A 115,343-nucleotide genomic window follows, 5' to 3' on the forward strand; every position below is an offset into this window, starting at 1 on the left:
AATTTCAACTGGTGCAACTTCAAGGTATCTCCAGCTCTCAGCCCTTGAGAGGAAGCTATAACCCTAATCAACTCCTCCCCTTTTCTGATCTTGGTTCTGACACCATTTGGGTAGAGCCTAAACTGGTTTCACTTATGAAACTCACAGCAGACAGTCAACTCACATTAGGCAATAAGAAATTCAAATTAGCGGGCAGCATTGAAAGCCCGCAACTGATCAATCCGATGGCTAATTTTGCGCCCAAAATATGGATTGATATACACCAGCTCAAATCCCTAAAGCTAATTGGACCTGGCAGCCGAGTCAGTTACCAACTCAGCGTTGCAGGTAAAAGCCAGCTAATCAAAGCGTTTTCTCAGCTAGTGGAAAAAAACAAACTGGGCCATTGGCAATTCATTTCAGCACAAGCCCCTTCTGAGGATTTAGGGAACTCCTTAGACACCGCTTGGTTATTTTTAGACCTATCGGCTTTATCTGCGGTATTGGTGGCAGGCATGTCTATTTTGATTGCCAGCCGATTCTACTTAACACGCTGGCAGAACAGTATGGCATTGATGAGAGCGTTTGGTGCCGGAAACGCCAAAATGACCCGTTTATTCGCTTTACAGCTTACTTGGATTGCCCTCTTCAGTAGTTTAATCGGAGTGGCTCTAGGCTATTTAATCACCTTATTCATCACCCCCTATCTGAGCGATTACTTTACACCTTTAATCATTGCCAGCCCATTCTCTGCAATGCTAATCGGATTTTTCAGCGGTCTATTGGTACTATGGACATTCGCCTGGCAAGCATTTCAAACAGCACTTAAAACCTCGCCCCTCCAGATACTCAAATCGGTTCCTAGGCAGACTAGTTACCTCCACTGGTTTGTCAGTTTCAGCCTCTTACTCGTGTTGATCAGCTTAATGCTCGAGATTGATTCACTTCTATGGATTTTGCTCGGAATTGTCATCATTAGCTTAACGCTGTTTCTGGCATCGGTTTTATTACTCAAGATGCTGTTTTTATTGCAAAACCATAGCCGAGGTTGGTTCAAAATCGCTTTATCCAATCTCACAAAAGAGCCAGGCCTGGTAAAAATACAAATGGTTTCGGTGGGCATGGTGTTGTTTGTATTGATTTTAATGACCTTTGTCCGCCAGGATTTACTACAAAATTGGCAGGCCACTTTGCCTGGAAACACGCCAAATACCTTTGTCATGAATATCCAGCCCGACCAGAAACCTGCTGTTGATAAGATACTCGGCAACATCGACAACATAACCAATGTTCCTGTCGTTAGAGGTCGTTTAATCAAAATCAATAATCAAGCGATTACCATAGAACAACAAACCGAAGAAAAAGCACGTCGCCTATTGCAGCGGGAAGCCAATATTGCCGTAATCTCAGAAATTCCGCAACACAACCAAATAACAGAAGCGTCGTCAGCACCTTTACGTTTTCCCAAAGTCTCAGTTGAACAAGGCATAGCAGAACTGTTCAATATCAAGTTGGGGGATATCTTGGATTTCAATATCGCCGGACAGGCCTTACGTTATCAGGTCAGCAGTATACGCAAAGTGAGCTGGCAAAGTTTTCAACTGAATTTCTTTTTCATCATTGAACCTGTTACATCAATAAATCTACCGATTTCCTATTTAAGCAACTTTTATCTTAAAGAGGCACAATCCAATGCAGATTCAAACAGTGCCGCGAACCTGAGTAGACAACTCAGCTTGCAGACACCTGGGGTATTACTGATAGATGTCAAAAAGATATTGCTGCAGATTCAAGAGATCATGGCCCAAGCCAGCTGGGCCGTTTCGGCTCTTTATCTGTTCACCTTATTAGCGAGTATAGGAGTATTGTTTACCGCCACCTTAGCAAGTCAACAGTCTAGGATTCAAAGCTGGCTGTTACTCAGGACCTTGGGTGCCCAAAATAAAGAAATCATCAAAATCGGCCTAACCGAATTTCTTTTTTTAGGTGGCTTAGCGGGCATACTGGCGGCAAGCTTTGCACAAATCGCCAGCTTATTGATAAGCCATTACCTACTAAAAACCGATCCGAGCCTCACCCCCTCCTTATGGTTGATGAGCATATTGATCGGTAGCAGTTTGTTCTTACTGATTGGTTTGATAACGCAATGGTCTTACCTGCAAAAAAGCCCGCAGCAACTTAAGCTCTACTTAAATTCTATTTAAGTAATAGCTACTGGTTATACCTGTCAGTTTTTTGAATTTAGTAGCAAAACCCAATCATCGTATGAACCAATCATGCTTTAAACCACCTATAGACTTATCGCTATCCTTATGTTTAATCATAAGAAAACTTGATAAACACACCGAATAGTAATAATATATAACCAACTTCAACAATAAATGGAGTTTAGTTATGGAAAACACTAAATTAGAAAAACGTCTACATAAGACATGGAAACAGTTACTTCAGGCCAACATTCAACATAATGAGGCGCTGGCTTCATCGTTAATGAAAGAGATGATTGCGCTTGAGATCGAGCAGAAAAAACGTCGTCATTAGCCGTCATCGCTATGCAGAAATCGCGAATTTGATTTTTAATGATGGTATGACTGAAAAGTAAAGAGTGGTCGGAATGACAGGATTTGAACCTGCGACCACTTGTCCCCCAGACAAGTGCGCTACCAAGCTGCGCTACATTCCGATATATAGTTTTACATTTGAAAAACCACAACACTATCAGGCAAGCATTCTAACGAATATGCCTAGATAAAATTCTGGTTTGTTATTTGAAACTCACCAGGCCTGGTGAGTTTTAAACTTGAACTCAATTTGAGGCCGAAATTATACATCAAACTTCAACGTTATTTTAATAACGCTTGTTAATATAATTCCTAAACTCAATGAGTTCATTTTTCATCTGCTGGAGTTCTTCAACAGCGGATTTTTGCTCGACATTCAGAGCCACATCAGATAGATCCACTTCTCGTTTAGAGAGTCGAGCTTTTGCACCAGGAATGGTAAACCCCTGATCATGCAATAGGCTCTTAATCTCCAATACCAAAACCACATCATTCTTCTGATAATAGCGACGTCCACGACGTTTGCTAGGCTCAAGTTGCGGGAATACTTGCTCCCAATAACGTAGAACGTGGGATTTTAGCTGACAAATATCAGCCACCTCACCGATGGTGAAGTATTTTTTATCGGGCAACTCTATTTCAAGTTGCTCGGCAAATTGACTCTGATTCTTAGGCTTGGCCATGGTTGTCTATTTGAGCACGCAATTTTTGTCCAGGCTTAAATGTTACCACTCTTCTCGCAGAAATGGGAACATCTTCACCGGTTCTTGGGTTACGTCCAGGACGAGGGGCTTTATCACGCAGTTCGAAGTTACCAAAACCAGATAACTTGATTTGCTCACCAGAGACCAATACATCACTGATTTCATCGTAGAACTGTTCAACCAACTCTTTAGATTCTCGTTTGTTAAAACCAAAAGTATCGGCTAGGTCTTGTGCAATGTCTGCTTTAGTCAACGTCATATGATTTTCCTATTACGTTTAGCTTGTTTTAATTATTATTGTTGTTGAGGTTCGATTAACGTAGTACTGCATTAACGGCTTTAGCAGCTGTTAAAATTTCAGCGACTAGGTTTTCAACCTCTTCATCTTGTAAAGTTCGGTCTTGATGCTGAATTCGCAAAGTAATCGCTATACTCTTTTGCGTTTCATCAATACCTTGACCACGATAGATATCAAAAATATCTACCGACTGTAAAATGTCCGATTCAACTGAAGTCACTGCATCGATTAACTCTTGAACACGCTGGTTCGCGTCCATAACAAAAGCCAAATCACGCTGAACTTCAGGGAACTTGGAGATAGCCGATGCCTTTGGCACATCCATGGTCAACAGAGCATCTTGGCGGATCTGGAACATAAAGACCGTACCACTGACACCCATGGTTTTCACCAACTGCGGATGCAGTTGTCCCATGACACCAATCTCAGTACCATCTAAGGTAATCGAGGCTGATTGCCCAGGGTGTAGTGCCGGATTGCTGCATGTTTCAAAACGTACTTTATCCAATTTATGACTCATACTTAGCAATGTTTCAACATCGCCTTTTAAATCATAAAAGTCTGCGTTGCGTGAATCCATATCCCAACCAGCAACTTTGGCAGGCCCAACAATCGCACCACCAAACATCGGAACTTGGGTTGCGCCGGTTGGTTCCGATTCATTCTTATAGAACACCAAGCCTGTTTCAAATAATCGTACACGGGCTTGCTGGCGGTTCTGATTGTAAGCCATACTCTGTAACAGCCCTGTAAACAGAGTGGTACGCATCGCTTTCATATCATCCGAGATTGGGTTTTTCAACAGGATATAAGGCAAATCAGGAGCAATCGCCTTTTGCTTGTCTTCAGCCACAAAGCTATAAGTGACCACTTCGTTATAACCACGCTGCACCAAACCGGTTTTTAAAGCTTTCAATGACTGCTCTGACTCTGGGAGTTCATTCAATGTCATTGGCGCCATTACAGGAGTTTCTGGTAAGTTGTTATAACCGTAAACCCGCCCTATCTCTTCAATCAGGTCCATTTCAATCGCCATATCAAAACGGAAACTTGGTGCGGTTACCGTCCAACCAGCATCACTATCTTGAATCGCAAAGCCTAGGTCGGTAAAAATCTGCTGAACTTGTTCGTCAGCAACCGCTACCCCCAAACGATTGGCAATGGTTTCACGGCGTAATTCAATCACCGCTGGTTTAGGTAAATATATTTCTGAAACAATCGATTCAAACGAACTAACTTCACCACCGGCAATTTCAGTAAACAGTTGTAATGCACGGTTTAACGCACGCTCTGGCAACATTGGATCAACACCACGCTCAAAGCGCATTGATGAATCGGTATGTAAACCATATTGACGCGCCTTACCGGTAATCGCCAAACGTGAAAAATGCGCACATTCAAAGAAGATTTTAGTCGTGCTGTCAGTCACAGAAGTAGACAAACCACCCATAATACCGGCCAGCGCAATTGCCCCGCTATCATCAGCGATAACAAGCGTATCATCTGCAAGGGTGATTTCCTTTTCATCCAAGGTAACTAGCTTTTCCCCTGCTTTGGCCATTCGAACTTGAATATCGCCTTGTAAAGCATCCAAGTCAAAAGCGTGCATTGGCTGGCCTAACTCCATCAATACATAGTTGGTGATATCCACGACTAGGCTTAATGAACGCAGACCAGAACGCTGTAACTTTTGCACCATCCACGCAGGCGTTTTGGCATTGGCATCAAAACCGGTTACTACACAACCTACATATTTAGGACATGCCTGCGATTCTGTCACCACCACATTTTGTGTACATGCCGTTGAGCCAGCCATATCCTGATCGACAAAAGGCTGAGTAAACGGTGCGCCACTGATTGCGTGAACATCACGTGCTAGACCCAACACACTGAAACAATCGGCACGGTTAGGTGTTAAATCCACATCAATACTCGAATCGTTCAAATCCAGGTATTCACGAATATCCATACCTATCGGCGCATCACTAGGTAAAACATGCAACCCATCAACACCATCATCAGGCAAACCGATTTCCGTTGCACCACACAGCATTCCATTGGATGGTACACCGCGTAGTTTCGCGGCTTTGATTTTGAAATCCCCTGGTAAAACTGCGCCCACTTTCGCGCAACAGGCTTTCATACCGGCAACCACATTCTTGGCACCACAGACAATCTGTACAGGTTCCGCTTCACCGACATCCACTTGGGTGACATTCAATTTGTCTGCATCGGGATGCTTTTCAACTGAAAGCACATGCCCCACTACAACATTGGTAAAGGCTCCTGCAACCGGTTCAGCGCCATCCACTTCCAGGCCGGCTAAACTTAATGCTTCAGATAATTCATTGGTGTCCCATTGTGGATTTGTCCACTCTCTTAGCCAATTTTCACTAAATTTCATATTTCTATTCTCACCAGGCCTGGTTATTTAAACTGTTGAAGAAAACGTAGGTCGTTTTCAAAGAATTGACGTAAGTCTTTGACGTTGTAACGCAACATCGCAAGACGCTCCACACCCAACCCGAAAGCCAGGCCGGTGTATTCATCTGGATTGATACCGACGTTTTTTAGTACATTAGGGTGCACCATTCCGCAACCTAACACCTCAATCCAACGACCATCACCGAATAAATTGGTGGCAATATCGACTTCGGCAGAAGGTTCGGTAAATGGGAAGTAAGATGGTCTAAAACGAACCTTAAGCTCATCGTCTTCAAAAAACTTACGTAAAAATTCAATAATCAATGTACGCAACTGTGCAAAACTGGCATTTTTTTCGATAATCAAACCTTCAACCTGATGGAACATAGGTGTATGGGTTTGGTCAGAGTCACAACGATATACACGGCCAGGAGCGATGATTCTCAAAGGAGGCTGTTTGTTCTCCATGGTACGAATCTGCACACCTGAAGTATGAGTTCTTAACACGGTGTTTTCGCTAATATAGAAAGTATCGTGCATCGCACGAGCTGGGTGCGTTTCGGGGATATTCAATGCTTCGAAGTTATGCCAGTCATCCTCAATCTCAGGGCCAGTTTCCACATCAAACCCCGCATTGGCAAACAAGGTTTCAATACGAGTCAAGGTACGAGTAACAGGATGCAAGCTACCTACATCGGCATCGCGCCCAGGAAGCGTGATATCGACAGTTTCTTCAGCCAACTTTTGAGCGAGCTTAGCATCATCCAACTCTTTCTTTTTGGCGTTTAATAAACTTTGCACAGCTTGCTTGGCTTCATTGATGACCTGACCAGCCTTAGGGCGCTCCTCTGCAGAGAGTTTCCCTAAGGTCTTCATCATTTCAGTCAACTCCCCTTTCTTACCAAGAAAGTGAACTCGAAGCTCGTCTAATTTACTTAATTCTGTTACCTCAGCAACCGCGTCTTGCGCTTGTGAAAGTATATTTTGAAGGCGTTCTTGCATTTAATAAATGTCCCAAAACGGTTTAATAGATAGGAAACATTTCACTGAGATATTGGCAAGCCAATATACAAATTGAATTCATGAATCAATTCAATCAATAAAATCTTTCATAGCTATTATGTGAATAAATAAGGTATTGCGTATGGCTTAATTGAATGAAAAAAATAGGGGACCAAAGTCCCCTATTTAACTACTGGCCTAAACCAGTACGCAAATTAAGCTAATGCTGCTTTTGCTTTTTCAGCGATAGCAGTAAATGCTGCCGCATCATGAACTGCGATATCAGCCAATACTTTACGGTCAACTGCAATACCTGCAACATTTAGACCGTTAATGAAACGGCTATATGTCATGTTGTTCATACGAGCTGCTGCGTTGATACGAGCAATCCATAAACGACGGAACTGACGCTTTTTAGTGCGACGGTCGCGGTATGCATACTGACCAGCTTTGATTACTGCTTGCTTAGCAACGCGAAATACTTTGCTACGCGCTCCGTAATAACCTTTAGCTGCTTTTAATACTTTGTTGTGTCTACGGCGTGCGATGACACCTCTTTTAACTCTTGCCATTTCTCAAATCTCCAATTAAGCGAACGGTAGCATGCGGCGAACCATCGCTACATCGTGATCGTGAATCATACTTCCAGAACGAAGTTGACGCTTACGCTTAGTCGACTTCTTAGTCAGAATATGACGAAGGTGAGATTGTTTACATTTGAAACGACCTGAGCCAGTTTTTGAGAAGCGCTTTTTAGCACTACTGTTTGTTTTCATCTTTGGCATTGAATGAAACTCCGCATTTAAGTGATACTCAATAAATTGAGCCACTTCAGTTTTATATTAAACCTAATCAAATTAACAATTAGATTCATTCTTGGAACAACGAACAGCACTGAGGAAGCTGCACCAGAAATCTGTTTATATAAAACAAACAGACCCCAGCTGTTGTATAGCAATTCAAAATGGTTAACTAATTAACCCTTTAAGATTGCTTTTTCTTAGTTGGAGCAACCATCATTTGCATCTGACGGCCTTCCATCTTAGGCATCTGTTCAACGGTCGCAACCTCTTGAATATCATCCCTAACACGTTCCAACATTTTAAGTCCCAGTTCCTTATGAGTGATTTCGCGACCACGGAACCAAATGGTTACCTTGACACGATCTCCCTTTTCTAGGAATTTCAGCAGGTTGCGTAGTTTGACCTGATAATCTCCCTCCTCAGTTCCTGGGCGAAACTTAACTTCTTTAACCTGGACTTGCTTCTGCTTTTTCTTAGCTTCATGCTGCTTTTTCTGCTGCTGGTAAAGATATTTACCATAGTCCATGATCTTACAAACTGGTGGATTAGCTTTCGCAGTAATTTCAACCAGATCTAACCCCGCTTCTGCTGCCTGAGCTAAAGCATCTTGGATGGATACAACACCGGCCTGTTCGCCTTGTGCATCAATCAGTCGTACCTCAGGTGTAGCTGAAATGGCTTTGTTAATTCTGTCTTTTGGTGCTTCTGGTTGTTGTGGTCGACCACGACCACCTCTTCTAATTGCTATAGCAACATCCTCCAATTAATTAATCTTTTCAATGCATCTGTATTACGTGTAAAACTATTGTTGAGTTTCTACTACACGTCCTAGCTGAGCAATGTCTGTTGTTAGCATGCTAACAAGTGTTTCAAAATCGTAAGAACCTAGGTTTTCACCATTTCTTGCACGAACATTGACCGTTCCGTTTTCCATTTCTTGATCACCTACAACCAAAATATATGGAACACGTTGCATTGTGTGTTCGCGAATTTTAAACCCAACCTTCTCATTTCTCAAGTCCGATTCGACTCTAAACCCATGTTTTTTCAATTTTTTAGTCATTTTAACCACATATTCGCTGTGGACATCGGCAATTGGAGCGATAACACATTGAACCGGAGCCAACCAAGTTGGGAAGCGTCCTTCATAATGTTCGATCAAAATACCGACAAAACGCTCAAGCGAACCAAGAATGGCACGATGAATCATTACTGGGTGATGTTTCTCATTGTCTTGACCAATATAGACCGCATTCAATCGCTCTGCTTGAGTCATTGAGAAATCCAACTGAATGGTTCCACACTGCCAAACACGACCGATACAATCTTTTAACTGGAATTCAATCTTAGGACCGTAGAAAGCACCTTCACCAGGCTGTAATTTATAATCTAAACCTGCATCTTGCAACGTTGCTTCCAGTGCTTGCTCGGCTAAATCCCATACTTCATCCGAACCCACTCGTTGCTCTGGGCGAGTTGAGAACTTAACTGCAATATTATCGAAACCGAAATCCGCATAGGTTTCAAACACCAAATTGATACACGCCTGCACTTCGTCTTTAATCTGCTCTTCAGTACAGAAAATATGCGCATCATCTTGAGTGAACGAACGTACACGCATCAAACCATGCAACGTCCCGGAAGGTTCATTACGGTGAACAGTACCAAATTCAGCGATGCGAATCGGTAAATCACGGTAACTGTTCAAGTGACGGTTATACACCTGGATATGTCCAGGACAGTTCATTGGTTTAACCGCATAGTCACGGTTATCCGTCTCGGTAGTAAACATATTGTCTTTGAATTTGTCCCAATGCCCTGACTTTTCCCAAAGCGAGCGATCAAGAATCAATGGGGTACGAATCTCTTGGTAATCGTTCTCAACTAATTGACCACGCATATACTCTTCAACGATACGGTATAAAGTCATGCCTTTCGGATGCCAAAAAGCCATTCCTGGAGCCAAGTCTTCGACATGGAATAAATCTAAGGTTTTACCAAGTTTACGATGGTCACGCTTCTCCGCTTCTTCCATCATATGTAGGTAATCTTTCAAAGACTGCTTATCTTCAAAAGCCACACCGTAGATACGCTGCAACATTTTATTTTCTGAGTTGCCGCGCCAATAAGCACCTGCTACATGTGTCAATTTAAGCGCTTTGATGAACCCCATATTCGGCACATGCGGCCCTACACACATATCGACATATTCTTCATGGAAATAGAAACCGAATTCAGTCTCATTTGGTAAGTCACGAATCAATTCTAATTTGTAGTCTTCACCGCGCGCTTCAAAAGTAGCAATCGCCTCTTCACGTGAAAGCATCTTCTTCACGACAGGGTATTTTGTTTTAGCCAGCTCCTGCATACGCTTCTCGATTTTTTTCAAATCGTCTGGCGTGACCTTATATTCCATATCGATGTCATAATAGAAGCCGTTTTCAACAACTGGACCTATCGCCATCTTCACATCAGGATATAACTGCTTTAACGCATGACCCAACAAATGGGCACATGAGTGGCGCATGATGTGAACACCGTCTTCATCTTTCATGGTGATGATTTCTAACGATGCATCTTCCGTGATTAAATCGCATGCATCCTTTAACTGTCCGTTAACACGTCCAGCTACCGTTGCTTTTGCAAGCCCTGTCCCAATGCTTTCCGCCACTTGCATGACTGAAACAGCTTCATCAAATTGTTTTGTAGAACCATCTGGTAACGTAATGATTGGCATCGATTTATTCTCTTCATAGATCGTTTAAAAAATTAGCCAGTTATTTTAGCATTTTCTAATACAAGATATTTAGCTTTTAATTGGATTTTATTACTGAAATAAGCACTTAACGCCATCAGACAAGATGATTGGAAATTTGAATCGCGAAACTCACCAGGCCTGGTGAGCTTGCAGTAGAAAAACATTGAACAAAGCTAAACGGTTAGCCCCTCGCCAATCGCTGCGCTGAGACTGACTAAAAATTCATGGCTTCAGCATCATTAAGCGCCACTTGCAACAACTCGTCATACTTTTCCAAGGGTAATTTGAAATAGTCCAATGACTTCAAGAGCAAGGCTGAAGGCTCTTCTCGATCTTCATCATTGATATCGGCAATCCCATTATCGAATCCTAATCTAAATACCCCTTGCTCGGACAAGAAAGTCAGATGCGCTATAGGCTTAAATGCATCATCCGCCTTGCCTGGATTATGGTGAAATGCCACCCCCATAACTACCTCTACGGGAAACCCCCACTGCTGCAGCAACCTCGCACTCATCAATGGATGATAAGTGTTGAAGATTTTATTTTCCGCCATCGGCAACTTAGAGATGTCATAATCGGTAAGTTTGATCACCTCCAGGTACTTATCCCTATCCTCGGTTGCGAGAAGATAAATACCGATATCACGCAATAAGCTCGCTAAAAACGCCTCTCCAGAATCCAGTTTTAAAAATTTCGCTAAATTTTGCGCCACCAACCCAGATAAAAATGCGTGCTTTAAAAAATGCTTGTCACTAAAAGGCGGTTTTCTCTTGACCGTACTCTGATAATTGATAGCATGAGCCATTAAACGGACTTCTTGATAACCAATCAAAACAATAGCATCAGACAGAGCTGTCACTTTGTTTCCCATCGAATATCTTGCGCTATTGGCCAACTCGATCAACCTGGTGACCATTCGCGGGTCTTGCGCCACTAGAGAGACAATATCATCCACACTGATATTGCTATCACTGGCAATTGCTCGCTCTAACTTCATCAAGGCCTCAGGAAAGTGAGGCAAAGCATCTAAAGACTTTAAACGCTCCAAAATCTCTTTACTTGGATTAGGGGTTGCAACATTACTCATTTATATACCTTTACTCTTTTTAGTTTCACAGCAAACTTAGCCCACCTCTTGAATAAGCCTACGCCATTTACAGCATTTCATTTTAAACAATATTCAGGTACAATCCGCACATTTTTTAAAACCATAAAAATCAATCAGATAGCTTTATTGAGCTGTAGTCATATTAAACCATAACTAGAGTTAAAAACTAATAGAGCTATTGTTCGCCAGGGGCGGCTATTTTATCTAGCCTGAGATTTCGATACTGAAAGACCCTTTGAACCTGATCCAGTTAATACTGGCGTAGGAACGGCAAACATACCACAAGAATCAGCATTCAGCCTCACCTCGTAAGGTCTTGTTTCTTTTTTTGAGTTTCAAAACTCAAGCTTGTGTATTGCCTTCCTCGCTAAAAAGGACAACACACATGAATATCAAATTAAAACCGATAACGCTTGCCATTAGCACTCTACTGTTAAGCACGCCGATTATGGCAGAAGAGCTTGCGCCAATCATAGTCAATGCAGATTTACGCCAATCAACAGAACAAGACCTTCCTGCAAGTGTGGATGTGAAAACGCAAGCCGATTTACAAGATCAAGGTGCAACCCATTTTGACGATGTCCTTTTAAAAACCCCTAACGTCAACTACTCAGGACAAAGCTCGCGTGCCCGCCACATTCAAATTCGCGGCATCGGTGAGCGTGACGAATATACTGGCGCACCCAACTCAAGCGTTGGTTTTGCCATTGACGATATCGATTTCAGCGGCATTGGCATGGTCGGCAATCTATTTGATGTCAAGCAGGTTGAAGTATTACGCGGCCCACAAAATACACGTTATGGCCAAAGCGCCATTGGTGGTTTAATCAATATCCAAACCAATGACTCTACCGCTGAAGAAGAAGGCATGGCTGAACTGACCATTGGTCAAGACAACTTGAAAGAATTCGGTATCGTGACAAGCGGCCCTATCAACACCAAAGAAAATGCACCACAATATCGTTTATCTATCTTCAAACACGGCAGTGATGGTTTCCGTACCAATGAAACATTGGATAGAACCGATACCAATGGTCGTGATGAACTCACTTTACGCGGGAAGATGCGTTTCTTCCCAGATTCAGACACAACCGTTGATGTATCTGTGATTCATGCTGATTTGAATAATGGTTATGATGCCTGGTCTGCCGATAATACCTTTACAACCTTGTCAAACGATCCAGGTAAAGACACTCAATTATCTAATGCTGCATCATTGAAGGTTAATTGGAAAGGCAATGCCAATTACGTCCTAGAAAGCAAAACAAGTCTCGCAAACTCAGACATGAAATATGGTTATGATTATGACTGGGGACCAACTACTGCTTGGGGCGCCAATTATGAAAACCAAAAAGAGCGCAAGACCTATAGTCAAGAACTACGTTGGTTATCAACTCCAAAATCTAGATTATTTAACAATACAGATTGGTTAGTCGGGCTATACGCATCCCACCTAGATGAAACTAATCATGAAAACGATGCGGGCTGGCTATCTTCCAGTGATTATACAATCAACAAATTCGCTGGCTTCGGTCAATTAGATATTCACACAAACAACAAGACGACCATCACGGCAAGCCTAAGAGCTGAACGTAATGATAGTACATATAAAGATGACTACAACCGTTTTGACCCAGATGAAATGCTATGGGGAGCAAGCTTAAGCTATAGTTATAAATACAACGATAAACATGCGGCCTATGCAGGTATCACGCGTGGTTACAAAACTGGAGGCTTCAACTCTGACTTAGCCGGAACGGCTAATGAGAGTTTTGATTCTGAAACCCTTTATAATTATGAAATCGGTTTAAAATCAAACTATAAAGAATATGGTTTAAAGACAAGCACTACTTTCTTCTATATGGATAGACACAATCCTCAATTTGACGGTTATACCGCACCGGCAGTTACAGGAATTGATCCTTGGCTTTTCTATACTGAAAACTTTGATTCCGCACAAAACTACGGTTTAGAAGGAAGCTTTAACTGGGCAAGCAATAAACACTGGAACCTATATGGTTCTGTAGGTTTAATCCAAACCAATGTTGAAGGAAATCCAGCTTCTAATTATTATGTAATCGTTGATCGTGAGCAAGCCCATGCCCCAAACTACCAAATGAATTTAGGTACAAAATACAGTGGTTCAAACGGGTTTTATGCTCAAGCCGATATAACCGCTGTTGATAAGTTCTATTTTGATAATGTACATAATTTTGAATCCAAGGCATATGTAGTTGCTAACGCTCGAATTGGTTATGAAACACCAGATTATGAAGTATACCTTTGGAGCAAAAACTTAACTGATGAACGTTATGCAACAAGAGGTTTTTACTTTGACCTAGATGGTTCTGGTGACCGAGGCTTTATCAGATTAGGCGACCCACGTCAGCTAGGTGTTACTGCTAGAGTTTACTTTTAATTCTTAGTGGATTAGCAATACAATTAAGGGCTCGTCTGAGCCCTTATTGCTTTCTGACACACTGACAGGAACTCGTCATGAAAATATCCGTTGAAATAAGTATGTACCCCTTACTTGAACAGTACCGTCCGCCTATTATTGATTTTATTGATAGACTCTCTCAAAATCCGGGGATTGAAATTGAATACGGCAGAATGAGTACCTTTATTTTTGGTGAATACCAGCAAATCATGCCTATGCTCCAAACCGAAATACACACCACCTTAAAAGAGATTCCAGAAAGTGTTTTTATTATCAAACTTTCTGGTGGTTGCCACTAGAACATCAATTAAGAGAATATTGCCATGCCTAAAACCCAAGGATATGAATCCCACGCGACCACTTATGATGAGTGGTTTGATGAAAATCCAGACATCTACCAAGCTGAGATAGAAGCCATCAAAAAACTGCTTCCTGAAGGGAAAGGTATCGAAATCGGTGCCGGCAGTGGTCGCTTTACCGCACCACTTAACATCGACACGGGCATTGAACCTGCTTTAGCCATGCGTGAACAAGCAAAATTTAGAGGACTGTCGTTAATCGAAGGGGTTGCTGAACAACTACCTGTGGAAGATAACCAATTCGATTATGCTATTTTCATCACCTCTACTTGCTTTTTGGACAACCCTCTCAAAGCTTATCAAGAGGCCGCCCGTGTCACTAATGATAACGGGAAAATCATTATCGCATTTTTAGAGAAAAATTCTGAGCTAGGTAAAACTTATGAAAAACATAAACATGAAAACCCTTTTTATTGCGATGCCACGTTTTACAGTTACAATGAAATTAAAGGGTTTTTAGAACAAGCTGGATTTAGCGATTTCCAAACGGTTCAAACGGTTCTTCCAGAAAACCAAACCAAGCAGAAGAGTCATGACATCCTGCCTGGACATGACCAAGGGGCGTTCATCGTATTACGTGCCGTAAAAACCTCTTAACCACCCCTCCATAACTTAGGAAAAATTATGAAAGCTTCTGTTGAAATCAGCATGTACCCATTAAGAGAACAGTACTGCCAACCTATTATCGACTTTATCGATGAACTGGAAAGCCACCCGGAGGTTTCCATTCAACGTAACAGTATGTCTACCCACATCTATGGTGATTATCAAGCCGTCATGGACACTTTAAACACCGAGATGCTTAAAGTATTGGAGCAGATACCGGAAACCGTATTTGTGATTAAACTGATTGGTACAGACCGTGAAAAAGCGGTGATTGATACCTGTGGATAACTCGTTGATAACTGAAATCATCCATCAGTTTTCAGTTCAATCCTCTTGGGAATTACTTGCTGCAAGCTTAGGTATTCTATACGTTGTTTTAGCGGCCAAAGAGTCCGCATGGTGTTGGCCAGCAGCCTTTGCAAGCACGGTAATCTATACCGTGCTTTTTTGGGAGGGGCAGCTTCCCATGCAGGCTTTATTGAACTTTTACTATATGGGGATGGCTGTTTATGGTTTTATCCTATGGCGAGGAGTTAACAATACGGAAAACATCATTGCAATCACTAGCCGCCCGCTTAAGTTCCATATTATGTATATTACAGCAGGCCTGGTGATTTCCTTTTTAATAGGCTACTACCTTGACTCTTTTCCGGAAACCCAACTACCCTATTTGGATGCGTTCGTCATGGTTTTTTCAGTGATGACAACCGTACTGATGGCGCGTAAAGTCATAGAGAACTGGTTGTACTGGATTGTAATCGATAGCTTTGCCATTGCTCTGTATTGGCAAACAGGGTTTTACGCCACCATTGTCATGTTTACTGTTTACCTGGTTTTAGCCGCCTATGGTTATCTTAACTGGAAAAAACTACATGCTGTTTAACACCTATATTAACAGCAATCTTTACCGTTAAAATAACTCGGCTGAGCCATCCATTTTTCCATATCAGACTCACCCAATACATTCATCAAAAACAGCAAAACTCGATAGACATGCCTAACACCTTGCAGACAAGGCAGTTGCCCAGCTATTCTGAGCTGATACTCCTTTTCAAACAGCTGTAGCTGGCTAGGCGTGAGTAAGTACTCCAAAATCACAAAATCCAACTCGACCGGAGCAAACACAAAGGCATCCAAATCATAAATCCCCATCAAAACTCCATCTTGCTGGGCGAACTGGTCCCACCTTAAGTCCAACATCAACGGCACCAGCTTAGTAATGGATACCTTTTCGACATCAGTCAAAGCCTTGGCTAACAGAGGTTCTGAAACCTCTATATCTTTGGATAAAGAGAGAATCGTTTTTGTTAGATTCGTTTGCCATTCCTTCAACAAACGCTGGTCGGTCGGATTCGCATGCGCTGCCGGCTCATTTAAATTTTCTTCTGTAATGAAACCGATTTTTTCAACTGGATGAGAGTGCATTTCGGCTAAAAACCCAGCCAATTGCCGAACGGTCATAGCGCAACTATCTCTGGCCGAATATGTTTGCCCTTTGATGTTTTCCAATACTAGCGCACACACATCCTCAGCGACCAAACAGTCATATACTTCAGGTATTTTTAGGCTGGTTATTTGAGAAAGCAACGGATAGCTAAATTTTGCCAGCTGATAAGAATCACATAAATCCAAACCGAACAAAATTTGCATGGCTTTCCAAAACGGGGTGATGTCATCTGTTCTGTTATAAGCCTTAACAACCGCCTCTATTGAATGCCCATCAATGTCAAGATGTTCAATGAGCCAAACTTCGCTACTACTGTCTTCATACAGGCCTGGTAGCTTTTCTGAATAGGATATTTTTTGGTATTTCTGCAACTCCACACGTTTGAATCGAACAAACGGCGATTGTGCTTGTAAAATCTTATCGTGTTGCATGCGGATGTGAATAAAACCTGTGATTTGTTAACCTGGCCATAATACCTGTAAAAACAAGCAATTTCTAAACAATCAAGCCAAACAAACAAAACTCTATCAATAAGTTTACCAACAAAGCATTTATAAAGAGTGCGTTATTAGATATAATCGTTCGGTTTTAATTTTGTGGTTTGTCCGTTTAGGGGTTATTAACAACCACACAATGTATAAAGAATAATAAAGGAAAACACAATGAATCTAGATCAAGCGCGCTTTTTCATGGTAGAACAGCAAATTCGCCCTTGGGATGTTTTGGACCCCAAAATTCTTGATTTATTAATGGATATTCCTCGTCATTTATTTGTGGAAGCTGGCAATGAAGCATTGGCATACTCGGATATCGAGTTACCGATTGGCCATAACCAAACCATGATGGCTCCAAAAATTGAAGGCCGTCTTCTGCAAGCTCTAGATATTGATGAAAATGACACTGTACTGGAAATTGGTACAGGTTCAGGCTACATGACGGCGTTGATGGCAAACTTAGGCAAATCGGTTACCACCGTTGAACTCCATCAAGATATTTTGGATATCGCTAAGGCTCGTTTGGAGGATTACACAAACATTGAATTTGCTTGTGGTGATGCGTCTCAAGGTTGGAATGATGGCAAACAATACGATGCGATTGTATTGACCGGTTCGACTCAAACCGTACCACAAAGCTATAAAGAACAACTAACACTGGGTGGCAGACTAGCGGTTATCACAGGTGAATCACCAGCCATGAGTGCTCAAGTCATTACTCGCATCAGCGATCAAGAATGGGAAACGGAAACGTTATTTGAAACAGACTTGGCGCCGTTAACCAATGCTAACCCTGAAAGCACTTTTGCGTTCTAAAATCTCCCCCCAGTAAAAATCCCTCTCTACTCATTGGCTAATCGACCCCTGATTAGCCTCTAGAGTCACAACCTAACTAGTAACTTAACGTACCATTTAATTATTTTTTCACCACATCCAATTAAATTTGATTTAGAATCAAATACGTACAACCAAACTTAATCATAAGTTTTTTTATACCCTTATCAATAAATTCTTTTGAATTCAAAAAGAAAGTTTAGCCTTTTACAATACAACCCAAGCATAAGTTTAACTTATGCAGCATAAACCACATTAATAGTAAGGAATTTCATATGGATTTGATTAGCCTCTATCCTACTTGGTACGAACCGATGCTTGGTTCTGGCTGGGTGGTTGCATTAATCGCTACATTCCACGTACTCGCTTCTCACACCTCCGTGGGTGCGGCTATGTTGTTTGCCTATCTTTCACATAAAGCTTATCGCGAAGATCGTGATGACCTGCTTGATTTCATTAAAAAGTATGGTCTTTTTTTAATGGTATTCACCTATGTTGCCGGCTCGATTACCGGACCTGGGATTTGGTACTCCACTACCGTTGCTAGCCCGAACGGGATTGGCGCTTTAATCCACTCATTTGTTTGGAAATGGGCTACTGAATGGGTCTTCTTCGTTATTGAAGTAGTGGGCGTTTACATGATTGTTTACCTTGTAGGTAAAGTGGATAAACGTACCCATATGAAAATCTCCATCATTTTTGGTGTCGCTTCTTTTGCTACATTGCTGATTATCGTTGGTATCTTGTCGTTCATGATGTTACCTGGTAAAGAAGTATGGTTTGAAGAGGGAGGCTATCTAAATGGTTTCTACGGTACCAACACCTTTATTCAAACAGGCATGCGTATCGCCTTCATGTTCACCATGACTGCGGTAGTCGGTGGAATTGTCGTTGCCGGCATTAAAGACCCCGCATTCAAAAAAGAGATGGCGCGTAAATTGGGTTGGTTAGGGATTATCTCAACCTTAGTAGGTGCCGCTCTATTCCAACTATATTTGACCGCAGTACCAGAGCAAGCATTATTGGTGATGGAAAACCGTCTACCAGATTATTTTGGCCCAAGTATTATGATTGTATTAGCGGGAACTTTAGGCTACTTCATCGTAACCATGCTACAGCCAAAGATTATTGTTGAAAGCTTTGCCGGAGCGATGGCGGTCATCATCCTAGTGGCCGGTTTATGGCCAGAAGAGACCGCTCGTGAATCCATGCGTAAACCTTATGTTGCGGGTCAATATGTCTATTCAAACCAAGTGATTGGTCGTGATGTCCCAGGGATGGATATTAAATCCCAGCTACCGACTATCGAAAAAGTCGGTATCTTAAAAGCACACCCGTTCACCCCAGAACATCTACAAACGGTTAATGCCGGCAACAAAATCCAGGCAGGTGAATATATCGCCATGGTTTATTGCTCAAACTGTCACTCTCCAAGTGAAACCGGGATTCGCCCTCTGCACCGTTATTTCCCAGACGGCGTAACCGAAGAACGTATGCAGAAGTACGTCAAAGGGGTTCTAACAACAGGAAATATCGCTTATATGCCGAAAATGCCAATGTTAGATTCTGAAGTTGAAGCTTTATCGGCTTACCTTGTTATGAATAACAATGGGGGTCAGAAAGCAATCACCGCGGCAATTAAACAAGAAGTTGAAAACCGTGACCGTGCTTTAGTTGAGAAGAATGCAATGGACAAAGTTGCAGTACTTGAACTCTCACAGGAGGTGAAATAATGGACGCTTCACAAGTTACTCAAGTAACCGAGATGATGTATGCACTGCGTAATCCTGCTGGCATACCAACCTACCCTATTATCTTTATCGGCTTAGGGGTATTGACCTTTGCCTTGCACATTCTGTTTGTACAGTTGATGCTGGGTACATCAGTCATCACCATTTTTGGTGCTTTTAAAAACGATGCTAAATGGCGTCGTCTAGCGGCAGCGATGCTTGAAATTGCAAAAGTTTCAGTATCGGTCGCCATTGTAATCGGTGTTGCTCCCCTGCTGTTCGTGCAGGTGGTTTATGACCCACACTGGTATACCTCGAACGTACTATCTGCCGTATGGGTAATTGCGTTTATCGTAATTCTCATCTTTGCTTATTGGGCTATGTATGCCTACTACTTCATGAACAGTAAAGAGAAAGATAAAACCAAAGAACCAAAAGGCAAAGTTTGGATGCTAACCAGCTTGGCTTTGATGTTAGTGGTCGGTTTTATCATGCACAGCCTAACTTCTCAGATACTACATCCAGAATTATGGAAAGAGTGGTATGTGCAAAACGGTGTGATTGATTACTCAGGTACTCAGTTGCATGCATACAACCTATGGCGTTTCGCGTTCTTTATCAGCATGGCAATCCCTGTAACAGGCGGCATGTTAGTGACTTACCGTCGCTTTAAAATGGTTCGTGAAGACGCTGACCATGAATACCTGAACTGGGCAGCCAAGATTGGTAAAAAATGGATAAAACTTGGCTCTGTAATCTCTGCGCTTTTATATGTTGCTTGGATGATGACCATTCCAGAAACTGCAGGTGATTTTGCAACCTCTTTCTGGGGCATTATCGGTGGCGTTATGGTTCTGTTCTATGCAATTTGGGCTCAGGTTCGTTTACGTGGTGATGCCATGTTCTGTAGCTATATGGCTCTGCCGATGGCTTTAGTGATTGGTCTAGTGGTCGCCATTTCGCGTGAAATGCTTCGTTATGGCATCTTAGATGGTTTCTTCGGTTACGATTTCATGGACTATAAGGTCGTTATGGACTGGTACTCAACAGGCCTGTTCTTCTTAACCTTTGCGATTGTAGGTGGTACGGTTTTAGCCTACTTCCTGACGATTGCTTGGCAGGCTGGCCAAACCGTGGGGGTTTACACACCAAGCCCAATGGTTAACCGTATGGGAACTATCGCTATCTGGGTGGTGGCTATTTGGACACTGCAATTCTTTGTGGTCGGTTTTTACGTGTGGGCGCAATAGGAGAATAATATGAAAACGAAATTATTAATCAGTGCCTTCGCTCTTACGCTTGCTCAACCGGTCTTGGCGGAAGGACAAAATCCTATCGCAACGGGCTCGGCCATGGCTTGGCAATGTGCTCCTTGTCACGGCACCAACGGACAAGAGTTTTTAGAAGCCATGCCACCTTTAGCGGGGATGCCTGTGGAACAGTTCACCAAAGCAATGATTGCTTACCGTGAAGGTACTCGTCCTGCAATCATTATGGATCGTGTGGCACGTGGGTTTACCGATGCAGAAATCGAAGCGATGGCTGTTTGGTTTGAAAAGCAGCCTCTTAAGCAGTGGGAAAACACAAGCTTAAATGAAGCACAAAAAGCAAATTCGACAGGAGGTCAAAAATGAGCCAGTTAGAAAATAAGACTTTTGATCAAAAAATCACCCGTCGTGACTTAATCAAACTGTTTGGTGCCACTGCTGTTGCAGGTACGGGGATTTTTGGGGCAAGCAAACAAGCGTTTGCAAAATCGGCCGCCCACGTAGTGGTTTTAGGTGGTGGTGTTGGTGGTTCAACTTTTGCAAAATACCTACGTTTCGCAGACCCTGACGTAAAAATCACCATTATTGAACAAGAGCCGGAATACATTACTTGTTTAAGAAGTAATGACGTCATTGTAGGGATGCACACTTTAGATGAACTGACATTCAACCTAAATACCGTCAGTTCGAAATACCATATCAATGTCATCATCGATAAGGTGGTTGGAGCAGATTTTGACAAGAAAACAGTCCGCACTCAAAAGGGCCAAACCGTTTCTTATGACAAGTTAGTGGTTTCCCCTGGTATCGACTTTAAGTTTGAAGACTATGAAGGTTATGACGCGGAATTAGCCGCTGGCGATTTTCCACATGCCTATAAGGCTGGCCCTCAAACTCTTAAGTTAAGAGAGCAATTACTTGCTATGCCGCAAGGTGGTACCGCGATTATCGCTCCACCACAAAACCCTTTCCGTTGTCCTCCAGGACCATACGAAAGAGCTTCATTCTTTGCCGAGCATTTTAAAAAGCACAATCCTACGGCCAAGTTGATTGTACTTGACCCTAAAGACCGTTTTACTAAGGATGTACCCTTTAAGAAGGCCTGGGAACGTTTATACGGCTACAAGTCAGATAACTCTTTAATTGAATGGGTATCTGGTTCTGAAGGCGGTCGAGTAGTACGTTTAGATGCCGCAACCAAAACGGTTGAGACGGATGGTGGCGATTTTAAAGCTGATGTAATCAATATCATCCCTAATCAGCGTGCGGGTGTCTTGGCACAGAAGCTAGGGTTAACCAACTCTTCTGGCTGGTGTCCTATTGAACGAAACACCATGGAATCGTCCATTCAAAAAGAAGTCTATGTATTAGGTGACAGCTCAATTGCCGATGCGATGCCTAAATCAGGTTATTCTGCCAATTCACAAGCGAAGGTTTGTGCGCAAGCGGTTGCTGACACCCTTAAAGGGCAAACTCCTGGTACGGCAATCTACTCGAATGTTTGCTACAGTCTAGCGGGTGAAAACTACGGTGTATCCATCGCGGCGATTTACGAAGTACGTGACGGACTGATTCAACCAAAAGGCAAATCAGCAGGTGTTTCACCTATTACGGAAAAAACAGCGCAACCAATTCTAGAAGCGGTTTACCAAAAGAACTGGCAACGTGAATTTGTTAAAGATGTGTTCTCTTAATGAAAAGTAGTGAGGAAAAAGATATGTTAAAACAGACTTTATTAGTCACTGCTTTAGTTTCAGCAACTCTTGCGAGCAGTGCGGCATTCTCGGGTCATGATGAAAAACCTCATGCATCTTCTTGGTCTAACTTCGCCTTAGAAAACCAGATCAAGGCGATGCCTCGAGGTGAGGCTACAAACGGCCAAAAGATTCATGAACAGATGATGTGTAATGCATGCCATGGTGAAAAGGGAGAATCCCCTTCCCGTAACTATGCATCGTTAAATGGTCAAACGGCTGAATACACCACTAAGATGATGTTAGATTATCGAGATGGTCGTCGCTGGGAAAACTATAAACAAGCCAATATTATGGTTAAGCTTGCCAAAGCAATGGATGACCAACAGATTGCCGATGTAGCGGCTTTTTATGCCAGCAATCCAGCAACGACCTGGGATATCGAAACCAAGCCGGTTGCAGCCGATATCGACCGACTGGTACGTAAAGGTGATGTAAGCCGCATGATAGTACCTTGCGCATCTTGTCATGGTGCTCATGGCGAAGGTAAAGGCATTACCCCAGCCATTGCCGGCCAAGTTCCAGAATACTTTGTACGCACCATGAAAGCTTATCAAGGAAAACATCGTCATAACGATGTCAACGAAGGCATGGCACAATTCACCCACGACTTAACGGATGATGAAATCCAAGCGTTAGCGTATTACTACGCGACGTTGAATAAACAAGGAGACAATCATGACAGGAATTAAAGCCATTATTTGGGGGTTAATTTTAACGTTTGGCTCCATTGCGTTAATGTGGTGGTTAAGCACGTTGACCGTGGTTGCAGTATAAAAACAGCAACCGACTCTCCTAAAAAACGCCTCTCGAAAGATTTTGAGAGGCATCCTTTTACCTCTGTAAGAATCATTGGTTTTGTAAACTGATCTATTCATCCGATATGAGTTTACAAAACCAAGTATTTTTAAAAACGATTATTCCCTGAAACAAAAGACCCAACATGATGAAAACGTTACAAACACTCTCAATTTTAGAAGGAAGTTCTCTGCTGCTTTTACTGTTTGTCGCAGTGCCCATGAAACGTTTGGCTGGGGTTCCTGAAGCGGTCACGATTATAGGGCCGATTCACGGCGCTTTATTTATCCTCTTTAACCTGTTTATTTTCTATGCAATCTCAAAACTCAAGTTAAAAAAGAAATATGCCGCCGTAGGATTCATTGCCTCTCTCATTCCTTTTGGTAGTTTTGTATACAAAGCAAAAGTGCTTAGCCGTAGAAGTGCTTTTCGCTAACCGATTGTCTTTTCTTCACATATAACAGGAAAACAACATGTTACAAAGATTACAAAATATCGCTTATTTTCCGGCCAGCTTCTTTGGCATGATTATGGGGTTAAGCGGACTGAGCATCGCCTTTATCGAACTGGCAAAAATCTACAATAGTAGCGCATCATTCGTTGACCTATCACTTGGTTTGACCGTGTTACTATTTGCGATTTTACTGACCATGTACGGTTATAAAATTCTCAAGTTTCCAAAAGAGGTCATTGCGGAACTTAAACACCCCATCAAAATGAACTTTGTACCCACAATCAGCATTAGTCTATTGTTACTAAGCATCGCTTTCTATAATCTAGGATACGCGGAGTTATCCAAATACCTATGGATCTCAGGTGCCATCTTACAAATTAGTCTGACCTATTGGGTATTGTACAACTGGATTCACCATGACTTCTTTACTCCAGAACACTCCAACCCCGCTTGGTTTATTCCGATTGTCGGTAATATTGTGGTACCTATCGTCGGCATTCACCACGCGCCAATCGAAGTCAGCTGGTTCTTTTTCTCCGTTGGCATCATTTTTTGGATTATTGTTAAAGCGATTTTGGTCAACCGGATTATCTTTCACACGCCATTACAGCAAAAACTCATCCCAACTTTATTCATCTTTATCGCCCCTCCTGCGGTGGGCTTTATCTCTTACCTGGCGTTAAACAACCAAGAACTTAACCAGTTTGCCATGGTGTTGTATTTCTTCGGTTTAGCCATGACGCTGTTAATGTTGGTATCGGCAGGCAAGTTTATGAAACTGAGTTTTGCCTTATCTTGGTGGGCCTTTACCTTCCCATTAGCCGCTATGGCAATTGCCAGTTATAAGATGGCGCACATCACCCAGCATGAGGTTTATCTCTATATCGGCATAGCCATCCACCTGTTTTTACTATTCATCGTTTTGCTGTTCTTGGCCAAAACCAGTAAAGCCGTATATCTACAGCAAATCTGTAATGACCAACACTAATAAAACCTTATGAACCAGAACGAACTAACAGAAGTGTTCAGTGTAAATATGGAGGCGCGTGACCATGAGTGTGATATACAGGGCGTGGTTAATAATGCCCACTATCAACACTATTTTGAACACGCTCGGCATCGGTTTTTGCTTGATCACCAGATAGATTTCGCCCAACTTGCCAAACAAGGCATAAACCTGATGGTCGCTAAAATCGAGATTGAATATAAGTCGTCCATTCGAGCGCATGATCAATTCAGGGTCAGCTTGACACCACACCGAGAGTCACGCTTGAAAGTCTGTTTTGAACAGCACATATACAGCAATGAAACTGATGCACTTTTAGCCAGTGCCAAAACCACGGTGGTGACCGTTGATAATCAGAACAAACCGATGCGTAACAGCCCGCTGGATTCCTTGTTTTAATCTGAGCAGTGTTTTTACTCAAGCGCCTTTACTTAAGCGCTCTATATCTTAAGGACAATCATGAAAATCGCCATTACCAGCCCAAACGCTAAAACCATTTCCGGCCACGCGGGCAAATGCCCAGGGTACTTAATCTATGAGATTGACCAAGATAAAAATATCAAGAAATCTCATATTAAATTATCCAAAGAGCAGGTTTTCAAAAACTTCTCGGGAGCTCTATCTCAAAACCCCGAACATCCTCTTTATGGTATCAGTGTTTTTATTACCCAAGGTCTGGGAGAAAGATTAAGTAATCGTTTAAGCCAAGATAACATCCGGATTTACACCACCACGGAAGAGGACCCTGAAGTTATCATTCAATCCATCGTCAATGCCTAGACAAAGCGGTTACCAATCGACCAGGCCTGGTTAAAACCAGAATAGAGTCCAGTTTGTTAAACAATCTTTGCTCTAAACAGAAACTAAGCCGTCATGAAGTGACGAAATGCTTTGAAAATCGCCGTTATTGAAAAACCCTACATTAGCCAAGCCAACATAGGGTTTTGATTTTTCAGCGTTTACATTTAAAGATTTTTGTTTTCTGTTAGCAAATGCTGGAAATGGCAATTCCATCGAATTCACCACAGAGACTAAATGAGCTTTAAGCTAGATCGAAACGATCGGCGTTCATCACCTTTGTCCACGCCGCAATAAAGTCATTTACGAACTTCACTTGATTATCATCCTGTGCATAAACTTCGGCATAGGAGCGCAAAACCGAGTTCGAGCCAAAGACTAAATCGACCCGTGTGGCCGTCCACTTAACCGCACCCGATTTACGATCACGAAGTTCGTAGCTATTCTCTCCGGTTGGATGCCAGCTATTCGCCATATCCGTTAAATTCACGAAGAAATCGTTGCTCAATACACCTTCACGATGAGTAAATACGCCGTGTTTACTACCACTATGATTGGTATCCAAAACTCGCATCCCACCTACTAACACCGTCATCTCCGGAGCGGTTAAACCTAACAGTTGCGCACGATCCAACATCATCTCTTCAGGCGAAACCACATAATCCGCTTTCAACCAGTTGCGGAAACCATCGTGTACTGGCTCAAGATATTCAAACGACTCTACATCCGTCATATCTGCCGTTGCGTCACCACGACCAGGAGCAAATGGCACCGTCACCGCCACACCCGCATGATTCGCCGCAGATTCAACCGCTGCCGTACCACCCAGTACGATTAAATCGGCCATACTCACGGGTTTATCAAGCCCGGATTGAATGCCTTCAAGTACACCCAACACTTTGCGTAAACGTTCAGGTTCATTACCTGCCCAATCTTTTTGGGGCGCTAGGCGGATGCGGGCACCATTCGCACCACCACGCATATCGGAACCACGATAAGTACGAGCGCTATCCCATGCAGTGGCAACCAAATCGGAAACACTCAATCCTGAGGCTAAGATTTTTGCTTTGAGTTCCGCGATTTCTGCAGCATCTAACGTATAGTCAACCGCAGGGATCGGATCTTGCCAAATCAAGTCTTCATCAGGTACATCCGCTCCTAAATAACGCGCTTTTGGACCTAAATCACGGTGGGTCAGCTTAAACCACGCGCGAGCGAAAACTTCTGAGAAATAGTCTGGATTCTCATAGAACTTCTTAGAGATTTCTCGATAAATCGGATCTTTGATCATCGCCATATCCGCATCGGTCATAATCGGGTTATAACGCTTGCTAGGGTCTTCAACATCAACAGGCTTGTCTTCCTCCTTGATGTTAATTGGCTCCCACTGATGCGCTCCTGCAGGTGATTTTTTCAATTCCCAATCATAGTTGAACAACAGGTAGAAGTAGCCGTTATCCCATTGCGTTGGATGAGTTGTCCAAGCCCCTTCAATCCCGCTAGAAACCGTGTTACGCCCAATACCGCGCGAGGTATGGTTGTTCCAACCCAGTCCCTGCTCTTCAATAGCGGCCGCTTCCGGGTCGGCACCTAATTCAGCCGGGTCACCATTACCATGGCACTTACCAACTGTATGACCACCGGCTGTCAAAGCGACGGTTTCTTCATCATTCATCGCCATGCGTTTAAAGGTGGTTCGTACATCTTCCGCCGTTTTCAACGGATCGGGATGACCATCCACCCCTTCAGGGTTGACATAAATCAACCCCATCATGACCGCGGCCAATGGATTTTCTAAATCGCGTTCACCAGAATAACGACTCCCTTCACTGCCACTAGGCGCTAGCCACTCTTTCTCAGAACCCCAGTAGATATCTTTTTCTGGATGCCAAATATCTTCACGCCCCCCTGCAAAACCGAATGTTTTAAGCCCCATGGATTCATACGCCATATTTCCAGCCAAAATCATTAAATCCGCCCAGGAGATTTTGTTGCCGTATTTCTTTTTAATCGGCCACAAAATACGTCGAGCCTTATCTAAGTTAACGTTGTCTGGCCAACTGTTCAGTGGAGCAAAACGTTGGTTGCCGGTACCCGCACCACCGCGTCCATCAGCAACCCGATACGAACCCGCCGAGTGCCAAGCCATTCGAATCATCAAACCACCGTAGTGTCCCCAGTCAGCCGGCCACCACTCTTGGCTATCGGTCATCAATGCTTTCAAGTCATTTTTAAGGGCTTCTAAATCCAATGTTTTAAAGGCGGCGGCGTAATTGAAATCGTCAGACATCGGGTTGGTTTTCTTATCGTGCTGATGAAGAATGTCTAAATTCAACGCATTAGGCCACCAATCCATTACCGAAGACTGTGTTTCAGTATTCGCACCGTGCATTACAGGACATTTTCCGTGAGACATAACTAACTCCTTTGTTTTGTTGAGGTCTTGGATGATATTTATCTTTGAACATCCTGCAATAATCTGTCTAATCAATTAAACCTAACTAATTGATAGTTTTATTCTATATAAGTATTCGCTTTAATAGTTTTTCCCCTTTTATAGGCCTTTAAACGCTAAACCAGATTATTTCAGACAGTACAATCTTCAGTAATTAGACTTATGGATTTTATTAATGCCAACATAACCTTTTTAAATTTCACTAAATCCAGCTACACCTAAAACGAAAAAAGCCAGCAAAAAAGCTGGCTTTTCAGAACCCATCTCAAAAAAATGATGAGTTTAATCTATGCACTCCAAAGCATCATAATAAAAAATATGTTTAATGCGCAATGTCCTGCTTTTTCTGAATCGATTTGATATTGATCAGCATGGCAATCGAGATGATTAAAGCCACACCAAAGAAACCTGAGAATACATATAAAGTTTCTGAATAAGAACCGGTAGCATCCTTAACCATTGAAATAATCAATGGCCCCACCAATCCTGCGGCCGCCCATGCTGTTAGGATATAACCATGGATTGCACCCAACTCTTTGGTTCCAAAAATATCACCGATATACGCTGGAATGGATGCAAATCCACCACCATAACAAGACATAATGAAATACAAGATTACCTGGAAAATGATAATTTCAGCAATCGAGGGCAAAGTGTAAAACGCCACAGCCTGGGTAGCAAAGAAAATAATATAGACAATCGGACGGGTTAAATAATCCGATAACGATGCCCAGAAAATACGGCCCGCACCATTGAAAATTCCCATTAAACCAACCGCTGCGGCGGCAACCAACGCAGAGACACCCAGAACCTCTTGCAGTAATGGGGAGGCCACACCAATAATCGCGATACCGCAGGTCACGTTAATGAACAGCATTAACCATAGGCCATAGAATCTTGGAGTCTTAACCGCTTCATGCAGTCCTAGCATGGCAAGGTCTTGTTTGATTGTTTTATGGCCAGCTTCCACTTTCTTCTTGAAGCCTTCAGGCAAATAACCCTCTTCCGGTTTTTCTAAATACAGTGCCGATGCAAACATAATCACAAAGTAGGTTGTACCCAAAACAATAAATGTTGTGGATAAACCAATCGATGAAATCAACACTTTAATGGTTGGCCCCCAGATTGCCGATGCGAATCCAAAGCCCATAATGGCCAAACCGGTGGCCAAACCACGTTTATCTGGAAACCACTTCACCAGTGTGGAAACCGGTGCGATATAACCAATACCTAATCCACAACCGCCAACGACCCCGTAAAAGAAGTATAAAAGCATTTTGGATTCCATCAAAATGGCAAGACCAGAACCTACCGTTCCCAAACCAAATAACACCGCAGCGATAATAGCCGAAACTTTTGGGCCATTTCTCTCAACAAACTTACCCATTAAAGCGGCGGATAAACCTAAGAAGAAAATCGCGATACTAAACGCAATCGTAACGTCGGTTAACGTCCAATTCATCTCTTCTTTAATCGGGTTAACGTATACACTCCAAGCGTATACCGAGCCGATACAAATATGAACCCCTACTGCGGCTAAGGCCATCAGCCATCTATTTTTTCCCATCTGATATTATCTCCAAAAATTTTATGCAAATTATATTGAAATCTAGCTGTGTTAATATCGTAGAAAACCCCTGATATGTCCATATCTTAAGGTGATTATCAGAACCAAAGATTCTTACACCCATATAAAAATTTACAATTTTCAAAAGCTGGATTTAGCAACAATATCTAAAACAGCTCAACCTACCAGGCCTGGTCACATTTCAAACCAAAAATTTCAGGCAATAAAAAACCCCATAAATCGTTGAGATTTACAGGGTTTTAAGAAAACCTTTTTAGCGAGCGTTTTTGTCAAGGTCAAGGCGGATTCAAGTGAAGTTTACGTAGTTAACCAACTTGGGTAAACGAGTTTGAATCCAACACAGATAGTGGCAAAGCCAGCCAACCTACCAGGCCTGGTCACATTTCAAACGAAAAATTTCAGGCAATAAAAAACCCCATAAATCGTTAAGATTTACAGGGTTTTAAGAAAACCTTTTTAGCGAGCGTTTTTGTCAAGGTCAAGGCGGATTCAAGTGAAGTTTACGTAGTTAACCAACTTGGGTAAACGAGTTTGAATCCAACACAGAGATTGGCAAAACAAGCCAACCTACCAGGCCTGGTCACATTTCAAACCAAAAATTCCAGGCAATAAAAAACCCCATAAATCAAACGATTTACGGGGTTTAAACAAAACCTTTTTAGCGAGCGTTTTTGCCAAGGTCAAGGCGGTTAATGTCGAAGCTTAGTAAACTAAGCGAGTCATTAACCAACGCAGAGATTGGCAAAACAAGCCGCTAAAAAATTAGTTTTTCTCTTGGTCTACGATTTTATTGCTCGCAATCCAAGGCATCATAGCACGAAGCTTTTTACCAACTACTTCAATTCCGTGCTCAGCGTTGTTACGACGAGCCGCAGTCATTGATGGGTAACCCGCTTGACCTTCTAGGATGAACTGCTTAGCGTATTCACCTGTTTGGATGTTTTTAAGTGCTTGACGCATCGCTTCACGAGATTCTGCGTTGATAACTTGTGGACCAGTCACATACTCACCGTACTCAGCGTTGTTTGAGATTGAGTAGTTCATGTCTGCGATACCACCTTCGAACATTAGGTCAACGATAAGCTTAAGCTCATGTAAACATTCGAAGTAAGCCATCTCTGGCTCATAACCCGCTTCAACAAGGGTATCGAAACCAGCTTTAACAAGCTCAACCGCACCACCACAAAGAACCGCTTGCTCACCGAACAGGTCAGTTTCACACTCGTCACGGAAAGTAGTTTCGATGATACCTGTACGACCACCACCTACACCAGAAGCGTAAGATAGAGCGATTGCTTTTGCATTACCAGAAGCATCTTGTTCAACAGCGATCAAGTCAGGAATACCACCACCACGAACGAATTCAGAACGTACAGTGTGACCAGGTGCTTTTGGAGCGATCATGATTACGTCTAAATCTTTACGAGGAACGATTTGGTTATAGATGATTGCAAAACCGTGTGCGAATGCTAAAACCGCACCTTGCTTGATGTTTGGCTCAATCTCTTCTTTATAAAGAACTGATTGGAACTCATCTGGAGTAAGAAGCATAACAACGTCCGCACCTGCAACCGCAGTTGCAACGTCAGCCGTTTTTAGGCCGTAACCTTCTGCTTTAGCGATTGATGAAGAACCAGCACGAAGACCGACAGTAACATCAACACCAGAATCTTGTAGGTTAGCCGCGTGAGCGTGACCTTGAGAACCAAAACCAATGATAGCTACTTTTTTACCTTGGATGATTGATAGATCGCAGTCTTTATCGTAATAAACTTGCATTGTTATATCCTTACTTTAATTGAATACCTTAAACCGGTATTCGTTGTTACTAATTAAATAATATTTGAATAATATTGATTAAATCAAAATTGGGGTTTTGAAATACCCGCTTAAGTTATGCGGGCATTATCAACGACTTAGTTATACGTGTAAACACTTTTCTCCACGCATCACTCCCACTGTTCCAGAACGTACTGTTTCTAAAATCAGTACTGGATCAATGGCATCGATAAAGGCGTCTAGCTTTTTAGACTCACCCACCATCTGCACGGTGTAAGTGGTGGCGGTGACATCAATGATATCGCCTCTGAAAATATCCGCTAAACGCTTATATTCTTCACGCATATCGCCCGTTGCCGAAAGCTTGATCAACATCAGTTCACGTTCAATATGTGAACCTTCCGTCAAATCCAACACCTTCACCACATCAATTAAACGATTCAAGTGTTTAACCACCTGCTCTATTTGTGCAGAAGTACCACTGGTAACCAAAGTTAAACGTGAAAGAGAGTCGTCTTCAGTCGGTGCCACCGTTAATGCATGAATGTTATAGCCACGTGCTGAAAACAAGCCTGCAACGCGTGAAAGGGCACCCGATTCATTTTCCATTAACATCGAAATAATATGTTTCATCGTTTGCACCTATACCAAAATCATTTCATTAAGACCTGCACCGGCAGGAATCATTGGGTAAACGTTTTCTTGTTGATCCGTGATGATGTCAACAAATACCAAACGGTCTTTGTTTTTATCAGAGAACACTTCTTCAAGCTGTTCTTTCATGGTTTTAGGATCATCAATACGAACACCTACATGGCCATAAGACTCAGCCAACTTAACAAAGTCAGGCAAAGATTCCATGTATGACATTGAGTAACGGCGCTCATAGAAGAACTCCTGCCACTGACGCACCATACCTAAGAAACCGTTATTCAAGCAGATGATTTTTACCGGCAGACCATACTGCATACAAGTTGAAAGTTCTTGAATATTCATTTGAATCGAACCTTCACCCGTTACACAAATAACCGTTGCATCCGGGAACGCCATTTGCGCCCCCATCGCCGCAGGTAGACCGAAGCCCATCGTGCCCAAACCACCTGAATTCAACCAACGGCGTGGCTTATCAAATGGATAGTACTGCGCAGCGTACATTTGGTGTTGTCCAACATCTGATGCCACGTAAGCATCACCGTTAGTCACTTCCCATACAGCTTGAACCGCAGCCTGAGGTTTGATTTTAGAGCCCATGGTATCGTAGCGCAGACAATCGGTCGCACGCCATTTCTCAATCTGCTCCCACCACTCGGCTAAAGCGGCTTCATCAGATTTAAGCTCGGTATTATCTAAAATCGCGTTCATTTCCGTCAAAACCTGTTTTACAGGGCCAACGATTGGAATATCAACGATGACGTTCTTTGAGATTGACGCAGGGTCAATATCCACATGAATGATCTTAGCGTCAGGACAAAACTTCTCTAAATTACCGGTTACACGGTCGTCAAAACGCGCACCAATCGCAATAATCACATCACTGTGATGCATGGAAAGGTTCGCTTCGTAAGTTCCGTGCATACCCAACATACCTACAGATTGTTTATCCGAAGCAGGGAAAGCCCCCAACCCCATCAAAGTCTGCGTAATCGGGAAGCCTAATTTACGTGTCATTTCGGTCAGTTCAGCAGAAGCTTCACCTAAAACAACACCACCACCGGTATATAAAATAGGACGTTTGGCTGAAAGCATCATTTCTACAGCTTTCTTAATTTGTCCGCTATGGCCTTTTGTCACAGGCAAATAGGAGCGCATATCAACTTCTTGTGGATATACATAAGAGCTTTTGGCGGTTTGGATATCTTTCGGAATATCAACTACAACAGGGCCTGGTCGGCCCGTTGTTGCTAAATAAAACGCTTTTTTGAGCGTATCAGCAAGTTCGTTAACATCCTTAACTAAGAAGTTGTGTTTTACGATTGGTCTTGTAATCCCAACGGTATCAATTTCTTGGAATGCATCTAAACCAATCATTGCCGTAGGCACCTGACCGGTAATACAAACCATTGGAATCGAATCCATATAGGCGGTTGCAATACCTGTTACGGCATTGGTCGCACCAGGACCCGAAGTTACAAGGACCACTCCTGGTTTACCTGTAGAGCGCGCATAACCATCTGCAGCATGTACCGCTGCTTGTTCGTGACGCACTAAAATATGATTTAATTTATCAGCGTCCGTATCAAGGGCATCGTAAATTGGCAGAACAGCGCCACCAGGATAACCCCATATATGCTCTACTCCCTCGTCCTGAAGATAATGTACCAGGATTTGGGCACCAGTCATTTCCACAACTTAGTTCCTCTTAGTAAAAAGCCATTTTTATAAATATCAACACTTAAAAAAAACGGTTAAAAACGATACTCAAAAAAATAGCAAAAATTAGATAAAAACAGTCACTGTCTTTTTTAAGTGACAAGCGAAGAATTATATAAGATTTTGTTACTATTTAGAACCATAAAGACGGACTTTTAAGCCCTTTTTGTCATAAAAGAGCCTTAAAAATTAAGGATTTAATATCCCTTAGCAATAAATGCATAATATTTTGGGTTTATATTGGATCTTTGACCCTAACATTTAAAAGGGTTTATGCATTTTGAAATTCTGCTAAAAGCAGGTGTTTACGATAGTGGTTTAATTCATCAATCGATTCCATAATATCCGCCAAAGCCAAATGGGCACCACTTTTCTTATGCGTTTGGTAGACTTTTGGCGCCCAACGACGTGCAAGTTCTTTTAAGGTGCTGACATCTAAATTTCGATAGTGAAAAAAGCCTTCTAAAAGGGGCATTTGCTCCACCATAAAACGTCTATCCTGGCAGATGCTATTGCCACACATCGGTGATTTTCCAGACGGGACATATTGTTGTAAAAATTCAATGGTCAAACGCTCCGCCTCTTGCATGGAAACCTGACTGTCCTGCACCCGTTGAGTCAACCCGGAATTACCATGATGGGTAACACACCAGTTATCCATCAAATCCAGGTCTGCTTGATTGGTTTGAATCGCAATCACCGGGCCTTCCGCCAAAACATTCAGTTCACTATCGGTCACCACCGTCGCAATCTCAATGATCTTATGGGTTTTAGGCTCAAGCCCTGTCATCTCCAAATCAATCCAAATTAAGTTATTCTCTGACTTCATATTCATTCTCACATTCAGCAAATTGGCTTGTCACATTAAGCTGCTTATGCCATCAAACCCGCTGAAAAGCAAAGCGTTGCGCTGAACAATAACCTGACAACACCCCGCTTTATCAGAAAGGTTAACAAGCTTTTTAATGGATTTTCTACCTTGATGACAGCTCTTAACATACAATATGCGCTTATCTTAACGTAGAATTTATACAGAAAACATAGTCATCCCTAAAATACAAATAACATAGGCATATTATGAATTGGATTACCCCGCTGTTCTTAGGCGCTCTCTTTATCAACCTGTTAATTGAAGTTTGGTTGAACATCAAAAACCAGTTCCATATCGGTAAGAACCGCAATCAAGTTCCAGAAGATTTCAGTGAAACCGTCAGCTTGGAAGCTCATCAGAAAGCCGCTGACTATAGTCGTGCCAAATTACAACTTGGACGCTTAGGGCTGTTTTATGACGCGGCAATCTTATGGTTAATGACACTTGGAGGCGGGTTTCAATACATCTATTCCGCATGGTTAGGAAGCGGGCTTGAAACGCAGTGGATAGAAGTTGGCTTTTTACTTTCCACCTTATGGGTATTATCGATTCTTCACCTGCCATTCAGCCTATTGAGCACGTTTAAAATTGAAGCTGAATACGGTTTTAACAAGACCACTCCAATGAAATTCGTAAGCGATTTAATCAAACAGTGGTTGCTGATCCTTGCGTTAGGATTACCTTTGATTTGGGTTATCTTGAGCATCATGACTCAATTTATTGACCAGGCCTGGTGGTTTTATACCTGGGTGGTTTGGATGAGTTTTCAATTGATCATCATGTGGGCGTACCCGAAATGGATTGCGCCGATTTTCAACAAATTCACTCCGCTGGAAGATGAAGCGATGAAAACCCGCATTACCAATTTACTGGAACGCACCGGTTTTAAATCCAATGGGATTTTTGTGATGGACGGCTCGTCACGCTCGGGGCATGGTAACGCCTACTTCACCGGTATGGGAAAAAATAAACGTATTGTTTTCTTTGATACTTTACTAGAGAGCCTGACCCCGGAAGAAGTCGAGGCGGTTTTAGCCCATGAACTGGGGCACTTTAAACATGGACATATTCGCAAACGCCTTATAGAAGGCACTGTTTACAGCCTGATTGGTTTAGCCTTATTAGGCTGGTTGATTCAACTGCCCGAGTTTTATACAGGCCTGGGCATGATTGACCAATCACCGGCGATTGCGTTACTGCTGTTTATGACGGCCGTGCCGGTCATGTTCTTTTTTATGGGGCCTATCGGTGCCTTTAAAAGCCGCAAACATGAATTTGAGGCGGATGCCTTTGCCGCGCAACATGTCGGTGCCGAACATCTGATTTCAGCACTACTGAAAATGTATCGTGACAATGCGAGTACCTTAACGCCAGACCCAATGTATTCGGCCTATCACGATAGTCATCCACCGGCTAAAATTCGTATTGATCACTTGAAATCTTTAGCTCAAGACACTACTGAGAACACGTGAGATAAACACGGCTCCAGTTGTTTTAAAAATCATGATTTATCGCTGTATTGAGCGGTAAATCATTTTCAAAGTCAAAAACTCAATGTCAAAAATTTAGGAATATTAAATGAGTCATCCATCGCCTTTAGTTCAAGAATTGTTAAACCAACGTTGTGAAGATATGCCAAAAGGCTCTAAGCCGATTATCATTCCTACCATTGAAAGCAACTTGAGTGTTTTAGACGGTTGGGAAGCGCCGTTGAACTACGCCAATATCGCCAAAACATTCAACTTCAAAAACTACCACCAAACCATCGCGTTTGTAAATGCGGTAACCTGGCTGGCCAATAAAGAAGACCACCACCCTAAAATTTGTTTTGATTACAATAGCTGCGAAATCACCTTGACCACTCATTCCGCTAAGGGCTTAACCATGAACGACATGATTATGGCCGCTAAAATCAACGCTCTTTTAGACTAATCGAAGTGATATAACCCCTTATGGCTAAACGCAAGTTAACACATCAGCAAAAACGCCGAGTTGCGGACAAAAACCGTCCAAAACTCGCTGAGAAAAGCGTTGCAAACAGCTCTTCACATCTTGGTGAAGAGCAACCAGGCCTGGTCATAACCAGTTTTGGTAAACGTGTACTTGTTGAAGATGCTAAAGGCCGGACATTCAGTTGCGCCATTCGCCAACATCTAGGCAAATTGGTGGCAGGTGATAAGGTAATTTGGCAAACCGATTTAGAAGCCAATACCGGTGTGGTTGTGAGAGTTGAGCCTAGAACACACGAACTCAGCCGCCCTGGTTTCAGAGGGCAAACACGCATGATTGCCGCGAATATCGACTTTATCGGCATTGTCATGCCGGTTGTCCCCGGCATCCATCCGGACATGATCGACCGCTATTTAGTGGCGGCCAAACAGCTCGATATTCCGGTGATTATCATCATCAATAAAGTCGATTTACTGGAAACAGACGAAGACTGGGAAGCCATAGCCGCGCTATTGGAACCCTACGATGCCATGGGAATCGAGTTGATTCCTGCCTCGACCATATCAAGTGAAGGTTTACAAACCTTGCAAGACTTTATGGCCGATAAAAACAGTGTATTTGTCGGACCTTCCGGCGCAGGAAAATCGTCTCTTATCAATGCGTTGATTCCTGATTTGGACATTCGTGTAGGGCAACTATCCGAAGCGACCGGTTTGGGAAAACATACAACCACCAATAGCATCCTATATCACTTAAGCAAACAGAATGAGCAAAGTGATGAACTTATCGCCACCGGAAACCTAATTGATTCTCCAGGCGTCAGACAATTCAGTCCCTCCCCCTGCTCGCTTTCGGAACTAGAGAGTTATTATCCGGATTTCGCGCCCTTTCTGGGCCAATGCAAATACAATAACTGCACCCATTCGATTGAACCGAACTGTGCGATTCGAGACGCCGTCGAACAAGATGAAATCGCGTTAAGCCGCTATCAGAGTTTCCAACGTTTACTGGAAGAGTTTAAAGCGAATGCGGCCGAACAAAATCCTTAAGCTTAATCTTCACCAAGCTTTTCCTATTGAATCCTAGAGCCACACGCCCATAAAGAGAGAAATCATCTAGTTCGACACAAACCAAACGGATATTAAATACAACAAGCCCATGCTGCCAAAGATGGTTGCAATCCAAAAAAGAAAAAGCAAGCCGATATTGACCGGTTTACGAATGGCTTTAAGCACGAGCCAAGTTAACACCGATAACGCCAACGCCACCAAGAGCAAACGAATATACATCATAATAAAACCCAACTATTTATTTAAATGATAATAAGTCTATCATTCAAATCGAATAACGTCTTTTTTTAGTCGCCGTTATGCAAAACCCAAACTCACTAAATGCAATATCTTGAGTAAATTCCCCCCATATTGACAACACCAACAGCAACGCCATCTAAGGTAAAAGGGAGTTTTTTAAAGACTCTAAGCAACTTCTTACGAATTAATACATAATTTCCGGTAATATTAAGGGTTGCTCAAGTCTTCTTTCTTGACTCTAAGCCCCATTTCGTTTGTAATTGCACCCAGGGATAAAACCCGAAACTTTTTACACAGTGCTTTAGGAGAGTACAAATGAAAAATACATTAATTGCACTAGCTGCGGCTGGTTTAGTTTCTTTCGGTGCAGCTGCTCAAGCTGGTGATGCAACTGCTGGTCAAGCGGCTTTCGCTACTTGCGTTGGTTGTCACGGTGCCGCTGCTGAAGGTGGTGTTGGTCCTAAGTTAGCTGGTCAAGCTCCTGCTGACATCGTAGCTAAGCTTCACGCTTACAAAGCGGGTGAGCAAGTAGGTCCTATGACTTCTATGATGGCTCCAATGGCTGCTGGTCTTTCTGACGCAGACATGGAAAACATCGCTGCATACGTTGCTTCTCTATAATTTATAGAGTTTAACGTACTGAGAACCGCCTCGGGTTTATCCTTAGGCGGTTTTTTTATACCTGGAGTTTATGCTTTAGGCTTGATTTAATCGAGCTATCGCTATAAATTAACCCACTGTACATAAAACTTAATTCAAGAGAGAACCAATATGAAAAAACTACTGATTGCGACACTTTCAACAGGCCTACTTCTGTCAGCTAACGCACAAGCTGAAGCACCTGCAGCACCTGCTAAAGCAGCAATGTGTGTTGGTTGTCATGCTGCAGATGGTAACAGCGTTGTACCTAACTTTCCTAAACTTGCTGGCCAGCATGCGAACTATTTAGAAAAGCAATTAAAAGACTTCCGTGATGGTTTCCGTAAAGATGCGACAATGGCTACCTTTGCAAAAGGCTTAACAGACGCTGAAATCAAAGAATTAGCGGCATTTTACGCGGCACAAACAGCAAAATAAATCGCTTATGAAGATAAGTCACCAGGCCTGGTGACTTTCTAATCCGCAATAAAAAAGGCGCATACAGATGCGCCTTTTTTGTATCTTAAGAAAAACCAACTCTATAGCAAGACCTTCTCAACCCCTTCTTTTTCAAGACGTTGAATAAACTCGTCCTTCCAGCTTTCCCCAAAGACGTTTTTAGCCAACTCAACCACAATATAGTCGGTTTTCAAGCCAGTCTCGTCTTCATAACGGTTCAAGCCTTGCTGACAAGCAGGACAAGAGGTCAACAACTTGACTTCACCGTCAATAGAGCGGTCATGCCCGGTTAACTCGTTGATACCGTTGGTTAATTCAATGGTTTTTCTGAAACGTAATTGTTCAGAAATATCCGGTCTAGCGGTGGCTAAAGTCCCCGCCTCACTACAGCAACGATCAGACAATAGAACCTCATCGGTTTTAAGCAAGTCTTTAGCGACCTGAGTCCCATCCATCTTCTTCATAGGATCATGACATGGTGCATGATAAAGGTACTTCACACCATTAGAGGACTCTACCGACATCCCCTTCTCAGTCAGATATTCGTGTATATCCAATAGTCTACAACCAGGGAAAATCAACTCAAACTCGTACTTCAAGAGCTGATCCATACAAGTACCGCAAGAAACGATCACAGTTTTGATGTCTAAATAGTTCAAGGTGTTGGCCACACGGTGGAACAGAGCACGGTTTTCTGCCGTAATTTGTGCACCTTTATCGGCTTGTCCTGCCGCCGTTTGCGGATAACCACAACATAGATAACCTGGCGGCAATACCGTTTGAGCGCCAGACTCTGAAAGCATCGCAATGGTCGCCAACCCAATATCGCTGAACAGACGTTCTGAACCACAACCTGGGAAATAGAACACCGCATCCGAATCATCATTGACTTTGCTTGGGTCACTGACAATCGGAACCATATTAGCGTCTTCCAGCCCTAATAAACCACGCATGGTAGACTGGTTAGGCCCGGTATTCAAAGGCTTACGTACAAAATTAATGACTTGCTGCTGTACAGGAGCAATCTTTGTCGATTGTGATGGAATATCACGCGCCTTACCTAGCAGACCCAGTGATTTTGCCACCTTGTGACCCAAGGTGATGAAATTCGCACTCCAACCAATCATGACCTTACGCATGACTTTGATGGTCATCGGATTTTTGGTGTTCAGGAACCATAAAGCCGCTTTAACCGTGATAGAAGAACGTTTTTGCCCCATCTTAGTCAAGATATTACGCATACGGATCGACACATCACCAAAGTCGATATTCACAGGACAAGGTGTTTCACATTTATGGCAAGTCGTACAGTGGTCTGCGACATCGTTCATGGCATCAAAGTGTTGTAGAGAGATACCGCGACGGGTCTGCTCTTCATACATAAAGGCTTCAATCACCTGACCGGTTGCCAGAATCTTATTACGCGGCGAATACAGTAAGTTCGCGCGCGGAATATGGGTTTGACAGACAGGCTTACATTTACCGCAACGAAGACAGTCTTTGATGTCATTATTCAAAGCATCAAGTTCATTGGCTTCTAAGATGATAGCCTCTTGATTCACTAAACTTAATGATGGCGTGTAGGCATTATCTAAACCAGAACCTGGCATCAACTTGCCTTTATTGAAGTGTCCGTTAGGATCGACTTGATTTTTGTATTTAACAAACGCTTCAATCTTAGACGCTTCCAAATACTGGAATTTAGTTAATCCAATACCATGTTCACCTGAAATGACACCACCCAGACGATGCGCCACTTCCATGATGCGGTCAACCAATGACTCCGCAAGGTGCACCATCTCATAGTTTCCAGAATGCACAGGAATATTGGTGTGGATATTGCCATCACCAGCATGCATGTGTAACGCGACAAACAGTCTGGCAGTACGGATCTCCGAATGTATTTTATCTAATCGCTTGTGCAGAGCCTCAAAATCGTGCCCTAAGAATGTCTGAGTCAGGAACTCCTTCACCTCTTTTCTATAGGAGAGCACGGTTTCACGACGCAAAAATAGACTGGCTAACGTATCGCCTTCTCGCACATTGCCATGAAACTCTTCAGGCAACAGATCCAAACATTCGTTAACAGGTGCATTCAGGCGCTCAAGTTTGCCTAACCAACGGGTTTTGACTGTTTTAAAATGTTGCAAGGTTTCTTCAACCTTGCCTCTAAAGTAGTTGGATGGTCCAGAAATATCTTCAAAATCATCCGCTTGACTAAACTCTGGGATATCGCCTTCAAAATAATCAATATAAGCATTTAGGATATCGACTTTGTTCTTGATCGACATTTCAATATTGATTTTTTCGATTTCGATATTGTATTCATTCAAACGATCAAGCGGGATAACCACGTCTTCATTGATTTTAAACGCGTTGGTGTGTGATGAAATCGCCGCCGTGCGTGAACGGTCTAACCAGAAACGCTTACGCGCTTCATCACTAACCGCAATGAAACCTTCGGCATTACGTTTATTGGCAAGTGCGACGATTTCGGTACAAGTGTTGGCCACTTCAAAACCGTTTTCACCGCAAATATCGGCCAGCAACAGCATCTTGGGCAATTCTTTACGGCTCGCCTTGGTGTTGTATTTGACCGCTTTGATATAACGATCATCCAGATGCTCAAGACCGGCAATTAAAATGCCTTCTTTCTTCTTTGACTCAACGTAATCTAAAATCTCGACAATGGCCGGAACCGCCAAACTCAAATCGGTACCAAAGAACTCCAAACAAACTGTACGGGTGTGACTTGGCATACGATGCACGATAAAGCGGCTTGAAGTGATCAAGCCATCACATCCTTCTTTTTGAATCCCTGGAAGACCACTTAAAAACTTGTCGGTAACATCTTTACCCAGGCCTGCCTGTCTAAAACCAGAACCTGGAATCTCCAAGCGCTCAGTTTCACCAATCTGGGTCTGTCCATCTTTCTCATAACGACGGATATCGAAAATAACGGTTTGCTGATCCTGCAACTTGCCTAAATTGTGGTTTACACGCTCGACTTCCAGCCACTTGGCATCCGGAGTAACCATTCTCCAAGACGCTAGATTATCCAGGGTTGTACCCCATAAAACCGCTTTTTTACCCCCCGCGTTCATAGAGATATTTCCACCTATGGTGGAAGCGTCTTGAGAGGTAGGGTCAACCGCAAACACATAACCGAAACGTTCGGCTTGCTCAGATACTCTACGCGTGACCACACCAGCACCAGTACGAATGGTCGGTACCTTACCGATCATAGGAAGTTCAGCTTGTTCAACCAAACTCATGAATTCGAGTTTTTCAGTGTTAATTACCGCGGTGTTTTGATGTAATGGTATGGCTCCACCGGTATACCCCGTCCCACCTCCACGAGGGATGATGGTTAATTCCAATTCGATACAAGCTTCTACCATCTCGATGGTTTCTTGCTCGGTATCCGGAGTTAACACCACAAGGGGCAATTCCACACGCCAGTCGGTCGCATCAGTGGCATGAGACACTCGTGCTAAACCACCAAAATCGATATTGTCTTCACGTGTACATTTTTTAAGACGTTTTAAGACCTTATGACGTAATACGACCTGTTTAGGAAACCATTCAGAAAACTCTTGAACGGCCTTACGAGTAGCTTCTAAAAGTTCTTCAGCAGTTTCATTACCATTTAGACGTTTTTCAACTTCTTTAAGACGATGCTGTAAAGCCCCGATTAACGCTTCACGGCGTTTAGGGTTTTCAATCAAATCACCTTGAATATAAGGGTTACGGCTTACCACCCACATGTCGCCCAAAACTTCAAACAACATACGTGCAGAACGTCCAGTATTACGAGTTTGGCGTAACGATTCAATCGTTGTCCAGCACTGCTCACCTAAAAACCTTAAGACGATCTCTTTATCAGAGAACGAAGTATAGTTATAAGGGATTTCGCGAATACGTTTGGTCAAATTTGGACTCATGGTATGGATTAAACTCTTTGGTTAGATGATTTGATTCTAAGCTTTGATTAAAAATCTATATTTAAACTCAAGTTAAGGATTCACATCCTTAACTTAATATTGAAATTGCCAACAACACAGTTAACTGCGGCGTTTAGTCGGTTTTTTCTTTTTCTTAAGCTTCGCTTTCATTTCAGACTTTTCTTGTCGTCCTGATAAACGGGAAGGCGGTTTGCTTTTACGGCCTTCAAATGGATTGGCCGCCACTTTATATTCGACTGTGACAGGTGTCCCCACCCATTTGAAAGCTTTACGGAAAACATTGACCAGATACTTAGTATAAGCCGCCGGTAACTTATCGACTTGCGTACCATGCACAATGACTCTTGGTGGATTTAAACCACCCAAGTGTGCATAACGTAATTTGACGCGACGCCCGCCAATAAGTGGCGGTTGGTGGTCAAGCACCGCTTGCTCTAAAACACGGTTTAAATCAGAAGTCGAAACTCGCTTAAATGCAGCTAGATGTACCGCATCAATCGTTTTAAACAAGTCACCCACACCGGTTCCATGCAAAGCCGAAATCAAGTGTTGCTTGGCATAATCGGCAAACTGCAGACGGAAACTAAGCTCGTTTTTAACCCACTCTTTTTGGTCAGAACTCAAGTTATCCCATTTATTGACCGCAATCACCAAACCTCTACCAGATTCAATGGCAAGTCCGAGTAAAGTCAAATCCTGATCCGTTAACCCTTCGGAACCGTCAATTAGCAAAATCACCACATGAGAGTCCGCCATCGCTTCCATGGCTTTGATAATACTGAACTTCTCTATTTTTTCTTTGATGTTTTTTCGACGACGTACACCTGCCGTATCAATCAATGTATAAGGTTTACCGTTACGTTCAAACGGAACAAAGATACTGTCTCGTGTCGTGCCCGGCATATCAAAGGCAACCACCCTTTCTTCACCTATCATACGGTTAATCAAAGTGGATTTACCCACATTTGGACGCCCAATGACCGCAACCCTTACTCCAGGATGTTCATCCAGTTCAAACTCTTCCTCATCTTGCTTTGCAGGCAAGGCCGAAAGCACATGCTCGATGGCAACCGCAACATTGTCACCATGTGCCGAAGAAATTGCTAAAGGTTCACCCAATCCTAATTGGAAGAAGTCGGAGGCAACCATTGAATGGTCGCAACCCTCTGCTTTATTCACCAGGACATAAACGGGTTTATCAAACTGACGGATATAGTTAGCGATGACCTCGTCAGCTGGCACAATCCCTTGACGGCCATCCACCAAGAACAGCACCGCATCCGCCTCTTCCAGAGCGGCACGAACCTGATCGGCCATTAAAGGATCAACACCTTCAATCTCGCCACTTAGTCCTCCCGTATCCACCACAATATAGGGTGAATTACCAAGACGACCCGTTCCATATTGTCTATCACGAGTTAACCCCGGATAATCCGCGACAATGGCATCTCTTGAACGGGTCAAGCGGTTAAAAAGTGTAGACTTACCAACATTTGGACGGCCAACTAAAGCGATTACAGGTTTACTCATTTTTTTATTTACCTAAAACGGCCAGATATCTGACAGTTTAAAATTCCACCATGACTCATCTTTTTTAGAGCTTTCATCATTTCCTGGGTTTTTGTCTACAAGTTTTTCATCAGCTTGAGGCTCGATTACTTGCGTTTCATTGTGTTCAATCTTAAAAAGCTTTAAATTTGAAGGGGTAACATCATAACTGGTGATAACCCCCTCATCATCCAATAGATAGCTTCTATTCGATTCCGAATAGACTCTTAAAATACGATTGCCGTCACCATATTCATTACTGTGTTTAGCTCTTGCAATCTCAACACCTTGGGTTTTATTCAACCAATGTAAATATCCCCAACCGTCAACCGCTAAAACATCATCGCTCGATAAACTTAAATCACCGACCAATCGGCCTTTAAAGGCATTTTGTTTCCATAAGTTCGCACCGCTCACCATATCAAAGGCGTACATGACATCATCTTCATCAACTACATAAACAGCTGCGTCATCCGTGACAAAATCTCGATAACCGGAAATTTCCTTAACGAAATAGAAATTGCCGTTTTCAGGGTTAATGGAGGCAAACTTTCCATGGAAACCTAGGGCGAATAAACGGTCGTCTTTCACAATCAAATTGGCTTGAATATCGACCATGCGTTCTAAATCAGTGCGCCCTTTTGGAACTGCGATTCGAGTCTCCCACAAAAGCGCACCGGATTTAGCCGATAAAGCTTGAATAGAGCCGGATTCCCAACCAATAAAAAGCTTTCCGTCCGCGTATACCGGAGCAGGTGAACCTCTCAAAGACAGGTTGGGCATTTGATGTTCGGCCACCCAAATAACTTTACCTGTTTTGGCGTTTAAGGCATAAAGCTTACCGTCGACCGTTCTGGTAAATATTTTACGGTCTGCGACCAATGCACGGCTCACTACTTCACTGGAAAGCTGGCTCTGCCATAAATATTCTCCAGTTTGTGCGGACACGGCAATCAACTGGCCCTTTGAAGTTCCAATCAGCAGACGGTCCTCATCTAGCGTCGGACCGGAAACGATAGGTGAATCAAACTTTGCCTGCCATTGAACCTGATCAGACCAGCGTGAAGTGTTACTCTTTAGTAGCGAAACCAAATGCCCTGTTTCAGAAGCGACATAAATGCTTTTGTCGTCTTCGGCAAAAAACAACCCTTCAGAATCTCTATTTGGCATTGACTCTAATTTAACTTGCCAGTTTTTATGTAGGGAATAGTCAGACTCCATTGGAGCCATATAAGGTTCAACCAACGGTTTTGATGTTGAACATCCCGCTAACAGAGCAAACCCTGAAGCTAATGCAAACATTAGAGTAAAACGTTTTTTCATTCTAGATTCCAAATCGGTTTTAATAAGATTATTTTGCTAAATCATCTAACTGAATTTGAGCAAGACCTAAAAGGTTTTTTTCAGTCTGCGGGTTATTAACAACAGCTGAGAAGGCAACAAACGCTTTTTCGGAATCTTGTTTCTGTAAAGCCAAAAGCCCTTCAACATAACTTAACTCACCTTGAGTAGCGCCATTCAAATCCATTGTCTTTAACTGCGAAATCTGGGCTTCTGCTTCAGCTGTTTTATTGGCATCATTATAAATACGCGCCAAACGCATATGCGCGACGACTTTCAGAGCAGCATCCACACTATTGTTGGCCACCCAGTTCAATTGCTCAACAGCTTCATCAACTTCACCTTTTTCAAAGCTATAGGTAGCATGTAGCAGTGCCGCTCCAGCTGCATAAGGGCTTTTTGGCTGTTCTTGCATCAATTTCAACGCCTCACGCGAAACTTCGCCAAAGGTACCTTGCTGTGAATTTGCCTGAAGCAGTTCGTACATGGAAGAGGCATTTGCACTTTCTACATACTGAGTATTGGTCCAATAACGCCATCCAGAAAAAGCCAGTACAACAACTAGTACTGCAGAAAGCAGCTGCGTGCCGTTTTTATTCCACCAATTTTTAAAAGCTTCAATTTGTTCTTCTTCCGTTTCGTAACGACTCATTTTGTTATAAACCCTTTTTAGTTTGTTTATATGAAAAATTAATTCTGTGTGAATAATTATGCGTTAAATATCGTGTTTAAGTGGTTAATTAAATCATCCCACTTAAGTGTTTTCTGCTCTGCTTCGACTCGTAACGATTTGAGAGCGACTTCTTTATTCTCGACCTCTTGCTCACCCATGACGATGGCAAAACTGGCGCCCGACTTATCCGCCTTTTTAAACTGGCTCTTAAAGCTCCCGCCGCCACAGTTCATTTGAACGTTGATCTTTGGAAAAGCATCACGAATCATCTCAGAAATCACCAGGCCTGGTCGAGAGGTATTCTCACCCGCTGTCACAATATATAAATCGGCCTGAGCCATTGCCGGTACAAACTGCTTATCCATTAGCAATGCGACCAGGCGCTCAATCCCCATGGCAAAACCTACTGCAGGAGTGCTTTTACCGCCAATCTGTTCAACCAAACCATCATAACGTCCACCAGCACACACGGTACCTTGTGCACCGAGTTCCGTCGTGACCCATTCAAAAACAGTACGATTATAATAATCCAATCCGCGTACTAGATTTGGATTCACCACGAATGGAATACCAATATCTTCTAGATGCGACTTAACCGTTTCAAAATGGGCTTTTGACTCTTCGTCGAGGTGGTCTATAAGTTTAGGCGCACCCTCAACGATGGTTTTCATATCGGGATTTTTAGTATCTAAAATACGTAATGGATTACTATCTAACCTTCTTAAACTATCTTCATCCAATGACGCTTTATGCTCAGATAAATAAGCCACCAATTTTTCACGGTAGGCAACACGCGCTTCCTGGCTACCTAATGAGTTAATTTGTAACTCAAGGTTTTCCAAACCTAACTGCTCCCATAAACGAGCAGTCAGCACAATTAATTCCGCATCGATATCGGGTGTGGCTAAACCGAACACCTCGACACCAAACTGGTGAAATTGGCGGTAGCGACCTTTTTGTGGGCGCTCATAACGGAACATTGACCCGGTGTAATAAAGTTTTTGAATTTGGTTGTGCGATAGCCCATTTTGAACAATGGCTCTTACACAACCCGCAGTACCTTCTGGACGCAATGTCAGACTTTCACCATTTCTATCCGCGAAAGTGTACATCTCTTTTTCAACGATATCGGTGACTTCACCAATCGAGCGTGCAAAAAGTTCGGTTTTTTCGACAATTGGCAAACGGATAGAGTTGAAGCCATACTGTTTCAAAGTTTTTTCAGCAGTTCCGATTAGGTAATCAAAGGCGACTGCCTCATCACCATAAATATCATTCATTCCCCTGATTGCTGAAATTTGGTTTGCCATTGTGTTTATTTCTCTTACTCTAGTTAATTTTTTATTGTTATTATCAAGAGCGAGACCTCATACGGGTCGCGCCCATTTTTACCATTTAATCTAATCTTCAAGAACCAGGGGTAGGCAAACTCATCTCTGTCGCCTGCTCTATCATCTTGCCGGAATCAGGTTGTGTGAAATCGATTCCAATTGTCGAAACCAACCAGACAATAATTGCGAATATCACGATTAAAAACATCCACTTGACCCAACCTCTACTCATTATGGGTTTGGTGCTTTTATAACTAAACCGCTGTATCGGCTGCAAATTGGTTGCAACATGCTTTCCGTCTGGAAACTCCCCATGATAACCATCAAGATCAACGTTTAGCAAACTGGCGTAGTTACGAAGGTAACCTCTTTCAAATGTCGTTAATTCACTCAAAACCAACGATTGAGATTCAAACTTGGTTAATTGTTCCACCGGTAAATTTAATTTTTCCGCTGCGGCTTCTAGAGACAATCCCTCTGCTTGACGAGATTCATACAATAACTCCGCAAGCATTGGTTTTATATTTTCAACTGTCTCTGTCATTTTCAGTTCCTATTTGGCATTAACGCTATTTAGTTTAACGATTTTCCAGAAAATTCGACTCGATGCAAAGTACGTTTGGTTCTATCTGAAACCTTGCCTGCAAGCTGACCACAGGCCGCATCGATGTCCTCACCACGCGTTTTTCTTACCGTGACATTCAAACCACCCTCTTCCAGAATCGCCCTAAAACGATGAATCGCATTATTGGAAGAGCGCTTGTAATCCGTGTTTGGAAAAGGATTGAAGGGGATCAAGTTAACCTTACAAGGCAAATCACCCAGAAGTGCGACGAGCTGTTCAGCATGTTCGGTTCTATCGTTAACCTTATCCAACATCACGTACTCGACCGTAACATGCTTTTTACTGTGGCCACCCTCAACATAACGATGCAAACTCGGCATCAGAACTTCCAACGGATACTTTTGGTTAATCGGCACCAGAATATCCCGCAACGGATTGTTTGGCGCATGTAAAGAAATGGCTAGACTAACATCCACCTCTTCTTTGATTTTATCAATGGCGGGTACAACACCGGCCGTACTGATGGTTACTCGTCTTTTAGACAATCCATAAGCGAAATCATCCATTAAAATCCTTGCCGCCGGAAAAGTATGGGTAACATTCAATAACGGCTCTCCCATCCCCATAAAGACCACATTGGAAATTCGACGTTCTTCTTTCGGTTTGCAGCCCAGAGCTTTGTTCGCCACCCACATTTGAGCAATGATTTCCCAGTTTTCCAGATTGCGATTAAAGCCTTGCTGTCCGGTTGAGCAAAAACTGCACTCCAAAGCACAACCAACCTGCGAGGAGATGCAAAGGGTGCCACGGTTTTTTTCGGGAATGAAAACCGCCTCAACCGAATTATGGTTATCAACTTCAAGAAGCCACTTGATCGTGCCGTCTTCCGACAACTGTTCGGCAACAATTTTCGGGGTACGCACTTGAGCGAGCTTCAAGAGTTTTTCTCTTAAAGCTTTACTTAAGTTGGTCATCTCTTCAAAATCACTCACCCCAAACTGATGAATCCACTTCATCACCTGGCCTGCTCTAAAAGGTTTTTCACCAATCGAAGCAAAGAATGCTTCCATTGCTTGGCGATCCATGCCTAATAAGTCGATTTTTTGTGAAGGGTCTTGCTGCGAATTTACAGCTACATCTTTGGTCACGTTTGTTTCTGCCATTAATTTCTTGGACACAATTCTTTTTCATCAAAGAAAAAGGCTATTTCTCTTGCCGCACTTTCTGGTGAATCCGAACCATGCACCGAGTTTTCACGAACGGATAATGCAAAATCCGCACGAATCGTGCCCGCTTCAGCCTTGGCCGGATCGGTAACCCCCATAATCTGACGGTTTTTAGCAATCGCATCTTCACCTTCAAGCACTTGAACGACAATCGGTGCAGATGTCATGTAACCGACTAACGGTTCATAGAAATCACGCCCTTTGTGTTCTGCGTAAAACTTTTCAGCCTGTTCGGTTGATAAACGTATCATTTTAGAGGCGATAACACTTAAGCCATTCTCTTCGAAACGCTGGGTAATTTGACCAATAAGATTTCTAGAAACCGCATCTGGCTTAATAATTGAAAAAGTTCTTTGCATGACACAAGTCCTTAAATTTTTAATCGGCATATTTTAACAACAAATAGACAAAACTGCAGAAAAACAAAACCCCGGACAGATGCCGGGGCTTATTTGAGTCAGGCTAATTTATAAAAACGCTAAACAGTGAATGATTCTCCACATCCACAACTATCTTTTACCTTTGGATTTTTGAAATCAAAACCTTCATTCAACAAGCTTTCTTGTACGTAGTCGATTTCCATTCCATCAATGTTTTCAAGACTTTTAGAATCGACCACAACCTTTGTACCAAAACTCTCAAAAACCTGATCTCCGTCTTTTATATCATCCGCATAATCAACCACATAGGAAAAACCTGCGCAACCACTCACCTTTGTAGCAACACGCAAACCCACCCCATGCCCACGCTTCGCAATCATGTTTTTAACACGGTTTGACGCTGATTCAGTCAATGTTACTGCCATTTTATTTTCCTATTCAATAGACTAATTTATACACCATACAAACTTAAATCCAAAATCATCCGAAAGAGATTTCTTTTAAGCCTGTCTGTCTTTTATCTACCACACCTTGAAGTGTAATACTTTTCAAAAAGGTGTCAATGGTATCACTTAACTCACTCCAAAGTGCATGTGATAAACATTCATCACCACCCTGGCAATTTGATTTACCGCCACACTTACGAGCATCCACCGACTCATCGACCGCTCGAATAATTTCACTAATGGAAATCTCCGACGCAATTCGACTCAAACGGTAACCACCACCAGGCCCACGAGCACTTGAAACTAAATCCGCTTTTTTCAATTTAGCAAACAGCTGTTCTAAATACGATAATGAAATACCTTGTCGCTCAGAAATCAATGACAGGGTAATTGCCCCTTTATCCTGATTTAATGCGATATCAATCATTGCCGTAACAGCATACCTGCCTTTAGATGTTAATTTCATATTACCCAGATCCTAAAAATTAATATTAGGATTCTATAATAACCAAGTAATTAACTCAACTATTATTCACTTAACTATGCGACTTTCCTAATCGGACTTCTGGCTGCCTTTTTTCTTTTTCAAGTGCGCCGCCTGCTCAGGGTCACTTGGCTCAAGCACCACGTCATCAAGACCTGGCAAACTCATATCAATCGCATCACCCCCAATTTCCGAAAGTGATTTAGCAAGCCTCTCGAGCTTTTCATCCTGAACCTGGATATGATCAAGTAAACTGTAAATGGCTTTTTCGATCGGATCAGGAGTCTCCTGGCCGACACCGTATGCATCAAAGCCGATTTTTTCAGCCATTTTAGCTCGGCGAATATGCGCCTCATCCTTTTGCTGTTTGACAATGCGACCAGGAATCCCTACAACGGTTTCCCCCTCTCCCACTGACTTAAGCACAACCGCATTTGAGCCGACACGTGCATCATTGGCAATCTCAATAGGCCCAAGCACCTTAGCACCTGCACCGACAACCACACCATTACCCAAAGTGGGATGGCGTTTACCTTTTTTCCAAGATGTCCCGCCCAATGTCACCCCATGATATAGCGTGCAATCATCGCCAATTTCGGCCGTTTCACCAATAACCACCCCCATACCATGGTCAATAAAAAAACGTTCGCCAATTTTTGCCGCCGGATGGATCTCAATTCCGGTTAACCATCTCGCCAATCCTGAAATAAACCGTGCCAGCCACTTCAAGCCCAAGTTCCAAAGCCAGTGTGCAAGCCGGTACCACAACAACGCATGTAAACCGGGATAAGTTGTCAGCACTTCGAAGGTATTTCTTGCAGCTGGATCTCGATCAAAAACACAACGAATATCAGACTTTAACCTTTTAAACACTCTTCTTCTCCAAAACAGTATTTTCTGAGCCTTTATCGCCTTCCATACCATTGGCTTGGTTATTGAAAGCTTGTCTTTGAGCTGCCGTTAAAATTCCTCTCAAGATATCGATTTCCTTAACATCCAATTGAGAGCGATTAAACAAACGACGCATACGACGCATAAAACGGGCATTCTTAGCGGGATCTAAAAACTCGATATCTTGTAACGCTTGGTACAAGTGATCATAAAACCCTTCCAACTGTTCGGTTGAGGCCAGTTTATGACGATAACCTTTTCGATGTACCGATTCGATTTCAGTTGCCATTAAACACTCATAGGCGAACACCTGAACAGCCGCCCCAATATTTAACGAGCTGTAAACAGGATTGGTGGGAATATGCGCTAAATAATGACATTTATCCATTTCTGCATTACTTAAACCGGAGTCTTCACGCCCGAAAACCAAAGCAACCTCCCCCTCTTCCACCGTCTCCAACGCCAACTTTGCCGTTTCTCTGACATCCAATTGCGGCCATGAAACCTTTCTAAGGCGAGCACTCGCACCGACAACCAATTTAGTTCCAGCTAAAGCCTCGTCTAAACTACCCACAACTCTGGCATCATTCAACACATCTGTTGCACTTGACGCTCTAGCGGATGCAACCTGGCTTGGGAATTCTTTAGGATTCACTAAAACCAACTGACTGAGCCCCATGTTTTTCATAGCACGGGCTATTCCGCCAATATTCCCAGGATGCGAAGTTTCAATCAATACAATTCTAATTTTTGATAAGCCTGGGTTAAGACGGTAATCTTCAATCATTTATCTGTTTTCCGTTATAATCTATTTATTAATTTCTGCGATAGGTTTTCCCTAAGCAGACATTCTACCTGTTCGTTAACAATTTAGACATCATCATAGTCAAAAAGCATAAGGCAAACACAGATGCATCCACTACTAAACATTGCAACGCAAGCCGCAAGAGCCGCTGGCGGAAACATTCTTCACCACTTAGACCGTATTGATCAACTTAATGTTGAACACAAAGGTAAAAACGATTACGTCAGCGAAGTGGATAAAGAAGCTGAAAACACAATTATTCAAACCATCAAGAAATACTACCCTGACCACGATATTTTTGCCGAAGAGAGCGGTGCATCTAAAAAACAAGGTAAACCATCAGAAGTCAGATGGATTATTGACCCGCTTGATGGAACAACCAACTTTTTGCACCAGTTCCCACAATTCAGCGTTTCAATTGCTGTCGAAGTGAAGGGCAAGGTTCAGCATGGTGTCATTTTCGACCCGGTTCGCGATGAAATGTTTACCGCAAGCCGTGGAAGCGGTGCATACCTCAACAATCGTCGCCTGCGTGTCAGCCAACAAAAGACTTTGGATAACGCTTTATTGGCAACAGGTTTCCCTTATCACGATTTCAGCTATATCGATGCGTACATGGCAAGCTTGAAGTCCTTCATGACATCAACCGCAGGTATTCGTCGAGCAGGCTCTGCCGCCCTAGACTTAGCCTATGTCGCATGTGGTCGTGTTGATGGCTTCTGGGAATTCAACCTTAAGCCTTGGGATATAGCAGCAGGGGCTTTAATCATTCAAGAAGCAGGTGGCTTATCAACCGACTTTAATGGTGGTGACAACTATTTAACCAGCGGTAACATCCTTGCGGCCAACCCAAAACTTTATAAAGAAATGGCTCAAACCATTGGTAAAACCGTACCGAATGAGCTGAGAAAATAAACTCATTTAATCTAAAGAACTCGCCGCAAACTGCAGCGGTGAGTTCTTTTAAAAGACCTACCCCCCCCCCAATTGTCTAACAACTATCCCGCAAAAGAATACGACATCAAAATCGCATCCTCTTTTTCATCCACCAACTCTTGCAAATCCTCATCCCAAGCTTGGGAGCGATAATAACCCTTACGGATACCATCCTGGGTAAACCCTAAAGATTGATACAATTTTTGTGCAGCTGAATTGGACTCTCTGACCTCAAGAAAAACAATCTGGTAATTACTCGCCTGCAAGGTATCCAATATTTTTGAAAACGCCTGCTTGGCAACCCCGCGCCGCTGATATTTAGGGGAGACACAAATATTCAAAATATTCGCCTCATCCAAGACCGGCAGAATACAGCAATAACCAAGAATGTTGTCCGCAACATCACAAAAAACATAATTCAAACCCTGATCAAGACTTTTCTCAAAGCCACTCAAACTCCAGGGATAATCATAGGATTTTAATTCAATATCATAAACCTGAGACAGGTCAGACTCGTCCATCAGACGTAGATAACTCATAATTGAAGATTCAGGCATAGCTCAACATTAATCTAACGAAAATCAATTTAACGCAATGACCGAATGGTAAAAACTCTGTTTTGAATAGGGATCGGCTAACATTGACTCAAAATCGGGAACAGAGACGGTATGAACCCCCTCCGCTAATTGTTCGACAATTTCATGTTCATCATCCATTGTCAAAATCCACTCGACCCCTAAATCGATCACCTCTTCGATGGTCGAAAAAACCATCTCTTCGGAAACCAGTAGCTCGGTATCAAAAAATACAACTTGTGACTCATCCCAATCAAAGGCGGTCATTATATTTTGCCAAAGCTGCCAAGCGATATCATCTTCGTTTTGCCAAACAGTTTCCAATCCTCGACCAATCACCACTACAGCATTTACCACATCGGCACTCACAGCAACCTCTGTCTCAACTGTGTCATTTATCAAATACGGCTCAGTCAAACCTGGCGTTTGTTGAATAACCGCATCTGCAGATAGCGAATCTTCACGCTGTAAAAACTCATTCGAGTTATCAACAGCATTAATAACATGCTCTTCAACTACCACATTGTTTTCACCATCACCAACATCTGTGTTCGAGTTAAGTTCAGCAGCATTCTCAAAATAACCAGGCCTGGTAACCCAACCAGTACCACCTAACTGCTCAAACAAATCTGCCGAGAATTTCATATCGTTCATTATAGAAACTTAAACCTATCAAACCGGTGCTTGTGGATGCGCTTTATCTAAATCAGATTCCAGCTTATTCAAGGCATTAATGTAAGCTTTAGCCGATGCTGTGACGATATCGGTATCTGAGCCTTGACCATTAACAATACGCCCACCCTTTTCAAGACGAACCGAGGTTTCCCCCAAAGAATCAGTACCATTGGTCACATTGCTCACCGAGTAAAGAAGTAGGGATGACCCCGAATTGACCAAGGATTCGATTGCCTTAAAGGTTGCATCAACCACCCCGCTTCCGGTGGATAACGCACTGGCTTCATCGCCATTCATCCACAATGTCACTTCGGCTTGCGGACTTTCACCCGTTTCGGTCGACACTTTCAAAGACACCAGGCGGAAGGACTCATTCTCAACACGCTGAGTATTATTATCGGTTACCAGAGACTGCAAGTCCTCGTCATAAATCTCATGCTTACGGTCAGCCAACTCCTTGAATCTAACAAACGCTTCATTCAGCTCTTGTTCGGTTTCAAATTCAACACCCAGTTCTTCCAAACGTGTTTTGAATGCATTACGCCCAGAGTGTTTACCCATAACCATTTTATTGGTACTCCAGCCCACATCTTCAGCACGCATGATTTCATAGGTTTCTCGATGTTTAAGCACTCCATCCTGGTGAATACCTGATTCATGTGCAAAAGCATTCGCACCGACAATCGCCTTGTTTGGTTGAACCGGGAAACCGGTGATATTTGAAACCAAACGTGAGGCCGCTAAAATCTCTCTAGTGTTAATTCGAGTATCGACCGTAAAAATATCTTGGCGAGTTTTTACCGCCATCACCACTTCTTCCAAAGCGGTATTTCCTGCTCGCTCACCCAAACCATTAATAGTACATTCTATTTGACGCGCGCCATTTCTAACGGCGGCCAGAGAGTTTGCTGCAGCCAATCCTAAATCGTTATGACAGTGCGCTGAAAAAATCGCTTTGTCGGAATTTGGAATACGCTCAATCAGTTGTTTAAATAGATTGCCGAATTGATGCGGTACGTTATAACCCACGGTATCCGGAATATTGATTGTAGTTGCACCGGCATCGATAACCGCTTCAATAACACGGCATAAGAAATCGACGTCTGAACGCCCCGCGTCTTCTGGCGAGAATTCGACATCATCAGTAAAGTCGCGCGCTCGTTTCACCGCCCAAACCGCTCTTTCAACCACCTCATCCGGAGACATTCTTAGCTTTTTCTCCATATGAATTGGAGAGGTCGCAATAAAAGTATGAATTCGACCAGAGTTTGCCGGCTTAATCGCCTCACCCGCTCTAGCAATATCATTTTCGACCGCACGAGCCAAACCGCAAATCGTACTGTCCTTGACCACGGAAGCCACCGCCTGAACGGACTCAAAATCACCTTGAGATGCAGCGGGAAAACCAGCCTCTATCACATCCACCTGGAGCTTTTCCAATTGCTTAGCAATTCGGATTTTCTCTTCCTTAGTCATAGAAGCACCAGGGCTTTGCTCCCCATCACGAAGAGTGGTATCAAAAATTACTAAATGGTCTTTCATATCTTTTCTCAATCAATTTTCACTAATATTAATTTCTGGCTTAAATCCATACTTAATTAAGGCTTATCTAACTCATTGGCTGATTTCGATTCCTCAACCGCATTCTCTTCAACGACAACATCCTGTTTTGCAGCCGTTTCAGGCTGTTCAACCTCTTCTTTCTGAGCTTTTCTTTGCGCACGCGTTTTTTTCAAGGTCAACAAAGTAATCACCGGACCAGAAACCGCATAACTTAAAAAGATTAAAAACAGGATCATCGCCGGTTTAATCGTAATAACGACAAAAATCAAAACCACAACCAGCAATGTCATAAAAGGAACTTTATCTTTTAAATTGAATTCCTTGAAAGAGCTGAAACGGGTATTACTGACCATCATCAACCCGGCAAATACCGTTAAAACCAAAGCGGCAATGGGAGTAATTGCCAATTCAATTTGATTGCTTTCCACCACCCAGATAAGCCCTGCCAACAACGCAGCCGCCGCCGGGCTTGGCAAGCCTTGAAAATATCGCTTGTCCGCAATCCCTACCTGGGTATTGAATCGGGCTAAACGCAATGCCGCTGCTACAGTATAAATAAAGGCAACCAACCACCCCAACTTGCCAAAATCCATTAAGGCCCATTGAAAGATTAATATTGCAGGCGCCAAGCCAAAAGAGATCATATCTGAAAGGCTGTCATATTCGGCACCAAATGCACTGCATGAATTGGTCATTCGAGCGATACGCCCGTCAAGCCCATCAAACACCATCGCAATCAATATTGCGATCGCGCCTTGTTCAAAGTTACCCTGAATACCCGCGATAACGGCATAAAAACCGGCAAACAATGCTGCGGTAGTCATTAGATTTGGTAGCAGGTAAATACCTCTATTGAACGATTTCATATTTGCTTCTCAATTATGGTTTTATTTTTTATTTCATTTTTTGATACTTAAAAAATCAGTTTTACTGCGCCTATCAAAACGCATCCAACGGATATAGTTGCCATATTCTATCAATATATACAAACTCTAAATAAATGTTTTATCGTTAACTTGGCCAACGCAAACCGAGCTGCTTTTAGTAACGCTATATATAAAGAGTTTGAACTTGCGGTGTATTTGCAAAATATGTGGCAGCGCCTGCGAACTCTACACCGTCAATAAAGTCTTCTTCTCGATATCCCATCATCTCCATAGTCATCTGACAGACAGTCATTTTCACACCTAATTCCAAACACAGCGCCCTTAACTCTTTTATCGAAACCTGCCCTTGAAGTTCAAGGGTTTTCTTAAACCCCCACGTTGCCAGCATACTCATACCAGGTAGCGTCCATACCAGGCCTGGTAAAACTGAATTTAAATCCACTTTTTTAAACCACTCAGGACCTATCGGACTATGAATAACCATCCCCGGATTACCTAATGGCGAAACTTTCAGACCATCGGTGGATTTCAACACCGCTTTTAAACCGTAAAAGGTAAAAAACAACTCAACCTTTTTATCCATCGCCGCAGCGGTACTAGCCAAGATAAAAGTTGGATAAGCCCAATCCAAAGTACCTTTACTATGAATAACACTCAGTGACCCAAACGACTCTTCCGTTATCATTTTTTCTCCATTAGCATTATTTTCACAATATCCAGCAAGACCAAAACCATAAAACATCAAACCTCATCACCGGTGATTCTGAAGCGAATCTCGGCATCAGTACTCAGCAATTCACACTGCAACCCGGCTTGATGACAAAAAGCGGGAATATCCTTAATACCGCTTTTATCAGAAATCAATAATTCACAATCAATTGGCTTACCTTTATTTTCAGCTAAATACTTCTTCAGCTTTAAAATCGGCATAGGACAAACCAAACCAATAAAATTTAATTGCATTCTCTCAACCTTATATCCATTTTTAATCCAAGATAAATTCATATAATAACCAAAACCAAAATGGATAATTAAAAAGATGACTTCTTGTCGCAGTTATAAAAGCAAATTCCGTAATCGCCTATTTATCGATTGTGCTCTTATATTTTCTGCAATGCTTTACTTTTCTAACAGCCAGGCAAACAACCTGCCGGATTTAGGCTCCCCAGATTTGGTTGAATACGACAAACAGACCGAACAGCAGCTAGGACGTGCATTCAACACCGCATTACACACCCAGTATCAACTCTTCAATGACTTAGAAACCAATGCATATATAAGGGAACTCGGGCACAAATTAGCCAGTTTCACCGGCGACAACCGCAATTACCGCTTTTACATCATTAACGACTCGAGCATAAACGCCTTTGCAGGACCAGATGGCATAATAGGCATCCACACCGGCCTGATTGAAGCAACTGAAACCGAAGACGAACTTGCCGCAGTGATTGCCCATGAAATATCGCACGTCACACAAAACCATCTCTCCAGAAGATATGAGTACTCTGCAACCAATGGAAACATAAACAGCATTGCATCGGTTATCGCCGCCATATTGATTGGCATGTATGACCCCAGTGCAGGCATGGCAACACTGATGGGTGGAATGGGATATAACCTACAGCAACAACTAAAAAACTCAAGAATGCATGAATCCGAAGCAGATTCGATTGGTATAGAACTCCTCTACAAAGCTGGATACAATCCACATGCAATGGGCGACTTCTTTGGACGGCTCTCAAAAGCCAGTCAGTTAGACACCTTTAAAGCTCCAGAAATACTGCGTACACACCCTGTATCAGAGCACCGCCTTGCAGAAGCGGAAAATCGTGCACAAAACCTAGGAAAACAAAACCACTTAAAACCGGAAAGCTATCTAAACTTTATAAAAATGCGTTTAAGGGCTTTAGAATCGACACAAGCACCTTTCGACTCTAAAACAACCTCTTCCGCAGATAAAGAAGCTTGTTACAATCAAGCTTTAAAACTCATTGAATCCGGAAAAACTGTAGCTAAATGCCTAGCAGAATATGCAAATAAAACCGAAAACCTGCCAGTTTTCACAACCGCGCTAGTCGAATCTTATACAAAAAACGATACCGACCTTAGCGCAGAAAAACTTGAAAAATTGAACAAACTCATTGAATTCAAATTGGAACTGCATCCGAACAACCCGTCCATCCCACTAAGATACAGTAGATTATTGGCAAAACTAGGAAAAACACAACAAGGCATAGACTTACTCGAAAAAGCAGAAAAAAACCTGAAATATCGATATGAACTCTATAATGAGTTGGCTGAGCTTTACTCCAAAAAACAAAAAGAGAGTTACGTTTACATCTATCTTGCAAAAGCGAATTTTGAAATCGGAAACATCGATAGAAGTGAATATTTCCTTAAACGCTCAAAAGAGACTCTTAATAAAAATAGCAACAAACTTAAACAAGAAATTTTTATATTTGAAGATAAAATTAGCAAATTATTGAAAAATAACGATAAAAAAGAAAATAACTGAGTTGTCATAAAAAATAATTTAACATTGATTAAATATTACTATCACAAACCAACCGTAAAACCCTTGCGTTTATTAAGTAACTGAGTAAGCTAACACCACAAAGAGCAATCTCTTTTGTTCATATAAAAAAAATCCCAACATATAATGGGAACGTCGAAAGACACTTTTGGAGGAGAAGAATGATGAATTCTAAAATGAAGCAACTGTTGACTGCTTTAGCAATTTCAACTGCGGTAGTTTCTGCATCAGTATCAACGGTACAAGCTGCAGAAAAAGGAGCATCATCTGTTGAAGAAGGCAAAAAGCTAGCATACAGCCGATCAAAAGGTAACTGCTTAGCATGTCACATGGCTGGCGAAGGTGCTATGCCAGGTAACATTGGTCCTGCTTTAATTGCGATGAAACTTCGTTACCCTGATAAGCAAAAGCTTGTTGACAAAGTATGGGGTAAACCTGAAACACAGACTGTACCTAACAGCATGATGCCAGCTTTCGGGCAAAACGGCATCTTATCAGACAGTGAAATCAACAAAATCGTTGATTACATTTATACTCTATAAATTTTTATTAAACCTTAACCGGGAGTTTAAAACCTTATGAAACGTAGATCTTTCCTTAAAGGTACCCTAGCAACTGGCGCAGCAGCTGTAGCTGTTAATGCTGGTCTTCTAACACCTAGCTCAGTATTAGCGGCAGATTGGAATGCTAAAGCATTCAACGCTAAGACTACTGACGATGCACTAACTGGCGTGTTTGGTTCTGCAAACGCAGCTGATTCTGGTGACATCAAACTTAAAGCACCTGCAATCGCAGAAAACGGTGCTGTAACGCCTGTTACTGTTGACGCTTCAGGTATCGATGGTGTTGAGTCTATCGCTATCATGGCTAGCAAAAACCCAATGCCTTTAGTATGTGAATATACTTTCGGTGCTGGTGCAGTAGGTTACGTTTCTACACGTATCAAAATGGGTCAAACAATGAATGTTATTGCTGTTGTTAAAGCTGGTGGAAAACTACTTAAGACACAACAAGAAGTTAAAGTAACAATCGGTGGTTGTGGTGGTTAATCCCCACTGAAATTACTTAATTTCTATACAGAATAATATTATTAAAAGGAAATAACATGTCTATCAAAATCAGAATGCGTGGTAAGTCTGTAAATGGCGTTGCTGAAGTTAAAGCTCTAATCAAGCACCCAATGGAATCTGGTGTTCGCATGAACAAAAAAACTGGTAAGCCATATCCAGCTAAATACATTGATATGGTTCAAGTTTCTGTAAACGGTACTCCTGCAGTTGATGCTCAGTGGTCTGGTGCAGTTTCTGCTAACCCATACATGGCTGTTCAAGTTAAAGCTAACGCTGGTGATGAAGTGACTGTAAGTCTTTCTGACAACACTGGTGAAAAAGGTACTGATTCAATCAAACTAAAATAATAGTTTAGACTGAATTTCTATCTTGGTATCAGCCTAAACGCTGATACCAACCCTCTATTAAAAATATAATAATTAGAAGTACACAGAGCTCTCGGACGGAGGATTGGAATGAAAAAAACACTACTAATCGCCTTATCATTAGGTGTGACAGTAGGTGCCGCTTCAACATCGGCATTAGCTGTTGATCCAGAAACGGATCGCCAACAAATCGTTGACTTCTTCAAAGCAAAAAGTCCAAATATTGCACCTGAAGAATACATTAACGGCGCATACATTTATGATGCGGACAAAAAGGCTCAATGGGAAGCCGCAGAAGAATTCCCTCCTTATTTAGATGCCATTGATGCTGGTGAAGCAGCGTGGAATAAAGACAAAGCAGTATTTGAAAAATGCTTTGGTTCAGACGTCTCTAAAGTACGTGTTAAATACCCATACTTTGATGATACTGCAAACAAAGTCGTTACCTTAGAAGGTGCGATCAACAAATGTCGTACTGATGCTGGTCTAAAACCATATAAGCTTAAGAAAGGAACTCTAGCGCAAGTTAGTGCTTATCTTGCTTATAACGCTCGCGGTCAAAAGATCAATGTTAAGATTGAAAGTGAAGGTGCTCGTAAAGCATACGAGGCAGGTCGTTCAATTTATATTGAACCTCGTGGTCAGCTAGGATTATCATGTGCAAAATGTCACACTTATAATGCTGGTCGTAAAGCTCGTTCAAACATCCTTTCACCAAACCTAGGTCATACAACTCACTTCCCGGTTTTCCGTGCTAAGTGGCAGGCTTTAGGTACTTTACACCGTCGTTATGAAGGTTGTAATAAAAACATGCGTGCTAACCCGTTCAAAGCTCAAGGTACTGAATATAGCAACCTAGAGTTCTTCCAAGCTTATGTTTCAAATGGCTTAGAAATCAATGGTCCAGGTTACCGCGAATAATTAAGTTTATTCAAATCTAAAACCCAGCTTCGCTGGGTTTTTTTATGCCTGAAGATATTGCACAGCAGAGCAATTTATACCCCTAAAGCCTAAAACCACATAAAGCGATACAGACACAACCGATGCAATATCAAATCTGGGCATCGATTGCCTTTATATCTATACACATCCATTCAATCTTGGACATAAAAAAACCGACTTTTGAAGTGACCCCAAAAAGTTGGACATTTTAGTTAAGCGGCACTTAAGGCCTGATTTCGATATTCTATCGGAGTCAGGCCTTTTAGTTTCACCTTGATTCGTTTTGTATTGTAATACTCAATATAATCTTTAATCTCTTCCATCAGATGCTCAGCACTATTGAATTTCTTGCGATGGTACATCTCTGTTTTTAAAATCCCAAAAAAGTTCTCAGCAACTGCATTATCTAAGCAGTTCCCTTTTCTTGACATACTCTGAGTTAATCCATTTTCTTTCAGTAGCTTCTGTACATCACTATGCTGATACTGCCAGCCTTGATCACTGTGGAATATGGGTTTGACTTTGCCTGTTAACTTATTGATTGCTTCTTTAAGCATGTCGGTCACCAGTGGTAGCCGTGCACTCTTAGCCACTCGATAACTAATCACTTCTTGGTTAAACAGGTCAATCACCGGGGATAAGTAAACTCGCTGTTCTCCGACTTTAAACTCCGTGACATCGGTGACCCATTTTTTATCCGGTGCATCAACATGGAAGTTTCTTTGAAGCACATTCTCGGCAATTCGGCCTACTTGACCTCTATAGGATCGGTAACGCTTTGGCCTGACGAATGACTTCAAGTTCAGTTCTTGCATTAAACGTTGAACGGCCTTCTTGTTTAAAAAGTGACCTAAGCGTCTTAACGCATAGGTCATGCGTCGATACCCATAACGACCTTTATGTTCATTAAAGAGTTGTTGAATCGCTCTTTTAACGTCCGCATAACGATCAGGCAGCGCACTGCGCGCCTGATGGTAATAAAACACACTTCGTGCAAGCCCTGCGGCCTTGAGAAGATGTTTAAGTGGATAGAACTTTCTAAGCTTATCTATGAGCCCTGCTTTTTCTTGCTTTGGCGTTCTTTTTCCTGAAGCAGGGCATCGAGCTTTTTTAAATAGGCATTCTCCGCTCGACGGTATTCGAGTTCTTCTCGTAACTCTTCTAGGCTCATTTGTTCGGTTGGTTTAATGGTTTCTTGCTTTTGGTTTTTTTTCATTTTTCTACCCTGCTTTTTAGGTTGTAAGCCTGAAAGGCCGAACCGTTCGAATTGAGTGAGCCAAGTAGAAATCGTACCTGGAGAACTCATGTTATGGACAATACTGGTATAACTAATAGACCAGTGATTTTCACGCATGTGTTTTAGGATACGATATTTGTCTTCAAAAGAGTATGGTGTGTTACGTTTGATAAACGCATTTTGACCATGGAAACGATAGACTTGTATCCAGTAACGGATATAGCGATCTGGAATACCGAGTCGCTTGGAAATGGACAGACTGGATTCATGAGAAAGGCATTGCTTAGCAATCGCCAGTTTAAATTCTCGATTGTATTTGGACATGAAAAACCCCCAAAGTTGGTGTCCAACATTTGGGGGTCACTTCATTTCGCCGGCTTTTCTAATCTAATCAGTTCTTAATCAAAACAAACCAATTCATCGTCAAGCAACTCAGTTATCGCCCAACATTTGTTCACCTTCATAAACCCAATCAAAACCTTCACGCACCCATTTTTCAATGCGCATAATAAGCTCAGGATCATTCAAACCTATTTTCTGTGCGATTAGGAACACCTTGTCTTGCTCTTCTTTTCCAAAGTGACCATCTTTATAAGAAAGCTTAATCAACTCTTGTAAAGTGATGATTCTTGATGCCTTGGAATCCAATACAGTAATGGCGTCATCGATATTGATATCGCCTTTATCTAGGTCATACTCAATACCGTAGGCACTGCTGAATGATTTTAAATACTGAACCTCTTCTTCAGAGACATCATTATCAGCTGCAGCCAAATTAGCCGCCAAATCAAACACAACTTGACGCTGTGCCTGAGTAAGTTTATTTGCAAACATATCTTTAAATCTCCAAAAAATTATTTACGTTCAATTTGTTCGACATTACGCACCGCACCAAAAGCGGCACTGGTAGTCATTGCGCCATAAGCCCTTAGAGCGGCCGAAACTTTACGCTGACGAGGCTTTTCTGGCTTCCAAGCATGCGAAGCACCTTTAGCTTCCATCTCTTCACGACGCTTTTCAAATTCTTCATCAGAAACTAATGCATTGATTGTACGGTTAGGAATATCGATTTCGATAATATCCCCTTCTTTCACCAAACCGATATTTCCACCTTCCGCAGCTTCTGGAGAACAGTGACCTATCGACAAGCCCGAAGTTCCACCAGAGAAGCGACCATCGGTTAATAACGCACACTCTTTACCAAGCCCTTTAGACTTTAGATAGCTGGTAGGATAAAGCATTTCCTGCATACCTGGGCCACCTTTAGGGCCTTCATAACGGATTAGCACAACATCACCAGCAACCACTTCATTACCTAAGATTCCCGCTACTGCATCATCCTGACTTTCATAGATTTTGGCTTTACCAGAAAACTTAAAGATCGATTCATCAACACCTGCTGTTTTGACAATACAACCATCCAAAGCAATGTTCCCTCTCAATACAGCTAAACCGCCATCCTGGGTATAAGCATGCTCAACGGAACGGATGCAACCATTCTCATTATCAATATCGACCGTTTTCCAACGTTTGGACTGACTAAATGCTTCAGTAGTTCTTACATTACCTGGTGCGGCTCTAAAGAAAGTTTCAATTGCCTCATCTTCATTTCGGCTAATATCCCATAAATCGATTGCGGCCCCCATGGATGAAGCATGGACAGTATGAACATCCTTATTAATCAAACCTGCTCGCTCAAGCTCACCTAAAATACGCATAATGCCGCCGGCACGGTGAACATCTTCCATATGATAGGTTTTAGAGTTGGGAGCCACCTTCACCAGGCAAGGAACTTTACGTGAAATTTCATCCATGTCTTGCATGGTAAACTCTACTTTCGCCTCATGCGCAATGGCCAATAAATGCAACACGGTGTTGGTAGAACCACCCATCGCCACATCCAAAGCCATCGCGTTCTGAAATGCTTCATAAGTTGCGATTGAGCGAGGTAATACACGATCATCGTCTTGCTCATAATACTGCTTGGTAATTTCAACAATACGACGACCCGCTTCAATGAATAAATTCTTACGATCAGCATGCGTCGCCAGAGTAGTTCCATTACCAGGCAAGGCAATACCTAAAGCTTCAGCCAAACAGTTCATCGAGTTTGCCGTGAACATCCCTGAACAGGAACCACAAGTTGGGCAAGCTGAAATCTCAACTTCATTCACATCACTATCTGAACATGAATCATCTGCGGCCATGACCATCGCATCCACCAAGTCCAGCTTAATTCCTTCACCACCCAATACGGTCTTACCTGACTCCATCGGCCCACCCGTAACAAAAATGGTAGGGATATTTAGACGCATTGCGGCCATCATCATACCAGGAGTGATTTTGTCGCAGTTAGAGATACAAACCAAGGCATCCGCGCAGTGGGCATTACACATATACTCAACCGAATCGGCAATCAAATCACGCGAAGGCAATGAATAAAGCATTCCATCATGCCCCATCGCAATTCCATCATCGACAGCAATGGTGTTAAATTCCTTTGCAACACCACCCGCTTCTTCGATAACTCTTGCGACAAGCTGCCCCATGTCTTTAAGATGCACATGACCTGGTACAAACTGAGTAAAAGAGTTCGCTACCGCAATAATCGGTTTACCAAAATCTTCTGTGCCCATTCCTGTTGCACGCCATAAGGCTCTGGCTCCGGCCATATTACGACCATGAGTACTGGTTTTTGAACGATATTCTGGCATGAAAAACTCCTTTTAAAGGGTAGAAGTGAATTTCAACTTTCGACTTTACCCTTGAGACTGTTATACTTAGTAAATTATTACACTTATTTTCGCACATTCATGCAGCAATCTGAATTAGATTTTATTAATACATTAAGACAATCGTCCCGTTACATTGAACAACATCGTGGAAAAACCTGTGTTGTCTATCTGCCGGGAGAGTTCATTGCATGTAAAGAATCTGTTTCCCAGTTATCTCAAGACATTGGCTTGCTGTATAATTTAGGCCTAAAAATCGTATTGGTGATGGGGGCTTCAACCCAACTTGATGACGCCTTTACCAATGCGGGAATCGATTGGCAACTACATCATCAATTTAGAATCACGCCGACCGAACTCATCCCTGTTTTTCAACAAACCATTGGATTGTTACGTAGTCAATTGGAAGCAAATTTTAGCCAAGCCAATTGCCAACAGCCTAATCCTCCCACCTTAGTTTCCGGCAACTGGGTCATTGCCCAGCCAAAAGGTGTGATCAATGGCATTGACTTTCAACATACCGGTAAATTAAGGAAAATCAGACATCAAGCGATTTCCGACTGTTTGGACTCTGGTCAGGTGGCATTACTCACTCCGATAGCCTACTCCTTAACCGGTGAAGTTTTCAACCTAAATACCTTGGAACAAGCTTGCCATATGGCAAGTGCGATTAAAGCCGATAAATTGATGATTTACGGCTCTGAAGCACAACTTGTTAATCTACCCAAGCAGCTTAGCATTCCACAAATGAACATGATTATGGAAAATGCGGCGAATGATGAACAATCCAGACTTTTGGCTCAAGTTGCGCAAACCAACTTCAAAGTAAAACGTGTGCATCTGATGGACCAAAATAATCCAAGCGCCCTTTTACTTGAGCTATTTTCACGAGATGGTTCAGGAACACTGATTTTTAGTGACCGCTATCACCAATTACGTCCTGCAAACATTGAAGATGTAGGAGGAATTCTTGCACTAATAGAACCGCTTGAACAGGAAGGTATCTTGGTCAAACGCTCGCGGGAAAGATTAGAGCTAGAAATTGATAATTTCGTGGTGATAGAAAGAGATCAGCTCATCGTGGGTTGCGCGGCGCTGTATCCTAACGATGAACAAATGTCTGAACTAGCCTGTTTAGCCGTTCATTCAGACTACCAAGGTCAAGAACTCGGTGAAGAATTATTGAAAGCCATTGAAATAAAGGCTCAGAAGCAAGCGGCTAATAAACTGTTCCTTCTTACCACTCACACTCACCACTGGTTTATTGAACATGGCTTTCATCTTGCCGACATTTCAGTATTGCCACAAAAGAAACAATCCTTATATAACTTTCAACGACAATCCAAAGTGCTTGTCAAAACGCTGTAAATTTCAGCTAAAGTGAAATCATGAGTAAAGTAACTCAAATCAAAGACCGTTTTCGCGGTTTTTTACCTGTAGTAGTCGATGTCGAAACGGCCGGATTCAACCATCTTACCGACGCCCTTTTAGAGATGGCGGTGGTAACCTTAAAAATGGATGAACATGGCATTCTTTCCAGAGACCAGACCTATGATAAAAACATCTTGCCATTTGAAGGCGCTAATTTAGAAGAGAGTGCTTTAAAGTTTATCGGCATGGAAGACCCCTACCACCCCTTTAGGAACGCCATCAATGAAAAACGTGCCTTAACGGAACTATTCGCTCCTATTCAGCAACAAATCAAAGCAACGGGATGCACAAGAGCCATTTTGGTTGGCCATAATGCCTACTTCGATTTGAATTTTGTCCAAAAAGCCGCTGAACGGTGCAAGATAAAATCACCCTTCCATGAGTTTAGTACCTTTGATACCGTATCTTTATCGGGCCTAGCTTATGGACAAACCGTCTTAGCCAAAGCAGCGGTTTGCGCAGGAATGGATTGGGACAATCAGCAAGCCCATTCGGCCGTCTACGATACCGAGAAAACCGCCGATTTATTTTGTAAAATCGTAAATCAATGGCCTATTGAAGCAAATCTTATAGACAATTCAGATCCGAATTAACGCCTTTCAAAAAGCGACCAGGCCTGGTCGCTTTTTAAAATAAAGGTTTTAAGGTTAATAAGCTAATAATCTATCAACAATAAAAAAGGCACTAAATAGTGCCTTTTTTACTGCTTACCAATCAAACGGCTTTACATTTTAAGCGTTTTGCTTCGCTTCATGTTTGGCGTTCGCTTCAGCCATCATTTTTTTCAGTTCACCAGATTCGGCCAACTCAAGGGTAATATCACAACCACCTTGAAGTTCACCATCAATATAAAGCTGCGGGAACGTCGGCCAATCTTGGTATTTTGGAAGGTGCTCAAAAATAGTTGCATCCGCTAAAATATTCACAAAAGCGAACTTCTCTTCTGTTTCCGCTAAAGCTTGCGCTGCGCGACTAGAAAAACCACAAGATGGCATTTGTGGAGTTCCTTTCATGTAAAGCACTACAGGATTGTTAGTAACTTGACTATGAATACGCTCTAATGTTTCTTTCACAATTGGATCTTGGTTTTCCATTCTTATATTCCTTGCTGGTTTTAAATCTTGAATTCTTGACTATTTTACTAGGTTATAATCAAAAAATATAGATAAAATTAGTGCTTTATTAAATCGTTTTATCCACATGTTTTTGTAACCAAAACTCCAATAAAGCTGCGTGCCACAATTTACTGCCCTGTATCGCCGTGAAAGCTTGTGGAGCTTCCGGGTTTGCCAATAATTCAGCCAACTTTTTCTGATTGAAGATACCGCGCTTTTGAGCCTGCGGTGAGGTCAGCAGAGTTTTCATATACTCAAAAAACTCACCACGAACATATTTTAAAGCCGGCATGGGAAACGCGACTTTTGGACGATCGATAATTTCATCCGGCACAATGCCTCGACCAATCTCTTTTAAAATATGCTTACCATCATTGAGTAGCTTAAGGTTATCCGGAGCGGCCATCGCCACTTCCACCAATTTATGGTCCAAAAAGGGAACTCGCGCCTCGAGCCCCCAAGCCATGGTCATATTATCGACTCGTTTAACCGGGTCATCCACAATCAAAGTGGTCACATCAAAACGTAACACCTGATCTAAAAAGGTCTCCGCACCCTCTTCAGTTAAACAATCCCCCACATAATCTGAAGTCACATCATGTAAATGATATTCCGGATTGACGACTTCAAGCCACTCTTGATGAGAACGGTCAAAATAAAAAGGGGCAAAAGCCGAAACCGCCTGTTGAGGACTTTTCAAATCGATGTTTTTTCCAGCTTCAGCCATTTTTGCATACCAAAAATAACCGCCGAAGACTTCATCCGCCCCCTGGCCAGACATAACAACCTTAACATCTTGCGAAACCTGCTCAGAAAGCAGGTAAAAAGCCACGGCATCTTGCCCAACCATCGGTTCGGACATCGCCTCAACCGCTTCATGCAATCGCGGTAAAACCTCATCATTGGATATCAGATATTTTTTATGGTCGGTTTGGTAACGTTCAACCACCAAATCTGAAAACTCAAACTCATTACCCTTCTCTTCAGGAGCGTCTTCAAAGCCGATAGAGAAGGTTTTAATATTTTTCACGCCCGCTTCGGCGAGCATCGCCACCACCAAGCTTGAATCCAAACCGCCCGAAAGCAAAACCCCAACAGGCACATCAGAGGCGGTTAAACGTTTGTGTACCGCTTCTTTAAGAGAGGCATGCACTGCATCAATCCACTCTTTATCCGTTTTCGGTGCTGGCAAATCATTTAAGCGTTCTGGGCGCTTCGCCTCTAAATGCCAATAACGTTTTTTGTACATTTGCCCATCTGGATTTACGATCAACCAATGCCCGGGTTCAAGTTTTTTAATCCCTTTCAAGATGGTATTAGGAGCGGGAATCACCGCATGTAAGGTCAACTGGTGATGCAAACCGACTGGATCGATACTGGTATCAATCCCATCCGTTGCCAATAGAGCTTGTGTGTTTGAGGCGAAACGAACACCGCCTTCAATAGGAGCATAATAGAGTGGTTTAATCCCTATTCGGTCACGTGCCATTAAAAGCTGATGTTGCTCATCATCCCAAATAGCGAAGGCAAACATACCTTCAAACCGCGTCACACAATCCATACCCCATTGACGATACGCTTTTAAGATAACTTCGGTATCTGAATGGGTGTTAAAGACCTGCCCCAACTCTTCAAGTTCTCTCTTTAACGCCTCATAATTATAGATGCAGCCGTTAAATACCAGTGTCAAGGCCTCATCGACCATCGGCTGATGCCCTGCTGATGTTAAATCAATGATGGCTAAACGGCGGTGTCCTAAACCGACATGCTCACTTAACCATACACCTTCATCATCAGGCCCTCTTCGTTGCATAGCCTCAAGCATTGGAGAGATATTTTGTTTAGAAGCTTGTTGTCCGTTCCAATAGATTTCACCGCAAATACCACACATAACTTTTCTCAAATTCGTCATCAATTAATATTCGATTATTTTAACGAATTTACCGATATATAATTTTGTTTTGTGCAAAATCGCCTAAAGTCACAAATATGCCATAAACTCAAACAGAACAAAGCGATTGGTTTAGACTCAAGCAACCGTGATTTGATAACGACTCTTTGCCATTTTGTTTTATGACCAAGCTTGCAAAACGATTTAAAATATACAATCGAAGAACCATAATTTCAGCTAATTGAAATCAGCATTATCTTATATCACTACAAAGTAAGAAAAAAAGCTTATAATTTACAAAAAAGATTTATACAAATCCATTGAGATATCATTTCAATCGATTGGATTTAGATTTAAGGAACCACAACCAAAATTTTGGACTAAGTAACCATGACAAGCATAAACACATTAAAAAATCTGTTTACATCAATCTGCCTAGTAGCTTTTTTAGTTGGTTATGCAAGCCTATCTCGCGCTGAAACAATCACTCACTTAATAAAACCTTTGAATATCGAAGCCGAAGCAAACTATGAAAAAGGGGATGAGAACAAGCCCGTAGTACTGATTATTCATGGCTTTCTGACAACCAACAATTTCCATACCGTTACCGCGATGACGAAGGGTATCCGCGATGAAGGTTATTCAATTTTAGCACCGACATTGACCCTCGATATCAGCAAAAGAAAAGGGTCGTTGAAATGCAATTCAATCCATACCCACACCCTAGAAAAAGATATTATCGAAATAAAAAGCTGGATTGACTGGTTAAAAGCCCAAGGCCATAAAAACATCGTTATCGTAGGCCACTCCAGCGGCAGCCAAGAAATATTAGAGTATCTAAACCAATACCAAGACCCGGCCGTTACCGCCGCCGTCTTTACCAGCCTTTTCTACTTAAAAGGTAAGGAGTTAGGTACATTAGATAATGAAATTGTGTTTGCCAACGACTTAATCGCTAAAAAAGAAGACCGTCCCCATAAGTACAGCTTTCTGTTCTGCAAAAACAATTACTTGGCAACACCGAACAGCTTCATCTCTTACATGAAGCTTGATCGACAGTATGTACTTAATAGTTTGAAAAACCTAAAAATACCAAACTTCACCATCATGGGGAGTGCAGATAAACGTTATTTAACAGTCGGTGAAAACTGGCTTACCGAGCTTGAGGAAACCGGTACAGATTTATTTATCGTAAAGGGTGCAAACCACTTTTTTTCGAGCGAGCATGAGTTTGATCTTCAGGATCATATCATCGATATTCTAAAACAATTATCTGCTGGACAGGATTAAGAGATTGAAAGCCCCACAATTCTTTGTCAAATCGATTCGATTCTATTTCGGTTTTTTCCTGATTTTAGGTACTTCTCTGCTTCTTCTTGTAGACTTGACACTCTACAACCAAGGACAAAACATCAGGGAAACCGTTCAAAAACAATCATTCATTCAAGCCGAGAATGAAATTTCCAAATCTTTTTCAGCAACGTTGAACAATCTACAAAAACAAGCCAAAAATATCGCTGATTGGGATGAGGTTCACCAACAATTCCATGATCCGAGTTACTATTTTTTTTGGCATGATGAACGTTTGAAAGAGAGTGGGTTTTTTAAACCTTACTATGACAATTTGGAGCTTTATAAAGCCGATAAAACTTTATTAACCCCCGCCTCTCCTGGTGAGAAACGGCACTTTTTCCTTCCTGATGCCATTGTGGATACCCGCCCTACTTTGGTTTTTCACGATAATCTTGAGATGCATTTGAATGTCTATCAAGAAATCAAAAAACGAGGCTCCAACACCATCTTGGGTTATGTTGGTATTTCTGTCGACTTTTTACCCTTGCTGTTAAGCAATAACACTTTCTATTATGTCAATAAATCTAGCATCAATTTTCATGGTAGCGATTCGATCCCCTACTCTGAAATCATGCAACATGTTAACTTTCAACCCGTATCAAACCCGGTAAGTGATTACCTTTGGCAACTGATTCAAGACTTTATCGTTGAATTGATTGTCTTAATGATTATTGTCAGCCTGTTCATATACCTGATTTTCAATATCACAATCTATAAACCGCTACATATCATTTCCAACTATTTAATCCGCTTGAAAAATGCGCCAAAGAAAATACATCCGCTACCTGAAGAAAGCTTCTTTCTTTCCGAATTCGAAGAATTAAAGAACACAATTCACGATTATCATCGGGATTTACTGCAAACCCAAAATGAACTGGATCAACGAAACCATGCGGTTTGGGAACAAGCTCGCCGAGATGTTTTAACCAATATTTATAACCGCCGGGCGTTTGATGAAGCATGGAATGAAACCGTTAATAATCACAGAAATTTTCCTACTCCAACCGCTTTTATGCTGTTTGATTGCGACTACTTTAAAGCGCTCAATGATACCTACGGCCATGAAGTCGGTGACGATGTAATCAAACTTTCTGCAGTCACTATTCAACAAAGTTTACCCATTGATTGCCCCGCATATCGTATCGGAGGGGATGAATTCGCCATAATCCTAAAGGGTAGAACGCCTGAAGAGACCGTTAAGATTGCCCATCACTGCCTAAATGCCTTACAAGAAGCTCCTTTTAACAGCATTGGAGTCAAAGAAAAACTCTCCTTTAGCGTTGGAGTGAGTAGCACTTTAGATGATTTAACCAACGAAATCACCAACCTGCCTCGTCAAGCTGATATGGCTATGTATAAAGCCAAACAATCGCTTAAAGAGAAAGTTCAATGTTACCATCGAAGCCTCGATAATGAATCTCTATCTTTGGTATCAAGCAATATTGTTAACACTGTTGTAGAAGCGATTCACTCTGGTCAGTACATACAAATGCACTATCAACCAATCCAGTCACTTACCGACAATCAAATCTATTATGAATCACTGATCCGTATCAAAAAAAATGGCGACATAATTTATCCTAATGATATCTTTTCCGTCGTAGACCGCCGTAGACTTGAAATAGAACTTGACGAACAGGTAATCAAGCACATTCATCTTGCCTTGCAAAATAATCAAATACCTAAAGCGACAGGCTTATCAATCAACATTTCCGGAAAAACCTTACTGCAACCGAAATTCACCGAACTATTTGAACCGATAATCCCTTTTTTAAAGGATTATAAGATTGTGATTGAAGTCACAGAAAACAGCTTGATTGACCATATGGATTATGCCAAAAAGGTATTGAACTCCTTGCGCAAAAAAGGCTTTTTAATTGCTCTAGACGACTTTGGTAGTGGGTATTCTTCGATACGTTACCTGGCACACATGCCTGTCGATATTATCAAATTCGATATGAGCATGACCGATGCTCTTATGGAAAACGATACCAAGACACAGAACATCATTAAAAAGACGGCTGAAATGATACTTAACGCGGGATATGACTTAGTCATGGAAGGAATTGAGACTGAAGAGATGCTCGAGATTGTTAAACAAGCTGGTGCAACACATATTCAGGGGTATTTAATAGGCAAACCTTCAGCAACCCCTAAGCACCACTAAGATTTATTTGTCTTATATTTTTTAATGAAAAGTAATCATACATGACAAAAGTAATAGCCCTTACTGGTGGCATTGGTTCAGGCAAAACCACCGTTTCGGATTTTTTGAAAAAGCAGCATATCCCAGTGATTGATACGGACATCATCGCCCGCCAAGTGGTCGAGCCAAACTCTGTTGGCCTCAAAAAGATTGTTGACTGCTTTGGAGCTGGCATACTAAATAACGATGGCAGTTTGAATCGAAGCTTATTACGCGATAAAGTCTTCAATGACCCTCAAGCCAAAACGGCCTTAGAATCGATATTACACCCATTGATTCAATTTGAAACACGTCAACAGATCCAACGTTATAAAAAGCAGCTACAACCTCTGATTATTGTCGCCATTCCGTTGTTAATCGAAATCATCCAAAAAACTTCTACCAGGCCTGGTTACATCGATGAAATTTGGGTAGTCGATTGTCCAACCGAGACTCAGATAGAACGTGCAACACAGCGTGACAACAGTAATCGAACTTTAATCAAAAAAATCATCAGCCAACAAGCTAGCCGACAGCAACGGTTAGCGTATGCCGATAGAGTGATTGAAAATAACGGAACAGTAGAGCAACTTTTAGTACAAACCCAAAAGCTAATAAACCAACAAACGAATAAATCAGTCTAGGCTTATCACATCAAACACCGATTACGACTTTATCGACAGTGTTAACCTGGCCAAAACCCACTGATTGCCGCTACACCTTGCCCACCCTTTTGCTTAGCAATTTGGACGTCTTCAGGCTGCATGCCGCCCAGGGCATAAACGGGCAAGGATATCGATTTGACCTTTTCCGAAAAAACATCCCACCCGATTCCTGGCACACCAGGATGTGAAGAGGTTTCCTTAACGGGCGACAATAAAATAAAATCCGCACCGATTTTCAGCGCTTGCTGGATGTCCTTATCGGTATGGGTCGATACACCAAGCAATTTATCATGACTGATTGGTCGGCCAGAATATTCATAGATGACATTCGAAGCGAGTTGAATACCATCCGCTTCTGGAAAATCTTGTAACAACTGTATTGAACCGTTCAAAAGAATTTTTGCTCCTGCCTGATGGCATAATTCGATAGCTGGCTTGGCAATTTCGGAAAACTCGGTAGGACTTAAGCCTTTGGCGCGAAGTTGGCACAATTTGATACCTGATCTTAACGCTTGCCCGAACTTATCAAGCGCCTCATCAACGCCCGAAAACTTTCCACTAATCATATATTGATTGGCCATCTTCAATGCCAACAGAATCCCTTTATTGGCCTCTGGAAAAGTCAAACCAGACAACGCATCAATATCAAACCACTTGACCTCTTGACCTTCATTGCCAACAGGTTCGCCACTGAAGTCATCCGTAATGAATACATGTAAACGAACAGCAACTTGTTCATATTGCCAAGGTATCTCAATCAAAGGTTGCCAGTTTTGGGTTTCTACAGCCAATTCTTCCAAACACTCGCGTTTGAGTGCATCAATCGCCGTTTCGTCCTGCTCGACCTTACCGCCTGGAAACTCCCAATGATTTGCATGCGATTGATGCTTCTGTCTTAATGACAAGCAGACTTGATGATTCCTTCGCAATACGCCAACAGCGATATCGATATAGTTAACTTCTTTCACAAATTACTCAATTATTTAACATGAATATTTCACATTCTAAGGATTTATAACCCTAAAGTTAAGTGGTTAATCAGATTTAAAGCACATGACCAGGCCTGGTAATTTAAGGTAAAATACAATTCATTAATTTTTTGCCCATTAACCGTTTTAGCCATTATCAAGTCGAGTCTATAGCATGAGCCAATATTGGAGTTCATTAGTTCACACCTTAACCCCTTATGTTCCGGGTGAACAACCTAAAGTGAATAACTTAATCAAACTCAACACTAACGAGAACCCTTATCCTCCTTCTGACAAAGTACTGGCGGCAATACATCAAGCCGCCGATGATAAGTTAAAACTCTATCCAGACCCAAATTCGGACGTGTTGAAACAACGAATTGCCGACTATCATGGCTTAACCGCTAACCAAGTTTTTGTCGGCAATGGTTCTGATGAAGTATTGGCTCACGCTTTTCAGGCTCTACTAAAACATGATAAGCCTCTACTGTTTCCGGATATCACTTATAGCTTCTATCCTGTTTATTGTGGGTTATATGGTATTGAATACCAAACCATTCCATTGAACGATGAATTTGAAATCGATATCACAGACTATAACCAGGATTGCGGGGCGATAATTTTTCCAAACCCTAATGCACCTACCGGAAGATTGCTCGGTTTAGATAAAATCGAAGCATTATTGCAAATGCATCCTCAGCAAGTATTACTCATTGACGAAGCTTATATTGACTTTGGCGGGCAAAGCGCCATAAGTTTGGTGAACCGATACCCAAATCTATTAGTCACACAAACGCTTTCTAAATCACGTTCTTTAGCAGGCCTACGTGTTGGGTTTGCCATTGGCCATCCAGATTTAATTGAAGGTTTAGAACGTGTTAAGAACAGTTTCAACTCCTACCCTTTAGACCGTTTAGCAATCTACGGCTCTGTAGCTTCTTTTGACGATGAAACCGCTTTTCAAACGGCCTGTCAGGCAGTGATTAACACCCGTGAAGTCCTGGTGACAAAACTGGCGGAATTAGGCTTCAAGGTCATTCCTTCAGCAGCCAACTTTGTCTTTGCAAGCCACCCTCAGCATCAAGCCGAAACCATCGCGGAACAACTTAGGGAAAAATCCATCATTGTTCGTTATTTTAATAAACCGCGTATAGACCAATATCTGAGAATCACGATTGGTAACGATATGGAAAACCAAGCCTTATGCTCAGCTTTAGAAGCGATTATCAATAACAAATAACTCATCCTGGTTGTTACAGATACAAAAAAGCCCTTGATGCTTCAAAAGCATCAAGGGCTTTTTATTTCACCGAATTTAGAAAGTCATCAATCTATTGGCTTCTTTCTAAATCAGTCCTAATCAAGAACGGTACTCTGCATTGATCTTTACGTAGTCATATGAAAAATCGGTGGTCCAAACCGTTTCTGAACACTCACCACGATTCAACTGGATACGGATATCAATATCCGTCTGGTTCATCACCGCTTGGCCAGCCTCTTCAGTATAAGTTAAAGCTCTACCACCATTTTCTACAATACAGACATCCCCTAAATAAATCTTAAGGATATTCACATCTAAAGCTTCAATTCCAGAACGCCCTACCGCAGCCAAAATACGCCCCCAGTTTGGATCAGAAGCAAATAATGCCGTTTTAACAAGCGGAGATAAAGCTACCGCATGTGCCACCTGAATACACTCTTGAGATGATTTTCCGCCTTCAACGATGACACTTACGAACTTGGTCGCGCCCTCGCCATCGCGTACAATCATTTGTGCCAATTCAGTCATCACCTGATTAATCTCAGTCGCGAAAGCCTTATAAGCGGATGAATCCACCGAATTGATTTCCGGCATATCGGCTTGCTGGGTCGCCGTTAAAGTACAAGCATCGTTGGTGGAAGTGTCACCATCCACCGTAATACGGTTGAATGATAGATTGACCGCATCACTCAAACATTGCTGTAAGCAGGCCTGGTTGATTTTGGCATCGGTCGCCACAAAACCTAACATGGTCGCCATATTAGGGTGAATCATTCCCGAACCCTTAGCCATACCGGTAATCGTTACCGCATTGCCATCTATCTCAATCACCTTGCTCACCGTCTTAGGCACTAAATCTGTGGTCATAATACCTTTACAAGCATCTGCCCAAGCCGTAACCGATAAATTGGCGATCGCCGCAGGAATCCCTTGCTGTAACTTTTCCATCGGAAGGTTTTGACCGATCACACCAGTTGAAAATGGCAACACTTGATTAGCATCACAGCCCAACTCTTTAGCTACCCACTCACAAGTCTGCTTAGCATCCAACATACCTTGTTCACCAGTACCTGCATTAGCATTCCCCGCATTGATAATCAAAGCGCGAGGCTGGGATGCCGTCAAATTCTCTTTCGCCAACGTCACCGGAGCGGCACAAAAAGCATTTTGAGTGAATGTCGCCGCAGTGACCGCACCTTCACACAACTCAACAACCACTAAATCAGTATTGCCATTCTTTTTAATCTTAGCGGCACAAGCGCCTAAATAAAAACCAGCTACTGGGTGTAAAACAAGATGATCTAAATTCATGAATTTTCCTTATCCTATGTTGGATAACCATTTTTTGAGCAAAGTAAAAACCCACCTTTCGGTGGGCTTAATGAAATTTATAAGTGGTATTTTCGGTTTAACCCAATACCAATAAATTTTAATTAAGAATACTGCGAATTAACTCAATTTTCCACAACATTGTTTATATTTTTTACCTGAACCGCAAGGGCATGGGTCATTACGTCCGACTTTTGGCGCTTCACGTCTAAAAGTACTTTCCGCGTCCGACTCCTCTTCAGAAGTTTCATCCGCCGATTGCCCGATTCCTTGCGCAGCGGGATGATTCGCTTCCAGGTTATGAGGACGCTCTTTTTCGGTTTGTTCATCAAAGTCCGCTACATCCTGCGAACCTTCAATTTGTACCAATGATAGAACCTTAACGGTTTCAAAAGTCACTTCTTGCAGGAAGTTATGGAACATTTCCGATGATTCACGACGATACTCTTGGAATGGGTCTTTTTGAGCATAGCCGCGTAAATGGATACCTCGGCGCAGATAATCCATTTCTGACAAATGCTCACGCCATTGCCTATCGATTGTGCGTAACAACACTTCTTTCTCGAAATGATGGCGTGTAGTAGGATCCACTACACTCATTTTCTCTTGGTAAAGATTCGCCAACTCTGCGATGATTTTCTCAACCAACTTCTCTTCATAAAGCGAGTTGTCCTCTTTCAACCATTCTTCAATCGCTAATTCGGCGCCCAACTCTTCATTGATGGCTTTAACCAGGCCTAGCAAATCCCACTGTTCCTCAAGTGATCCTTTAGGAATATACATCCCAACAATTTGCTCTACCACTTGTTCACGTAAACTATCGATCACCTCAGAAACATCGTCACCTTCCATCAACTCATTACGTTGCTGATAGACCACTTTACGCTGTTGGTTAGAGATATCGTCAAACTTAAGCAGATTAGCACGCTCATCCTGATGCATACGTTCAACTTGCTTTTGAGCACGTTCAATGGATTTTGTCACCATACCATGCTCAATCGCTTCATTTGATGTCATACCTAAACGTTTCATCATGGACTTCACTTTTTCTGAAGCAAAACGACGCATCAAATCATCATCTAAAGAGAGATAGAAACGGGTTGTTCCAACATCCCCCTGACGCCCAGAACGACCACGCAACTGGTTGTCGATACGTCTTGATTCGTGACGTTCCGAACCAATCACTTTCAAACCACCAAAACCTAACACCGCCTCGTGACGTGCTTTCCAAGCTTCAGTGACTTCTTTGATTTTTTCTTCACTAGGATTCTCTAATTCAGCGATTTCCATCTCTAAATTACCACCCAGTACGATATCCGTACCACGACCAGCCATGTTGGTTGCAATGGTTACCGCACCAGGCAAACCTGCGTTGGCAATGATAAACGCTTCCCTTTCATGCTGTTTGGCATTCAATACGTTATGCGGAACCTTGGCTTCGGTTAAGAAACGTGACAGCAGTTCAGACATTTCAATCGATGCCGTCCCCACCAATACCGGCTGCTGTGTTTTATGGGTTTCACGAATATCTTGAACGATTGCGTTAAACTTACCTTCCATATCAAGGTAAACCAAATCCGGTAAATCAACACGCTCCGGTGTTTTATTCGGTGGTATAACCACAACTTCTAGGTTATAGGTTGACAAGAACTCACCCGCTTCGGTATCAGCGGTTCCTGTCATACCTGACAGCTTCTCATATTGACGGAAATAGTTTTGGAAAGTAATCGAGGCGAATGTTTGACTCTCTTGCTGGATTTGTACGCCTTCTTTCGCTTCCACAGCTTGATGCAAGCCTTCACTCCAACGACGACCTTCCATCTTACGTCCGGTAAATTCGTCGATGATTACAACTTGATCGTCTTCAACGATGTAATCACGGTCTTTTTCGAATAATAAATTGGCTCTTAAAGCCGCATTAACATGAATCATTAGACCAATATGTGCCGCATCGTAAAGGCTATCGCCCTCCTCCAACAGACCGACTTCAGCCATCATCTCTTCGACTTTAGCGTGCCCTTCATCAGTCAGATAGATCTGTTTGGCTTTTTCATCGATGGTGAAATCACCAGTTGAGGTTTTTGTTTCTTTATCTTCTTCACCTTGTTCAAGGTGTGCGACTAACGGATTAATTTTTCGATAAAGTTCGGATTTATCTTCTGCTGGACCAGAGATAATCAACGGCGTTCTAGCCTCATCGATTAAAATGGAATCGACTTCATCAATCACCGCATAGTGCTGGCCACGCATGACTCTTTCAGCGGAGTAAATCGCCATATTGTCGCGTAGATAGTCAAAACCGAATTCGTTGTTGGTACCGTATGTAATGTCTTTAGCATAGGCGATTTGTTTTTCTTGCTGTGATTGACCACTCAAAATCACACCGGTAGATAGCCCCAAAAATTCAAACAGCTGGCCCATCCACTCAGAGTCACGCTTCGCCAGGTAATCATTCACCGTAATGACATGAACCCCTTCACCTTTTAAAGCATTCAGGTATACAGGAAGTGTCGCTACCAGGGTCTTACCTTCACCGGTACGCATCTCTGCAATACGTCCATCATGCAGCGCCATCCCCCCTATCATCTGCACGTCATAATGACGCATACCAAACACTCGTTTACCCGCTTCACGAACCACCGCGAAAGCTTCGGGAAGCAAATCATCCAATGTTTTACCTTCCGCCAAGGCTTGTTTAAAATCCGTGGTTTTCTGCTGAATTTCTGCATCGGTCAATGCTTCAAATTCAGCCTCAAGCGCATTAATTGTTTCGGTGACTTTACGGTATTGCTTTAGCATGCGTTCATTACGGCTACCAAAGATTTTTTTAAAGATATTAAAGGCCATTTAAATGTATATTCCAGTTAAAAATAGTGCGGTTATCTGATGACAATAATTATCACCATAACGAATTCTATATGGGGTTTGGTTGCATTTTACAAGCGCTGAGATGCATTACGGCTTTTGTCTCGACTTATTGCGGTAAAATGAGCAAATATTCTAACATAAAACCATATACTCGCATTATGAAACCGTTATTAAATCAAGCACAAGGTGCGTTAAAAAACTTACTGGAAGATGCGCAACTATTTCAAGCCTTGCTGGAAGTAGGACAAGATAGTTTGCCATCGGAACTGCAACCGCATTTAGTCGGCGTGAGTTTTGAAAAAAACACACTATTATTACAACTCGATGAAGCCATCTGGGCCACCCAACTCCGGTTTTATGAACCTAATCTACTGGGCATCTATCAAGAGCATTTTCCTCATCTAGAACTCAGTCGGGTAAAAGTGCATATACTGCCTAAGGCGCAAGAGCCAATCAAAACCAAGAAAATGGTGGTGCCACCCAGCCCAGAAGATGCTGAGGCGATGTTGGATTTAAGCCAAAAAGTTAAATATGAAGGGTTAAGCAAGGCCTTAGCCTCTTTAAGTTTGCGGGCAAAAAAAAACGCCTCTGAGTGAGGCGTTTTGTATCGGTTGGCATATTGGATTATGCAACCACTTTGCTACTACCGTATTGCACTGGTGGCTTAACATCATCGGCGTAATCCACAATCTCAAAAGCTTCAGGCTGTGCCATTAAAGCTCTCAACAACTGGTTATTTAAGGCATGTCCCGATTTATGAGCGGTAAATTCACCTACAATCGGATGCCCCAGCATATAGAGGTCACCAACGGCATCTAGGATTTTATGACGTACAAATTCGTCTTTATCACGCAACCCTTCCACATTCATTACGCCACTATCATCCAATCCAATCGCATTCTTCAAGCTCGCACCCAAACCTAAGTTTTTAGCCCGCAAAGATTCCATATCTTTCATAAAACCAAAAGTACGTGCACGACTTACCTCTTTGAAATAAGAGGTCGATGAAAACTCCAGCGTCATCTTCTCAGCGGTTTGCTGGAACGCAGGATGCTCAAAATCGATTGAAAAATTCAATCTATAACCATCGTAAGGCTTAAACTCAGCCCAACCACCCTTCTCGTTTTCAACTCGAACCGGCTTTAAGATTTTGACAAACTTTTTAGGCTGGTCTTGTATCGCAACCCCCGCCGACTGCAACAAGAAAATAAAGTGCGAAGAACTTCCGTCCATAATTGGCACTTCATCTGAAGAGATATCGATATAGACATTATCAATCCCAACCCCCGCTAAAGCGGACATTAAATGCTCAATGGTGGCAATCTTGATTGGCTTGTCATTGACTTGATTCACAATCGTGGTACACAAAGTCGTTTCACCGACAATCTCAGGTGAGACACGAAATTCAACTTCTGGGGCGCAATCAATACGTCTGAACACAATACCTGTATTAACCGGTGCTGGTCTCAATGTCATGACAGCCTCATGGCCAGTATGCAGACCAATTCCTTTCGCTTTGATTTTGTTGGCAAGTGTTCTTTGATTCAAGGGAAACTCATTTTCTAATAATTATGGATTGATCATATATGTATTAATTAATACGGAGTAACCTAAACATCTATCGATAGAGAGACCGAACCGATTGATTACTCATAATGACGGGCATTCTATCACAGAACACCCGACAAGCTTTAGACTGAAATTTACTTATACAGAAGACTTTTACACAGGTGCTTCAAGGATAAAAAAGGCTAAAACCCACCTGGATATTGTTAAAAGCTTTTACTAAACCAGGTTTTCATACGTTCAAAAATCGATCCTGCATCGGTAAAACCGGAACGTTCCTGTATTTCTGGAATCCCGCCCCCCATATGATCACGAGCATGCATCAACAGACCGACCGTAGTTGCATAAGATGGGCTATTCACCTCATCAGTCAAGCCCTTAACACCATGAGGATAACCTAGGCGAACAGGCATATGGAAGACTTCTTCAGCCAACTCAACAGCGCCTTCAACCAAGGAGCTACCACCTGTCAATACAATCCCCGCCGCCAATACATCTTCAAAACCGGCACTACGCAACTCGGCTTGGATTAATTGGAACAACTCTTCATAACGCGGCTCGATGACTTCAACTAAAGTACGGCGAGAAAGACAGCGAGCAGGACGATCACCAACACTCGGTACTTCAATCTCTTCATCTTTATCAATCAACTGCGGCAATGCACACGCATATTTACGTTTAATCTCTTCAGCAGCCTGGGTTGGGGTGCGTAATGCAACGGCAATGTCGTTGGTAACTTGGTCACCGGCCACTGAAATAACAGCCGTATGACGGATTGCGCCATTATGGAATACCGCGATATCGGTGGTTCCACCACCGATATCCACCAAACAAACACCCAGCTCCTTCTCATCTTCGGAAAGCACGGAATCGCTGGAAGCTAGCTGTTCAAGAATAATATCGGCAACCTCTAAATTGCAACGCTCCACACACTTGGTGATATTTTGAGCGGCACTGACCGAGCCCGTCACCATGTGAACCTTGGCTTCTAAACGCACACCTGACATTCCAATCGGCTCACGGATCCCACCTTGGCTATCGATAATGTATTCTTGCGAAAGAATGTGCAAAACACGCTGGTCACCAGGAATAGCAATCGTTTGAGCCGCCTCCATGACACGTTCGATATCATCCGGCTGAACGTCTTGATTACGGATGGCAACCATACCGTTTGAATTGAAACTTTTGATATGGCTACCCGCGATACCGACATAAACAGACTGCGCTTCAAATCCCGACATCCTTTCCGCTTCATCAATCGCACGTTGAATCGATTCAACGGTGGAATCGATATTGACCACCACACCTTTTTTCAACCCTCTAGATGGGTGAGTTCCCATACCAACCACTTCAATCTCACCATCGGCCTTAATTTTTCCGATGATCGCAGCGATTTTAGAAGTTCCAATATCAAGACCGACTACGGTATTTGAGGTGTGCTGTTTACGCGCCATGTTGTGCTTTACCTTTTATCATTTTTCACACTATCAATTAATGCATTGCTAAGACAAACTTATGATTGATTTTTCGCTATTATAAACCCGTTACTATAGCGCAAATCATAAACTCTTGCTGACTTTCTCATCGCTGAATCAAGCTGGGGAAAAGCTTGAATGAAACGTTGTAATTTATGCTGGTATTCCAATGAATCGATAACCAATGATGGACCATTTAAAATCTGCACTTGCCAAACCTTATCTTCCGATAGTTTAAGTTGCGATACCGTCATATTTAAAGCGTTCAACTGGTTTTGCAAGTCGATTAAATTCCTAAGAACCCATTCAGATTCCGACAGATCGCCATCAAGCCGTACCAAATTTTCAAAACCTGCTATCGACAACGGAAAAAACACTCGACCAGAACGATTAACCAGGCCTGAATCTCCCCAACGTGCCACTGGCACCTGTTCTTTAATTGAGAGATAAAGCAGGTTAGGCCACTTCCTTTTCACTTCCGCCGACTGCACCCAATCCAGGCGGATTAAATCAGCCTGGATGTGATTAAGCGGAATATCCCAAAAAGATTTACCTAAATAAGGTTTAACGGTTTCTTCAATTTCTTGCGGGGTAACCTGGCTAAGCGGGGTAGTCAACTCATAGGCTTGAATCGGTTGATAAAATGGCGAATTCTTCTGGGTAGACGACCAAGCAACCAGGGCTAATAGAGCAATTGCGAGTATCAATACAAATATTTGCATGCTACGTTTTACATTGAACAATGTGCTGAACCCTTCCTATGATTACTAATAAACTGGTTTGACCCTTGACGAATGATATCGAAACAATCGAATTAAAGTGTGGTTTTTAAAATCTCAACCACTAATTGCTCAAAAGCGATGCCTTTGGCCTTAGCGGCCATAGGTACCAAACTATGGTCGGTCATGCCCGGCACGGAATTCAACTCAATCAACCAGGCCTGGTCATCCTCATCCAACATGAAATCCACCCGCCCCCAAGCCTTGGAACCAATCACTTGGAAAGCTTGCAAAACAAGCTGTTGTAACTCTTGTTCTATTTCAGGAGTTAAATCACAAGGACAAATATACTGTGTGTCATTGGATTTGTATTTAGCGTCAAAATCATAAAAATCATGCGTGGTTTTCAACTGAATCAATGGCAAGGCGGTGTTATTTAAAACCGCACACGTGTATTCACGCCCGGTAATCCATTGTTCAATTAATATCTCGGAATCAAATTGCTGAGCATACTCAACCGCTTCAACCAAGCTAGGCTTGTCATACACTTTACGCATGCCGATACTCGAACCCTCATGACAAGGTTTTACTATCACCGGAAAAGGCAGATCAAACTCACTGATATCCAACGGCATCAAATCCGACACCCAAATAAACCCAGGAGTTGGCAAGCCAGCCCCCATCCACATCCATTTGGTTCTAAGCTTATCCATAGCAATTGCTGAGGCCGCCATACCGCTTCCGGTATAAGGTAAACCTAAATCATCTAAAATCGCTTGAACCACACCGTCTTCACCCCAACGGCCATGCAGGGCGATAAAAGCTCGGTCATATTCTTGGGCGATACGCTGCAAATCTTCCAGCGAGGTGACATCTTCAGAAACGGCATTTATGCCTTGGTCAATAAAGGCTTGGGTAACGGCTTGTCCACTGCGTAAAGAAACCTCTCTTTCAGCGGCTTTGCCCCCCATTAACACGGCAACCTTACCAAATTCCATTACGCCTGTTCTCCTTGTTCCTGCCAATTTTTAGAGACTTGTCCAATATCACCCGCTCCCATCACCAACAAGACATCGTTGTCCTGCAAGACATCGCCAGCGATGGTGTTTAACTGTTCAAAGCTATCGGCATAAAAACCATTCCCACCACGAATTCTGAGAGCTTGCAATAAGGCTTTGGAATCAAACATCGGCAAAGGGGTTTCACCGGCCGCATACACGTCGAGCAGGATGACCAAATCAGGGCCTAATAAAGCTTGGACAAAATCATCAAACAGATCACGGGTACGGGTGTAGCGATGAGGCTGAAAAACCAAAACTAAACGTTGGTCAGGAAAAGCTTCTTTTGCTGTCGCAATAGTCGCTTCCAGCTCGGTGGGATGATGCCCATAGTCATCAACCAAGGTGACGTTATGAACGCCAATAGTGCGATTTGGGTATACCTCGAATCGACGCCCCACTCCGCCGAATTCCGCTAACGCTTGCTGAATGGCTTCTACGGAAACATCCAACTCAAGCCCAACCGAAATCGCCGCCAAGGCATTCAATACATTGTGTCTACCAGGAGCATTCAAAGTCACATCAAAACTTAATTCACGACCGACCAACACTTGGAACTGCATGGTTAGACCTTTTGCCTGAACATTGATTGCGCGTACATCGGCAATTTCGGAAAAACCATAGGTCAGAATTTTACGTGACAGCTTAGGCAGAATCTTTTGAATATTCTCATCATCGATACACATGATCGCCATACCGTAAAAAGGCAGGCGATGGATGAATTCGATAAAGGTGTTTTCTAGATTCTGATAGTCACCTTGATAGGTTTCCATATGATCTTCATCGATGTTGGTCACCACAGACATCATCGGCGAAAGATGTAAAAATGAAGCGTCCGATTCATCCGCTTCGGCAACTAAATAATGGCTTGAACCTAGACGTGCATTCGACCCGACCTGGTTAAGCTTGCCGCCGATGACAAAAGTAGGGTCAACCCCGCCTTGAGTCAACACCGCTGCAGCCAAACTGGTCGTGGTGGTTTTACCGTGGGTACCGGCAATGGCGATACCAAAACGCATACGCATCAGTTCAGCCAACATTTCTGCACGCGGAATCACTGGTACACGAGCGGTTCTCGCCCAATCCACTTCAGGGTTACCAGGACCAATGGCAGTGGAAACCACCACCACATCGGTATTTTTGACATGCTCAGCGGCATGACCAAGTTGAATCAAAGCACCTAAAGATTCTAAACGAGCAACCGTTGGGTTATGTTTTAAATCCGAACCTGAAACCACATAACCGAGGTTTAAACATACCTCAGCGATACCGGCCATTCCGACCCCACCGATTCCCACAAAATGAATCTGTTTAACTTGTTCTTTCATTCAGCTGACTTTCTACAATTTGAATTTTAAATATGCGACATATCATACAATGAATCACGTAATAACAAGAAAAATTATATGTAAAAAATTGACGTAATTTAAAACCAAAAAACTCGAAAAATAAAAACCCGACAGGCCTGGTAACCAACCATTGGAAAACCTTTTATTACTGTAAAATGGTTGGCATATCTGTGGTTGAAGAGTTGTTATCTTCACTATCTAATTGATTGGATTGAAAATCAGGCTGTGCAACGGGTTGAGGGACAACCCAAAAATACTGCCCTAAAACAGCGGCTAATTCAGAGGGTTTTTGATAGGGATTGGTGATTTCAATGGAGCCTTGGGATACAAGAGTAATTGAACCCTGTTGAATGGCCGCATCGAGTTTATGTTTGATAAATTCGACATTCTCACCTTGCAAAATCCCCTCATCCGAATTCCACCACAACAACATCGTTGGGTATTCGGATTCAAAGTTCGGCAATGGAACCAATTCGAGACGAATCCACTGGAGTGGTTTACTGTTTTCTGTATTCATAAAAACAATATGCCACAAAAAACCATAAAAATAACTAAAAAAAGGAATTTAAAAGCTACCAGGCCTGGTAACTTTTTAAGTTGAAGATTCTGAATTGAGAATATTGGGTTCAACTATCTGCAGAATTTGTGACAAGATTTTTATAAAAGCATCTCTTTGGCATCATTAATCGAGGCGATTAAACGATCGATATCCTCAAAATTATTATAGGCACCAAAAGAGGCACGAATTGTCGCCGGCACATTAAAATGCTGCATCACCGGCATCGCACAGTGGTGGCTTGCCCTTACCGCAATCCCATCCTGATCCATTAAAGTGGCCATATCATGCGGATGCACACCGTCCAACACAAATGAAATCACTCCACCTTTATTCTCGGCTTGACCGATAATCCTTAAACCATCGATTTGTGACAACTGTTCAGTCGCATATTCCAAAAGCGCATGTTCATGCCTGGCAAGATTATCCAAACCCACTTCATTTAAAAAATCGATTGCGGCAGCCAAACCGATCGCCCCAGAAATATGCGGTGTTCCGGCTTCAAACTTATACGGCAAGACGTTATATTCCGTCTTATCGAAACTCACCGAATAAATCATGTCTCCACCACCTTGGTAAGGAGCCATTTTCTCTAATAACGCCTCTTTGGCATAGAGCACACCGATACCGGTCGGGCCGTACATTTTGTGCCCCGAAAAGGCATAAAAGTCACAATCCAGATCTTGCACATCCACCGACATATGCGGTGTAGCCTGTGCGCCATCCACCATGATTTTAGCGCCAACGGAATGAGCTATCTCAGCCATCTCTTTTACCGGATTAATCGTACCCAAAGCGTTTGACATATGGGTAACGGAAACCATTTTGGTTTTTTCAGAAACCAACCCTTTCAATGCATTAAGGCAAATCTCACCCTTTTGATTCATACGTAATACGGTCAGACGAATCCCCAGCTTATCCCTAAGCAACTGCCAAGGCACAATATTCGAGTGGTGCTCCATCTCAGTGACAATCACTTCATCACCTTCGGTCAAGTTTTCTGAAACCCAACTATGTGCTACTAAATTGATTGCCTCGGTGGTACCACGAACAAACACGATTTCTTTAGTGCTTTTAGCATTTAAAAAAGTTCTGACTTTCTCACGCGCACCTTCATATTTTTCAGTGGCACGCTCACTTAAACCATAAACACCACGGTGAACGTTGGCATTCTCTTCACGATAATATTGAGTAACGGCATCAATCACTCTTTGCGGTTTTTGCGATGTGGCCCCACTGTCCAAATAGACCAAAGGAAAGCCATTTTCCACCACCTCTAAAATCGGAAACTGAGCTCGCACCTGAGCAAAATCAACGCTATTTTTTGACATACTAATTTCTGACATACTAAATCCGCAAAACCTTTGATTGAATCTTTAAAGGCTTAAATAAAAACGACCAATTACTTATTCGACCTATTACCTATTAATAGCTACTTAATTAATGGCTACTTATCAATGACTAATATTCTGTAATGAGATTACTTTTGAATACTCGCTAAACCTGCCGATAGACGATTGATGACCCAATGGCGAATCGCATCATTGGCAATCACTTCAGCAGGCTCCAATAGGAAGGCGTGGGTAATCATTTTGATTGCATCCGCTCTACGAATACCGCGTGCTTGCAGGTAGAAAATCTGGTTTTTATCAATCTGCCCCGAAGCTGAACCATGCGAGCACTTAACATCATCAGCATAGATTTCCAGCTGAGGTTTAGTGTCCATTTTGGCGCTGTCAGATAACAATAAATTCTTATTATCCATTTGACCATCGGTTTTTTGTGCCTTTTGATCAACCCGTATCATACCGTTGAACACCCCAACCGCCTGGTCGGTCAACACATATTTATGTAATTGCTGGCTATTACCCCAAACATCGTTATGCTGGGTATCAGTGCGTGAATCAACCGTTTCTTTGTCTTTAGCTAAACAAGCGCTATTCTGCTGACTTTCAATATGCTCACCATTCATGAAAATATGATTTTGGTGACGGGAAAGTTGACTGCCGGCCGAACCATAGAAAGTCATACATGAGCTATTGTCAGCTTGATAGATAAACTGGTTATTGAAATAGAACGCATTATCACTCTGCTCTTGCATAACAACCTGTTTAAAACGCGCGCTTTTTGCCATATTGACTTCCGTCACCACATTGGTACAAGAGGCCGCTTGATTGCTTTCTGTCAACGATTCAAGCGAGACAAAACGCTCAACCAGAGTCAACTCGGCATTTTCGGCCAAATCAATACGATTACGCACATTGCACATGTGATTGCTGCCGGTTTGAATATTCAATACAAATAGCGGCAGGTCGGAATAGGCATTCGCCCCGACTTGCAAATAAAAACCATCCGCTAACAGCAAGCTGTTTAAAACACCAAATGGCTCTTTGGTAATGTGCTTTTCGCGATCAAAGAGAGCCTCGGTATCACCGGCTATATCATAAGCTTCTCTCAATGACTCAAAGGTCAAGCCTTTAGGCAAGGCGTCTAAATCATCCGACAGGCTCTCATTAAACCAACCATCAACAAACACCACCATGGTCACCGCAAAATCAGGCATGAACTGACGAACCTGTTCACTAGTGACTTTATTCGCCTGTTTTACCGCAAAATGATTTTGCACAAAACCGGTTAAACGAGTGTACTGCCAATCCTCGTCACGCTGTGTAGGAAAGGCTTGTTGCTGCAATAAAGCCTGAGCTTGCTGACGAATTTGCTTTAAAGTCGGGTTATCGCAAGTTTGATTCAACTTTTCAGACTCAGCAATATAATGAGCTACCGCTTGCTTAGCTACGGGAGATATTTTTCTTTGCATTATAATTCCGCTTTTGTCTTAATCGTTTGGATTTTGATTCTGATATTGTTTGATGATTTCGTCGTAACCGTTTTCTTCAAGTTCATGCACCAGTTCAAAACCGCCTGATTTGACGATTTTACCGTTATATAGAACATGCACGTGATCCGGTTTAATGTAATCCAAAAGACGCTGATAATGCGTTACCACGATAAAACTACGCTCTGGTGAACGAAGTGCGTTAACCCCGTTTGCCACGACACGTAACGCATCGATATCAAGTCCAGAATCGGTCTCATCAAGAATACAAAGTTTAGGTTCTAGCAATGCCATTTGAAAGATGTCGTTACGCTTTTTCTCGCCACCCGAGAAGCCGACATTGACCGAACGCTCAAGCAAATCAGCACGCATATCCAACAGCTCGATTTTCGCTTTAGCGAACTCATCGAAATCGAACATATCCAAAGCGGGTAAACCGCGTTCTTCACGCACTGCATTTAAGGCCGTTTGCATAAACAACTTATTGCTGACACCTGGGATTTCCACCGGGTATTGGAATGCTAAAAACACACCTTTACGCGCACGGTCTTCCGCATCAAGCTCTAATAAATCTTCACCATCAAATTCGGCTGAGCCCCCGGTCACTTCATAATCATCTCGACCTGAAAGCACATTTGCCAAGGTACTTTTACCGGCACCGTTTGGCCCCATGATTGCATGGACTTCACCTGACTTAACTTCTAGGTTTAAGCCCTTAAGAATTTGTTTATCATCGATTTCAGCTTGTAGGTTTTCTACTTTTAATAACATGATTTTTTACTTTTTTTAATTAATCTGGTTTGTACTATTCTGTGTATTGCGATGTTTTGACAACTCCATATTGGCGTTTATCTCGCTAATTTATCCAACAGAACCTTCTAAACTAATGGCCAACAACTCTTCAGCTTCTTGCGCAAACTCTAATGGCAGTTCACTGAACACTTCTTTACAGAAACCATTCACAATCATTGAAATTGCATCTTGCTCACTAATACCGCGTTGTTTGCAATAAAACAGCTGATCTTCACCGATACGAGAAGTGGTCGCTTCGTGTTCAACCTGAGCGGTTGGATTTTCCACTTCTATATACGGAAAAGTATGTGCACCACACTGATCGCCTATCAGCATCGAATCACACTGGGTAAAGTTACGCGCCCCTTCGGCACTAGGCAAAATCTTCACCAAACCACGGTAAGTGTTATCACTTTTACCGGCAGACAAGCCTTTTGAAATAATGGTGCTGCGGGTGTTTTTACCGATATGAATCATTTTGGTTCCGGTATCCGCCTGCTGTCTACGATTGGTTAAGGCTACCGAGTAGAACTCACCAATCGAATTATCCCCTTTCAAAATACAACTTGGGTATTTCCAGGTAATCGCTGAACCGGTTTCCGCTTGAGTCCAAGACAATTTAGAATTCTTACCTTCGCAAATTCCGCGTTTGGTAACAAAATTCAGAATCCCGCCTGTGCAGTCATCATCCCCCGGATACCAGTTTTGTACCGTTGAATACTTCACTTCGGCATCTTCGTGAACAATCACCTCTACCACCGCCGCATGCAACTGGTAGGTATCACGAACCGGTGCAGAACAACCTTCAAGATAACTGACATAACTGCCTTTATCGGCAATTAAAATCGTTCTTTCAAACTGGCCGGTTTTGGCTTCGTTGATACGGAAATAGGTTGATAGGTCGATCGGGCAACGCACTCCTTCAGGGATATACACAAAAGTACCATCTGAAGCCACAGCTGAGTTCAATGCCGCAAAGTAGTTGTCATGATGCGGCACCACTGTACCGATGTACTGCTGAACCATTTCGGGATAATCTTGAACCGCTTCTGAAAATGAACAGAAAATGATACCCAACTCGGCTAAGTCTTCTCGCTTGGTGGTCGAAACAGAAATCGAATCAAAAATCGCATCCACCGCCACATTGGCATCATCGCCCATAATAGGTACACCCAACTCGGCAAACGCTTTGGCGACTTCAGGATCGATTTCAGGTTCTGCGTTTTCGTCAGTGCTACAAGTGCCGGCACATGAACCACACTCTGGCGCCGAGTAATAACTATAATCTTGATAGTCTAACGGAGTGTATTCCGCTTTCGCCCAATGCGGCTCTTCTAGGGTTTTCCAGTGTGCGAAAGCTTTTAATCTAAAGTCTAACATCCACTCCGGCTCATTCTTTTTCGCAGAAATCGCACGAACAACGTCTTCATTCAGCCCTTTTGCAAAAGTTTCAACGTTAGTCGTGGTTACAAACCCCTCTTTATAGTGCTTGTTTTTAGAAAGCAGATCATCAATCTCTTGATATTGACTGCCTTCTTGCACATTTTGTGGTTGTAATTCTGTTATTTTTGCTGCTTCAGCCATGGTTTTTTAACGCTCAATTTTAATTTCTGAGTATTTTAGTAGGTTATTAATAAAATGTCTATGGGTTTTACATTAAAGAATCTTAATATATCCAGATCATGAAGGAGTTGTTTTTGGGGTGATTTCAGACTTTGGCCGCATCAATTAGCTGTTTCAACCAGGCCTGGTCAAGTCCAATCCCACTAATCTCGACCTTACCCAAACCTTGCTCTGTTTCGGCGGCATAGGTATCCCAACGATAAGGAGTTCCCTCTATGACAACCAAATTGGCGTATTCCAAAGTCCTTACAATAGCCTTGACCCGGGTAATCCGCATCGCAAGGTTATGGCGAGAAGAGTCCAGCCCCATCAAAAGATGATCCAATACAACTCGGTCAACGTCAAACTGATAACTTGCTGATTGTTGATATAAAGCCGCTTCCTGCTGGTTCAGTTTATCAAATTGAAGACCATCCATTTGAATGCTGGCAAAACCTGAAAACGAAACCGGTAAAAGCTGATTCATCAGACGGACAATTGGTTTTTTGGCATTAGATGAATGATTTTTGACCCACTGCCCCCACCAGGCCTGCTCATCTAAAGATGCCGCTTCTGTAAAGGTGAACACCACTCCGTCGGCAATAGCCAAAAGTCGACTTAAGTGCTCTTCAAGCCATTCGAAACCAGTAGCGGGTAATACCGAACGTACATCGATCACACACCAAAAAGATTGGGTATCCTGTTGATCACCTTGCTTGATCGGCAAATTCAAAAAATCTTGCCATTCCAAACAACCAGGCCTGTTGAAAGCTAAAACCGAACCCTCCAACTGACAATCAGTACTAGCAAGCAAATGACAACCGAACTGTTGTTGCAAAGCAGCGGCCACATGGGACTTCCCTGAACCCGGCAACCCAAGCAATACAATATTTTGCACATCAATCGGCTTATCTAACTGAGCCATTTAAAAATCCTTAAAACCAATAAAACCTAATTTTCAACCTGCAAACACGCTGTAAAACCTTCACTCAACTTCAGCATAAACTGGTCATAAAACATAAAGTCCTGTTGCTGTTTTTGCTGAAACGCCTTACTCACAACCCCCATTGGATCCAAGCTACCGACCTTCACATCCAAACCTTTAACCACCGCCAATACACGTCTTTCAGGAAACTGAGGCTCTTTAAAAACACACTTGACCCCACCCTCTTTAATTCTAGCGCGAAGTTCAGCCACTCTTTTTAAGCTTGGCGATACCGATGGATTAAGCTGAATGGAACCGACCCCATTAAGTTGATACTGTTTTTCAAAATATTGATAAGCATCATGCAGAACCATAAAAGGCTCATTTTTAACTGCCTGAAGCTGATTTTGCACAACCTCATTGCTCTGTCTAAGTTGATTTAACCAGGCCTGGGTTCTTTGCTGAATCAGCTGGGCATGATCAGGCTGCATTTGTTGCAACTGTTTAGAAACCGATTCAATCAATAGAAGCGTATTCTTGAAGGACATCCACAAATGCCCATCCATTCTCTGCTCATGCGGGTGCTCATCAACATGATGGTCGCGCTCTTCACCCTTTTCTTCACCCTTTTCTTCAGCATGCACCTCGGCATGAGTATGCTCATGCTTGGTTTCCCACAAACCACCCTGCCTAACCGGATACTCTTCAATCCCGGGTAAATGTTTTAAATTCAATTCAGCCGTATGGAGATTGGCCAAAGGTTTTTGCATCCAACTGTCGACAGGGCTGCCAACCCAAACAATCAAATCGCTGTTTTGTAAGTTTCTTAAATGCGATGGTTTAAGTTGAAAACCATGCGGACTTGCACCTGGCTTTAGGATGACTTCAACCCGGTCTTCATCACCAAGCAAAGGGGCAATCATGCCCGCCAAAGGGGGAATGGATACGGTAATGGTTACCGCATAACTGGATGCGGCATAAGACATAATCGAAAAAGACAAAAACACATAACCAGCGTTGGCTAACCTAACGCTCGGCAACCGGCTAATCGCTAGATTAAATTCTTTTCGTACTTTATGGATTAAACTCGATAAAATATTCCACATATTTATTTCCTTGCCTTTCGCTAAATTCAGGCAAATTTAGGCAAAATTATTGACTCATTTATTTAAAGGCTTTATCCCGCGTGCAGTTTACTCATTTTAGACAGCCTCTTATTAAAGCTGAAAACGTTTCCCACCAATATGAAACCAACACGGTTTTACAGCAGATTTCGCTGCAGATTTTTCCAAAAGAGATTGTGACACTTATTGGGCCTAACGGCGCGGGTAAATCGACTTTGCTTAAAATCTTACTCGGCTTAACCAAGCCGACAAAGGGCAAAGTGATCCGTCAGAAAAACCTCAAAATTGGTTTTATGCCACAAAAAATCCAAATCGACCCCACCTTGCCGATGACCGTTGAACGTTTTTTGCAATTAGGCCTGCCAAATACACACTTCAAAACGGGATTCAAACAAAGCGTTAAAAACTGGTTTTTCAAGGCTGCATATAGTAACACACTCATTGAAAAAACCACTCAAGATCTCGATATCGCCGACCTCCTCAACCATCCTATCCAAAAAGTTTCCGGTGGTGAAATGCAGCGAATCCTGTTGGCTAGGGCATTGATCAGAGAGCCGCAACTATTAGTGTTGGACGAACCGGTACAAGGAGTTGATTTGCAAGGACAAACTGAAATATATGACTATATCAATAAAATACGCCATGAATATGGTTGTGGAATATTAATGGTCAGCCACGACTTACATATCGTCATGAAACATACCGACGAGGTTTTATGTTTAAACCAACATATGTGCTGTACCGGGCACCCACAACAAGTCAGCAAGTCTTCAGAGTTTCAAGCGCTATTTGGAGACCTATCCGAGAGTTTGGCTTTCTATGAGCACCATCATAACAACGAAGCCTGTCAACACACCCACGGCTTACATCCTGAAACACAACCTGGGCAAATCCAGAACAGTCAAACCCACACCATTAAAGAGACCAATTGATTATGCCACTACTTCCTGACTTTATGCTTTTTGCGCTGATAGGAGGCATTGGACTCGCCATCATTTCCGCACCGCTTGGCGTATTTATGGTTTGGCAACGCCAATCTTATTTTGGCGCCACCCTTGCGCACTCTGCACTACTAGGCATAAGCATCGGTTTATTTCTGCAACTGGATTTAACCCTAAGTGTCATTATCGTCTCGATGATGGTGGCCGCGGCTATTTTCTGGTTGAGCCAATACAAACAACTATCTTCAGATACGTTATTAGGTATATTGGCCCATAGTAGCCTGGCATTCGGACTGATATTGATTAGCTTGCAAGACAATATTCAAGTGGATTTAATGGGTTACTTGTTTGGCGATATCTTAAGCATCAACCGTGTCGATTTAGGGCTAATCCTACTAACCAGCCTTTTAATCCTGGTGTTTTATTTAAAGCACTGGCAGTCATTGCTTAATGCCACTCTTAACCCTGAACTCGCCCAAGTCGAAGGGGTTAATGTCAAACAAGTGCAGCTCCTGTTTGTGCTTCTCTTAGCCTTTATGATCGCGCTTTCTATGAAAATAGTCGGGGTTTTATTGGTGACCTCGTTGCTTATCATCCCTGCGGCGGCGGCGAGAAGACTATCCACATCACCGGAACAGATGCTGGTATTCAGCATTATCATTGGCGTTTTTTCAATCTTAGTGGGCCTATTCACCTCTTACTACATTGATTTGCCAACCGGTCCTGCGATTGTAATGGCGGCAACGTTTCTCTTCTTACTACTGCAGTTAAAACCCCAACCTAACAATTAGCCCTACCAATAAAAAAGCCGCTAAAAAAGCGGCTTTGAAGGTTATGTAGCAATGATTTTACATTGCTTAATGGCTTAATGGCTTAATGGCTATTAAACAGAGAATCAAGCAACCTGGTCAATTAACTTATAGAGAATCTCCACCACCTTCTCACTTTGTTCATCAACGGCGGCCAAACCTTGTTCTACCGAATCGATATCATCGATTGATTTAGCGTCCATTACCGTTTTTATACCTTGATGCATTTGCATATGCTCATCGCCCAACTGCTGCATTAGTGGTAAATTCATCAATTCCTGACCTTCATTGTAATACCACTTCCCTAAAATACAGGCAGTATGATCGGTTGCCACTTCATAACTCACACCGATATCAACCCCCTCAACAAACGCACGAATCTTGCCTTTCCACGCCATATGCGCTTCAATCATCTTCTCAAATTGGCTCGCCACCTGTGAATGGATCAACTTCTCGGTACGTGCCACGACGTCGGTATCGATGATAAATTTATTAACCTGCTCTTTTAAGGTATCCGCATCATCCAATACCGCTTTACTTGACTCGGCGGCTTTCTCCACTACCGCGGCATTCCCTTGAGTCATCTCATCCATTGAGTTGATTGCAATATTGACCTGCTCAACCCCTCTGGCTTGCTCCTCACTGGTACCCGAGATTTCGGTGACCATCTCACTGACTTCATGCATAGCACTATTGATTTGGGTTAAAGCATCGCTGGTATCTCTAACGTAACGACCACTCTCTTGGCTGATCTTCACGCTGTTTTCAATCAAATGCTTAATCTCACCCGCCGCTTCAGCAGATTTACCGGCCAAACTTCGGACTTCTCCGGCCACAACCGCAAACCCTCGTCCATGTTCACCGGCTCTAGCCGCCTCTACAGCCGCATTCAAAGCGAGCAGATTGGTTTGGAATGCAATTCCATCAATCAAAGTGGTAATTTCATTAATTTTTTGATTCGCTTCAGACATCTGCTCCATAGAGGTTAAAGCCTGTTCCATTGTCACCAATCCTGACTCCAGTTGTTTCCTTGCATCCAAGGTTTTATCCTTAGCCTGCACCGCATTATCGGCATTATGGCGTACCGCACTGGTCATCTGCTCCATCGATGCAGAGGTCTCTTCCAATGCCGCCGCCTGCTCTTGTACTCTACGGCTGATATCCGAGTTACCGCGGGTTAAGTTTTCGACACCATTAACCACCGAATCGGTGACTGCGCCAACCTTAGCCACCATGACGGCGGTATTTTTAACCGAACTATTTAACGAATCTTTTAAAACCGCCATTTTACCGGCATAGGTTCCTTTCACGGTATGAGTTAAGTCACCGTCACTGATAGAGGCCTGTACTTGTGCCACCTCATTCACAAAATTTTCCAGGTCGTTCAAAGTCACATTCAATGACTCTTTTAAAGGGATGAAGTCACCACGCACATCCGCTTCGGAACGGGCTGAAAAATCACCATGCGCCAAGTGATTCAAGGTATCGGCTATCGAATCCACGATTGTCTTCATATGCTCTGCAGAACGATCTAAATCATAGACCACATCCGAAAACTTACCTTCCAAGTGCACGCTATCATCCTGATGCACCTTAAGCTGACCAGAACGGAAATTTTGAGCCGTGATTTCCAAAATATTCATAATCGAACTAATTTGATTAACGGAGGTATTCACCTCTTCTTTCATTTGTAAAAAATCGCCTTTCAAATCACTTTCCACACGGCGACTAAAATCCCCTTTTGCAATAGAGTTTAAAACTGTATTCACCCCTGAAACCGCCTGATTAATATCATCCAATAACAGATTGAAGGCCTCAGCCGTTCTTGCAAGCTCATCGTTACCATATACCTTAATGCGATGCTTCATCTCTCCCGTTTGGCAAATTTTAGTCATGACTTTTTCCATTGAGTCAATCGATCGTAACAAGCTACGCGTGATGACAGAACCACCAACAGTAAAGGCAATGACAATCAAGATAAACGCAATCCATAGATATAAGACACTCGATTCTTCGGCTTCATGTAAATCCTCGACAGCGATTCGGTTTTTCTCTTTTTGCATCTGCTGTAATCGAGCAACCGTGTTTGAAAACACTAAATATTTAGGACGAAACTCCTCTTTCATAATGACAATCGCTTCAGATTGAAAGCCTTCATCAATGGCGGTCATAAAACTAGCAAATGCCGCATTCGCACCGTTCATGCTCAATTTTATCTCATCATACACCGCCATTTCCTCTTGACTGAACTTGAGTTCATTCAACTTATTGAAGAAAGTAGAAATGGAGTCGGCACTCTCTTTGAGCTGTTTTTTATAGGCCTCTAGATTGATTTCATAACTATCGGCATCGGGGTCCAACAATGCCAGATTCAAAAGCTGAATTTCACGCTGAGAAGCACTTTCTTTCAAAGAAGCTAAAAATTCAAGTTTCTGACCATTTTCATCAACCACCAGAGAAATGGTTTTATTGGTTTCATTTACTAGCCACTGAGTCGCTAAGGTACTGATTAAGAAAAGAGATAAAGTTCCAATGATTCCAAAAATCATCTTCATTTTAATTGACATAAACACTCCAAGAGACCTATTCAAGCCACTGAATAGGTAATTTATTATTATTTTGTGAGCGCCATTGTAGGGGATAGAACCCAAATAGGTAATTAAGAGTTTTTACCCAAAATTAATTCAGTTTATTTAAGCTTTCTCTAATGTGACAAAATCAAACTCAAAAGCATGACGCTCATCTTTAGGATGATGTTCTCTTGAAAGCTCATTCCATGCCATTTTGGTCCAATCAGGGAAAAGGGTATCGCCATCTATTTCCGCATCAATAAGCGTTAGATATAATTTATCGGCTTTAGGCAGCATCATGCTATAAAGCTGACCACCTCCCATAATAATGACTTCTTCATGCTCAGCGAGTTCACTCAAAGCGGCATCAATTGAAGCAAACACCGTAGCGCCGGGTGCTTCAAAATCAGGTTGACGACTGATCACATAGTTAGGACGGTTCGGTAACGGCTTGGAACCAATCGATTCAAAGGTTTTTCTACCCATAATCACCGGCTTGCCGGTGGTAGTGGCTTTAAAGAATTTCAAATCATCCGGTAAATGCCAAGGCATATCGTTATCTAGGCCGATAACGCGGTTTTTTGCCATGGCGGCAATCATTGCAACCTTCATACCGACACCTCGGCTTTGATATGAGGGTGAGATTCATAATCGACTATTTCAAAATCCTCGAATTTATAGTCGAAAATGCTCTGCGGCTTACGTTTGATAACCAGTTTTGGCAAAGGGTACGGTTCACGAGTCAACTGTTCACGCGCCTGATCCATGGTATTGTTATAGAGATGTACATCACCGCCGGTCCATACAAAATCCCCCACTTCATAACCCGTTTGTTGGGCAATCATATGCAACAACAGTGCATAACTGGCGATATTGAACGGCACACCTAAAAAGGTGTCCGCACTACGTTGATACAATTGACAGGAAACTTTGCCATTGGCCACATAGAATTGAAAGAAGGCATGACAAGTCGCCAATGCCATCTGTCCGTTTTCGACGTTTTGCTGTGGACTAATCGACTCATCCGGCAAGTCCGCAGGGTTCCAAGCCGTTACAATCATGCGACGGCTATTCGGGTTGTTTTTCAAGGTTTCAACCACTTCAGCAATCTGGTTGATGGTTTCACCATTCGGTTTCTGCCAGGCCACCCATTGTTTACCGTATAGAGGCCCCAAATCGCCTGACTCGGTGGCCCACTCATCCCAAATGCGCACACCATTATCTTTAAGGTATTTGATATTGGTGTCACCGCTCAAAAACCATAGCAGCTCATGCACAATAGAACGAATATGTAATTTTTTAGTGGTAACCAGCGGAAAACCGTCCTGTAAATCAAAACGCATCTGATAACCAAATACCGAGCGAGTTCCGGTACCGGTTCGGTCGCCTTTATCGGTTCCCTTTTCTAAAATATGATTTAATAAATCTAAATACTGTTTCATTCTATTTACACTTTTTGTTTTCTAATACTTGTTATCGTTGCCAGTCTATTTACTAGATCAACAACCTGAATTCTACTGATTCTTTTGCTGTTTCTGATGGGTATAGATTACCAACAAAAGCCCGATTACGACCATCGGTAAAGATAAGATTTGCCCCATGGTCAACCAATCCCACAGCAAATATCCAATCTGAGCATCGGGAACTCTCCAAAATTCCACGGCAAACCTAAAGACACCATAACCAATTAAAAACACACCCGCGATAGAGCCAGGCGGACGAGGTTTTCTAGCGTACCAGGCTAAAATCAGGAATAACAGAAAACCTTCCAACAACGCTTCCAACAGTTGGGTAGGATACTTTTGTACTGTCTGTTGGATAACAGGGTCAAAAACCCACATGCCTAAAGCTGAATCTGTGGTTTTACCCCACAATTCACCATTAATGAAATTACCGATTCGCCCGGTAAATAAACCGATGGGCACCAGTGGCGCGACAAAATCGGCAACTTGAAAAAGGCTCTGCTGGGTTTTCTTAGCAAAAGCCAGCATTGCGATGGTTACACCGAGCAATCCACCATGAAAAGACATGCCACCTTGCCAAACCTTAAAGACATCCAAAGGTGCGGCAACATAGTGAGCCAAATCATAGAACAGGATATAGCCAATCCTACCTCCCAAAATCACTCCCATCGCCACATAGAACAGGAGGTCACCCACCATTTCACTGTTCCAAGGTTCACGTGTTTTAGCACGATACACACCATAAAACCAACCACCGGCAAAGGCGATAAGATACATCAAACCATACCAGTGGATTTGTAGAACACCTAAGTCTAAGGCAACCGGATCAATATTTGGATAGGACCACATAAACTTTATTTAAACTCGATTTTTAATTGGATTATGCAAGATGACTGAATGGCATCTTACCTATTTATTACCGAACAAACATATATTAGATTTAGCATTATATAGATTGTATGCTTGAATTGTGTACTGGATTTGGAAATGGCGTTATTCACGCAAATAAAAAGTGACCAGGCCTGGTCACTTTTTTGAAGTTTGGATTTTTAACAAGGTTAAATCTTGAATTGATGCACCAAACTTTCAAGCTTATCGGCAAGGTGTTGTAAATTGTTACCCGCTTTTTCGGTGCTGTTCGCTCCTTCCGCCGCTCTTTCGGTTACATCGTGGATCTGGTTAATATTCTGATTTATCTCTTGAGCCAATGAACTTTGTGTATGTGCCGCTTGTGCCATTTGTTGACTCATTTGATTGATGTCATCCATTAGAATCACCACAGGCTGTAACATCTCTTTGGTTCGTGTCACCGCCTCACAACTGGCTTTGGTTGAATCCTGCCCAGACTCTACCACCTTAACGGTCGATAAGGTCGCATTGCGGATTTTGTCAATAATTTGCTCAATCTGTACGGTCGATTCCTGAGTTCTCTGAGCTAGGCTTCTCACCTCATCAGCAACTACCGCAAATCCTCGTCCATGTTCACCCGCTCTCGCCGCTTCAATCGCCGCGTTAAGTGAAAGTAGATTGGTTTGCTCAGCAATGGCTCGAATCACACTCACAACGGTACCGATAGACTCACTGTCCTCTCTCAAGAGTTCAACCGCATCGGTCATCTCCTGCATTCCACTGGAAAGTTTTTGAATTTGGTTGGCGGTACTCACCACCATTTCACCACTCTCTTTAATGCGCTCTGCCGCTTGCTGTGTCGCTCTTGAAGTATTATGCGAATGATCTTCCACACTTCTAGATTTTTCTGTCATATCAATCATCGAAGATGACAAGCCACCCGTGGCGGCAAGCTGTTGTTGTGCACCTTCTTTCGCTTGATGAGTGATATCCAACAGGCTTCGTGAAGAGACTTCCAACTCACCTACGGTCTTGGAAAGCTCGGAGAGCATTTTATGAATTTTATTTACAAATGCGTTGAAGTGCTCAGCTAACTGCCCAATCTCATCACGGCTTTTGACCGGAAGACGGCGTGTCAAATCCCCTTCACCTTCCGAGATGTCTTTCATCGCTTCTGAAATATCCTGAATCGGTGAAACCACAGATTTAGTCACTCGATTAGAGACCATCATGCCGGCAATTTGACCAATGGCAGAGAACAGCAACAATAGAATGATACTGTTCAAACTCAAGCCCATGACATCTTCGCTCATTTGATCAACATCATTGACCGCCAAGTCAGATATTTCAATCAACTCTTTATCTAGACGCTCGAAAATCGGCAAGATTTGCGTATTCATCAACCAGACATCCATACGCCATTTATCACCACCATGAATGCCTTTGACCACCATATAATGCTCACGGTAGTTTTCATAAAGCGTTTCAAGAGTGACGATGCCGTCTTCCTCTTCAATAGTGAACTCAACCTGTTTTTGTTGTTTGACTTTTTGGATCAATGACTCGAAACGGTTTAAATAGTTATCGGTTGATTCAGCCATGGAGTCACTTCTGAATCCGATATAGCCGCGTAAACTACTGGTGACGTTCAACCAAGATTTTTGCAACTCAAGCAAATCACTTAAAATGGTTTGTCTTTGTGGACTAAGCTCCGCCATCTCCGAATTAATCATCACAGACAAAGTTTGCTGCATACTATTAGCCAACTTCGACATATTGTTATTCACATATTCAAACGCCGGAAACTTCTTAACACGGCTCTCTTGCAGAACCTTTACCTGTTCAACCAGCGGCTGGAGTTCCAACATATGCTGTTCCAACAAGCTGTATTTATCTAACAGTAACTTAGAATCCTCACCATAGGATTTCAGACTGACCTTAGACTTATCCACATTCTCTGTGACTTTTTGAATGCCGGCTTGGTAATGTTCCAACAGCGTTGGCTCATTCATCAAAATATACATACTCAAAGCATTCATGCTTTTTTCAAGGACAAAAGCCGATTCTTTGGCTTCCAAGGCAATTGGCTGATGTTGCTCTATCATCTCCGAGACACTAGAACGAACTACGGCTAAATTTATTGCCGCCTGAATAGTAATAATTGCCAGTACACCCCAGATAACACCGAATCCAAAGCGCATTTTTTGTTTGATAGTGAGTTTTCTCAACCAGTCTTTCATAGTTAGCTCTGCTGTTTTTTTGACATATAGCTTGGGCATAGCAATTTAAATGCCATAAGACAATACAATTTAATGACAACGGAATATTAAAACAAAAAAGAAAGGCTGGGCGGAAATGGATTCGACAATAGGAGTAGACACCCTCAAAAAAGATTCAACGACTTGGCGTTAAATTTAAGGGGTTGATTTTGTGCTGAATGACTGACTAGTCTTCGGCAAAACAGCGTCATTGACCCACACAGAAAACGACATATCCAACTACCGCACCGGATAGTTACCGCGGGCAATTAACCCCCCATCAATGGTCAAAATCGAACCTGTCATCCACAAGGTGGCATCCGACAATAAATAGGCTGTTGCCTCACCCATCTCTTCGGTTGTGCCATAGCGCCCTGCCGGCATGCGTTCACGCCATTTTTCAGCCATAGAAGCTTCATTCAAAATCTTATCGGTGCGTTCAACCGGCACCACACCCGGCGCCAAACCATTGACTCGAATACCGTGTTGCCCCCACTCTACCGCTTGCACTTTGGTAATTGCATCCAAACCCATTTTAGAGGCTGCATAAGCGGAGAACCACTCACAAGTGGCCTGACCATGGATACTGCTGTTATTCACAATCGCTCCCGGCTGTTTCGCTTGAATGCAGGCTTGGGCAAACGCCGTGCTTAATTGATAAGGAGCTTGCAGATTGACTGCTAGAGTATCGGCAAACTGCTGGCCTTCCGCATCTTTTAAAGATGTGCTTTTAGTCACAATTCCGGCATTATTCACCAAACCATCCAAACCTTCAAAAAATGACCAGGCCTGGTTAAAGAATTCGGTCAATTGATTGAGTTGCTTGAAATCGCAACGAATCACTTTAGCTTGAGCGCCAAGAGCCTCTACGGCTTGCAAAGTTCTTTCAATTCCCGCCTGATTACGGTTGTAATGCAACACCAATCGACAACCCTCGCGGGCTAACACCCTTGCCATGCCCGCACCGATACCGCTGGAAGCACCGGTAATTAAAATTCGTTTATCTTTTAAGCCTTGCATAGCATTTTCCTCGGATGTTTGTCAGCCAATGACTAACGGTTCATGATTGCCATAAGTTCGGTAACAATCTTCTCTTTGGCTTGAGTTTTTGCTTGTATACGAATACTCAACGATGCTTTGACACGTTTATCCGGGTTTTCACACCAGTCAGTCAAAGCCGCGGCCAGCCTTTCTGGAGTTAAGTCGGCCTGTTGAATGATTTCACCACCATCTAGATCGACCAAAGCCTGAGCATTCGCAGTTTGATGGTCGTCAACCGCATGCGGGTAAGGCACCATAATGGCAGGTCGCGCACTGGCCATCAGTTCACTGATTGTCAAGGCACCTGAACGGCATAACAGCATATCTGCACTGGCGTACGCTAATAGCATATTATCAATAAACGGCACGACTTCAGCCTGAACCCCCGATTGCTTATAAGCTTGCTCTGCCTGAGCCAAGGTTTTTTCACCGGTTTGATGTTTAACCACTGGGCGGATCGACTCATCCATCAACGCCAAAGCTTTGGGTAAAGTTTCATTCAGTGCCAAAGCTCCCCTGCTACCACCAAGCACCAATAAATGACAAGGCTGGGTGTTTTCGACCTGCTCAATATCTTCCAACCCCTGACGCACCGGGTTGCCGATGGTCAACACATTTTTTCCTGTGATTTTATTCTGGGGAAACGCTGCAATCACCAAATCGGCGAATGGCGCCAATAATTTATTGGTTAATCCTGGAATGGCGTTTTGCTCGTGCAACACAAGAGGAATGCCTAAGGATTTCGCCGCCAAACCACCTGGGCCGCAAACAAAGCCCCCCATTCCCAACACCAGATCCGGCTGAATCTGCTGCATGATTTTTTTGGCTTGTGCACGTGCTTTGAGAATATTGAAAGGCGCCATTAACCAGCCTTTCAACCCATTACCACGTAACCCCTTGATAGAGATATTATGTAATGGAATAGCGGCATTATTGACCCATGTCGCTTCCATTCCACCTTGGGTTCCTAACCAAAAAACCTCTACATTTTGTTGTTTTAAGGCTTCTGCTAAAGCAATACCAGGAAACACATGTCCCCCTGTTCCGCCCGCCATGATTAAAACTTTTTTGGACTTTTTCATATTCGCTTATCAGCCATTTTCTAGGATTTATAATGATTATTTTTAGAATGTTTGAAAGCATTCACTGTGGTTTCAGAATACCCAAAATTACCAGGCCTGGTTCAACTACCAGAAACGCCTCTACTTGGATTGATTCTGCGTGGTGTCTTGAGGCTTGAAACCGGTTTTCTTGCACGAGCTGACATCTCTTTTTTACCCGCTCTCGATTTTGATTTTTTCTCTTTGGAATCATTCTCTTCAGAACTATCATCGACAGGCTCTTCTTTCGCCTCCCTTGGATAGAAACGGCTTTCATAATCCACTCTAAACACCACCGCCAAAGCAATGCTCAGCAACAGCACACTACTGCCACCGTAACTCATAAAGGGTAAGGTTAAACCCTTGGTCGGGAAAGCCCCAAGATTGACCCCCATATTAATCCCCGCTTGCAGAATGATCCAGATACCAATTCCATAGGCAATCATCCCGCCAAAAAAATGATTGACGCTAATCGCCTTTCTGCCTATTCGGAACAGACGATACAAGACACCCAAGTAGATAGCGATGAGGAAAATCACCCCGACAAAACCGAATTCTTCGCCATAGATTGAGAATAAAAAGTCGGTATGGGCATCAGGCAGGTAGAGCAGCTTTTGCACACTGGCTCCCAAACCCGAACCAAACCACTCGCCGCTTCCCGAGGCGATTAATGCTTGGGTCAACTGATAACCAGCACCAAAAGGGTCTTGCCAAGGGTCTAGGAAGTTACTCACTCGAGCCATTCGGTATTTTGAAGTGACAACAAGCGCGACCAGAATCGTTACCATGGGCAATACCGTTAACACAAAGTAACGCCAAGGAGCCCCGGCAATCAACAGCATGCCGGTAATGATCACCGCGATAACAAAGGTACTGCCGTAATCCGGCTCCATCAATAACAGGATCGCCATAATCCCAAAGGGCAAAGCTAAACGAATGACCGCACTGAAATCCTCTCTAACCGCATTGGAGTGTTTGTCTAAATAGCCTGCCATAAAGATAACAATCGCCAGCTTCATAAACTCAGAGGGTTGAAAATTCATAATGACCAATGGCAACCAACGTTTACTACCGTTGATTTCACGACCAACCACCAGTACCGCTACCAATAAGAACAGCGCGAACAGGAAGATTTTACCACGGTGGTTCTCCCAATAGGCAAGAGGGACTTGAAAGAAGATATAGGCGGCAATCGCACCCAAGCCCATCGACATCAACTGACGAAGGAAGTAATGGTCAGGATTCCCAAAACGCATTTGGCTAATCGCAACCGAAGCAGAAGCCACCATGGTTAAACCAATTACCGCAAGCAACACAACCAAACCCAACAACCAAAAATCCATTGGCCAGCTTTTGCTTTGTTGTTGAAGTTCCTGAAGTTTGGCAAACACCGTTAACCTACCTGGCCTGGTTGCTCTGTTGAATCGTCTTTTGGGATTAAAGCCGCATCAAAACTGGCGCAGGCTTGATGAACCAGTTCAACAAAAATCTCGCCACGTTGCACATAGTTTGCGAACTGGTCAAAACTGGCGCAAGCGGGTGAAAACAAGACACAATCTTGTGGTTGCGAATTTTCCAAGGCAATGGCCACGGCGGTGGCCAAGTCTTCAACTTTGCTCAAGTCGATTGCTGAACTTTGGTTTGACTGAAGCGCCTCGGCGATGAGGTCTTGATCACGACCAAACAAAACCACTTTTTTACAAAACTGTTCAACAGGAGCTTTCAAGCCTGAAAAGTCGGCGTCTTTACCCACCCCACCGGCAATCAAAATCAACTTACCCAGTGTCTCTTTACCAATACTCTCTAAGGCCGTTTGAGTCGCGCCCACATTAGTGCCTTTTGAATCGTTAATCCAAGTGACATCTTCATGGACAACCACTAATTCGGTACGGTGTGGCAACCCCGTAAACTGACTTAAAACGGTTTCAAAATGTCTATTTTCCACATTGAATGGACGACATAGAGCCAACATCGCCAAAGCATTTAACTGATGATGCAAACCTTTCAATCGCATCGATTCCAGCGGCACCTGCGGGTTTTGGCCATGACCTAACCAGGCCTGGTTATTATGTTCGATGATACCGTAATCTTTATCTGATTGAACAAACCCCTCTGAAGCGCAGAAACGCACTACATCACCATGGTGAATCAAGCCCTGCTCACTTAAATCGAAAGGGATTACCGCCAATTCCGTATCGGCAAAAACCTTGGTCTTGGCTTGGATATAGTCTTCTATCCCGACATAACGATCCATATGGTCTTCGGAAACGTTCAACACGGTGGAAGAGGCGGTTGTTAACGAGTAAGTGGTTTCCAACTGAAAACTGGAGAGTTCTAAGACGTACACATCATATTCGTTGTCATCCAACAACAAGTCCAATGCGGGCTCGCCGATATTGCCCCCCACACCCACATTGTATCCCGCTTCGGCAAGGGCCAATCCGGTAATGGTGGTGACGGTGCTTTTACCATTTGAACCGGTAATCGCAATCACCGGTGCACCGACAGCACGGGCAAACAGTTCAATATCTCCAATGGTTTGTTTACCGAGCTTCTCAAGAGCGCTAACCCAAGGTTCGGACTTGGCGATGCCTGGACTTAGAATGATGGTTTCGAATTTTTTTAGCCATTTAAGCGGCACTTCACCCAAAGCGAACTCAACATCAGGATATTCTTGCTGTAGCGCCGTAACGTCAAAATCCGCTCTGGTATCAAATGCCAAACAAGGTTCCCCTTGTGCTTTGAAGTAACGTAATACCGACTGCCCGGTAACACCTAGACCCGCAACTAAATACATTTAAACTCTCTTAATAAAACTATAAAACCGCTTATCGAAGCTTTAAGCTCGCTAAACCGATTAATACTAAAATAATGGTAATCACCCAAAAACGCACAATGACTTGTGACTCATGCCAGCCCTTTTGCTCATAGTGATGATGTAAGGGAGCCATCAAGAAAATTCGCTTGCCGCGTAATTTATAGGAACCCACCTGCAAAATCACCGAAATGGTTTCGGCCACAAAGATTCCTCCCATAATGAAGAGAACCAATTCCTGCTTAACCGCAACCGCCATACCGCCAAGGGTTGCACCAATCGCCAAAGACCCCACATCCCCCATGAATACTTGGGCGGGATGGGCGTTAAACCATAAAAAGCCTAAACCGGCACCAACCAAGGCTGCAGCTAAAATGGTTAACTCACCCACTCCTGGAATGTAAGGGATATTTAAGTAATCCGAAAAATACACATGTCCAGAAAGATAGGCAAACACCCCTAATGCACCGGAAATCATGACAGTCGGCATAATCGCCAATCCGTCCAAACCATCCGTTAAATTGACCGCATTAGAGGTTCCGACAATCACAAAATAGCTCAACACCACCGTCCAAGCGCCTAAATGAATGACGGTGTCTTTCATATAAGGAATCAACAATTCGGATTCAGCGGGAACCGTCGCCATTGCAAACAAGGCATAAGCCGTCGCAAAACCGATTATGGATTGCCATAGATATTTAGTGCGTGCACGCATACCATTCGGATCTTTGAAAACCACTTTTTTGTAATCATCGATAAAGCCGATCACCCCAAAACCAAGCATGGATAAGGTGATGATCAATAAATAATGGTTGGTTAAATCCCCCCACAAAATCACCGCCATCGCAACTGCAAACAGAATCATGGTACCACCCATGGTTGGCGTGCCGGCTTTAATCAGGTGGGTTTGCGGCCCATCTTGACGGATGGATTGCCCGACTTTCAAACGGGTCAACCAACGAATCATCGCCGGACCGACCAGGAACGACAGAATCAGTGCCGTCAATACACTCATAATGGCACGCATGGTGATGTAACTGAACACACCAAAACCTGAGATATATTGTTGAAGATATTCTGTTAAATAAATGAGCATCTCTCTATCCTATCGACGTTTTCCGACGTTTTTTATAATTTTCGTTTTTTAAGCTTTTTACAATGTCTAAATTTAGAATTTGTGTGTAGCTATGACTATTGTTACCGGCTTATGCTTGAGCCAATTTACGCCAGCAACGCATTCAGTATCGCCTGGGAAACCTTTTCCATTTTGGCGCTCCTGGAACCCTTCACCAACACATTCATTTTTTGCTGACTTTCCGCAGCCGAGGTAATGGTAGCGACCACTGTCTGTGCCATCGCTTCATGAGTATTGAAAAACTGGCTATTCTCGCCAAATGCATCAGGCATATTTTTTGCCGCCTCACCATAGACAAAAAGCCTATAAACACCCCGGTCGCGTGCATACTCGGCAATCTCCCGATGAGCTTGGGCGCTCCCGACACCGATCTCGGCCATGGCGCCTAAACACACAACAGCTTGGCCGGGTAAAGAACATAAAGCATCTATTCCAGCCTTAACCGATTCTGGATTGGCATTATAACTGTCATCAATTAACCAGCCATTATTTATTGCAGTTTTTTGCAGCCTTCCAGAAACGCCAGAAAAACTCACCAGGCCTGGTAAGATTTGTTGCCAACTCAAACCTGCTGAAATAGCAACCGCCACACAAGCAGCCGCATTCATGGCATTATGAAACCCTAAAACAGGCATGGTGACGAGATGTTTCTGGTCAGAAAAATCAAGTTCAAACTCAATACCCGATGCCACTGAATCCAGTGTTTTAAAATGCTCTACCCTAAACTGAGCGGATGCTTTACTACCAAAAGTCACCACCTTGGTAACCGCCAGTTTTTGTAGTCGCTGTTGCCAATCGGTAAAACCGGGAGAATCGGTATTAATAACCGCAATCCCAGGGTTTCGGCCTGGAATCTGATTCAACCCTTGAAAAATCTCCCCCTTGGTATTAATCACGCCCTGCAGACTGCCAAATCCTTCCAAATGCGCTCCGGAGGCATTATTGATCATCGCAATATCGGGTAGGGCCAACGCCGTCAAATAGGCGATCTCATGAGGATGGTTTGCCCCCATTTCGATAATCGCAAATTCGTGTTCTGGCCTGATGTTCAATAGCGTTCTTGGCACACCGAAATCATTATTTAAATTACCTTCTGTGGCCAAGGTATTGCCGACTTGCGAAAATAGACTGTTCAACAAGGTCTTGGTTGTGGTTTTACCATTACTACCGGTAACCGCCACCAAAGTCTTCACTGGCATTTGTTGTCGATGCCAGCGCGCAAACTGCCCTAAAGCAATACGGGTATCATCCACCTCAACCCCCGGGACGATGGATTCAACCGTTTCGGAAACCAACACCGCAACAGCCCCCTGCTGGACAGCCTGCTCAATAAATGTATGCCCATCAAAATTATCACCTTTAATGGCGATATACAAAGCACCGGGCTGTAAGGTCCGGGTATCGGTGCTGATTGAAGTAAACCTGATCGTGTCGGCCTCACTCACCGGGCCGATAAATTCACCATCGGTACTCTCTCTAAGTTGCTCTAAAGTCCATGCAAACATGGTCATATCCTTGGTTGAGAAATCCTTTGTGGAATCGTTGATTTGTGCTTGAAAAGAAGCGACCATCGCTTCGGCGCTTTCAGCCCCATTTAATAATTTTGATGATTGCGAGTTCATATTCATTTACGGATTTTTAACGGTTTTTAGCCAATGTTAGCCACTGTTCAACGACCGATGCATCACTAAACGGTGTTCTCACACCCTTAACCTCTTGGTAATCCTCATGTCCTTTACCGGCAATCACCACTATGTCATGTTGAACCGATTGTTGTAAAACGGTCGCTATCGCTTGTTTACGGTCAAGCTCTATTTGAATGGCTTCGGGTTGGCTCAAACCTTTTACGATGTCATCGATAATCGACTGAGGCTCTTCATCTCGAGGATTATCACTGGTCAACATCACACTATCCGCATACTGTTCAGCAATAGCCCCCATAAGCGGACGCTTACCTTGATCACGATTACCACCGCAACCGAACACCACTTTTAAGCGACCTTGTCCATCTGCTAAATGAGCCTTAACCGCTTTAAGCACCTGCTCAAGTGCATCGGGGGTATGAGCAAAATCAAGGATAATGGTAGGCGAATTGGCCAAAACCTGCATTCGGCCGGAAACCGATTCAATTTTAGCCAAATGCATTTTTAATTGTGACCAATCAACCCCGTTGACCAATAGAATCGACAAGGCACAAAATACATTTTCAAGGTTGAACACCCCCATCAACGCTAAATTGACCTGCTCGGTTGCCAGCATAGTGTGGGTTGACTGGTTGGCGATTTCCGCGGTAAAAACAATGCCTTGTGCATTCAATCGCATCGATTGCACTTTCAAATTGGCCAGTGACTCCGATGCTAAATATTTTTGGTTGGTATCGGCTTGATAACACCATATCTCTTGGCTTTTCGGCTTAGCGACTGCCTTTTTACAGATTTCTAGCCCCAGGCTATCCGCCAGGTTCAAAACCTGGTTTTTCGATGGGTATTCAGTAAACAATTTCGCTTTGGCCTCAGAATAGGCCTCAAGCGTACCGTGGAAATCCATATGGTCTCGCGTGACCTGGGTCAGGGCGACGGTTTGAAATTCCACCCCCTGGATACGCCCCAAACACAATGCATGGGAGGATACCTCCATCACCACCCACTGCATCCCTTTACAGGCAAACTCATGCAGTAAACGATGGACCGAGACACTATCGGGCGTGGTATTTGCCGATTTTTGTAAATCATCGATTGGCCCATTACCCAAGGTCCCCATCAAAGCGACTTTTTGCCCTAAATTTTGCAACAACTGAGCGGTAAAAAAAGCGCTTGAGGTTTTACCGTTGGTGCCGGTAATCCCCACTACTTTCAATTTCCGGCTCGGCTGGTCGTAAAACCAAGCAGCAAACTCACCTAAAAAATCCTTAATATTAGAAACTACCCAAACTGGGGTTTTGCTCGCACCGCTGGCGTTTTCAGCACATAATGCAAGTTCACTTGAAGTCAACGCCCTATCGCTGATGACCAGGCCTGGCCGTTTTTTTAAAACCGATTCTAAAAAATTCAAACCATGTTGCTGTTCACCCTGCAAAGCTATGAACACGTCTTTTTCTGCAATTTTTCGTGAATCCAGCGATAAATCATGCACATTCACATCATTATAGCGAGGGCTTTCAAAACTAGCCCCTCTCAGCAACACCGTGTCAAATGTAACTGCTGCCGTGTCTTGTATCTGCGTGCGAATAAAGATCTCTATTTCAACCAATGTCTTGCTGTGATGTTTACCGCTATCTTGCCAAGCCATCATCGATTACCCTGTTTTTCCGTTTCCAATTGGTCAGGTGCGACATTCCTCAAACGTAACGCTTCTTGCATTACCTCCTTAAATGCCGGAGCACCGACTGAACCGCCGTAATAAACCCCACGACTAGGTTCGTCAACCACAACGATCATCACCATATTTGGATTTGAGACCGGCACGACACCGGCAAACAAAGAGTAATAGGTGTTCTCTTCATAACCACCGCGACTATTGGTCTTATGCACCGTACCGGTTTTACCGGCCACTCGATAACCAGGGATTTGCGCCTTAGGTGCAGTACCGCCTTTAGCAACCACCGTTTCCATCATCTTCAAAACCTTGTCGGCCGTTTCAGGCTTGATCAGCTGCTTTCCCTCTGGGACTTCATTCAACTTTATCAGACTTAATGGCAATATCTTCCCTTGATTGGCAAACAATAGATAGCCATGCGCCAAGGTCAATAGATTGGTGCTGAAACCATAACCAAAAGATGCCGATGCTTGGTCAATATCCTCCCAGTCATGTGCTGGTTTCAAGTAACCCATGGCTTCACCGGGTAAAAACAAGCCGCTCTCTTGACCAACACCAATCTCTGCCCAAAACTCCCGTTGCACATCCGCTTTCATTTTCAAAGCGATTTTTGATGCGCCGACGTTACTCGATTTCTGAATGACTTGTAACGGGGTAATCTTACCGTGATTATGGGTATCGGTAAGGCGATTTCCCTGAATACGAATCCAACCTGGTGATGTATCAATGATGGTATCTTCATCGATCAAACCGTCATCTAACGCCTTGGCAATAATAAACGGCTTCATGGTCGAACCCGGTTCAATCAAATCGGTGACCACTCGGTTCTTGATCCCTTTACCGCGTCTTTGCGCAGGATCATTAGGGTTGAAGCCTGGCAAACTCACCATGGCCAAAATCTCACCGGTTTTCGCATCCAACACCACACTGCTAGCACCACGTGCCTGATGTTCAATCATCACCTTCTTAAGGGCACGGTAGGTGAAATATTGGATATTTTGATCAATACTTAAGGTCATGGATTTACCGGGTTTGGCGGCTTTGATATCTTTTACAAAATCCACCACATGGCCTGCACGGTCTTTAACCACCTGCTTTTTACCAGGAACTCCTTTTAACCATTCATCATAGGCAAGCTCAATCCCCTCTTGCCCTTGATCATCGATATTGGTAAAACCGATTAAATTGGCACTACTCTCTCCCGACGGGAAATAGCGACGATATTCATCTTGTGTATACACTCCGGTTAATCGCATCGCATCGATCTTAGTGCCTATATCGGGAACCAACCCCCTTTTCAGGTACAAGAAGTGTCTTTTAGGGTATTTATAGATTTTGTTTACCAGCGCTTTACGTTCCATCCCTAAAGCTGTAGCCAAACGTGATGGAGTGTAGCGATAACGGTTGATCACCGCTATATCCACCCAAATTGAAGGCAACAATTTATTGACTTCAATATGGTGATTGCCATTATCATAACTGAGTTCAACGTATTTGCTATAAGTCCCCGGTAATTCCAGTTCAGCGATCTTTTCAACCGTTTTTTTATCGTTTAACTGACGAATGAAACTGAGTTTTTTGTAGCGATTCTGTTTTGCCAATTCATTGAGCTGTGAATCGGTCAACCCCAAAATTTGCAAGAACTTATGATAATTGGTTTCGTGGGTAATGATGGTCTTAGGGTCGACCCAGACCGCAACCATCGGTGTGCTTAACGCCAATAAATCGCCATTACGGTCATAAATCTCTCCTCTAGGGGC

Annotated in this window: 107 protein-coding genes, 1 tRNA gene and 1 riboswitch (2 of these 109 only partly in view); of the genes, 37 read left to right on the forward strand and 71 right to left on the reverse strand. The window is 42.9% G+C overall.

The annotated features are described in order from the left end of the window. Both L6421_RS07885 and L6421_RS07890 read left to right on the forward strand, forming a co-directional pair. Positions 1-2,183, forward strand: the 3' portion of a protein-coding gene (locus L6421_RS07885) for an ABC transporter permease (protein ID WP_237261141.1). 325 nt of this gene lie to the left of the window's left edge; the window shows 2,183 of its 2,508 coding nt (coding positions 326-2,508); its start codon lies beyond the left edge, outside the window; it ends in the stop codon at positions 2,181-2,183. A gap of 190 nt (positions 2,184-2,373) precedes the next feature. Then, a complete protein-coding gene (locus L6421_RS07890; protein ID WP_237261143.1) occupies positions 2,374-2,520 on the forward strand; it encodes a hypothetical protein in 147 nt (48 codons plus the stop codon). 65 nt (positions 2,521-2,585) lie between these two features. Here L6421_RS07890 and L6421_RS07895 read toward each other — a convergent pair. From L6421_RS07895 to L6421_RS07940, 10 genes are all read right to left on the reverse strand, one after another. Next, positions 2,586-2,662 (reverse strand) — tRNA-Pro (locus L6421_RS07895). Between the two features lie 165 nt (positions 2,663-2,827). Beyond that, positions 2,828-3,223: a MerR family transcriptional regulator gene (locus L6421_RS07900; RefSeq protein WP_237261145.1), complete on the reverse strand. Its 396-nt coding sequence runs from the start codon at positions 3,221-3,223 to the stop codon at positions 2,828-2,830. Continuing rightward, complete coding sequence (locus L6421_RS07905) at positions 3,210-3,503, reverse strand: integration host factor subunit alpha (protein WP_237261146.1); 294 nt, start codon at positions 3,501-3,503, stop codon at positions 3,210-3,212. Before L6421_RS07905 ends, L6421_RS07900 begins: the two co-directional genes overlap by 14 nt. A gap of 55 nt (positions 3,504-3,558) precedes the next feature. Beyond that, positions 3,559-5,946 (reverse strand): phenylalanine--tRNA ligase subunit beta, encoded by a 2,388-nt coding sequence (pheT, locus tag L6421_RS07910; protein ID WP_237261149.1) that lies wholly within the window; start codon positions 5,944-5,946, stop codon positions 3,559-3,561. Positions 5,947-5,969: 23 nt separating this feature from the next. Continuing rightward, positions 5,970-6,968 (reverse strand): phenylalanine--tRNA ligase subunit alpha, encoded by a 999-nt coding sequence (pheS, locus tag L6421_RS07915; protein ID WP_237261151.1) that lies wholly within the window; start codon positions 6,966-6,968, stop codon positions 5,970-5,972. 215 nt (positions 6,969-7,183) lie between these two features. Continuing rightward, a complete protein-coding gene (gene rplT / locus L6421_RS07920) occupies positions 7,184-7,540 on the reverse strand; it encodes a 50S ribosomal protein L20 (protein WP_237261153.1) in 357 nt (118 codons plus the stop codon). 15 nt (positions 7,541-7,555) lie between these two features. Then, the gene (rpmI, locus tag L6421_RS07925) at positions 7,556-7,753 is read right to left on the reverse strand and encodes a 50S ribosomal protein L35 (protein ID WP_081696406.1); all 198 of its coding nucleotides are present in this window, start codon (positions 7,751-7,753) and stop codon (positions 7,556-7,558) included. Positions 7,754-7,952: 199 nt separating this feature from the next. After that, positions 7,953-8,513 (reverse strand): translation initiation factor IF-3, encoded by a 561-nt coding sequence (gene infC, locus L6421_RS07930; RefSeq protein ID WP_237264459.1) that lies wholly within the window; start codon positions 8,511-8,513, stop codon positions 7,953-7,955. A gap of 60 nt (positions 8,514-8,573) precedes the next feature. Continuing rightward, the gene (thrS, locus tag L6421_RS07935; protein WP_237261155.1) at positions 8,574-10,508 is read right to left on the reverse strand and encodes a threonine--tRNA ligase; all 1,935 of its coding nucleotides are present in this window, start codon (positions 10,506-10,508) and stop codon (positions 8,574-8,576) included. Positions 10,509-10,743: 235 nt separating this feature from the next. Continuing rightward, entirely contained in the window at positions 10,744-11,619 is an 876-nt protein-coding gene (locus L6421_RS07940) for an HDOD domain-containing protein (RefSeq protein WP_237261157.1), read from the reverse strand. 198 nt (positions 11,620-11,817) lie between these two features. Continuing rightward, positions 11,818-11,926: riboswitch (TPP riboswitch) on the forward strand. A gap of 99 nt (positions 11,927-12,025) precedes the next feature. On the opposite strand from L6421_RS07940, the gene L6421_RS07945 reads away from it, so the two are divergent. The 5 genes from L6421_RS07945 (at position 12,026) to pnuC (ending at position 15,928) form a co-directional block, all read left to right on the forward strand. Continuing rightward, a complete protein-coding gene (locus tag L6421_RS07945; RefSeq protein ID WP_237261158.1) occupies positions 12,026-14,059 on the forward strand; it encodes a TonB-dependent receptor in 2,034 nt (677 codons plus the stop codon). Between the two features lie 77 nt (positions 14,060-14,136). Beyond that, entirely contained in the window at positions 14,137-14,379 is a 243-nt protein-coding gene (locus L6421_RS07950; RefSeq protein WP_237261160.1) for a hypothetical protein, read from the forward strand. 24 nt (positions 14,380-14,403) lie between these two features. Continuing rightward, positions 14,404-15,036: a class I SAM-dependent methyltransferase gene (locus L6421_RS07955; RefSeq protein ID WP_237261162.1), complete on the forward strand. Its 633-nt coding sequence runs from the start codon at positions 14,404-14,406 to the stop codon at positions 15,034-15,036. A 27-nt stretch (positions 15,037-15,063) separates the two neighbouring features. Beyond that, positions 15,064-15,333: a YkoF family thiamine/hydroxymethylpyrimidine-binding protein gene (locus tag L6421_RS07960; protein ID WP_237261163.1), complete on the forward strand. Its 270-nt coding sequence runs from the start codon at positions 15,064-15,066 to the stop codon at positions 15,331-15,333. Next, positions 15,326-15,928: a nicotinamide riboside transporter PnuC gene (gene pnuC, locus L6421_RS07965; RefSeq protein WP_237261164.1), complete on the forward strand. Its 603-nt coding sequence runs from the start codon at positions 15,326-15,328 to the stop codon at positions 15,926-15,928. Before L6421_RS07960 ends, pnuC begins: the two co-directional genes overlap by 8 nt. Before the next feature lie 8 nt (positions 15,929-15,936). Here the strand turns inward: pnuC and L6421_RS07970 are convergent, their stop codons facing one another. Then, positions 15,937-16,923 carry an aminoglycoside phosphotransferase family protein gene (locus L6421_RS07970; protein WP_237261166.1) on the reverse strand — a complete coding sequence of 329 codons (987 nt, stop codon included), beginning with the start codon at positions 16,921-16,923 and terminating at the stop codon, positions 15,937-15,939. Positions 16,924-17,154: 231 nt separating this feature from the next. Here L6421_RS07970 and L6421_RS07975 point away from each other — a divergent pair, with 231 nt between their 5' ends. The 10 genes from L6421_RS07975 to L6421_RS08020 all read left to right on the forward strand — a co-directional run bounded on the left by L6421_RS07975 (position 17,155) and on the right by L6421_RS08020 (position 25,610). Further along, positions 17,155-17,802: a protein-L-isoaspartate O-methyltransferase family protein gene (locus L6421_RS07975; RefSeq protein WP_237261167.1), complete on the forward strand. Its 648-nt coding sequence runs from the start codon at positions 17,155-17,157 to the stop codon at positions 17,800-17,802. Positions 17,803-18,095: 293 nt separating this feature from the next. Then, positions 18,096-19,553, forward strand: a complete 1,458-nt coding sequence (locus L6421_RS07980) for a cytochrome c (protein ID WP_237261169.1) — start codon at positions 18,096-18,098, stop codon at positions 19,551-19,553. Next, positions 19,553-20,800, forward strand: a complete 1,248-nt coding sequence (locus tag L6421_RS07985; protein ID WP_237261171.1) for a hypothetical protein — start codon at positions 19,553-19,555, stop codon at positions 20,798-20,800. The genes L6421_RS07980 and L6421_RS07985 overlap by 1 nt, the downstream gene beginning before the upstream one ends. A 9-nt stretch (positions 20,801-20,809) precedes the next feature. Beyond that, positions 20,810-21,184 carry a c-type cytochrome gene (locus L6421_RS07990; RefSeq protein ID WP_237261173.1) on the forward strand — a complete coding sequence of 125 codons (375 nt, stop codon included), beginning with the start codon at positions 20,810-20,812 and terminating at the stop codon, positions 21,182-21,184. After that, on the forward strand, positions 21,181-22,512 hold the full coding sequence (locus L6421_RS07995) for an NAD(P)/FAD-dependent oxidoreductase (RefSeq protein ID WP_237261175.1): 1,332 nt from the start codon (positions 21,181-21,183) through the stop codon (positions 22,510-22,512). Before L6421_RS07990 ends, L6421_RS07995 begins: the two co-directional genes overlap by 4 nt. A gap of 23 nt (positions 22,513-22,535) precedes the next feature. Further along, complete coding sequence (locus L6421_RS08000) at positions 22,536-23,264, forward strand: c-type cytochrome (RefSeq protein ID WP_237261177.1); 729 nt, start codon at positions 22,536-22,538, stop codon at positions 23,262-23,264. Between the two features lie 251 nt (positions 23,265-23,515). After that, positions 23,516-23,806 (forward strand): DUF3817 domain-containing protein, encoded by a 291-nt coding sequence (locus L6421_RS08005; RefSeq protein ID WP_237261179.1) that lies wholly within the window; start codon positions 23,516-23,518, stop codon positions 23,804-23,806. A 37-nt stretch (positions 23,807-23,843) separates the two neighbouring features. Then, a complete protein-coding gene (locus L6421_RS08010; protein WP_237261180.1) occupies positions 23,844-24,812 on the forward strand; it encodes an SLAC1 anion channel family protein in 969 nt (322 codons plus the stop codon). A 9-nt stretch (positions 24,813-24,821) separates the two neighbouring features. Beyond that, positions 24,822-25,229: an acyl-CoA thioesterase gene (locus L6421_RS08015; RefSeq protein ID WP_237261182.1), complete on the forward strand. Its 408-nt coding sequence runs from the start codon at positions 24,822-24,824 to the stop codon at positions 25,227-25,229. 60 nt (positions 25,230-25,289) lie between these two features. Further along, positions 25,290-25,610, forward strand: coding sequence for a NifB/NifX family molybdenum-iron cluster-binding protein (locus tag L6421_RS08020; RefSeq protein ID WP_237261183.1), 321 nt, complete (start codon positions 25,290-25,292; stop codon positions 25,608-25,610). A 72-nt stretch (positions 25,611-25,682) separates the two neighbouring features. On the opposite strand, the gene L6421_RS08025 is transcribed toward L6421_RS08020, so the two are convergent. The 7 genes from L6421_RS08025 to orn form a co-directional block, all read right to left on the reverse strand. Then, positions 25,683-25,844 (reverse strand): hypothetical protein, encoded by a 162-nt coding sequence (locus tag L6421_RS08025; protein WP_237261184.1) that lies wholly within the window; start codon positions 25,842-25,844, stop codon positions 25,683-25,685. A gap of 28 nt (positions 25,845-25,872) precedes the next feature. After that, positions 25,873-28,044, reverse strand: coding sequence for a catalase/peroxidase HPI (gene katG, locus L6421_RS08030; RefSeq protein ID WP_237261186.1), 2,172 nt, complete (start codon positions 28,042-28,044; stop codon positions 25,873-25,875). Positions 28,045-28,405: 361 nt separating this feature from the next. Beyond that, positions 28,406-29,650 carry an L-lactate MFS transporter gene (locus L6421_RS08035; protein ID WP_237261188.1) on the reverse strand — a complete coding sequence of 415 codons (1,245 nt, stop codon included), beginning with the start codon at positions 29,648-29,650 and terminating at the stop codon, positions 28,406-28,408. Positions 29,651-30,433: 783 nt separating this feature from the next. Further along, entirely contained in the window at positions 30,434-31,450 is a 1,017-nt protein-coding gene (gene ilvC, locus L6421_RS08040; RefSeq protein WP_237261190.1) for a ketol-acid reductoisomerase, read from the reverse strand. 141 nt (positions 31,451-31,591) lie between these two features. After that, positions 31,592-32,083, reverse strand: coding sequence for an acetolactate synthase small subunit (ilvN, locus tag L6421_RS08045; protein ID WP_237261191.1), 492 nt, complete (start codon positions 32,081-32,083; stop codon positions 31,592-31,594). Positions 32,084-32,092: 9 nt separating this feature from the next. After that, positions 32,093-33,796 (reverse strand): acetolactate synthase 3 large subunit, encoded by a 1,704-nt coding sequence (locus L6421_RS08050; RefSeq protein ID WP_237261193.1) that lies wholly within the window; start codon positions 33,794-33,796, stop codon positions 32,093-32,095. Positions 33,797-34,091: 295 nt separating this feature from the next. Next, positions 34,092-34,649 carry an oligoribonuclease gene (gene orn / locus L6421_RS08055; protein WP_237261195.1) on the reverse strand — a complete coding sequence of 186 codons (558 nt, stop codon included), beginning with the start codon at positions 34,647-34,649 and terminating at the stop codon, positions 34,092-34,094. 248 nt (positions 34,650-34,897) lie between these two features. Here orn and L6421_RS08060 point away from each other — a divergent pair, with 248 nt between their 5' ends. The 3 genes from L6421_RS08060 to rsgA all read left to right on the forward strand — a co-directional run bounded on the left by L6421_RS08060 (position 34,898) and on the right by rsgA (position 37,690). Beyond that, positions 34,898-36,163, forward strand: a complete 1,266-nt coding sequence (locus L6421_RS08060; RefSeq protein WP_237261197.1) for a M48 family metallopeptidase — start codon at positions 34,898-34,900, stop codon at positions 36,161-36,163. A 106-nt stretch (positions 36,164-36,269) separates the two neighbouring features. Beyond that, entirely contained in the window at positions 36,270-36,623 is a 354-nt protein-coding gene (locus L6421_RS08065; protein WP_237261198.1) for a 4a-hydroxytetrahydrobiopterin dehydratase, read from the forward strand. 20 nt (positions 36,624-36,643) lie between these two features. After that, complete coding sequence (gene rsgA, locus L6421_RS08070; protein ID WP_237261199.1) at positions 36,644-37,690, forward strand: ribosome small subunit-dependent GTPase A; 1,047 nt, start codon at positions 36,644-36,646, stop codon at positions 37,688-37,690. 66 nt (positions 37,691-37,756) lie between these two features. On the opposite strand, the gene L6421_RS08075 is transcribed toward rsgA, so the two are convergent. Then, entirely contained in the window at positions 37,757-37,933 is a 177-nt protein-coding gene (locus tag L6421_RS08075; RefSeq protein WP_237261201.1) for a hypothetical protein, read from the reverse strand. 333 nt (positions 37,934-38,266) lie between these two features. Here L6421_RS08075 and L6421_RS08080 point away from each other — a divergent pair, with 333 nt between their 5' ends. Next, a complete protein-coding gene (locus tag L6421_RS08080; RefSeq protein ID WP_237261203.1) occupies positions 38,267-38,572 on the forward strand; it encodes a c-type cytochrome in 306 nt (101 codons plus the stop codon). A 150-nt stretch (positions 38,573-38,722) separates the two neighbouring features. Continuing rightward, positions 38,723-39,028 (forward strand): c-type cytochrome, encoded by a 306-nt coding sequence (locus tag L6421_RS08085; protein ID WP_237261205.1) that lies wholly within the window; start codon positions 38,723-38,725, stop codon positions 39,026-39,028. A 101-nt stretch (positions 39,029-39,129) separates the two neighbouring features. On the opposite strand, the gene L6421_RS08090 is transcribed toward L6421_RS08085, so the two are convergent. From L6421_RS08090 to L6421_RS08145, 12 genes are all read right to left on the reverse strand, one after another. Beyond that, positions 39,130-42,993, reverse strand: a complete 3,864-nt coding sequence (locus L6421_RS08090) for a DUF3683 domain-containing protein (RefSeq protein ID WP_237261207.1) — start codon at positions 42,991-42,993, stop codon at positions 39,130-39,132. Between the two features lie 120 nt (positions 42,994-43,113). After that, positions 43,114-44,544 carry a ribosome biogenesis GTPase Der gene (der, locus tag L6421_RS08095; RefSeq protein WP_237261209.1) on the reverse strand — a complete coding sequence of 477 codons (1,431 nt, stop codon included), beginning with the start codon at positions 44,542-44,544 and terminating at the stop codon, positions 43,114-43,116. Positions 44,545-44,556: 12 nt separating this feature from the next. Beyond that, the gene (bamB, locus tag L6421_RS08100; RefSeq protein ID WP_237261211.1) at positions 44,557-45,885 is read right to left on the reverse strand and encodes an outer membrane protein assembly factor BamB; all 1,329 of its coding nucleotides are present in this window, start codon (positions 45,883-45,885) and stop codon (positions 44,557-44,559) included. Between the two features lie 28 nt (positions 45,886-45,913). Continuing rightward, the gene (locus tag L6421_RS08105; RefSeq protein WP_237261212.1) at positions 45,914-46,555 is read right to left on the reverse strand and encodes a YfgM family protein; all 642 of its coding nucleotides are present in this window, start codon (positions 46,553-46,555) and stop codon (positions 45,914-45,916) included. Between the two features lie 56 nt (positions 46,556-46,611). Beyond that, positions 46,612-47,886 (reverse strand): histidine--tRNA ligase, encoded by a 1,275-nt coding sequence (gene hisS / locus L6421_RS08110; RefSeq protein ID WP_237261213.1) that lies wholly within the window; start codon positions 47,884-47,886, stop codon positions 46,612-46,614. A 97-nt stretch (positions 47,887-47,983) separates the two neighbouring features. Then, positions 47,984-48,451 carry a helix-turn-helix domain-containing protein gene (locus L6421_RS08115; RefSeq protein ID WP_237261215.1) on the reverse strand — a complete coding sequence of 156 codons (468 nt, stop codon included), beginning with the start codon at positions 48,449-48,451 and terminating at the stop codon, positions 47,984-47,986. A gap of 29 nt (positions 48,452-48,480) precedes the next feature. Beyond that, entirely contained in the window at positions 48,481-49,635 is a 1,155-nt protein-coding gene (gene rlmN, locus L6421_RS08120) for a dual-specificity RNA methyltransferase RlmN (protein WP_237261217.1), read from the reverse strand. After that, complete coding sequence (gene ndk / locus L6421_RS08125) at positions 49,635-50,057, reverse strand: nucleoside-diphosphate kinase (RefSeq protein WP_237261219.1); 423 nt, start codon at positions 50,055-50,057, stop codon at positions 49,635-49,637. The genes rlmN and ndk overlap by 1 nt, the downstream gene beginning before the upstream one ends. A 119-nt stretch (positions 50,058-50,176) precedes the next feature. Continuing rightward, positions 50,177-50,503, reverse strand: coding sequence for a HesB/IscA family protein (locus tag L6421_RS08130; RefSeq protein ID WP_237261221.1), 327 nt, complete (start codon positions 50,501-50,503; stop codon positions 50,177-50,179). A 55-nt stretch (positions 50,504-50,558) separates the two neighbouring features. Beyond that, positions 50,559-50,990 carry an Rrf2 family transcriptional regulator gene (locus L6421_RS08135; protein ID WP_237261222.1) on the reverse strand — a complete coding sequence of 144 codons (432 nt, stop codon included), beginning with the start codon at positions 50,988-50,990 and terminating at the stop codon, positions 50,559-50,561. An 87-nt stretch (positions 50,991-51,077) separates the two neighbouring features. Then, complete coding sequence (gene cysE / locus L6421_RS08140; RefSeq protein WP_237261224.1) at positions 51,078-51,881, reverse strand: serine O-acetyltransferase; 804 nt, start codon at positions 51,879-51,881, stop codon at positions 51,078-51,080. Further along, the gene (locus tag L6421_RS08145; protein WP_237261225.1) at positions 51,874-52,686 is read right to left on the reverse strand and encodes an RNA methyltransferase; all 813 of its coding nucleotides are present in this window, start codon (positions 52,684-52,686) and stop codon (positions 51,874-51,876) included. The genes cysE and L6421_RS08145 overlap by 8 nt, the downstream gene beginning before the upstream one ends. A 123-nt stretch (positions 52,687-52,809) precedes the next feature. Between L6421_RS08145 and L6421_RS08150 the strand changes: the two genes are divergently transcribed. Next, complete coding sequence (locus L6421_RS08150) at positions 52,810-53,619, forward strand: inositol monophosphatase family protein (protein WP_237261227.1); 810 nt, start codon at positions 52,810-52,812, stop codon at positions 53,617-53,619. Positions 53,620-53,702: 83 nt separating this feature from the next. Here the strand turns inward: L6421_RS08150 and rimI are convergent, their stop codons facing one another. From rimI to L6421_RS08180, 6 genes are all read right to left on the reverse strand, one after another. After that, the gene (gene rimI, locus L6421_RS08155) at positions 53,703-54,197 is read right to left on the reverse strand and encodes a ribosomal protein S18-alanine N-acetyltransferase (protein ID WP_237261228.1); all 495 of its coding nucleotides are present in this window, start codon (positions 54,195-54,197) and stop codon (positions 53,703-53,705) included. Between the two features lie 24 nt (positions 54,198-54,221). After that, complete coding sequence (locus tag L6421_RS08160; protein ID WP_237261229.1) at positions 54,222-54,869, reverse strand: hypothetical protein; 648 nt, start codon at positions 54,867-54,869, stop codon at positions 54,222-54,224. Positions 54,870-54,887: 18 nt separating this feature from the next. Next, the gene (locus L6421_RS08165; RefSeq protein ID WP_237261231.1) at positions 54,888-56,432 is read right to left on the reverse strand and encodes a 2-isopropylmalate synthase; all 1,545 of its coding nucleotides are present in this window, start codon (positions 56,430-56,432) and stop codon (positions 54,888-54,890) included. A gap of 56 nt (positions 56,433-56,488) precedes the next feature. Further along, positions 56,489-57,319: a CDP-diacylglycerol--serine O-phosphatidyltransferase gene (gene pssA / locus L6421_RS08170; protein WP_237261234.1), complete on the reverse strand. Its 831-nt coding sequence runs from the start codon at positions 57,317-57,319 to the stop codon at positions 56,489-56,491. A 184-nt stretch (positions 57,320-57,503) separates the two neighbouring features. Then, positions 57,504-58,082 carry a DsrE/DsrF/DrsH-like family protein gene (locus L6421_RS08175; protein ID WP_375540376.1) on the reverse strand — a complete coding sequence of 193 codons (579 nt, stop codon included), beginning with the start codon at positions 58,080-58,082 and terminating at the stop codon, positions 57,504-57,506. Beyond that, positions 58,082-58,303: a sulfurtransferase TusA family protein gene (locus tag L6421_RS08180; RefSeq protein WP_237261236.1), complete on the reverse strand. Its 222-nt coding sequence runs from the start codon at positions 58,301-58,303 to the stop codon at positions 58,082-58,084. Before L6421_RS08180 ends, L6421_RS08175 begins: the two co-directional genes overlap by 1 nt. A 76-nt stretch (positions 58,304-58,379) precedes the next feature. Between L6421_RS08180 and L6421_RS08185 the strand changes: the two genes are divergently transcribed. From L6421_RS08185 to soxA, 5 genes are all read left to right on the forward strand, one after another. Then, positions 58,380-59,855 carry a M48 family metalloprotease gene (locus tag L6421_RS08185; RefSeq protein ID WP_237261237.1) on the forward strand — a complete coding sequence of 492 codons (1,476 nt, stop codon included), beginning with the start codon at positions 58,380-58,382 and terminating at the stop codon, positions 59,853-59,855. Between the two features lie 179 nt (positions 59,856-60,034). Next, the gene (gene soxX, locus L6421_RS08190; protein WP_237261239.1) at positions 60,035-60,415 is read left to right on the forward strand and encodes a sulfur oxidation c-type cytochrome SoxX; all 381 of its coding nucleotides are present in this window, start codon (positions 60,035-60,037) and stop codon (positions 60,413-60,415) included. A 36-nt stretch (positions 60,416-60,451) separates the two neighbouring features. Beyond that, complete coding sequence (gene soxY, locus L6421_RS08195; protein WP_237261242.1) at positions 60,452-60,922, forward strand: thiosulfate oxidation carrier protein SoxY; 471 nt, start codon at positions 60,452-60,454, stop codon at positions 60,920-60,922. Positions 60,923-60,978: 56 nt separating this feature from the next. Continuing rightward, positions 60,979-61,290 (forward strand): thiosulfate oxidation carrier complex protein SoxZ, encoded by a 312-nt coding sequence (gene soxZ, locus L6421_RS08200; protein WP_237261243.1) that lies wholly within the window; start codon positions 60,979-60,981, stop codon positions 61,288-61,290. A gap of 108 nt (positions 61,291-61,398) precedes the next feature. After that, positions 61,399-62,229, forward strand: a complete 831-nt coding sequence (soxA, locus tag L6421_RS08205) for a sulfur oxidation c-type cytochrome SoxA (RefSeq protein WP_237261245.1) — start codon at positions 61,399-61,401, stop codon at positions 62,227-62,229. 233 nt (positions 62,230-62,462) lie between these two features. On the opposite strand, the gene L6421_RS08210 is transcribed toward soxA, so the two are convergent. From L6421_RS08210 to ilvD, 4 genes are all read right to left on the reverse strand, one after another. After that, positions 62,463-63,389 carry an IS3 family transposase gene (locus tag L6421_RS08210; protein WP_237264432.1) on the reverse strand — a complete coding sequence of 309 codons (927 nt, stop codon included), beginning with the start codon at positions 63,387-63,389 and terminating at the stop codon, positions 62,463-62,465. After that, positions 63,299-63,811, reverse strand: a complete 513-nt coding sequence (locus L6421_RS08215; RefSeq protein ID WP_237261247.1) for a helix-turn-helix domain-containing protein — start codon at positions 63,809-63,811, stop codon at positions 63,299-63,301. Before L6421_RS08215 ends, L6421_RS08210 begins: the two co-directional genes overlap by 91 nt. Positions 63,812-63,919: 108 nt before the next feature. After that, positions 63,920-64,321, reverse strand: coding sequence for a TerB family tellurite resistance protein (locus tag L6421_RS08220; protein ID WP_237261248.1), 402 nt, complete (start codon positions 64,319-64,321; stop codon positions 63,920-63,922). Positions 64,322-64,341: 20 nt separating this feature from the next. Further along, positions 64,342-66,201 (reverse strand): dihydroxy-acid dehydratase, encoded by a 1,860-nt coding sequence (gene ilvD / locus L6421_RS08225; protein WP_237261250.1) that lies wholly within the window; start codon positions 66,199-66,201, stop codon positions 64,342-64,344. Positions 66,202-66,300: 99 nt separating this feature from the next. On the opposite strand from ilvD, the gene argA reads away from it, so the two are divergent. Next, positions 66,301-67,587 (forward strand): amino-acid N-acetyltransferase, encoded by a 1,287-nt coding sequence (gene argA, locus L6421_RS08230; protein ID WP_237261251.1) that lies wholly within the window; start codon positions 66,301-66,303, stop codon positions 67,585-67,587. Between the two features lie 20 nt (positions 67,588-67,607). Further along, positions 67,608-68,243, forward strand: coding sequence for a ribonuclease T (rnt, locus tag L6421_RS08235; RefSeq protein WP_237261254.1), 636 nt, complete (start codon positions 67,608-67,610; stop codon positions 68,241-68,243). Between the two features lie 138 nt (positions 68,244-68,381). Here rnt and grxD read toward each other — a convergent pair whose 3' ends face one another. Continuing rightward, entirely contained in the window at positions 68,382-68,744 is a 363-nt protein-coding gene (gene grxD / locus L6421_RS08240; protein WP_311195273.1) for a Grx4 family monothiol glutaredoxin, read from the reverse strand. An 88-nt stretch (positions 68,745-68,832) separates the two neighbouring features. Continuing rightward, a complete protein-coding gene (locus L6421_RS08245) occupies positions 68,833-70,656 on the reverse strand; it encodes an N-acetylglutaminylglutamine amidotransferase (RefSeq protein WP_237261255.1) in 1,824 nt (607 codons plus the stop codon). A 390-nt stretch (positions 70,657-71,046) separates the two neighbouring features. Between L6421_RS08245 and L6421_RS08250 the strand changes: the two genes are divergently transcribed. The 3 genes from L6421_RS08250 to coaE are packed head-to-tail and all read left to right on the forward strand — an operon-like array spanning position 71,047 to position 74,838. Further along, the gene (locus L6421_RS08250; RefSeq protein WP_237261256.1) at positions 71,047-71,946 is read left to right on the forward strand and encodes a DUF1749 domain-containing protein; all 900 of its coding nucleotides are present in this window, start codon (positions 71,047-71,049) and stop codon (positions 71,944-71,946) included. Positions 71,947-71,950: 4 nt separating this feature from the next. After that, positions 71,951-74,176 (forward strand): bifunctional diguanylate cyclase/phosphodiesterase, encoded by a 2,226-nt coding sequence (locus tag L6421_RS08255; RefSeq protein WP_237261258.1) that lies wholly within the window; start codon positions 71,951-71,953, stop codon positions 74,174-74,176. A 41-nt stretch (positions 74,177-74,217) separates the two neighbouring features. After that, positions 74,218-74,838, forward strand: coding sequence for a dephospho-CoA kinase (coaE, locus tag L6421_RS08260; protein ID WP_237261259.1), 621 nt, complete (start codon positions 74,218-74,220; stop codon positions 74,836-74,838). Positions 74,839-74,879: 41 nt separating this feature from the next. On the opposite strand, the gene L6421_RS08265 is transcribed toward coaE, so the two are convergent. Next, the gene (locus L6421_RS08265) at positions 74,880-75,827 is read right to left on the reverse strand and encodes a Nudix family hydrolase (protein WP_237261261.1); all 948 of its coding nucleotides are present in this window, start codon (positions 75,825-75,827) and stop codon (positions 74,880-74,882) included. Positions 75,828-76,002: 175 nt separating this feature from the next. Between L6421_RS08265 and hisC the strand changes: the two genes are divergently transcribed. Then, on the forward strand, positions 76,003-77,067 hold the full coding sequence (gene hisC / locus L6421_RS08270; protein ID WP_237261262.1) for a histidinol-phosphate transaminase: 1,065 nt from the start codon (positions 76,003-76,005) through the stop codon (positions 77,065-77,067). Positions 77,068-77,187: 120 nt separating this feature from the next. Here the strand turns inward: hisC and argJ are convergent, their stop codons facing one another. Further along, positions 77,188-78,399 carry a bifunctional glutamate N-acetyltransferase/amino-acid acetyltransferase ArgJ gene (gene argJ / locus L6421_RS08275; protein WP_237261264.1) on the reverse strand — a complete coding sequence of 404 codons (1,212 nt, stop codon included), beginning with the start codon at positions 78,397-78,399 and terminating at the stop codon, positions 77,188-77,190. Between the two features lie 138 nt (positions 78,400-78,537). Further along, complete coding sequence (gene secA, locus L6421_RS08280; protein ID WP_237261266.1) at positions 78,538-81,264, reverse strand: preprotein translocase subunit SecA; 2,727 nt, start codon at positions 81,262-81,264, stop codon at positions 78,538-78,540. Positions 81,265-81,404: 140 nt separating this feature from the next. Here secA and L6421_RS08285 point away from each other — a divergent pair, with 140 nt between their 5' ends. After that, positions 81,405-81,881: a DciA family protein gene (locus L6421_RS08285; protein ID WP_237261267.1), complete on the forward strand. Its 477-nt coding sequence runs from the start codon at positions 81,405-81,407 to the stop codon at positions 81,879-81,881. Positions 81,882-81,909: 28 nt separating this feature from the next. On the opposite strand, the gene lpxC is transcribed toward L6421_RS08285, so the two are convergent. From lpxC to L6421_RS08345, 12 genes are all read right to left on the reverse strand, one after another. Next, complete coding sequence (gene lpxC, locus L6421_RS08290; protein WP_237261269.1) at positions 81,910-82,833, reverse strand: UDP-3-O-acyl-N-acetylglucosamine deacetylase; 924 nt, start codon at positions 82,831-82,833, stop codon at positions 81,910-81,912. Positions 82,834-83,057: 224 nt separating this feature from the next. Next, positions 83,058-84,305: a cell division protein FtsA gene (ftsA, locus tag L6421_RS08295; RefSeq protein ID WP_237261271.1), complete on the reverse strand. Its 1,248-nt coding sequence runs from the start codon at positions 84,303-84,305 to the stop codon at positions 83,058-83,060. A 59-nt stretch (positions 84,306-84,364) separates the two neighbouring features. Then, complete coding sequence (locus L6421_RS08300) at positions 84,365-85,048, reverse strand: cell division protein FtsQ/DivIB (protein ID WP_237261273.1); 684 nt, start codon at positions 85,046-85,048, stop codon at positions 84,365-84,367. 92 nt (positions 85,049-85,140) lie between these two features. Then, positions 85,141-86,043 carry a D-alanine--D-alanine ligase gene (locus L6421_RS08305; protein ID WP_237261274.1) on the reverse strand — a complete coding sequence of 301 codons (903 nt, stop codon included), beginning with the start codon at positions 86,041-86,043 and terminating at the stop codon, positions 85,141-85,143. Continuing rightward, positions 86,043-87,431: a UDP-N-acetylmuramate--L-alanine ligase gene (gene murC, locus L6421_RS08310; RefSeq protein WP_237261276.1), complete on the reverse strand. Its 1,389-nt coding sequence runs from the start codon at positions 87,429-87,431 to the stop codon at positions 86,043-86,045. The genes L6421_RS08305 and murC overlap by 1 nt, the downstream gene beginning before the upstream one ends. A 166-nt stretch (positions 87,432-87,597) precedes the next feature. Further along, positions 87,598-87,969 carry a hypothetical protein gene (locus L6421_RS08315; RefSeq protein WP_237261277.1) on the reverse strand — a complete coding sequence of 124 codons (372 nt, stop codon included), beginning with the start codon at positions 87,967-87,969 and terminating at the stop codon, positions 87,598-87,600. A 140-nt stretch (positions 87,970-88,109) separates the two neighbouring features. Beyond that, entirely contained in the window at positions 88,110-89,339 is a 1,230-nt protein-coding gene (locus L6421_RS08320; RefSeq protein ID WP_237261279.1) for an aminotransferase class V-fold PLP-dependent enzyme, read from the reverse strand. 149 nt (positions 89,340-89,488) lie between these two features. After that, positions 89,489-90,826 carry a Fe-S cluster assembly protein SufD gene (gene sufD / locus L6421_RS08325; RefSeq protein WP_237261280.1) on the reverse strand — a complete coding sequence of 446 codons (1,338 nt, stop codon included), beginning with the start codon at positions 90,824-90,826 and terminating at the stop codon, positions 89,489-89,491. 18 nt (positions 90,827-90,844) lie between these two features. Continuing rightward, positions 90,845-91,615: a Fe-S cluster assembly ATPase SufC gene (gene sufC / locus L6421_RS08330; protein WP_237261282.1), complete on the reverse strand. Its 771-nt coding sequence runs from the start codon at positions 91,613-91,615 to the stop codon at positions 90,845-90,847. A gap of 90 nt (positions 91,616-91,705) precedes the next feature. Continuing rightward, positions 91,706-93,220, reverse strand: coding sequence for a Fe-S cluster assembly protein SufB (gene sufB, locus L6421_RS08335; RefSeq protein ID WP_237261284.1), 1,515 nt, complete (start codon positions 93,218-93,220; stop codon positions 91,706-91,708). A gap of 124 nt (positions 93,221-93,344) precedes the next feature. Further along, positions 93,345-94,163, reverse strand: a complete 819-nt coding sequence (locus L6421_RS08340) for a hypothetical protein (protein ID WP_237261286.1) — start codon at positions 94,161-94,163, stop codon at positions 93,345-93,347. A 26-nt stretch (positions 94,164-94,189) separates the two neighbouring features. Next, complete coding sequence (locus L6421_RS08345; protein ID WP_237261301.1) at positions 94,190-95,269, reverse strand: zinc ABC transporter substrate-binding protein; 1,080 nt, start codon at positions 95,267-95,269, stop codon at positions 94,190-94,192. An 80-nt stretch (positions 95,270-95,349) separates the two neighbouring features. Between L6421_RS08345 and L6421_RS08350 the strand changes: the two genes are divergently transcribed. Together L6421_RS08350 and L6421_RS08355 are read left to right on the forward strand one after the other, a co-directional pair. Then, the gene (locus tag L6421_RS08350) at positions 95,350-96,219 is read left to right on the forward strand and encodes an ATP-binding cassette domain-containing protein (protein WP_237261303.1); all 870 of its coding nucleotides are present in this window, start codon (positions 95,350-95,352) and stop codon (positions 96,217-96,219) included. 2 nt (positions 96,220-96,221) lie between these two features. Next, positions 96,222-97,019, forward strand: a complete 798-nt coding sequence (locus L6421_RS08355; protein WP_237261305.1) for an iron chelate uptake ABC transporter family permease subunit — start codon at positions 96,222-96,224, stop codon at positions 97,017-97,019. 104 nt (positions 97,020-97,123) lie between these two features. Here the strand turns inward: L6421_RS08355 and L6421_RS11525 are convergent, their stop codons facing one another. The 13 genes from L6421_RS11525 to L6421_RS08425 form a co-directional block, all read right to left on the reverse strand. After that, complete coding sequence (locus L6421_RS11525) at positions 97,124-99,604, reverse strand: methyl-accepting chemotaxis protein (protein WP_311195274.1); 2,481 nt, start codon at positions 99,602-99,604, stop codon at positions 97,124-97,126. Between the two features lie 126 nt (positions 99,605-99,730). Then, positions 99,731-100,219: a type 3 dihydrofolate reductase gene (gene folA / locus L6421_RS08370; RefSeq protein WP_237261307.1), complete on the reverse strand. Its 489-nt coding sequence runs from the start codon at positions 100,217-100,219 to the stop codon at positions 99,731-99,733. Next, positions 100,216-101,049 (reverse strand): thymidylate synthase, encoded by an 834-nt coding sequence (locus L6421_RS08375; protein ID WP_237261309.1) that lies wholly within the window; start codon positions 101,047-101,049, stop codon positions 100,216-100,218. Before L6421_RS08375 ends, folA begins: the two co-directional genes overlap by 4 nt. A gap of 72 nt (positions 101,050-101,121) precedes the next feature. Then, on the reverse strand, positions 101,122-101,919 hold the full coding sequence (gene lgt / locus L6421_RS08380) for a prolipoprotein diacylglyceryl transferase (protein WP_237261311.1): 798 nt from the start codon (positions 101,917-101,919) through the stop codon (positions 101,122-101,124). A gap of 209 nt (positions 101,920-102,128) precedes the next feature. Continuing rightward, complete coding sequence (locus tag L6421_RS08385; RefSeq protein ID WP_237261313.1) at positions 102,129-104,159, reverse strand: methyl-accepting chemotaxis protein; 2,031 nt, start codon at positions 104,157-104,159, stop codon at positions 102,129-102,131. 258 nt (positions 104,160-104,417) lie between these two features. Further along, a complete protein-coding gene (locus L6421_RS08390) occupies positions 104,418-105,197 on the reverse strand; it encodes an SDR family NAD(P)-dependent oxidoreductase (RefSeq protein WP_237261316.1) in 780 nt (259 codons plus the stop codon). Positions 105,198-105,229: 32 nt separating this feature from the next. Further along, the gene (gene murG / locus L6421_RS08395; protein ID WP_237261318.1) at positions 105,230-106,300 is read right to left on the reverse strand and encodes an undecaprenyldiphospho-muramoylpentapeptide beta-N-acetylglucosaminyltransferase; all 1,071 of its coding nucleotides are present in this window, start codon (positions 106,298-106,300) and stop codon (positions 105,230-105,232) included. Positions 106,301-106,401: 101 nt separating this feature from the next. After that, positions 106,402-107,709, reverse strand: a complete 1,308-nt coding sequence (gene ftsW, locus L6421_RS08400) for a putative lipid II flippase FtsW (RefSeq protein WP_237261320.1) — start codon at positions 107,707-107,709, stop codon at positions 106,402-106,404. Between the two features lie 2 nt (positions 107,710-107,711). Further along, a complete protein-coding gene (gene murD, locus L6421_RS08405; RefSeq protein WP_237261322.1) occupies positions 107,712-109,115 on the reverse strand; it encodes a UDP-N-acetylmuramoyl-L-alanine--D-glutamate ligase in 1,404 nt (467 codons plus the stop codon). Between the two features lie 31 nt (positions 109,116-109,146). Next, on the reverse strand, positions 109,147-110,229 hold the full coding sequence (gene mraY / locus L6421_RS08410) for a phospho-N-acetylmuramoyl-pentapeptide-transferase (RefSeq protein ID WP_237261324.1): 1,083 nt from the start codon (positions 110,227-110,229) through the stop codon (positions 109,147-109,149). 125 nt (positions 110,230-110,354) lie between these two features. Then, on the reverse strand, positions 110,355-111,896 hold the full coding sequence (locus L6421_RS08415; RefSeq protein ID WP_237261326.1) for a UDP-N-acetylmuramoyl-tripeptide--D-alanyl-D-alanine ligase: 1,542 nt from the start codon (positions 111,894-111,896) through the stop codon (positions 110,355-110,357). A gap of 10 nt (positions 111,897-111,906) precedes the next feature. After that, positions 111,907-113,559 (reverse strand): UDP-N-acetylmuramoyl-L-alanyl-D-glutamate--2,6-diaminopimelate ligase, encoded by a 1,653-nt coding sequence (locus L6421_RS08420; protein WP_237261328.1) that lies wholly within the window; start codon positions 113,557-113,559, stop codon positions 111,907-111,909. Then, positions 113,556-115,343, reverse strand: the 3' portion of a protein-coding gene (locus L6421_RS08425; RefSeq protein WP_237261331.1) for a peptidoglycan D,D-transpeptidase FtsI family protein. 153 nt of this gene lie beyond the right edge of the window; 1,788 of the gene's 1,941 nt are visible here — the last part of the coding sequence; its start codon lies beyond the right edge, outside the window; its stop codon occupies positions 113,556-113,558. The genes L6421_RS08420 and L6421_RS08425 overlap by 4 nt, the downstream gene beginning before the upstream one ends.

The sequence above is a fragment of the Thiomicrorhabdus immobilis genome, from assembly GCF_021654855.1.
GTDB lineage: Bacteria > Pseudomonadota > Gammaproteobacteria > Thiomicrospirales > Thiomicrospiraceae > Thiomicrorhabdus > Thiomicrorhabdus immobilis.

What these genes read in the sequence shown, in the direction of transcription:
- L6421_RS08115 (WP_237261215.1), bottom strand. Translation starts at nt 48,451, where the DNA reads ATGACAGAGACAGTTGAAAATATAAAACCAATGCTTGCGGAGTTATTG.
- rimI (WP_237261228.1), bottom strand. Translation starts at nt 54,197, where the DNA reads ATGCCTGAATCTTCAATTATGAGTTATCTACGTCTGATGGACGAGTCT.
- L6421_RS08415 (WP_237261326.1), bottom strand. Translation starts at nt 111,896, where the DNA reads ATGAATATGAACTCGCAATCATCAAAATTATTAAATGGGGCTGAAAGC.
- L6421_RS07890 (WP_237261143.1), top strand. Translation starts at nt 2,374, where the DNA reads ATGGAAAACACTAAATTAGAAAAACGTCTACATAAGACATGGAAACAG.
- L6421_RS08025 (WP_237261184.1), bottom strand. Translation starts at nt 25,844, where the DNA reads ATGGAATTGCCATTTCCAGCATTTGCTAACAGAAAACAAAAATCTTTA.
- sufD (WP_237261280.1), bottom strand. Translation starts at nt 90,826, where the DNA reads ATGCAAAGAAAAATATCTCCCGTAGCTAAGCAAGCGGTAGCTCATTAT.
- soxX (WP_237261239.1), top strand. Translation starts at nt 60,035, where the DNA reads ATGATGAATTCTAAAATGAAGCAACTGTTGACTGCTTTAGCAATTTCA.
- pssA (WP_237261234.1), bottom strand. Translation starts at nt 57,319, where the DNA reads ATGAAATCGTTCAATAGAGGTATTTACCTGCTACCAAATCTAATGACT.
- pheS (WP_237261151.1), bottom strand. Translation starts at nt 6,968, where the DNA reads ATGCAAGAACGCCTTCAAAATATACTTTCACAAGCGCAAGACGCGGTT.
- murG (WP_237261318.1), bottom strand. Translation starts at nt 106,300, where the DNA reads ATGAAAAAGTCCAAAAAAGTTTTAATCATGGCGGGCGGAACAGGGGGA.
- L6421_RS08220 (WP_237261248.1), bottom strand. Translation starts at nt 64,321, where the DNA reads ATGTTTGCAAATAAACTTACTCAGGCACAGCGTCAAGTTGTGTTTGAT.
- ftsA (WP_237261271.1), bottom strand. Translation starts at nt 84,305, where the DNA reads ATGGCGCGTAAACAGCACACCTCAAATACCGTAGTCGGTCTTGATATT.
- L6421_RS07900 (WP_237261145.1), bottom strand. Translation starts at nt 3,223, where the DNA reads ATGGCCAAGCCTAAGAATCAGAGTCAATTTGCCGAGCAACTTGAAATA.
- ndk (WP_237261219.1), bottom strand. Translation starts at nt 50,057, where the DNA reads ATGCAAAGAACTTTTTCAATTATTAAGCCAGATGCGGTTTCTAGAAAT.
- rplT (WP_237261153.1), bottom strand. Translation starts at nt 7,540, where the DNA reads ATGGCAAGAGTTAAAAGAGGTGTCATCGCACGCCGTAGACACAACAAA.
- L6421_RS07955 (WP_237261162.1), top strand. Translation starts at nt 14,404, where the DNA reads ATGCCTAAAACCCAAGGATATGAATCCCACGCGACCACTTATGATGAG.
- L6421_RS08150 (WP_237261227.1), top strand. Translation starts at nt 52,810, where the DNA reads ATGCATCCACTACTAAACATTGCAACGCAAGCCGCAAGAGCCGCTGGC.
- L6421_RS08060 (WP_237261197.1), top strand. Translation starts at nt 34,898, where the DNA reads ATGAATTGGATTACCCCGCTGTTCTTAGGCGCTCTCTTTATCAACCTG.
- rlmN (WP_237261217.1), bottom strand. Translation starts at nt 49,635, where the DNA reads ATGGCAGAAACAAACGTGACCAAAGATGTAGCTGTAAATTCGCAGCAA.
- L6421_RS07980 (WP_237261169.1), top strand. Translation starts at nt 18,096, where the DNA reads ATGGATTTGATTAGCCTCTATCCTACTTGGTACGAACCGATGCTTGGT.
- L6421_RS08180 (WP_237261236.1), bottom strand. Translation starts at nt 58,303, where the DNA reads ATGCAATTAAATTTTATTGGTTTGGTTTGTCCTATGCCGATTTTAAAG.
- L6421_RS07960 (WP_237261163.1), top strand. Translation starts at nt 15,064, where the DNA reads ATGAAAGCTTCTGTTGAAATCAGCATGTACCCATTAAGAGAACAGTAC.
- sufC (WP_237261282.1), bottom strand. Translation starts at nt 91,615, where the DNA reads ATGTTATTAAAAGTAGAAAACCTACAAGCTGAAATCGATGATAAACAA.
- L6421_RS08245 (WP_237261255.1), bottom strand. Translation starts at nt 70,656, where the DNA reads ATGTGTGGTATTTGCGGTGAAATCTATTGGAACGGACAACAAGCTTCT.
- ilvD (WP_237261250.1), bottom strand. Translation starts at nt 66,201, where the DNA reads ATGCCAGAATATCGTTCAAAAACCAGTACTCATGGTCGTAATATGGCC.
- ilvC (WP_237261190.1), bottom strand. Translation starts at nt 31,450, where the DNA reads ATGCAAGTTTATTACGATAAAGACTGCGATCTATCAATCATCCAAGGT.
- L6421_RS08015 (WP_237261182.1), top strand. Translation starts at nt 24,822, where the DNA reads ATGAACCAGAACGAACTAACAGAAGTGTTCAGTGTAAATATGGAGGCG.
- L6421_RS07940 (WP_237261157.1), bottom strand. Translation starts at nt 11,619, where the DNA reads ATGAGTAATGTTGCAACCCCTAATCCAAGTAAAGAGATTTTGGAGCGT.
- L6421_RS08130 (WP_237261221.1), bottom strand. Translation starts at nt 50,503, where the DNA reads ATGGCAGTAACATTGACTGAATCAGCGTCAAACCGTGTTAAAAACATG.
- orn (WP_237261195.1), bottom strand. Translation starts at nt 34,649, where the DNA reads ATGAAGTCAGAGAATAACTTAATTTGGATTGATTTGGAGATGACAGGG.
- hisC (WP_237261262.1), top strand. Translation starts at nt 76,003, where the DNA reads ATGAGCCAATATTGGAGTTCATTAGTTCACACCTTAACCCCTTATGTT.
- L6421_RS08305 (WP_237261274.1), bottom strand. Translation starts at nt 86,043, where the DNA reads ATGGAATTTGGTAAGGTTGCCGTGTTAATGGGGGGCAAAGCCGCTGAA.
- hisS (WP_237261213.1), bottom strand. Translation starts at nt 47,886, where the DNA reads ATGGCAAACCAAATTTCAGCAATCAGGGGAATGAATGATATTTATGGT.
- soxY (WP_237261242.1), top strand. Translation starts at nt 60,452, where the DNA reads ATGAAACGTAGATCTTTCCTTAAAGGTACCCTAGCAACTGGCGCAGCA.
- L6421_RS08315 (WP_237261277.1), bottom strand. Translation starts at nt 87,969, where the DNA reads ATGAATACAGAAAACAGTAAACCACTCCAGTGGATTCGTCTCGAATTG.
- sufB (WP_237261284.1), bottom strand. Translation starts at nt 93,220, where the DNA reads ATGGCTGAAGCAGCAAAAATAACAGAATTACAACCACAAAATGTGCAA.
- L6421_RS08065 (WP_237261198.1), top strand. Translation starts at nt 36,270, where the DNA reads ATGAGTCATCCATCGCCTTTAGTTCAAGAATTGTTAAACCAACGTTGT.
- folA (WP_237261307.1), bottom strand. Translation starts at nt 100,219, where the DNA reads ATGAAGGTTGCAATGATTGCCGCCATGGCAAAAAACCGCGTTATCGGC.
- L6421_RS08340 (WP_237261286.1), bottom strand. Translation starts at nt 94,163, where the DNA reads ATGGCTCAGTTAGATAAGCCGATTGATGTGCAAAATATTGTATTGCTT.
- L6421_RS07990 (WP_237261173.1), top strand. Translation starts at nt 20,810, where the DNA reads ATGAAAACGAAATTATTAATCAGTGCCTTCGCTCTTACGCTTGCTCAA.
- murD (WP_237261322.1), bottom strand. Translation starts at nt 109,115, where the DNA reads ATGTATTTAGTTGCGGGTCTAGGTGTTACCGGGCAGTCGGTATTACGT.
- L6421_RS08285 (WP_237261267.1), top strand. Translation starts at nt 81,405, where the DNA reads ATGAGCAAATATTCTAACATAAAACCATATACTCGCATTATGAAACCG.
- L6421_RS07905 (WP_237261146.1), bottom strand. Translation starts at nt 3,503, where the DNA reads ATGACGTTGACTAAAGCAGACATTGCACAAGACCTAGCCGATACTTTT.
- rsgA (WP_237261199.1), top strand. Translation starts at nt 36,644, where the DNA reads ATGGCTAAACGCAAGTTAACACATCAGCAAAAACGCCGAGTTGCGGAC.
- L6421_RS08250 (WP_237261256.1), top strand. Translation starts at nt 71,047, where the DNA reads ATGACAAGCATAAACACATTAAAAAATCTGTTTACATCAATCTGCCTA.
- der (WP_237261209.1), bottom strand. Translation starts at nt 44,544, where the DNA reads ATGAGTAAACCTGTAATCGCTTTAGTTGGCCGTCCAAATGTTGGTAAG.
- L6421_RS08355 (WP_237261305.1), top strand. Translation starts at nt 96,222, where the DNA reads ATGCCACTACTTCCTGACTTTATGCTTTTTGCGCTGATAGGAGGCATT.
- murC (WP_237261276.1), bottom strand. Translation starts at nt 87,431, where the DNA reads ATGAAAGAACAAGTTAAACAGATTCATTTTGTGGGAATCGGTGGGGTC.
- L6421_RS08300 (WP_237261273.1), bottom strand. Translation starts at nt 85,048, where the DNA reads ATGCAAATATTTGTATTGATACTCGCAATTGCTCTATTAGCCCTGGTT.
- grxD (WP_311195273.1), bottom strand. Translation starts at nt 68,744, where the DNA reads ATGGAAAACCAAGATCCAATTGTGAAAGAAACATTAGAGCGTATTCAT.
- bamB (WP_237261211.1), bottom strand. Translation starts at nt 45,885, where the DNA reads ATGAAAAAACGTTTTACTCTAATGTTTGCATTAGCTTCAGGGTTTGCT.
- L6421_RS08320 (WP_237261279.1), bottom strand. Translation starts at nt 89,339, where the DNA reads ATGTCAAAAAATAGCGTTGATTTTGCTCAGGTGCGAGCTCAGTTTCCG.
- lgt (WP_237261311.1), bottom strand. Translation starts at nt 101,919, where the DNA reads ATGTGGTCCTATCCAAATATTGATCCGGTTGCCTTAGACTTAGGTGTT.
- L6421_RS08345 (WP_237261301.1), bottom strand. Translation starts at nt 95,269, where the DNA reads ATGTGGAATATTTTATCGAGTTTAATCCATAAAGTACGAAAAGAATTT.
- L6421_RS08145 (WP_237261225.1), bottom strand. Translation starts at nt 52,686, where the DNA reads ATGATTGAAGATTACCGTCTTAACCCAGGCTTATCAAAAATTAGAATT.
- L6421_RS08035 (WP_237261188.1), bottom strand. Translation starts at nt 29,650, where the DNA reads ATGGGAAAAAATAGATGGCTGATGGCCTTAGCCGCAGTAGGGGTTCAT.
- L6421_RS08175 (WP_375540376.1), bottom strand. Translation starts at nt 58,082, where the DNA reads ATGTTTTATGGTTTTGGTCTTGCTGGATATTGTGAAAATAATGCTAAT.
- L6421_RS07995 (WP_237261175.1), top strand. Translation starts at nt 21,181, where the DNA reads ATGAGCCAGTTAGAAAATAAGACTTTTGATCAAAAAATCACCCGTCGT.
- L6421_RS08420 (WP_237261328.1), bottom strand. Translation starts at nt 113,559, where the DNA reads ATGATGGCTTGGCAAGATAGCGGTAAACATCACAGCAAGACATTGGTT.
- L6421_RS08165 (WP_237261231.1), bottom strand. Translation starts at nt 56,432, where the DNA reads ATGAAAGACCATTTAGTAATTTTTGATACCACTCTTCGTGATGGGGAG.
- L6421_RS08020 (WP_237261183.1), top strand. Translation starts at nt 25,290, where the DNA reads ATGAAAATCGCCATTACCAGCCCAAACGCTAAAACCATTTCCGGCCAC.
- thrS (WP_237261155.1), bottom strand. Translation starts at nt 10,508, where the DNA reads ATGCCAATCATTACGTTACCAGATGGTTCTACAAAACAATTTGATGAA.
- soxZ (WP_237261243.1), top strand. Translation starts at nt 60,979, where the DNA reads ATGTCTATCAAAATCAGAATGCGTGGTAAGTCTGTAAATGGCGTTGCT.
- L6421_RS08185 (WP_237261237.1), top strand. Translation starts at nt 58,380, where the DNA reads ATGACTTCTTGTCGCAGTTATAAAAGCAAATTCCGTAATCGCCTATTT.
- L6421_RS08085 (WP_237261205.1), top strand. Translation starts at nt 38,723, where the DNA reads ATGAAAAAACTACTGATTGCGACACTTTCAACAGGCCTACTTCTGTCA.
- L6421_RS08080 (WP_237261203.1), top strand. Translation starts at nt 38,267, where the DNA reads ATGAAAAATACATTAATTGCACTAGCTGCGGCTGGTTTAGTTTCTTTC.
- katG (WP_237261186.1), bottom strand. Translation starts at nt 28,044, where the DNA reads ATGTCTCACGGAAAATGTCCTGTAATGCACGGTGCGAATACTGAAACA.
- coaE (WP_237261259.1), top strand. Translation starts at nt 74,218, where the DNA reads ATGACAAAAGTAATAGCCCTTACTGGTGGCATTGGTTCAGGCAAAACC.
- pheT (WP_237261149.1), bottom strand. Translation starts at nt 5,946, where the DNA reads ATGAAATTTAGTGAAAATTGGCTAAGAGAGTGGACAAATCCACAATGG.
- L6421_RS07975 (WP_237261167.1), top strand. Translation starts at nt 17,155, where the DNA reads ATGAATCTAGATCAAGCGCGCTTTTTCATGGTAGAACAGCAAATTCGC.
- mraY (WP_237261324.1), bottom strand. Translation starts at nt 110,229, where the DNA reads ATGCTCATTTATTTAACAGAATATCTTCAACAATATATCTCAGGTTTT.
- L6421_RS08390 (WP_237261316.1), bottom strand. Translation starts at nt 105,197, where the DNA reads ATGCAAGGCTTAAAAGATAAACGAATTTTAATTACCGGTGCTTCCAGC.
- L6421_RS08000 (WP_237261177.1), top strand. Translation starts at nt 22,536, where the DNA reads ATGTTAAAACAGACTTTATTAGTCACTGCTTTAGTTTCAGCAACTCTT.
- ilvN (WP_237261191.1), bottom strand. Translation starts at nt 32,083, where the DNA reads ATGAAACATATTATTTCGATGTTAATGGAAAATGAATCGGGTGCCCTT.
- L6421_RS08105 (WP_237261212.1), bottom strand. Translation starts at nt 46,555, where the DNA reads ATGAGTCGTTACGAAACGGAAGAAGAACAAATTGAAGCTTTTAAAAAT.
- L6421_RS08090 (WP_237261207.1), bottom strand. Translation starts at nt 42,993, where the DNA reads ATGAGTCCAAATTTGACCAAACGTATTCGCGAAATCCCTTATAACTAT.
- L6421_RS07985 (WP_237261171.1), top strand. Translation starts at nt 19,553, where the DNA reads ATGGACGCTTCACAAGTTACTCAAGTAACCGAGATGATGTATGCACTG.
- L6421_RS08385 (WP_237261313.1), bottom strand. Translation starts at nt 104,159, where the DNA reads ATGAAAGACTGGTTGAGAAAACTCACTATCAAACAAAAAATGCGCTTT.
- L6421_RS07970 (WP_237261166.1), bottom strand. Translation starts at nt 16,923, where the DNA reads ATGCAACACGATAAGATTTTACAAGCACAATCGCCGTTTGTTCGATTC.
- L6421_RS08375 (WP_237261309.1), bottom strand. Translation starts at nt 101,049, where the DNA reads ATGAAACAGTATTTAGATTTATTAAATCATATTTTAGAAAAGGGAACC.
- L6421_RS08135 (WP_237261222.1), bottom strand. Translation starts at nt 50,990, where the DNA reads ATGAAATTAACATCTAAAGGCAGGTATGCTGTTACGGCAATGATTGAT.
- rnt (WP_237261254.1), top strand. Translation starts at nt 67,608, where the DNA reads ATGAGTAAAGTAACTCAAATCAAAGACCGTTTTCGCGGTTTTTTACCT.
- L6421_RS08075 (WP_237261201.1), bottom strand. Translation starts at nt 37,933, where the DNA reads ATGATGTATATTCGTTTGCTCTTGGTGGCGTTGGCGTTATCGGTGTTA.
- L6421_RS07950 (WP_237261160.1), top strand. Translation starts at nt 14,137, where the DNA reads ATGAAAATATCCGTTGAAATAAGTATGTACCCCTTACTTGAACAGTAC.
- L6421_RS11525 (WP_311195274.1), bottom strand. Translation starts at nt 99,604, where the DNA reads ATGTCAATTAAAATGAAGATGATTTTTGGAATCATTGGAACTTTATCT.
- L6421_RS08010 (WP_237261180.1), top strand. Translation starts at nt 23,844, where the DNA reads ATGTTACAAAGATTACAAAATATCGCTTATTTTCCGGCCAGCTTCTTT.
- argA (WP_237261251.1), top strand. Translation starts at nt 66,301, where the DNA reads ATGCAGCAATCTGAATTAGATTTTATTAATACATTAAGACAATCGTCC.
- argJ (WP_237261264.1), bottom strand. Translation starts at nt 78,399, where the DNA reads ATGAATTTAGATCATCTTGTTTTACACCCAGTAGCTGGTTTTTATTTA.
- L6421_RS08160 (WP_237261229.1), bottom strand. Translation starts at nt 54,869, where the DNA reads ATGAACGATATGAAATTCTCGGCAGATTTGTTTGAGCAGTTAGGTGGT.
- L6421_RS08005 (WP_237261179.1), top strand. Translation starts at nt 23,516, where the DNA reads ATGATGAAAACGTTACAAACACTCTCAATTTTAGAAGGAAGTTCTCTG.
- L6421_RS07945 (WP_237261158.1), top strand. Translation starts at nt 12,026, where the DNA reads ATGAATATCAAATTAAAACCGATAACGCTTGCCATTAGCACTCTACTG.
- soxA (WP_237261245.1), top strand. Translation starts at nt 61,399, where the DNA reads ATGAAAAAAACACTACTAATCGCCTTATCATTAGGTGTGACAGTAGGT.
- rpmI (WP_081696406.1), bottom strand. Translation starts at nt 7,753, where the DNA reads ATGCCAAAGATGAAAACAAACAGTAGTGCTAAAAAGCGCTTCTCAAAA.
- secA (WP_237261266.1), bottom strand. Translation starts at nt 81,264, where the DNA reads ATGGCCTTTAATATCTTTAAAAAAATCTTTGGTAGCCGTAATGAACGC.
- L6421_RS08215 (WP_237261247.1), bottom strand. Translation starts at nt 63,811, where the DNA reads ATGTCCAAATACAATCGAGAATTTAAACTGGCGATTGCTAAGCAATGC.